The 92,886-nt window shown below is 63.2% G+C and carries 79 protein-coding genes, 1 tRNA gene and 1 pseudogene (1 of these 81 only partly in view); 30 read left to right on the plus strand and 51 right to left on the minus strand.

Annotation, left to right across the window (positions count from 1 at the left end; all coding sequences use genetic code 11):
* The 3 genes and pseudogenes from PVW51_RS24325 to PVW51_RS17180 form a co-directional block, all read left to right on the plus strand.
* Positions 1-505, plus strand: a pseudogene (locus PVW51_RS24325) (TonB-dependent receptor); it begins 91 nt to the left of the window's first position.
* 179 nt (positions 506-684) lie between these two features.
* Positions 685-1,281 (plus strand): ABC transporter ATP-binding protein, encoded by a 597-nt coding sequence (locus PVW51_RS17175; RefSeq protein WP_274576271.1) that lies wholly within the window; start codon positions 685-687, stop codon positions 1,279-1,281.
* Entirely contained in the window at positions 1,278-2,111 is an 834-nt protein-coding gene (locus PVW51_RS17180) for a DUF6925 family protein (protein ID WP_274576272.1), read from the plus strand. The genes PVW51_RS17175 and PVW51_RS17180 overlap by 4 nt, the downstream gene beginning before the upstream one ends.
* 126 nt (positions 2,112-2,237) lie before the next feature.
* On the opposite strand, the gene secF is transcribed toward PVW51_RS17180, so the two are convergent.
* The 3 genes from secF to yajC are packed head-to-tail and all read right to left on the minus strand — an operon-like array spanning position 2,238 to position 5,170.
* Complete coding sequence (gene secF, locus PVW51_RS17185; protein ID WP_269364969.1) at positions 2,238-3,206, minus strand: protein translocase subunit SecF; 969 nt, start codon at positions 3,204-3,206, stop codon at positions 2,238-2,240.
* 1 nt (position 3,207) lies between these two features.
* The gene (gene secD, locus PVW51_RS17190; RefSeq protein ID WP_269364971.1) at positions 3,208-4,857 is read right to left on the minus strand and encodes a protein translocase subunit SecD; all 1,650 of its coding nucleotides are present in this window, start codon (positions 4,855-4,857) and stop codon (positions 3,208-3,210) included.
* Between the two features lie 34 nt (positions 4,858-4,891).
* The gene (gene yajC / locus PVW51_RS17195) at positions 4,892-5,170 is read right to left on the minus strand and encodes a preprotein translocase subunit YajC (protein WP_067289430.1); all 279 of its coding nucleotides are present in this window, start codon (positions 5,168-5,170) and stop codon (positions 4,892-4,894) included.
* A 182-nt stretch (positions 5,171-5,352) separates the two neighbouring features.
* Between yajC and PVW51_RS17200 the strand changes: the two genes are divergently transcribed.
* From PVW51_RS17200 to PVW51_RS17210, 3 genes are all read left to right on the plus strand, one after another.
* On the plus strand, positions 5,353-6,765 hold the full coding sequence (locus tag PVW51_RS17200; RefSeq protein ID WP_274576278.1) for a pentapeptide repeat-containing protein: 1,413 nt from the start codon (positions 5,353-5,355) through the stop codon (positions 6,763-6,765).
* Between the two features lie 68 nt (positions 6,766-6,833).
* A complete protein-coding gene (gene serS / locus PVW51_RS17205; protein WP_274576279.1) occupies positions 6,834-8,126 on the plus strand; it encodes a serine--tRNA ligase in 1,293 nt (430 codons plus the stop codon).
* Positions 8,127-8,222: 96 nt separating this feature from the next.
* Positions 8,223-8,939 (plus strand): tryptophan-rich sensory protein, encoded by a 717-nt coding sequence (locus tag PVW51_RS17210; RefSeq protein ID WP_274576280.1) that lies wholly within the window; start codon positions 8,223-8,225, stop codon positions 8,937-8,939.
* A gap of 164 nt (positions 8,940-9,103) precedes the next feature.
* On the opposite strand, the gene der is transcribed toward PVW51_RS17210, so the two are convergent.
* Genes der through PVW51_RS17225 form a run of 3 tightly spaced genes read right to left on the minus strand, consistent with a single transcriptional unit; the run spans position 9,104 to position 12,737 of the window.
* Positions 9,104-10,567, minus strand: a complete 1,464-nt coding sequence (gene der / locus PVW51_RS17215) for a ribosome biogenesis GTPase Der (protein WP_114273110.1) — start codon at positions 10,565-10,567, stop codon at positions 9,104-9,106.
* Positions 10,568-10,623: 56 nt separating this feature from the next.
* On the minus strand, positions 10,624-11,991 hold the full coding sequence (locus tag PVW51_RS17220; protein WP_274576281.1) for a PQQ-like beta-propeller repeat protein: 1,368 nt from the start codon (positions 11,989-11,991) through the stop codon (positions 10,624-10,626).
* Between the two features lie 38 nt (positions 11,992-12,029).
* Complete coding sequence (locus tag PVW51_RS17225) at positions 12,030-12,737, minus strand: hypothetical protein (RefSeq protein WP_274576282.1); 708 nt, start codon at positions 12,735-12,737, stop codon at positions 12,030-12,032.
* A gap of 232 nt (positions 12,738-12,969) precedes the next feature.
* Here PVW51_RS17225 and PVW51_RS17230 point away from each other — a divergent pair, with 232 nt between their 5' ends.
* Positions 12,970-14,226, plus strand: a complete 1,257-nt coding sequence (locus PVW51_RS17230; RefSeq protein ID WP_274576283.1) for an efflux RND transporter periplasmic adaptor subunit — start codon at positions 12,970-12,972, stop codon at positions 14,224-14,226.
* Positions 14,223-18,110 (plus strand): efflux RND transporter permease subunit, encoded by a 3,888-nt coding sequence (locus PVW51_RS17235; RefSeq protein ID WP_274576284.1) that lies wholly within the window; start codon positions 14,223-14,225, stop codon positions 18,108-18,110. Before PVW51_RS17230 ends, PVW51_RS17235 begins: the two co-directional genes overlap by 4 nt.
* Before the next feature lie 499 nt (positions 18,111-18,609).
* Here the strand turns inward: PVW51_RS17235 and PVW51_RS17240 are convergent, their stop codons facing one another.
* Complete coding sequence (locus PVW51_RS17240; protein ID WP_443288324.1) at positions 18,610-20,469, minus strand: ABCB family ABC transporter ATP-binding protein/permease; 1,860 nt, start codon at positions 20,467-20,469, stop codon at positions 18,610-18,612.
* 115 nt (positions 20,470-20,584) lie between these two features.
* The gene (locus PVW51_RS17245; RefSeq protein ID WP_274576285.1) at positions 20,585-22,081 is read right to left on the minus strand and encodes a LysM peptidoglycan-binding domain-containing protein; all 1,497 of its coding nucleotides are present in this window, start codon (positions 22,079-22,081) and stop codon (positions 20,585-20,587) included.
* 103 nt (positions 22,082-22,184) lie between these two features.
* Here PVW51_RS17245 and PVW51_RS17250 point away from each other — a divergent pair, with 103 nt between their 5' ends.
* Positions 22,185-22,748, plus strand: a complete 564-nt coding sequence (locus tag PVW51_RS17250; protein ID WP_274576286.1) for a TIGR00730 family Rossman fold protein — start codon at positions 22,185-22,187, stop codon at positions 22,746-22,748.
* Positions 22,749-22,794: 46 nt separating this feature from the next.
* On the opposite strand, the gene PVW51_RS17255 is transcribed toward PVW51_RS17250, so the two are convergent.
* The 11 genes from PVW51_RS17255 to PVW51_RS17305 form a co-directional block, all read right to left on the minus strand.
* Entirely contained in the window at positions 22,795-23,247 is a 453-nt protein-coding gene (locus PVW51_RS17255) for a host attachment family protein (protein ID WP_274576287.1), read from the minus strand.
* Entirely contained in the window at positions 23,244-23,453 is a 210-nt protein-coding gene (locus PVW51_RS17260; protein WP_274576288.1) for a hypothetical protein, read from the minus strand. Before PVW51_RS17260 ends, PVW51_RS17255 begins: the two co-directional genes overlap by 4 nt.
* Before the next feature lie 298 nt (positions 23,454-23,751).
* Positions 23,752-24,351, minus strand: a complete 600-nt coding sequence (locus tag PVW51_RS17265) for a superoxide dismutase (RefSeq protein WP_114273101.1) — start codon at positions 24,349-24,351, stop codon at positions 23,752-23,754.
* 111 nt (positions 24,352-24,462) lie between these two features.
* On the minus strand, positions 24,463-24,882 hold the full coding sequence (locus PVW51_RS17270) for a hypothetical protein (protein WP_274576292.1): 420 nt from the start codon (positions 24,880-24,882) through the stop codon (positions 24,463-24,465).
* Positions 24,883-24,908: 26 nt separating this feature from the next.
* Complete coding sequence (locus PVW51_RS17275; protein ID WP_274576294.1) at positions 24,909-25,325, minus strand: hypothetical protein; 417 nt, start codon at positions 25,323-25,325, stop codon at positions 24,909-24,911.
* Positions 25,326-25,395: 70 nt separating this feature from the next.
* Positions 25,396-25,968, minus strand: a complete 573-nt coding sequence (locus tag PVW51_RS17280) for a sarcosine oxidase subunit gamma (RefSeq protein ID WP_274576295.1) — start codon at positions 25,966-25,968, stop codon at positions 25,396-25,398.
* Positions 25,961-28,978 (minus strand): sarcosine oxidase subunit alpha family protein, encoded by a 3,018-nt coding sequence (locus PVW51_RS17285; RefSeq protein WP_274576296.1) that lies wholly within the window; start codon positions 28,976-28,978, stop codon positions 25,961-25,963. The genes PVW51_RS17280 and PVW51_RS17285 overlap by 8 nt, the downstream gene beginning before the upstream one ends.
* Before the next feature lie 82 nt (positions 28,979-29,060).
* Positions 29,061-29,387: a sarcosine oxidase subunit delta gene (locus PVW51_RS17290; protein ID WP_269365186.1), complete on the minus strand. Its 327-nt coding sequence runs from the start codon at positions 29,385-29,387 to the stop codon at positions 29,061-29,063.
* A gap of 111 nt (positions 29,388-29,498) precedes the next feature.
* On the minus strand, positions 29,499-29,828 hold the full coding sequence (locus tag PVW51_RS17295) for a hypothetical protein (protein WP_274576297.1): 330 nt from the start codon (positions 29,826-29,828) through the stop codon (positions 29,499-29,501).
* A 226-nt stretch (positions 29,829-30,054) separates the two neighbouring features.
* Positions 30,055-30,735, minus strand: coding sequence for a hypothetical protein (locus PVW51_RS17300; protein ID WP_274576298.1), 681 nt, complete (start codon positions 30,733-30,735; stop codon positions 30,055-30,057).
* A complete protein-coding gene (locus tag PVW51_RS17305) occupies positions 30,735-31,979 on the minus strand; it encodes a sarcosine oxidase subunit beta family protein (protein ID WP_269365010.1) in 1,245 nt (414 codons plus the stop codon). The genes PVW51_RS17300 and PVW51_RS17305 overlap by 1 nt, the downstream gene beginning before the upstream one ends.
* Positions 31,980-32,211: 232 nt before the next feature.
* Between PVW51_RS17305 and ccmI the strand changes: the two genes are divergently transcribed.
* Genes ccmI through PVW51_RS17320 form a run of 3 tightly spaced genes read left to right on the plus strand, consistent with a single transcriptional unit; the run spans position 32,212 to position 34,149 of the window.
* On the plus strand, positions 32,212-33,432 hold the full coding sequence (gene ccmI, locus PVW51_RS17310) for a c-type cytochrome biogenesis protein CcmI (RefSeq protein WP_274576302.1): 1,221 nt from the start codon (positions 32,212-32,214) through the stop codon (positions 33,430-33,432).
* Positions 33,429-33,917, plus strand: a complete 489-nt coding sequence (gene ruvX, locus PVW51_RS17315; RefSeq protein ID WP_269365013.1) for a Holliday junction resolvase RuvX — start codon at positions 33,429-33,431, stop codon at positions 33,915-33,917. The genes ccmI and ruvX overlap by 4 nt, the downstream gene beginning before the upstream one ends.
* Positions 33,910-34,149, plus strand: a complete 240-nt coding sequence (locus PVW51_RS17320; protein WP_269365015.1) for a DUF1289 domain-containing protein — start codon at positions 33,910-33,912, stop codon at positions 34,147-34,149. The genes ruvX and PVW51_RS17320 overlap by 8 nt, the downstream gene beginning before the upstream one ends.
* A 21-nt stretch (positions 34,150-34,170) precedes the next feature.
* Here PVW51_RS17320 and PVW51_RS17325 read toward each other — a convergent pair whose 3' ends face one another.
* From PVW51_RS17325 to PVW51_RS17390, 14 genes are all read right to left on the minus strand, one after another.
* Positions 34,171-34,407 carry a hypothetical protein gene (locus PVW51_RS17325; RefSeq protein ID WP_067292796.1) on the minus strand — a complete coding sequence of 79 codons (237 nt, stop codon included), beginning with the start codon at positions 34,405-34,407 and terminating at the stop codon, positions 34,171-34,173.
* Positions 34,408-34,509: 102 nt separating this feature from the next.
* Entirely contained in the window at positions 34,510-35,244 is a 735-nt protein-coding gene (locus tag PVW51_RS17330; RefSeq protein ID WP_274576304.1) for a hypothetical protein, read from the minus strand.
* Positions 35,241-36,062: a sulfite exporter TauE/SafE family protein gene (locus tag PVW51_RS17335; RefSeq protein ID WP_274576305.1), complete on the minus strand. Its 822-nt coding sequence runs from the start codon at positions 36,060-36,062 to the stop codon at positions 35,241-35,243. Before PVW51_RS17335 ends, PVW51_RS17330 begins: the two co-directional genes overlap by 4 nt.
* Positions 36,063-36,089: 27 nt before the next feature.
* Positions 36,090-37,112: a tRNA dihydrouridine(20/20a) synthase DusA gene (gene dusA / locus PVW51_RS17340; protein WP_274576308.1), complete on the minus strand. Its 1,023-nt coding sequence runs from the start codon at positions 37,110-37,112 to the stop codon at positions 36,090-36,092.
* 250 nt (positions 37,113-37,362) lie between these two features.
* Positions 37,363-38,847: a mannitol dehydrogenase family protein gene (locus tag PVW51_RS17345; RefSeq protein WP_274576310.1), complete on the minus strand. Its 1,485-nt coding sequence runs from the start codon at positions 38,845-38,847 to the stop codon at positions 37,363-37,365.
* A 1-nt stretch (position 38,848) separates the two neighbouring features.
* Positions 38,849-39,622 (minus strand): L-iditol 2-dehydrogenase, encoded by a 774-nt coding sequence (locus PVW51_RS17350; RefSeq protein WP_269365028.1) that lies wholly within the window; start codon positions 39,620-39,622, stop codon positions 38,849-38,851.
* Positions 39,619-40,623 carry an ABC transporter ATP-binding protein gene (locus tag PVW51_RS17355; protein ID WP_274576311.1) on the minus strand — a complete coding sequence of 335 codons (1,005 nt, stop codon included), beginning with the start codon at positions 40,621-40,623 and terminating at the stop codon, positions 39,619-39,621. Before PVW51_RS17355 ends, PVW51_RS17350 begins: the two co-directional genes overlap by 4 nt.
* Before the next feature lie 12 nt (positions 40,624-40,635).
* Positions 40,636-41,466 (minus strand): carbohydrate ABC transporter permease, encoded by an 831-nt coding sequence (locus PVW51_RS17360; RefSeq protein WP_269365051.1) that lies wholly within the window; start codon positions 41,464-41,466, stop codon positions 40,636-40,638.
* A gap of 15 nt (positions 41,467-41,481) precedes the next feature.
* On the minus strand, positions 41,482-42,348 hold the full coding sequence (locus PVW51_RS17365) for a carbohydrate ABC transporter permease (protein WP_114273084.1): 867 nt from the start codon (positions 42,346-42,348) through the stop codon (positions 41,482-41,484).
* Positions 42,349-42,476: 128 nt separating this feature from the next.
* Positions 42,477-43,793 (minus strand): ABC transporter substrate-binding protein, encoded by a 1,317-nt coding sequence (locus PVW51_RS17370; RefSeq protein WP_274576312.1) that lies wholly within the window; start codon positions 43,791-43,793, stop codon positions 42,477-42,479.
* Between the two features lie 95 nt (positions 43,794-43,888).
* Positions 43,889-44,914 carry a LacI family DNA-binding transcriptional regulator gene (locus PVW51_RS17375; RefSeq protein ID WP_274576314.1) on the minus strand — a complete coding sequence of 342 codons (1,026 nt, stop codon included), beginning with the start codon at positions 44,912-44,914 and terminating at the stop codon, positions 43,889-43,891.
* A gap of 147 nt (positions 44,915-45,061) precedes the next feature.
* Positions 45,062-46,240: a cytochrome P450 gene (locus PVW51_RS17380; RefSeq protein WP_274576315.1), complete on the minus strand. Its 1,179-nt coding sequence runs from the start codon at positions 46,238-46,240 to the stop codon at positions 45,062-45,064.
* Between the two features lie 62 nt (positions 46,241-46,302).
* Positions 46,303-47,949 (minus strand): tannase/feruloyl esterase family alpha/beta hydrolase, encoded by a 1,647-nt coding sequence (locus tag PVW51_RS17385; RefSeq protein WP_274576317.1) that lies wholly within the window; start codon positions 47,947-47,949, stop codon positions 46,303-46,305.
* Between the two features lie 47 nt (positions 47,950-47,996).
* Positions 47,997-48,884 carry an amidohydrolase family protein gene (locus PVW51_RS17390; RefSeq protein ID WP_269365061.1) on the minus strand — a complete coding sequence of 296 codons (888 nt, stop codon included), beginning with the start codon at positions 48,882-48,884 and terminating at the stop codon, positions 47,997-47,999.
* Between the two features lie 102 nt (positions 48,885-48,986).
* Here PVW51_RS17390 and PVW51_RS17395 point away from each other — a divergent pair, with 102 nt between their 5' ends.
* The 5 genes from PVW51_RS17395 (at position 48,987) to PVW51_RS17415 (ending at position 54,043) form a co-directional block, all read left to right on the plus strand.
* Complete coding sequence (locus PVW51_RS17395; RefSeq protein WP_269365063.1) at positions 48,987-49,769, plus strand: crotonase/enoyl-CoA hydratase family protein; 783 nt, start codon at positions 48,987-48,989, stop codon at positions 49,767-49,769.
* 58 nt (positions 49,770-49,827) lie between these two features.
* Positions 49,828-50,865 carry a TRAP transporter substrate-binding protein gene (locus PVW51_RS17400; RefSeq protein WP_274576318.1) on the plus strand — a complete coding sequence of 346 codons (1,038 nt, stop codon included), beginning with the start codon at positions 49,828-49,830 and terminating at the stop codon, positions 50,863-50,865.
* A 61-nt stretch (positions 50,866-50,926) separates the two neighbouring features.
* Positions 50,927-51,445: a TRAP transporter small permease gene (locus PVW51_RS17405; protein ID WP_274576319.1), complete on the plus strand. Its 519-nt coding sequence runs from the start codon at positions 50,927-50,929 to the stop codon at positions 51,443-51,445.
* Between the two features lie 2 nt (positions 51,446-51,447).
* Positions 51,448-52,779 carry a TRAP transporter large permease gene (locus PVW51_RS17410; RefSeq protein ID WP_274576320.1) on the plus strand — a complete coding sequence of 444 codons (1,332 nt, stop codon included), beginning with the start codon at positions 51,448-51,450 and terminating at the stop codon, positions 52,777-52,779.
* Positions 52,780-52,858: 79 nt separating this feature from the next.
* Entirely contained in the window at positions 52,859-54,043 is a 1,185-nt protein-coding gene (locus PVW51_RS17415) for an MFS transporter (protein WP_274576322.1), read from the plus strand.
* A 3-nt stretch (positions 54,044-54,046) separates the two neighbouring features.
* On the opposite strand, the gene PVW51_RS17420 is transcribed toward PVW51_RS17415, so the two are convergent.
* Genes PVW51_RS17420 through PVW51_RS17430 form a run of 3 tightly spaced genes read right to left on the minus strand, consistent with a single transcriptional unit; the run spans position 54,047 to position 57,078 of the window.
* Complete coding sequence (locus PVW51_RS17420) at positions 54,047-55,840, minus strand: feruloyl-CoA synthase (RefSeq protein ID WP_274576324.1); 1,794 nt, start codon at positions 55,838-55,840, stop codon at positions 54,047-54,049.
* Between the two features lie 15 nt (positions 55,841-55,855).
* Positions 55,856-56,629 (minus strand): SDR family NAD(P)-dependent oxidoreductase, encoded by a 774-nt coding sequence (locus PVW51_RS17425; RefSeq protein ID WP_274576326.1) that lies wholly within the window; start codon positions 56,627-56,629, stop codon positions 55,856-55,858.
* Positions 56,626-57,078 (minus strand): MarR family winged helix-turn-helix transcriptional regulator, encoded by a 453-nt coding sequence (locus tag PVW51_RS17430; RefSeq protein ID WP_274576327.1) that lies wholly within the window; start codon positions 57,076-57,078, stop codon positions 56,626-56,628. Before PVW51_RS17430 ends, PVW51_RS17425 begins: the two co-directional genes overlap by 4 nt.
* A gap of 112 nt (positions 57,079-57,190) precedes the next feature.
* Here PVW51_RS17430 and PVW51_RS17435 point away from each other — a divergent pair, with 112 nt between their 5' ends.
* On the plus strand, positions 57,191-57,655 hold the full coding sequence (locus PVW51_RS17435; RefSeq protein WP_274576328.1) for a DUF3237 domain-containing protein: 465 nt from the start codon (positions 57,191-57,193) through the stop codon (positions 57,653-57,655).
* A 120-nt stretch (positions 57,656-57,775) separates the two neighbouring features.
* A complete protein-coding gene (locus PVW51_RS17440) occupies positions 57,776-59,428 on the plus strand; it encodes a sulfatase-like hydrolase/transferase (RefSeq protein ID WP_274576330.1) in 1,653 nt (550 codons plus the stop codon).
* A gap of 30 nt (positions 59,429-59,458) precedes the next feature.
* Here PVW51_RS17440 and PVW51_RS17445 read toward each other — a convergent pair whose 3' ends face one another.
* Positions 59,459-61,129: a thiamine pyrophosphate-dependent enzyme gene (locus PVW51_RS17445; RefSeq protein ID WP_274576334.1), complete on the minus strand. Its 1,671-nt coding sequence runs from the start codon at positions 61,127-61,129 to the stop codon at positions 59,459-59,461.
* 189 nt (positions 61,130-61,318) lie between these two features.
* Between PVW51_RS17445 and PVW51_RS17450 the strand changes: the two genes are divergently transcribed.
* Positions 61,319-62,404 (plus strand): AI-2E family transporter, encoded by a 1,086-nt coding sequence (locus PVW51_RS17450; RefSeq protein WP_274576336.1) that lies wholly within the window; start codon positions 61,319-61,321, stop codon positions 62,402-62,404.
* A 6-nt stretch (positions 62,405-62,410) separates the two neighbouring features.
* On the opposite strand, the gene PVW51_RS17455 is transcribed toward PVW51_RS17450, so the two are convergent.
* The 3 genes from PVW51_RS17455 to PVW51_RS17465 all read right to left on the minus strand — a co-directional run bounded on the left by PVW51_RS17455 (position 62,411) and on the right by PVW51_RS17465 (position 65,575).
* Positions 62,411-63,811, minus strand: a complete 1,401-nt coding sequence (locus PVW51_RS17455; protein ID WP_269365087.1) for a TRAP transporter large permease — start codon at positions 63,809-63,811, stop codon at positions 62,411-62,413.
* Positions 63,811-64,440, minus strand: a complete 630-nt coding sequence (locus PVW51_RS17460; RefSeq protein ID WP_274576342.1) for a TRAP transporter small permease subunit — start codon at positions 64,438-64,440, stop codon at positions 63,811-63,813. The genes PVW51_RS17455 and PVW51_RS17460 overlap by 1 nt, the downstream gene beginning before the upstream one ends.
* Before the next feature lie 115 nt (positions 64,441-64,555).
* Positions 64,556-65,575, minus strand: a complete 1,020-nt coding sequence (locus PVW51_RS17465) for a C4-dicarboxylate TRAP transporter substrate-binding protein (protein WP_269365089.1) — start codon at positions 65,573-65,575, stop codon at positions 64,556-64,558.
* A gap of 393 nt (positions 65,576-65,968) precedes the next feature.
* On the opposite strand from PVW51_RS17465, the gene acs reads away from it, so the two are divergent.
* The 3 genes from acs to PVW51_RS17480 all read left to right on the plus strand — a co-directional run bounded on the left by acs (position 65,969) and on the right by PVW51_RS17480 (position 70,226).
* A complete protein-coding gene (gene acs / locus PVW51_RS17470) occupies positions 65,969-67,918 on the plus strand; it encodes an acetate--CoA ligase (RefSeq protein ID WP_269365091.1) in 1,950 nt (649 codons plus the stop codon).
* 300 nt (positions 67,919-68,218) lie between these two features.
* Positions 68,219-68,884 carry a potassium channel family protein gene (locus PVW51_RS17475; protein ID WP_269365093.1) on the plus strand — a complete coding sequence of 222 codons (666 nt, stop codon included), beginning with the start codon at positions 68,219-68,221 and terminating at the stop codon, positions 68,882-68,884.
* A gap of 1 nt (position 68,885) precedes the next feature.
* Complete coding sequence (locus PVW51_RS17480; RefSeq protein ID WP_269365095.1) at positions 68,886-70,226, plus strand: TrkH family potassium uptake protein; 1,341 nt, start codon at positions 68,886-68,888, stop codon at positions 70,224-70,226.
* 136 nt (positions 70,227-70,362) lie between these two features.
* On the opposite strand, the gene PVW51_RS17485 is transcribed toward PVW51_RS17480, so the two are convergent.
* Positions 70,363-70,878, minus strand: a complete 516-nt coding sequence (locus PVW51_RS17485; protein ID WP_274576346.1) for a DUF992 domain-containing protein — start codon at positions 70,876-70,878, stop codon at positions 70,363-70,365.
* Between the two features lie 351 nt (positions 70,879-71,229).
* Between PVW51_RS17485 and PVW51_RS17490 the strand changes: the two genes are divergently transcribed.
* Complete coding sequence (locus tag PVW51_RS17490) at positions 71,230-71,748, plus strand: flavin reductase family protein (RefSeq protein ID WP_114273161.1); 519 nt, start codon at positions 71,230-71,232, stop codon at positions 71,746-71,748.
* Here PVW51_RS17490 and PVW51_RS17495 read toward each other — a convergent pair.
* The 5 genes from PVW51_RS17495 to PVW51_RS17515 all read right to left on the minus strand — a co-directional run bounded on the left by PVW51_RS17495 (position 71,742) and on the right by PVW51_RS17515 (position 79,136).
* Positions 71,742-75,722: a translocation/assembly module TamB domain-containing protein gene (locus PVW51_RS17495; RefSeq protein WP_274576349.1), complete on the minus strand. Its 3,981-nt coding sequence runs from the start codon at positions 75,720-75,722 to the stop codon at positions 71,742-71,744. The genes PVW51_RS17490 and PVW51_RS17495 overlap by 7 nt on opposite strands.
* On the minus strand, positions 75,722-77,491 hold the full coding sequence (locus tag PVW51_RS17500) for an autotransporter assembly complex protein TamA (protein ID WP_443069610.1): 1,770 nt from the start codon (positions 77,489-77,491) through the stop codon (positions 75,722-75,724). The genes PVW51_RS17495 and PVW51_RS17500 overlap by 1 nt, the downstream gene beginning before the upstream one ends.
* Before the next feature lie 456 nt (positions 77,492-77,947).
* Positions 77,948-78,034 (minus strand) — tRNA-Leu (locus PVW51_RS17505).
* A gap of 40 nt (positions 78,035-78,074) precedes the next feature.
* Positions 78,075-78,623 carry a tetratricopeptide repeat protein gene (locus PVW51_RS17510; RefSeq protein WP_338019762.1) on the minus strand — a complete coding sequence of 183 codons (549 nt, stop codon included), beginning with the start codon at positions 78,621-78,623 and terminating at the stop codon, positions 78,075-78,077.
* A gap of 36 nt (positions 78,624-78,659) precedes the next feature.
* Complete coding sequence (locus PVW51_RS17515; RefSeq protein WP_114272747.1) at positions 78,660-79,136, minus strand: Lrp/AsnC ligand binding domain-containing protein; 477 nt, start codon at positions 79,134-79,136, stop codon at positions 78,660-78,662.
* Positions 79,137-79,244: 108 nt separating this feature from the next.
* On the opposite strand from PVW51_RS17515, the gene putA reads away from it, so the two are divergent.
* Positions 79,245-82,667 carry a bifunctional proline dehydrogenase/L-glutamate gamma-semialdehyde dehydrogenase PutA gene (gene putA, locus PVW51_RS17520; protein ID WP_274576352.1) on the plus strand — a complete coding sequence of 1,141 codons (3,423 nt, stop codon included), beginning with the start codon at positions 79,245-79,247 and terminating at the stop codon, positions 82,665-82,667.
* 4 nt (positions 82,668-82,671) lie between these two features.
* On the opposite strand, the gene PVW51_RS17525 is transcribed toward putA, so the two are convergent.
* Complete coding sequence (locus PVW51_RS17525) at positions 82,672-83,316, minus strand: hypothetical protein (protein WP_274576353.1); 645 nt, start codon at positions 83,314-83,316, stop codon at positions 82,672-82,674.
* A gap of 71 nt (positions 83,317-83,387) precedes the next feature.
* On the opposite strand from PVW51_RS17525, the gene PVW51_RS17530 reads away from it, so the two are divergent.
* Positions 83,388-84,131, plus strand: a complete 744-nt coding sequence (locus PVW51_RS17530) for a rhomboid family intramembrane serine protease (RefSeq protein ID WP_269365106.1) — start codon at positions 83,388-83,390, stop codon at positions 84,129-84,131.
* Complete coding sequence (locus PVW51_RS17535; RefSeq protein ID WP_274576356.1) at positions 84,128-84,508, plus strand: GFA family protein; 381 nt, start codon at positions 84,128-84,130, stop codon at positions 84,506-84,508. Before PVW51_RS17530 ends, PVW51_RS17535 begins: the two co-directional genes overlap by 4 nt.
* 12 nt (positions 84,509-84,520) lie before the next feature.
* Here the strand turns inward: PVW51_RS17535 and PVW51_RS17540 are convergent, their stop codons facing one another.
* Complete coding sequence (locus PVW51_RS17540) at positions 84,521-85,306, minus strand: inositol monophosphatase family protein (protein ID WP_269365111.1); 786 nt, start codon at positions 85,304-85,306, stop codon at positions 84,521-84,523.
* 162 nt (positions 85,307-85,468) lie between these two features.
* Between PVW51_RS17540 and PVW51_RS17545 the strand changes: the two genes are divergently transcribed.
* Positions 85,469-86,509: an NADP-dependent oxidoreductase gene (locus PVW51_RS17545; protein WP_274576357.1), complete on the plus strand. Its 1,041-nt coding sequence runs from the start codon at positions 85,469-85,471 to the stop codon at positions 86,507-86,509.
* 50 nt (positions 86,510-86,559) lie between these two features.
* Here PVW51_RS17545 and PVW51_RS17550 read toward each other — a convergent pair whose 3' ends face one another.
* Positions 86,560-87,465, minus strand: a complete 906-nt coding sequence (locus tag PVW51_RS17550) for a LysR family transcriptional regulator (RefSeq protein ID WP_114272742.1) — start codon at positions 87,463-87,465, stop codon at positions 86,560-86,562.
* A gap of 97 nt (positions 87,466-87,562) precedes the next feature.
* Between PVW51_RS17550 and metF the strand changes: the two genes are divergently transcribed.
* Positions 87,563-88,429 (plus strand): methylenetetrahydrofolate reductase [NAD(P)H], encoded by an 867-nt coding sequence (metF, locus tag PVW51_RS17555; RefSeq protein WP_274576359.1) that lies wholly within the window; start codon positions 87,563-87,565, stop codon positions 88,427-88,429.
* A gap of 62 nt (positions 88,430-88,491) precedes the next feature.
* A complete protein-coding gene (locus tag PVW51_RS17560; RefSeq protein WP_274576362.1) occupies positions 88,492-88,974 on the plus strand; it encodes a PaaI family thioesterase in 483 nt (160 codons plus the stop codon).
* Positions 88,975-89,046: 72 nt separating this feature from the next.
* Here the strand turns inward: PVW51_RS17560 and PVW51_RS17565 are convergent, their stop codons facing one another.
* Both PVW51_RS17565 and PVW51_RS17570 read right to left on the minus strand, forming a co-directional pair.
* Positions 89,047-90,087, minus strand: coding sequence for a DUF2235 domain-containing protein (locus tag PVW51_RS17565; protein ID WP_274576363.1), 1,041 nt, complete (start codon positions 90,085-90,087; stop codon positions 89,047-89,049).
* The gene (locus tag PVW51_RS17570) at positions 90,065-92,362 is read right to left on the minus strand and encodes a xanthine dehydrogenase family protein molybdopterin-binding subunit (RefSeq protein ID WP_274576364.1); all 2,298 of its coding nucleotides are present in this window, start codon (positions 92,360-92,362) and stop codon (positions 90,065-90,067) included. The genes PVW51_RS17565 and PVW51_RS17570 overlap by 23 nt, the downstream gene beginning before the upstream one ends.
* Between the last annotated feature and the right edge of the window lie 524 nt (positions 92,363-92,886).

The raw sequence follows: 92,886 nt of genomic DNA on the forward strand, positions 1-92,886 counted from the left end.
TCATTGTCTCGGGCGGGCTGACGCCGATCGAGGCCGAGGCACTGGGCCGCGCGGCGCGCGTTGTCACGGCACAACAGATCGAGGAGCGCGGCATCGCCACGGTGCAGGACGCCCTGCGCGCCTTGCCGGGCGTGTCGGTCAACGGGTACGGCAGCAGTTTTACCAGGTCCGCCTGCGCGGCGGCGAGGCAAACCATACGCTGATCCTGATCGACGGGATCGAAGCCTCGGGCGGCGATGGCGAATATATTCTCAGCGGTCTGGAAACCGCCAATATCGAGCGCATCGAGGTGCTGCGCGGGCCGCAATCGGTCTATTACGGTTCCAACGCCTCGGCGGGGGTTATCAATATCATTACCCGCAAAGGCGGGATCGGTGACACCTATTCGGCCACGCTGGAGCTGGGCAATGGGACAACGGCAACCGCATTTCTTTCGCGCCGGATGCGCCGGGTTATGTGGTGGATGATCCGACCCAGTTCGGCACCCGCGACGAACGGACGCTAGGTCGTGTTGACATTCATTGTCACCCACCCGTTTCAGTCCAAAATTGCTCAGTTCCAGGCAAGAGAGCGCAGGAATAGCCAGCTATTTCAAGCTCTCTTAACGCAGAAATGGGCAATTTTGGCGAAACCCCTGCGGGGCGCGGCGGATTTTGCCTCTGCCATCCCGGATGTTCGCTTCCAATGATCACATTGCTGCGCTCACATCAGGGCGCCAGCGGCAAAATCCGCCTCGCGCGGGTGGGCGACAATGAATGTCAACACGACCTAGGGGTCTACGGCGAATATGCGATGCTGGAGGGGCGGCTGACCCATCGGCTGGCCTATGAGAACACCAGATACGAATCGACCTTCAACGGCGGCGCGCCGAAGCTTACCCGGACCCAAGCGCTGAAATACCGGCTGAGTTTCGGCCTGGACGGGCGCAGCGTGGCAGAGGCCGGCCATCTGCTGAACCTGCTGCTTGAGACCGAGAAGGACAGCAGTTCCTCCAATCCGCATTACGGACGCGAATCGACCTCCCTCGCGCTGGAATACCGCGGCAGCTTTGCCGATCTGGCGGCGGAGGGGCGCGCGGTGATCGTGTCACTGCATGACCTGGGGTTGGCGGCGCGGCACTGCACCCGCCTGATCGTCGTCGACAAGGGCGGCATTGCCGCGGACGGCCCACCGCAGGCGGTGCTGACCCCAGCGCTTGTCCGTGACACCTTTGGCGTCAGCGCTTTTCTGGAAGAAACGGCATCGGGGCTTGTCTTTCAGCCGCTGGACATACTGGAATGAGCGGCGTCACCCTTGTGCGGCCCTGGCTGAGCCTTGAGCTTGAGCGCGAGATGCAGGTGCTCAGCTGGGCCATCAACCAGCCCGGTTTCGTGACGGCGCGACGCATCGTCTGGCGCGAGGTGCGCAATGCGGACCTGCCGAAAGAACGCGATGTCGCAGCCTGGCTGGCGCAGGAGCTTGAGGCGCAGAAGATGCAGGATGCCGTGGCCTTCCTGACCTCGCGCGATGTCTCCCGTTTCACCGACCAGAGCGCAAAGGCGGGCCGGTCGCTGATGGATCCGGACAATCCGGCCATGGCTGCCATCCTCAGGGCGCATCCGCACCGCGTTGCCCTGACCCGGCTGGGCCGGGTCGAGGTGTTTCAGATGATCGGCGGGCCGGATACCGGCGGCACCTCCCCCGAGGGGCCACATACGCATGTCTTGCCAAAACTTCTGCGCGCGGGGCGCACCCATTCCGCCAATGCGCCGATCCCCGAAGGCTGGGTGCCCTGTGCGGGCTATCACCCCGAGAGCCCGGTTTCCGGACGGCTGGGAGAGGACAAGGCGTTCAACCGCGCCGCCTTTTACAGGTTTCAGGAAATGTTGCAGGCATGGGGTTCGCAGGAATACCTTTCCGCGAAATCACTCTGCTGGGCAGCGCTTGAACGGGAGCGGGAGCCGGGCAGCATCACCGAGCCTGCGACCCGGATCGGGCGCGCCGGGCTGCGCAACGGGTTGCGGCAATGGCGGTGTCTGCAGGGCGATTGCGCGCTGCTGGATCGCTGGAGCGCTGCATTTGATGCCAGCACCCTGCCCGCGGAAACCGATGATGAAAATCCGGGGCACTGAAAAGCTAGCCGTACTGGCGGTATCACACTTCGCTGAAACCCGCAGGCCCGTTTCTGATGGTGCAGCGCAAAAGCTGATCCGCGCCGCACCTGGGACCGAACCTGCGGTCGATCCGGCGCGGGTGTCTCAGGCGTCAATATTGGCGTATTGGTTGCCTGCATTCGCATCCGGTTTGGACCAGTCGCGCTTGACGCCGAGATAGAGCAGGATCGCCGAGGCCACGAAGATCGAGGAATAGGTGCCCACGATCACGCCCCAGATCATCGCAAAGACGAAACCCCGGATCACATCACCGCCAAGTGCAAAGAGCGCGATCAGCGCCAGCAGGGTGGTGAAGGAGGTCATCAATGTCCGGCTCATGGTTTCATTGATGGACAGGTTCAGGATCTCTTTCAGGGGGCGTTTCTTGTACTTGCGCAGGTTCTCCCGCACCCGGTCAAAGACAACGACGGTATCGTTCAGCGAATAGCCCACGATGGTCAGAAGTGCTGCGATGATCGCCAGATCGAACCGGATTTCAAGCTCGGAGAAGATGCCGATTGTCAGCACCACGTCATGGACAAGGGCCAGCACGGCCCCTGCGGCAAACTGCCATTCAAAGCGCAGCCAGATGTAGATCAGCACCGCCCCGATCGCCAGCGCCACGGCAATCACCGCCGTCTGGATCAGTTCGCCCGATACCTTGGGGCCCACGGATTCGACCGAAGTGAACTTGATGTCGGGCCGCGCGGTTTTCAGCGCCTGTTCCACCGCTTCGATGGTTTCGACGGTGACCGCCTGCTGTTCGTCCTGCGCCTGGATGCGAATCATCGCCACGTTCTGATCGTCGCGGAAACTGGGGTCGAACACCTCGGTGATGGTGATGTCGCCCAGCCCCAGCTTGTCAATCGCATCGCGGTATTCCGCAACAACCACGGGGCGCGGGCTTTCGGTGCGGATCGTGGTGCCGCCGCGAAAGTCGATGCCATAGTTCAGGCCCTGGATCAGGAAGGAGGCAAAGGCGATGACCATCATCAGGCCCGAAATGCCCAGCCAGAGCTTCCAGCGTGCGAAGAAGTCGAAACTCGTGTCGTCCTTGATCATTCGCAAACGCATGTCAGACCTCAATTGTTTTGGGACGCGCCCGTTCAAACCAGATCACCACCAGCAGACGGGTGACAAAGATCGCGGTAAAGACGGACGTGATGATGCCGAAGCCGAGCGTGATGGCAAAGCCGCGCACCGGGCCGGAGCCCATGGCGAACAGGATCACGGCGGTGATCAGCGTGGTGATATTGGCGTCCACGATGGCGCTGAGCGCCTTTTCATAGCCCAGTGCAATGGCGCGTGCCGGGCCCTTGGCGGTTTTCAGCTCTTCGCGGATACGTTCGAAGATCAGCACATTGGCATCCACCGCCATGCCCACCGTCAGGACAATCCCGGCGATCCCCGGCAGGGTCAGCGTGGCGCCGATCAGGCTGAGCAGGCCGAACAGCAAGCCGACGTTGATGACCAGTGCGATATTGGCAAAGATGCCGAACAGCCCGTAGCTCATGAACATGAAGGCGAGCACGGCGACAAAGGCCACGATGGTGGCCACCTTGCCCGCGTCGATGCTGTCCTGGCCCAGTTCCGGACCGATGGTGCGTTCCTCAAGAAAGTCGAGGCCGGCGGGCAGCGCACCGGCGCGCAGCAGCACCGCGAGGTTGGTCGATTCCTCGACCGTGAAATTGCCGGTGATGATGCCGGAGCCGCCGGGAATATGGCTTTGGATCACGGGTGCGCTGATCACCTCGTCATCCAGCACGATGGCAAAGGGAGAGCCGATGTTCTCGGCGGTGTATTTGCCGAATTTGCGCGCGCCCGTGGTGTCAAAGCGGAAGCTGACCGCGGGGGAGCCGTTCTGGTCAAAGGAAGGCTGCGCATCCACCAGTTCCTCGCCGGTGACCACCGGGGCGGTCTCGACGGTGTAATATTCGCCCTCGTTGTCCAGCGAGGGCAGCAGCGAATTGCCGATCCCGGGGTTGGCATTGGCATCGGTGCCGCGGCTGACCACCGGGTTGAAGGTCAGCTGAGCGGTGGTGCCGATGATCGCCTTCAGCTCGGCGGCCGAGCCGATGCCCGGCACCTGGATCAGGATACGGTCCGATCCCTGGCGCTGGATCGTGGGTTCGCGGGTGCCGACCTCGTCGATGCGGCGGCGGATGATCTCCAGCGACTGCTGCATCGTGCGTTCATCCGTGGCCTGCTTTTCGGCATCGGAGAGGGTGATGGTGATCAGCCCGTCATTGCCGCTCACGTTGATGTCGCTGGCCCCGGCCCCGGTCAGGGTCTGCACCGGGCGGGCAAGGCCGCGCAGGATCTCCATCGCCTCGGCCATCTTGGAGGCATCCTGCAGGCGCACCCTGAGTTCGCCGTCCGGCGCCTCCTGCCGGCGCACCGGGGTCAGGCTGCGCAGGGCATCGCGGACCTCGGGCCAGGTGGCCTCCATCCGGCTTTTGTAGACATCCTGCACCCGGACTTCCGCCAGCAGATGCGCGCCGCCGCGCAGGTCCAGGCCCAGATTGACCAGCCCCGATGGCATCCAGCCCGGCCACAGATCGCGCTGCGCTTCAAGTTCGGGCGTGGCGCCGCCCTGCTCGATGGCCTTGACCGCGTCGTTGTGTTGTTCGACGGGGCTGTAAAACGCGTTGGGGAGCGCCAGCCAAAGTCCCACCACGCAGGTCAGGACAATGACAATCCGCTTCCACAGATCAATCTGAAGCATGCTCTTGCCTTTACATCACGGCCGGAAAGCCGGGTTATTTGGCGGGTTCGGTCTTGGAAACCACGGTGGCGATGGTGGATTGCACCACCCGCACCTTGACGCCGTCTGCGATCTCGACCTCGATCTCGCCGTCTTCCTTGACCTTGACGACCTTGCCGATCAGCCCGCCCTGGGTGACCACCTGGTCGCCCCGGCGCAGGCCAGCGACCATCGCCTGATGTTCCTTGGCCTTTTTCTGCTGCGGACGGATCAACAGGAAATACATGATCCCGAAGATCAGGATGAGCGGCACGAATTGCTGGATACCTTGCATGGAAATGGTCCTTCTGGGTGGGGCCGGCCGACCCCAAAGAGCGCGACCGCGAATTTTGCCGGAACCTAAGCGCGGTGAGGTCCATGTGCAAGGTGGAAAGGGCGCGACAAACGGCCCCGTTTGGCTTGGACCGGTGCCATTTACACGCCATAGTGCGCAGATCACCCCAATGGACCGCAAAAATGACCTATGTGCCGATCCCCCTGCCCCCACATGTGCTGATGGCAATTGGCCTGCTTTTGGCTTTGGTCGTCCTCTCCGGTCTGGTCGTTCTGTTGCTGATGCCCAAGGAGATGGCCAAGCGCGAGGCGCTCAGCACGGTGCAAAGCCGCATGGGCCTGCGGATGATGCACCCTGCCGTCTTTGTCCTCGGCGCGATATTCTGGGGGGTACTGTTCGGGCTGCTCTGCATCGGATTGCTCTGGACAATCTTTGGCCTGATCTGGGGGCCGTTGCCATCCCCCGAACGGCTGCCGGGGCAAAGCAGCGCCATCTGGAACTGGCGGTTTTCACTGGTGAAGCTCACCGCGTTGACAACGGTCTTGGCGGCAGTCATCGCCCTGCCTGTCACCCTGACCCGCCTGAAACTGACGCGGGATCAGAACAGACACGCCGCAGAATCGCTGTACAATGACAAGATGAACACTGCCGTTGCGGACCTCTATGCGCAGCGGCAGGTGACAAAATGGGCTGTGAACAAGGCAGAAAACGGCTGGGAAGACGACATTCCACGACGCAACGGGGCGATCGACAGATTTCTGGGGCTGACCGATGAAAACCCCGATCTGCGCCCAAGGGTGGACAGGCTGCTGAGCGTCTATCTGCGCGAATTGTCGCGTGAGTTTCCGGCCAAGGAGCCGCCAGAAGACGCGTCTCCGACAGATTTGCAGAAATGGGCCGCCAACCTGCAACCCGCCCGGTCCGACATGGAAAATGCGGCCCAAACCCTGAGCCGACTGAACCGCAGCACAGAGGAAAGAGAAAAGGACAATCTGCCGGACTTGAAGGGCATGAACCTGCAGAAATTCGACCTGACCGGCCTGTTTCTTGCGCATGCGAACCTCAGTGGGACGCAGTTGCAGGGGGTGGACCTCAGTGGGGCGCAGTTGCAGGGGGCGGACCTCAGCGGGGCGCAGTTGCAGGGGGCGAACCTCGACGGGGCGCAGTTGCAGGGGGCGGTCCTCATCGCGGCGCAGTCGCAGGGGGCGTACCTCGGCGGGGCGCAGTTGCAGGGGGCGGACCTCCGCAGGGCGCAGTTGCAGGGGGCGGACCTCTTCGGGGCGCAGTTGCAGGGGGCGGACCTCTTCGAGGCGCAGTTGCAGGGGGCGGACCTCCGCAGGGCGCAGTTTGATGCTGGCACAGGCCTCAGCGCCGCTACTCTTCGAGGTGCGGCGCTGAGCTTTGTGGATTTTACAGATGTACCACAAATCGCGGATCATTTGGAGGAGGTTTTTGGCGACAGCACGGTGACACTGCCCGACGGTGTGGTCCCGCCTGCGCGCTTCGACGTGAAATATGAGAGCGGGCCCGACTTCACCACCGCATGGCGCGACTTTCAGCGTTCCATCGGTCAGGACCCCGCCGATCCCAAATAGCCTACCGTTCCGGCGCGATCTGCGCCATAAGGCGGCGCAACGACTCAAATTGCCCAAGGACGCATCCCATGCACGACATCCGCGCCATCCGTGAGAACCCCGCTGCCCTTGACGCCGCCCTGGCCCGGCGCGGCGATGCGCCGGTCTCGGCCGCTGTTCTGGAACTGGACGCGGCACGGCGGGGCAAGATTTCCGCTGCCGAAGCGGCGCAGGCGGAGCAGAATGCCGCCTCCAAACTGGTCGGCGCCGCCAAGGCCAAGGGTGATGAAGCCGAATTCGAGCGCCTGCGCGCCCTGGTGGGCGAGAAGAAAGCCGAAGTGGCCACCATGCAGGCCGAGGCCAAGGAGCTGGATGCGCAGCTGACCGACATGCTGGCGCGCATTCCCAACACCCCTGCGGATGACGTGCCGGACGGGGCGGATGAGGGCGACAACGTCGAGGTGAACCGCTGGGGCGACATCCCCGCCTTCGGCTTTGCGCCGAAAGAGCATTACGACATCGCGGGTGTGGCCGCGTCGATGGATTTCGAGACGGCGGCGAAGATTTCCGGCAGCCGTTTCGTGCTGCTGTCCGGGGCGGTGGCGCGCATCCACCGGGCGCTGGCGCAGTTCATGATCAACACCCATGTGGAGGAAAACGGCCTCACGGAAGTGAACCCGCCGGTGCTGGTCAAGGACGATGCCATGTATGGCACCGACAAGCTGCCGAAGTTCGGTGAGGACAGCTATCGCACCGAGGAAGGCATGTGGCTGGTGCCCACCTCCGAAGTGCCGCTGACCTATATCGTGGCCGACACGGTTGTCGAGGAAAGCTATCTGCCGCGCCGCTATACCGCGCATACGCTGTGCTTCCGGTCAGAGGCGGGCAGTGCTGGGCGCGACACGGCGGGCATGTTGCGCCAGCACCAGTTCGAGAAGGTGGAGATGGTCAGCATCACCCACCCCGACGAGAGCGACGCGGAGCAAAAGCGGATGCTGCGCTGTGCGGAGGGCATATTGGAGGCGCTGGGTATCCCCTATCGCACCGTGATCTTGTGCACCGGCGACATGGGGTTCGGCGCGCGGCGCACTTATGACATCGAAGCCTGGGTGCCGGGGCAGAACACCTACCGCGAGATTTCCTCCGTCTCCACCACCGGGGATTTCCAGGCGCGGCGGATGAATGCGCGGTTCAAACCCAGGGACGGCGGCAAGCCGCAGTTCCTGCATACGCTGAACGGCTCCGGTCTGGCCGTGGGGCGCTGCCTGATCGCGGTGCTGGAGAATGGCCAGCAGGAAGACGGATCGGTCGTGCTGCCCGAGGTGCTGGCACCCTATCTGGGGGGCAAGACCCTGCTGTCGGCCGAGGGCGCGCTGGTCTGACGCCAGCCCGCCGTGCGGGGCGCCGGTGCGCCCTGCGTTGCCTTGACGCGCATCACGGCTATCTTTGGGAAAACCTCGTAACCTGAAGGCCCCCTGATGTCCCCTGCCCTGCGCCCCGCGATCGCCTTCCTTTGCTTCCTGCTGGCCGTGGCATTTGCCGTCTCGCCCTTTCTGGTGGATGGATTTGCCGGGTTCGCCCCGGATCAGTTCCCGATCCACCAGGACAATCCGCCGGTGCAGCCTGCCGGTTATGCCTTTGCGATCTGGAGCGTGATTTACGGCTGGCTGATTCTGGGCCTCGGCTGGGGCTTGGTCCGTGCCCCGCGTGACGGGCAGTGGCATGACATGCGCCTGCCGCTCTGTCTCTCGCTGGCGGTGGGCAGCACATGGCTGGCCGTGGCGGTGGCCAGCCCGGTCTGGGCAACGGTGCTGATCTGGGTGATGCTGATCGCGGCGCTTGCGGCGCTGTTCATGGCCCCGGTGGCCGATACGCCCTGGGCTGCGCTGCCAGTCGGGCTTTATGCCGGTTGGCTGTCTGCCGCTGCCTGTGTGTCACTGGGTCTGCTGGCGGCCGGCTATGGCTGGCTGGATCAGCAGACGGCGGCGCTGGTTTTTGTGGGGATCGCGATTTTCATCGGCTGTTTCGTGCAATCGGCACTGCGCCGCGCACCGACCTATGGGATGGCGGTGATCTGGGCGCTGGTGGCTGTGGCGGTGGCAAACCGGGACGCGGTGCAGGTCGTGGCCTGGCTGGCCGCAGGTGGCGTGGTGGTGCTGCTGGTGCCGACCCTGGCGGCAATGCGCAGGCGCTGAGGCGTGATCCGGAGTTTTCGAAAACTCCGGCCCGTTTTTTTTGAAAAAATCGCCCGCTGGCTCGGTCCTTGAGATGGTCTTCGCGGCTTTGCGCAGGTGGACAGGCCCAGCGCGGAGTTTTCGAAAACTCCGGCCCGATTTTTTTGAAAAAATCGTTTCCCCGCTCAGTCCTTGCGACGGCCTTCGGTGTGTTTGCGCAGTTTGGACGGCTTGGCCTTCTTGCGGCCCTTGTAGGGGTTCGCGTCATTCTGGCCCCGCATCCAAAGGCGGATGGGCGTGCCGGGCATGTCAAAGTCGATCCGCAAGCCATTGACGAGATAGCGGTTATAGCTGTCCGGCACCTTGTCGGGATGGCTGCACATGACCACGAAACCGGGGGGCCGTGTCTTGGCCTGGGTCATGTAGCGCAGTTTGATCCGCTTGCCCTGCGGCGCGGGGGGCGGATGCGCCTCCATCATGCCCGAGAGCCAGCGGTTCAGCTGCGCGGTGGTCACACGGCGGTTCCAGACCTCATAGGCGCGCATGATGGCATCATGCAGCCGGTCGAGGCCCCTGCCCGTCTTGGCGCTGACTGTGATCAGCGGCGCGCCGCGCAGCTGCGGCAGAAGCCGCTCGAAGGATTCTTTCAGCGCCTTCAGCTTGGCCTGACGGTCTTCCTCGATGTCCCATTTGTTCACGGCGACAACCACCGCGCGGCCCTCGCGCTCGGCCAGGTCGGCGATGCGCAGGTCCTGCTGTTCAAAGGGGATTTCGGCGTCCAGCAGCACCACGACAACTTCGGCGAATTTCACCGCGCGCAGCCCGTCGGAGACGCTGAGTTTCTCCAGTTTTTCCTGAACCTTGGCCTTCTTGCGCATACCTGCGGTGTCGAAGATGCGCATTGGCACGCCGTTCCAGTCGGTGCGCAGGGAAATCGCGTCGCGGGTGATCCCGGCCTCGGGGCCGGTCAGCAGCCGGTCCTCGCCCAGAATCTGGTTGATCAGGGTGGATTTGCCCGCGTTGGGCCGGCCCACGACAGCAACCTGCAACGGCTTGGCATTGGTGGGTTCCGGCACGGCATCGGTGATCTCGCCATCGTCTTCGGGCAGGTCCACATCCGTTTCGGGCGCATCGGTCTCGGCCTTGTCGGCATGGGCGTCGGCCAGCGGCATCAGCACGGAATAGAGGTCATTCAGACCCTCGCCATGTTCCGCGGACAGGCGGATCGGTTCGCCCAGGCCCAGCGAATAGGCTTCGATCACACCGGCATCGGCCGCCTTGCCCTCAGCCTTGTTGGCGGCCAGGATCACATGGGCGGAGCGTTTGCGCAGGATCTCGGCAAAGACGAGGTCCGTGGGCGTCACGCCGACGCGGGCGTCGATCATGAAGAGGCAGATGTCGGCCATGTCGACCGCGCGTTCCGTCAGGCGGCGCATCCGGCCCTGCAGGCTGTCGTCGGTGACTTCTTCCAGACCGGCGGTGTCGATCACCGTGAATTTCAGGTCGGCCAGGCGCGCGGCGCCTTCGCGCAGGTCGCGGGTCACGCCGGGCTGGTCGTCAACCAGTGCGAGGCGTTTGCCGACAAGGCGGTTGAACAGCGTGGATTTGCCGACATTGGGACGGCCAACGATGGCAAGGGTAAAGGACATGGTTCACAAGGCTCCGACGGGGCCGATGCGGCCCCTGAACCTCGCGCTTTAGACCATTAGCGGTAGGCGTGCAATTGCCCCTTGGTGGAGACCACATAGAGGGTGCCGCCGGCCACCACAGGTGCAGTGGTTGCGCCGCCGGGGATTTCGACCGTGCCGGTCAGGCTGCCATTGGTGGGATCAAAGCTGCGCAGCAGCCCGTCGTTGGATGCGATGATCACGCGGCCGCCTGCCACGATGGGGCCGTGGTGGGCCACCACTTCGGACTGGCGGCGCGGCTTGTCCTTGACGAAATTCGGAAGCGGAATGCCCCAGATGCGGCTGCCGTCGCCTGCATCCAGCCTGACAAGTTCGTTCAACTCGGTGATCGCAAAGACGGAATCGCCGATCGGCCAGACCGGGCCGATGGCGCCGTCCCGCGCGGTCCACAGACGCTTGCCGCTTTCGACGTTCAGCGCGGCAAGCCTGCCGGACTGGTTGCCGACATAGACGCTGCTGCCCGACACGACCGGCCCGGAGGTCACATCGGAGACGGAAGACAGGGCGCGCCCGGGGCGTTTGCCCACAACGGAAGCGTCCCAGCGCGGCAGGCCGCCGCGGCGGAAGACACCCTGCACCTCACCGGTGCCATAGGCAAAGATCACAAATTTGTCCGTCACCGCCGGTGCCGGTGCGCCCAGCACATTGTTGACGCTGCTGCTGCCGCCGACCTGCCATTCGATGCGGCCTGTGCCCTTGTCCAGCGCCCAGCCGGTGTCATCGCCCGAGGTGACATAGACCAGATCGCCATAGACGGTCGGGGTGCCCGAGCCTGAGGCTTCAAGCTTCTGGGTCCAGCGTTCGCCGCCGGTTGTCACGTCGAGTGCTGCCAGCACCCCGTAGCCGATGGAGACATAAAGCGTCTGGCCATCCACGGCCAGACCGCCGCCTGTGCCCTGCCCGGCCCGGTCGGTGACCGGTGTCAGATCGCGGGTCCACAGGGTTTCACCGCTGGTCGAGACAGCGGTGACCCGCGCGTCGGCGTCCAGGGTGAAGATACGCCCGCCCGCAACCACCGGATCGGCGGTAATGCGCTGCTTGCGGCTGTCACCGGCGCCGATGTCCACGGACCAGATCGGCTGCACGGTGGCGCGCAGCGCGGGATGGGTGGTGCGGTACTGGGGCGTGCCGATGCCATGGGACCAGGAGGCATTGTTCGAGGTGCCGCCCAGCGCAATCGCGCGGCTGGTGTTCGGCCCCTTCTCTTCGCCCTCAAGCGGGGCCGCGAGTTCCGGGTCCTGCAGGATGGAGCGCACGGGCTCGCGTTTGCCCGGCAGATAGACCTGTTCCTCGGCGCAGGCGGTCAGAAGCAGCAGCGCTGTCAGCGCCCCGCCCACCATCCGGGCCCTGCCGTGGTTCTGCTTTTGCGTCATGGTCCTGCCCATTCTCGTGCCCTCACCCCAAACCGTTTGTCCGGTTCTGATCAGTTTCCGACCGCTTGCCCGGTGACTGCGTCACCGGCTGCAATCGCGTTCTCGTCAAGCTCAGGTTCTCCACCCAGCGCCACAATCACCTGTAGGGCGCGCTGTTGCAAGTCCGAGGTGGTTTCCGCATCCTGCAAAATGGCCTGGTAGCGGGCAATTGCCGCCTCCGGCTGATCCTGCGCGATGTCCAGCAACGCCAGTTGCTCACCGGCCAGCAACCGCAGCGGGTTGCCGGGCTGTGCCATCGCCTCCAGCGCCTGGCGGCGGTCTTCCACAGCCATGTCGGTATCCGGCAGGGTCATTGCCTTGAAACTGGCCAGCTGGCGGTAAATTTCCGGCACATCGCCGTCCACGGCAAGGCTTTCCAGGGTCTGGGCAGCGGCGGCGGTCTCACCGGCTTCGACCTGTTCGGCGGCGGTCAGCAACCGCAATACCGCCCCGGCCTCGGCCGATTGCGGGTCAATCCCGGCCAGTTGCTCTGCCCGGGCGGCCACGTCATTGGTCGCGAGCGCTGCCAGCATCGCGTCGCCCAGCGCCTCGGCCTGCGCCCTGCTCTGCGCTTTCGTGTATTCATTCCAGGCCGCACCCCCTACGATCAGCACGACGGCCAAAGCGGCAATCCAGCCATAGCGGCGGAACAGGTGGTACAGCCGGTCACGGCGGACCTCTTCGTTGACTTCGTCGATAAAGCTGTCTGTGTCGCTCATCAGGGCTGCCTCTGGTCCTTGGTTTTTCACCTCTTAACCCGCAGGAGGGAGCAAGCCAAGGGCTAGCAACCTGCTAGCAACCTGCACCAAATCGTGCATTTCGACAGATTCCCGCAAGAAATCCGCAAAAAATCCCTCAACTAAACTAGGCAGTTCACTTTTAAAGTATTACATAGCCGAAAACGCGGCTGGCCGAGGGCTTGGCCAGCCGCCCCAAGCATGAGGCCGCGCGATGCGTATTTTCTCTATCCTTGCAGCCATTGCGGTGACTGCCATCCTCGCCATGTCGATCCTTGCACGCCCGCAGCTTATGGCCATGCTGGGCGCCGCAGATGCGGCGGATGCGCCGGTCGAAGCAGCACAGGCCGGGGCGGCGCCCGAGACGCCCGCTGCCGCGCCACAGCAGGAAACCCGGCGGGTCAAGGTCAGTGTAAGGCGATTCGAGGCGCAGCAGGTTGACAGCGCGGTCATTCTTCGGGGCCAGACTGAGGCCGCGCGCGAGGTCGATGTCCGCGCCGAGACTTCGGCGGTTGTCTCCTCCGCCCCGCTGCGCAAGGGAACCAAAGTGTCGCAGGGCGATCCGATGTGCGTGCTGGACGCAGGCACCCGCGGGGCCGCCCTGCAGGAAGCCCGGGCAAGGCTGAGCGAAGCCCGGAGCCGGGTGCCGGAGGCGCAGGCGCGGGTCGAGGAAGCCCAGGCCAAGCTGGAAGAAGCCAAGATCAACCAGAATGCCGCCTCGCGGCTGAGCGAGGACGGCTTTGCCTCGCAGACGCGGGTCGCCTCTTCGGATGCTTCGGTCGCCACGGCGCGGGCTGCGGTCAGCTCCGCCACCTCCGGGCTCAGCGCGGCGCAATCGGGCATCGAGGCTGCAACAGCCGCCGTGGCCAGTGCGGAAAAGGAAATCGAACGGCTGACCATGACCGCGCCCTTTGACGGGCTGCTGGAAAGCGACACCGCCGAACTGGGCAGCCTGCTGCAGCCCGGTGGCCTTTGCGCGACAATCATCCAGCTGAACCCGATCAAGCTGGTCGGCTTTGTGCCCGAAACCGAGGTAAACCGCGTCAGCCTGGGCGCGCAGGCCGGTGCGCGGCTGGCGGCGGGCGGCGATGACCTTGTGGGTAAGGTGATTTTCCTGTCGCGTTCCGCCGATCCGCAGACCCGCACCTTCCGGGTCGAGATCGAAGTGCCGAATCCCGACCTGACAATCCGCGACGGGCAGACCGCCGAGATCGCCATTGCCGCGGCCGGCGTGCAGGCCCATCTGATACCGCAAAGCGCGATGACCCTGAACGATGACGGGGCCCTGGGCGTGCGCATGGTGGACGAAACCGACACTGTCTCCTTTGCCCCGGTCAGCATCATGCGTGACACCGCCAGCGGTGTCTGGGTCACCGGCCTGCCCGACCCCGCCAATGTGATCGTGGTTGGTCAGGAATATGTGACCGCCGGTGTCCAGGTCGATCCGACCTATCAGGAGGTCACGCAATGAGCGAGATCGTCGATTGGGCCGCCAGCCGTGCGCGGATGGTTCTGGCCTTTATCCTTCTGAGCCTGGTGGTCGGCGGCTATGCCTATTCCACCCTGCCCAAGGAAGGCGAGCCGGACATCGAGATTCCGGCGCTTTTCGTTTCGGTCCAGTTTCCGGGGATTTCCGCCGCTGACAGCGAAACCCTGCTGGTCAAGCCGATGGAAACGGAGCTGGCCGACCTGGACGGGCTGAAGACCATGACCGGCACGGCGGCGGAAAACTACGCCGGCGTCGCGCTGGAGTTCGAATTCGGCTGGGACAAGACCAAGATCATGGCCGATGTCCGTGACGCCATGGGCAACGCCCAGGCCGATTTCCCCGAAGGGGCGGAAACCTATTCGATCAACGAGATCAACTTTTCCGAGTTCCCGATCATCATCGTGAACCTGACCGGCCCGGTGCCCGAGCGCACGATGGCGCGGGTGGCCCGCGATCTTCAGGACGATCTTGAAGGGCTGGATGCGGTGCTGGAAGCGGGCATTGCAGGCAACCGCGACGAGATGCTGGAAGTGCTGATCGACCCGCTGCGGCTGGAGGCCTACAACGTCACGGCGAACGAATTGATCAGCGTGGTCCAGAACAACAACCAGCTGATTGCCGCGGGCGAGGTCGAGACCGACCAGGGCACCTTCTCGGTCAAGATCCCGTCGTCCTTTGATGACCCGTCCGATGTCTACAACCTGCCGGTCAAGACCAATGGCGACCGGGTGGTCACCCTGGGGGACCTGGCCGAGATCAACCTCACCTTCGAGGACCGCAAGGGCACGGCTCGGTTCAACGATGAAAAGACGCTGGCGCTGCAGGTGGTCAAGCGCAAGGGTTTCAACCTGATCGACACCGCGGCCCAGGTGAAGGAAATCGTCGCCGGACGCGCTGCCGCCTGGCCCGACGGGCTGCAGGCGGCCGTCACCGTCGGCACCTCCAACGACCAGAGCCGGGTCGTGGACAGCATGGTGCAGCAGCTGCTCGGTTCGGTCTTTACCGCCGTGGCGCTGGTGATGATCGTGGTGCTGGCCGCACTTGGCATCCGCGCCGCCCTGCTGGTGGGTTTTGCGATCCCGACCTCTTTCCTTCTGTGCTTCGCCTTCCTCGCGCTGATGGGCATTTCGGTGTCCAATATCGTGATGTTCGGCCTGATCCTGGCGGTGGGGATGCTGGTGGACGGGGCCATCGTGGTGGTCGAATATGCCGACAAGCGCCAACAAGAGGGCGAAGGCCCGATGCGCGCCTATGTCGAAGCGGCGAAGCGGATGTTCTGGCCGGTGATTTCCTCTACCGCGACAACGCTCTGCGCCTTCCTGCCGATGCTGTTCTGGCCCGGTGTGCCGGGTGAGTTCATGGGCATGTTGCCGGTCACGCTGATCTTTGTGCTGTCGGCCTCGCTGGTGGTGGCGCTGATCTATCTGCCGGTGATGGGCGGTGTGACCGGGCGGCTGGAAAACTGGATGGCGCGTCAGATGAATGCGGTGGCGGCGCTGCCGCTGTGGCTGCACCTGCTGTTGTTCGTCGGCGCGGCGCTGCTTTTCGTGCCTGCCGTCCTGCTGATGGGCCCGACCCAGCCCAATGCCCCCGGCTTGCTGTTCCAGTGGATCGGCGCGCAGTTCGGCGGCATGGATGCGCTGTCGGTGTTCTCGGTGGTCAGCACCTTTGCCATCGTGTTTGCGATCATCGTGATCGCGGCTGCGGTTGGCGCGCTGGCGCTGGGGGGGCTGATGCTGGGGCTGGTGTGCCTCTTTGCGCTGATGACCCGTCTGGGCCGTGCGGGCCGCTGGCTGGTCGCGCGCATGTTCCGCCGCGAACCCGACCGCATCCATGCAGGCTATCGCCGGAACGGGTTCGGATATGTCATGGCCTTCATCGCGGGCAACCCGGTGATGCCGCTGGCCGTGGCGGGCGCGGTGTTCATCTTTGTCGGCACCGTGCTGATCTATTTCTCCAACAACTCCAGGGGGGTCGAGTTCTTTGTCGAATCCGAACCCGAGCAGGCGATTGTCTATGTGCTGGCGCGAGGCAACCTGTCGCTGGAGGAAAAGGACCAGCTGCTGCATCAGGCCGAAGAGATCGTGCTGGCGCATCCCGGCGTTGATACGGTCTTTGCCTTTGCCGGCGAAGGCGGGTTGAACAGCAACACCGGCGGGGCGCAGACCCCCAAGGACAGCATCGGGCAGGTCCAGTTCGAGACGATCCCCTGGGAGGATCGCCCGCAGATGGTCGAACCCTGGTTCACGATTCCGCTGCTGGGCACCACGGTGACCCGCCATACCCAGGACCCGGCCTATGATGGCGATGTCATCATCGACGACCTGACCGCGCAGCTTGAGCAGATCCCCGGCATCCGGATCGAGATCCTGGCGCAGGCGCGCGGCCCGGCCTCGGGCAAGCCGGTGCATCTGCGGCTGAAATCCGACAGCTACACCGATCTGGTCAAGGCCACCGAACAGGTCCGCGCGCAATATGAGAAAACACCCGGTCTGACCCTGATCGAAGACACCCGCCCCCTGCCCGGCATCGACTGGCAGATCGACGTGGATGTCGAAAAGGCCGGGCGCTACGGCGCGGATGTGGTTTCTGTCGGGGCGATGGTTCAGCTTGTCACCCGGGGCCTGCTGCTGGACACGATGCGGGTCGATACCTCGGACGAGGAGATCGAGATCCGCGTGCGCCTGCCCGAGAAGGACCGGGTGCTGTCCACCCTCGACACGCTCAAGGTGCGCACCGCCGACGGGCTGATCCCGCTGTCGAACTTCATCACCCGCACGCCGGTCCCGAAACTGGCCGAGATCAACCGGATCGACCAGAAACGGTATCTGGACGTCAAGGCCGATGTGGCACCGGGGCTGATGAAAGTGGTGCGTGGCGATGCCGCCACCGGCGAGACCATTGCGACTTTGCGCCCTGCCCACGCAGGGGCGGCGGCGGAGGTGACCCTGCCGGGGGGTGCCGCCTATACCGTGATCGACCGTGCGGAGGCCGGCAAGGGTGCCGACCTGCAGGCCGATCTGGACAGCGGCGCATTCCGGCTGGTGCCGGTCAATGCAAACGAGCGGATCGCGGAACTGACCAAATGGCTGGACACCAAGCCGCTGGACCTCGGGGTGACCACCGAATGGACCGGCGACCAGGAGGACCAGGCCGAAAGCCAGGCCTTCCTGTCCTCGGCCTTTACCGCTGCCCTGGGGCTGATGTTCATTATCCTGCTGGCGCAGTTCAACAGCTTTTACAACGCGGTGCTGGTTCTGGTGGCGGTGGTGCTCTCCACCACCGGCGTGCTGATCGGGATGCTGGTCATGGACCAGACCTTCAGCATCATCATGACCGGGACGGGGATCGTGGCTCTGGCAGGGATCGTGGTGAACAACAACATCATCCTGATCGACACCTACCAGGAATACGAGCGCTACATGCCCCGGATCGAGGCGATCATCCGCACCGCGCAGGCGCGGATCCGACCGGTGCTGCTGACCACGATCACGACAATGGCGGGTCTTGCGCCGATGATGTTCGGGCTCAGCCTCGACTTTGCCGCCGGCGGCTATACCATCGACAGCCCCACCGCGCTGTGGTGGAAGCAGCTGGCCACGGCGGTGGTCTTCGGGCTTGGCATCGCGACGGTGCTGACGCTGATGGTGACGCCCTCGCTACTGGCGATCCGGGTCTGGGCCACAACCTATGTGCGCTGGGTGGCGCGCCTGCTGGCGCGGATGTCGCTGGGGCGGGCAAGCCAGGCGGCGCGGGACTGGGCGCTGGCCCGCGATGCACGCCGCATGAAGCCGCAGGAGATCATCTGGGATGATGTACCTGCGCCGGTGCCGGTGATGTCGCCGCGCCTGTCTGCCGCCGAATAGGCGGCTGGCAGGCCGACCGGGAAGCGCACAATGTGACGTGAGGCGCAAGCCGACCCGTCGCCTTCGGCTTGTTCCGGGCTTTGGGTGTCAGTCATCATCAACGGCAGAAATCTCCGCGCCAAAGGTCCGGTCCTGATCGCTGTCGCAAGACATGCGACAGGTCTTTTGGGCATTAGGCTCTGGACCCATTGATTCTATATGCTCAGCGGCGATTTCACGAAATTTCAATGGTTTGGGGCGTGCAGCCAATAGTGGTTCTATTTGCAAGCGACCCAAGACGTTGAAATGAAGTGAAATCGCCGCCCTCCGGGTTTGACGGATTTTCCCGCAGCCTGCGGCGCATCTGCTTGAAATAGAACCACTATTCTTGCGCAGATGCTTCTTGTCTGCGAAAAAATCTGTCAAACTGAGTATATAGAATTAATGGGTCCAGAGCCTAGGTCGTGTTGACATTCATTGTGGCCCACCCGAGCGAGACGGATTTTGCCGCCCTGCCGCCCTATGCCGCGTCTTCGGATTGCTGGCGCTGCCAGAGCTGCGCATAACGCCCGCCGCGCGCCAGCAGGTCGTCGTGGCGGCCCTGTTCGACGATTTCGCCCTTTTCCAGCACCACGATGCGATCCGCTTCGGCGATGGTGGAGAGGCGGTGCGCAATGGTGAGCACGGTCCGCCCCTGCCCTGCACGGCGCAGCGCATCCTGAATTTCCTGCTCCGTTTCGGTGTCGAGCGCGCTTGTCGCCTCGTCCAGCAGCAGGATCGGCGGATCCTTGAGCAGGGTCCGCGCGATGCCGACACGCTGCTTTTCACCGCCTGAGAGCTTCAAGCCCCTTTCGCCCACCGCCGTCTCGTAGCCCAGCGGCAGGGACTGGATGAAATCATGTATCTGGGCATCGCGGGCGGCGGCCTCGATCTCTTCGCGGGTGGCGCCCTCGCGCCCGTAGGCGATGTTGTAGAGGATCGAGTCGTTGAACAGCACCGTGTCCTGCGGCACCACGCCGATGGCGCGGTGCAGGCTGTTCTGGGTCACGTCGCGCAGATCCTGCCCGTCAATGCGCAGCGCGCCGCCCTGCACGTCGTAGAAGCGGAACAAGAGCCTGCCGATGGTGGATTTGCCCGAACCGGTGGAGCCGACGATGGCCACGGTTTCGCCGGGCTGTGCCTCAAGGCTGATGCCCCGCAGAATCTGCCGGTCCGGATCATAGCCGAAACGCACGTCATCCAGGGTGACGCGCCCGCCGGTGACCGTCAGCTCTGTGGCGCCGGGCTTGTCGGTGATCTCGGCCGGTTGTTCCAGCAGCCCGAACATCTGCCCCATGTCCACCAGCGCCTGGCGGATTTCGCGGTAGACCGTGCCGAGGAAGTTCAGCGGTACGGTGATCTGGATCATATAGGCGTTGACCATCACGAAATCGCCCACGGTGAGCGTGCCCTTCTGCACGCCGATGGCCGCCATGACCATCACCGCGACAAGGCCCGCCGTGATCAGCAGGGATTGACCGAAGTTCAGGAAAGCCAGCGAATAATTGGTCTTGATCGCCGCCTGCTCATAGCCCGCCATTGCGCTGTCATAGCGGGCCGCCTCGCGGCCTTCCGCGCCGAAATATTTCACTGTCTCATAGTTCAGCAGGCTGTCGATGGCCTTTTGATTGGCGTCGGTATCCTGATCGTTCATCTCGCGGCGCAGCTTCACGCGCCATTCGGTCACCGCAAAGGTGAACCAGACATAAAGCCCGATCGTCACCGCCACGACCACGGTGTACCAGAAGTCGAAAAGCACCGTCAGGATCACCGCGATCAGCAGCAGTTCAAGGATCAGCGGCCCGATGGAAAACAGCAGGAATCGCAGCAGGAAATCGACGCCCTTGACCCCGCGTTCGATGATCCGGCTGAGGCCCCCGGTCTTGCGGGTGATGTGATAGCGCATGGAGAGCTTGTGGATATGCTCAAAAGTTTCCAGCGCCAGCATGCGCAGGGCGCGTTGTCCGACACGGGCAAAGACCGCATCGCGCAACTGCTGGAAGCCCACATTCATCAGCCGGGCCATGCCATAGGCGATGGTCAGCGAAACCGCCCCAAGCGCGAGTATCGGGGTGCCTTCGCCTGCCAGCGCATCCACCGCATCCTTGTAGAACAGCGGCGTTGCCACCGAGATCAGCTTGGACACCACCAGGGCGACCATCGCCCAGACGACCCGGTGTTTGACCCAGGGCATGTCGCGCGGCCAGAGATAGGGCGCGACCTTGCGCAGCACGCGCATGGCGGACTGGCGTTCGGCCTGGTCTGCAAGTTGTTCGTCTGTGAGGAGTTCGGGGGGCGTATCGCTCCGCTTGGCAGAGGGGCTGGCGGTATCTGACGGCATGAAGGTTCCTATCGGCTGGAAACCCTACATAAGACGGGACAGCGGCGGTTGCCACCGCAACCGGGATATTCGGAATTTCCGGCGCATCTTTTTCCGAAAGCGTGGCGTCCCGCCGTCAGTCGGGCAGGTCGAACACCTGGCCGGGATAGATCAGATCGGGGTCTCTGATCGCGTCGGAATTCGCCTCGAACACCCGGACGTAAAGCAACCCGTCGCCATATCTTTCGCGCGCGATGGCCCAGAGGGTCGCGCCCTTTTGCACCGTGATCGCCTTGATCGGACCGTCCTGCCCGGCACCGGCGGCTTCCAGGGTGGCCACGGATTCGCGTTTGAACGGGGTTTCGACCCGGCTGGAGACCTTGCCTTCGGGGGTCACCTCGTCCACCCGCAGGGTATAGACACCGGCATCCACATCCGGCAGATCGCCGCGCCAACGGCCGTTTTCGTCGACCGGCAGGCTGATCACCGATTTATTGTCCAGATAGACACGCACCACCCTGGTGTCGGGCCGCGCACGTCCGGACAATTGCACCTGTCCGGCATCGGAATAGCTGATGGTGTCCAGCGCGACCGATTGCAGGGCGTCCGGGCGCGGGGCATTCAGCAGTTCCACCCCCTCCTCCGTCGCCTTGAGCAGCGCGACATTTTGCTCCGGCTCTGGCGTGTTTGTGGTTTCGGATGCTGCGGCGGCAGTCACCGGCTCTGACGCGGCTGGCGCTTGCACCGGTTCGGCATCGACCGTCTCAACCGGCGCGTCGTCCGCCGCCGCCGGTTGCGCATCGGGTGCGGGCTCACTCTGCACCGCTGCGGTTTCGGGCGCAGATTGGGGGGCGGTGGTTTGTTCAGGGCGCGCGGCTTGCGCCACGGCTTCATCTGCGGGCAGCGGATCAGCGGTTTCGCCTGGCGCCTCCGGTCCGGGCGCATCGGCCCGGGCTGCGGGTGTCTGTTCTGCAATGGGTTCGGCATCAGATGCCGCGGTATCGGCGGCCTGAGCGACCTCTGCCACTGGCGGGGTTGTCGGCGCCAGGATGATGCTGTCGCGGGAAGTCGTGGTCTGCCCCCCCGGCGCGGTCTGGGACAGGCTGAGCACATGGCCCTTGCCGTCCGGCGGGATGATCGCAAGCGTCGCGAATTTGCCACTGCCGTCCGCCGTGGCGCTGGCGATGGCTGCGCCGTCTTGCAGGATGTCGATCCGGGCACCAGGCGCGGCACGGCCGGCGATGACCGTCATGCCGTCACCTTCCCGGCGGACCTCATCAAAGGCCAGATCAAAGGCCAGAGCGGGTTCGGGCTCGGCAGATGCCATCTGGCCGGCGTCCTCCTGCGCGGGCGGATCCTGTGTGGCGGCGTTGTCCACCGCCTCACCCTCTGCCTGATCCCCCGCTGCACTGGCTTGCGCCGGTTCAGCCGGTTCAGCGGTATCTGTTGCGGCGGGCGCATTGGCCGTTTCGGCCTGCGGTATCTCGGGGACAAGTGCCACGGGCGCGGAGTTTGGCGGAAATTCGGAACCGCGCAGCTGGAACCAGCTTGCCACCCCGATCACAACAGCGCCAATGGCCACAATCGTCAGAACACCTGACCGGCCGCCAAGCGCCGCCATTGACTTGCTCATGCAATCCATCCTTCCCCAAGGTTGAGCCTTTCTATCAGGCGCGATAACAGGGGTCAAAATCCCACTGCGGATGAATTTCAATTTCCATGCAAGAGGTGCCGAGATGACGCATACCCCTGGACCGAACTCTGTCTGTGTCTACTGCGGCTCCCGCCCCGGCACCGATCCGGCCTATATGAAAGACGCGGAGACCCTGGGCAAAGGCCTGGCAGATGCGGGCCTGCGGCTGGTCTATGGCGCGGGGGATGTGGGGCTGATGGGCAGTGTCGCGCGGGCGGCACAGGCGGCGGGAGGAGAGACCTTCGGCGTGATCCCGCAGCATCTGGTGGCCTGGGAGGTCGGCAAGACCGATCTGACGACCTATGTGGTGACAGAGACCATGCACGAGCGCAAAAAGGTGATGTTCATGAACTGCGATGCGGTGGTGGTCCTGCCGGGCGGTGCGGGGTCATTGGACGAATTGTTCGAGGTTCTGACCTGGCGGCAGCTTGGCCTGCATGAAAAGCCCGTTTTCATCGTGAATACAAATGGATACTGGAATCCTTTGATGCAGCTGGTGAACCATGTGATTGATCAGGGCTTTGCCGATGCCAGCTTGCTGGACTATCTGACACCTGTGGCGGATGCGGCAGAGACGCTCGCCGGGCTCAAGGCGCATTTCTGCTGAAGCGCGCCTTGATGCAACGCTTCAGCCTTTGCGTTCAAACCTCTGATTACGCGGCGATTTCCCTCGCGATCAGAGTTTCGATCTGATCGACGGGGTGGTTCGTGAGGGTTTTCGGGACCTCCGCGACAACCCGGTCCGCGACTTCCTTGTGGATCTCGCGCCGCAGCTCGCCCAGGGTGTGCGGCGGTGCGACCAGCACGATCCGGTCAAACGCCCCCTGGTGCGCCTTTCTGTAGAGGATTTCGGCCAGTTCCCCGGCGAAACGATCCTTTGCCAGCTGGTGCCAGTCGGTGTCCTGCACCGCGGAGCGGTGGACGCTGGGGCCGTCGTTGAACCGCCCGCGCCGGTTTGCGGCCTGTTCGCGGTTGGGCGGATTGTCTTGCGCCTCTTCCCGGAACACCTCCAGGAACGGGTCTTCGCCGTCGGTCTGATTGACCAGGAACAGCGCCTTTTCGCCATCAGCGATCAGCACCCATGTGCCGTTTGTAAGCTTGGTCATGCGGTCTCTCCATGGTTGCGTTTGTCCTGTCCGGTGACGCGGGTGGTCCCTTCCGGATTTTCAGTTGCGCGTTTCTTTTCGTCCTGCGTGGCGACATCACGTTCGAGATTGCCGCCGGAGCGGCCTTGCTGGCCGATTTCGGTGGTTTCACCGAGGATCTTGTCGCTGTCTTTGCTGCCGTCTTTGGATCTGTGTCGCTCTGCCATATGGTGCCTCCTGTCTTTTGGGTGGTTAAGGATCAAACGCGGGAGGACGCCACGGGGTTCCGACATGAAAACACCCCGCAGGCTGACCTGCGGGGTGTATCTGTCTGATCTCATTCGCAAAGCGCGCCTCAGAGACGAGAGGCGACGTTTTCCCAGTTCACCCAGCCTGCCGCATCGCGGCGGGCGTCGGTGACTGGGAGAGCGCCTTTTGCCTCAGAGACGGGAAGCGACGTTTTCCCAGTTCACCCAGCCTGCCGCATCGCGGCGGGCGTCGGTGACTGGGAGAGCGCCTTTTGCCTCAGAGACGAGAGGCGACGTTTTCCCAGTTCACAAGGTTGTCCAGGAAGTTGGACAGGTAGTCGGGGCGCGCGTTGCGGAAGTCGATGTAGTAGGAATGTTCCCACACATCACAGCCCAGCAGAGCCGTCTGGCCGAAGCAGACCGGGTTCACGCCGTTTTCCGTCTTGGTGACCTTGAGGCCGCCATCAGTGTCCTTGACCAGCCATGCCCAGCCGGAGCCGAACTGACCGGCGCCTGCGGCCTTGAACTCGTCCTTGAACTTGTCGACGGAGCCAAAGCTCTCGTTGATAGCCTTTTCCAGCTCACCCGGCATGGCGGTGCTGTCGGGGCCCATCATTTCCCAGAACTGGTTGTGGTTCCACAACTGGCTGATGTTGTTGAAAATTCCGTTCTGCGCCACGGCAGAGGCATCGTAGGTGCCCTTGATGATCTCCTCAAGGGACTTGCCTTCCCACTCGGTGCCCTCAATCGCCTTGTTGCCGTTGGTGACATAGGCGTTGTGGTGCTTGTCGTGGTGAAACTCCAGCGTTTCCGCGCTCATGCCCTTGGCGGCAAGCGCATCGTGGGCATAGGGAAGGTCGGGAAGAGAAAAAGCCATGATCAGGGTCTCCTAAATTGCATTTCTTACAGGTCACATGAAGTACGCATGCCGCATAGGTCAAGTGCACTCTATGACATCAACGCAGCAGATCGGCAATTCGTCGCAACTTCATTTGATTTTCTGGCATTGCCCTTCGGTAAAATATCGACCGACATTTGAAGGAACGATGGATTCCATTCTGATATGAAGCGTTTTCTTGTCAACGGAACCTTTATAGAGCACCCGACCGATGCTCGTGCCATCACGGAATTTCAGGCCCTTCAACTCCCAGGAAAAGCGCACACGCTTGCCCTCGTTGGATACCAGCTTGATCGGAATCGGTGACTTGTGAAGTTTATTGATTGCGTAATCAAATGCCGCCGGGTTGGTCCAGCCCTCCACGAAACTCAGATACATCTTGTCGCCAAACCCACCGTTGGTGTTCAGCTGCTTCAAGTTGCATTCAAGAGTGAACCCCTGGGCCGCCTGCACGGACCCGGCGCCTGCCAGAATTGCCAGACTAATTGCTAAACTCTTGATAGCTTTCATATTTCCAACCTTCCCTTGAAATTGACCTATCTTTTGTCCCGAATCTTGCAGCTGCCCCTGGCGGACCACCGCTGGGGGTAGGCCGCGGGTTTGGCCACGACCGAGACAGCCCGCGTCGCGGTATTCAGATTGGCGAGGTAGCGGAATGTCGGAATGTAATTGCCAGCATCGTCCCTGGCATTCGCCACGGTCCAGTTGATGCGCAGGTTGTCGCCGCGCCGGGTGACCTTTGCCTCCGCGGATCCGTCCAGAAAGGCCAGCGTGATGCCGTCGATCACCTTTGCCCGGCCATCGTCCTCAAAAACGAAGGCCATCTTGGGCGAGACCCAGCCATTGTGGATGCGCGTCCTGAGATCACATTCGTAGAGGGTCGCAGCGCGGGCAAAGCCGGCAGCGGCCATAAGCAGGCAAGCCGCTGCTGTCACTGAACGTCTGATGGTCACCTGAACTGCCCCACACTCATTACACGAACTGGTTTTAGAGCGTGAATGGCGGCGCAGGTCAAGGAGGGTGTCAGGCGTAGTGACGTACTTCGGACCCGGGCATTGCCGCGGTTTTCAGCAGGTCGAACATATATTGCGCGACCGAACGGAAGCAGACGATGCGTGCCGAGGTGCCATCCGGCATCCAGAAGGCGGCAGGCACCTGGGCGAAGCGGGTGCGGCGGAACATGGTGCCGTTGAACTGATCCGGGTGCATGTCCACCGGGGCCAGTTTCGCGATCACCTCGCGCGCGTGGTCGCCCTTGATGTCGAAGACCGCCCGCGCGTCCGAGACGTTGACCACCAGCGCATGGCTGCCCGCCAGCTTTTCGCGAAGATCTGCCAGACGGTCCTGCACATCCGCATAAGCACAGATGATCAGCAATTCGTCCGGCGACATCCAGGCGATGCCCTGGCTGCCCTGGGTGTTGCAATGTCCCTGCTCGGGCAGGTTGACGCCGCCTGCGGCCACAGCAGCCTTGACCAGCGCCTTGTCCGACAGGTCGCCGCGCAGGGTGATCATGCCGATGGGGCCGATTTCGGATATTGTCACCAGACCGGTGTCGTCAGAGATATTCTTGAGCGCGCTTACAGGATCAGACATTCTGCTTTTCCCCGTCCTTGTCATAGAAAACCGGATCGACGATCCGTGCCTCGTAAACCTTGCCGTCCACCCCGGGGAAGCTGATCACCTCGCCCATGCGGTCGGGTCCGTGCAGGACCAGCCCCATGGCGATCCCCTTGTTGAGGTTGGGCGAATGATAGCTGGAGGTGACCCGCCCGATGGTGTTGCGCTGACCGTTGTCGTTGGTCCCCTCGCCCACCGCATAGGCACCATCCGGCAGGGTGCTGCCATCGGTGGTTTCCAGCCCGACCAGTTGCCAGCGCTCGGGGTCGGTCATATGGCTGCGCGCCTGGGCGCGTTTGCCCAGGTAATCCTCTTTCTTCTTGGAGATTGCCCAGTTCAGGCCCAGATCCTGCGGAATCACGGTGCCGTCCGTCTCGTCCCCGATCATGATGAAACCCTTTTCGGCGCGCAGGATGTGCAGCGCCTCGGTGCCATAGGGCATCACGCCCAGATCGGCACCCACCGCCATCAGCGCATCCCAGAGCGCCTGACCATGGCTGGCATCCACCGCGATCTCATAGCTCAGCTCACCCGAGAAGGAGATGCGATAGACCCGGCAGGGATAGCCGCCCAGCGTGCCATCGGCCCAATCCATGAAGCCCAGCGTCTCCTTGCTGACATCCATGCCACCCAGGCGTTCCAGCGCCTGCCGGGCATTGGGGCCGACCACTGCGATCTGCGCATATTGCTCGGTCACATTGGCGACATAGACCTGCCAGTCCCACCATTCTGTCTGCAGCCATTCCTCCATATGGGCATGGATGCTTTCGGCACCGCCGGTGGTGGTGTGGCACAGCCAGGTGTCTTCGTCGATCCGGGCAACCACGCCGTCGTCGATCAGGAAACCGTTTTCGTTGCACATCAGCCCATAGCGGCATTTGCCCGGCTTCAGGGTCGACATCATGTTGGTGTAAAGCATGTCGAGGAAACGGCCCGCGTCCGGCCCCTTGACGATGATCTTGCCGAGGGTGGAGGCATCGAGCAACCCGAGGTTCTCGCGCACGTTCTTCACTTCGCGCATGACCGCGTCATGGGTGCTTTCGGAACCACGTTTGAAGGCATAGGGCCTGCGCCACTGGCCCACGGGCTCCCATTCCGCGCCATTGGCGTCGTGCCAGCCGTGCATCGGGGTGCGGCGCAGCGGCTGGAAGGTGGCACCGCGCGCCCCGCCCCCGATCGCGCCCATGGAAATGGGGTGATAGGGCGGGCGGAACGTGGTGGTGCCGACCGTCGGGATCTCTGCATCCAGCGCGCCGGCCAGCGTGGCAAGCCCGTTGATATTGCTGAGTTTCCCCTGATCCGTCGCCATGCCCAGCGTGGTGTAGCGCTTGGCATGTTCGACGCTGACGAAACCTTCCTGAGCCGCCAGCCGCACGTCTGAGACCTTGACGTCGTTCTGGTAGTCCAGCCAGGTTTTCTCACGCAGCTTGGCGCTGGCACCATGGGGCATCATCCAGACCGGTGCCAGCGGTGCCTCCTCGCGGCGGGCAGCATTGGGGGCGCTGATGTCGCGGGGCAGCTTGAAGCCCAGTGTCGTCAACACACCGTCCGCCGCCGCATGCGCGTCATGCAGCACGTCGTCCAGCGGGAACATGCCAGAGGCCGCCCCTGCGGTGGTGACAAAGCCGACGCCATCCGCGCCTTTTGGCGGGTTATCCACATCCGGGCTGAAACAGGCCCGCTTGCTGTCCCAGCGCAATTTTCCGCCGCAATGGGACCACAGGTGCACCACCGGAGACCAGCCACCGGACATGGCAACCGCATCGCAGGCGATCTCTTCCAGCACCGCGCCCTCGCCCGCCTGCGAACAGATCGCGACACCGGTCACGCGCTTGCCACCTTTCACGGAGGAAATCGCATGGCCCATCAGAATGCGGATGCCCAGGGCACGGGCCTGCGCGACCAGCTCGCTGTCCTGCGGCAGCACGCGCGCATCGAGGATCGCAGGCACGTCGAGGCCGGCCTGCTTGAGCGCAATTGCCGTAAGGTAAGCATTGTCGTTGTTGGTGACCAATACCGTGCGGTCCCCGACCGATACGCCGAAGTTCACCAGGTAATCGCGCATGGCGCCGGCCAGCATCACACCGGGAATATCGTTTCCGGCAAAGCTGAGGGGGCGTTCGATGGCGCCGGTGGCGGTAATCACATGACCTGCCCGGATGCGCCACAGACGGTGGCGCGGGCCTGCCTTGGCCGGTGCGTGATCGGTCAGCTGTTCATAGCCCAGGACATAGCCGTGGTCATAGACCCCTGCCCCCATGGTGCGCGGGCGCAGCTGGACATTTTCCATCTGCGAAAGCTCTTCAAGAATTTCCTCCACGAACTTATCCACAGGCTTGCCATCGACAGTGCCACCATCGACCGGCGCGCGCCCGCCAAAGTGGTTGGTCTGTTCCAGCAGCAGCACACGCGCGCCGCTGCGGCCTGCGGTCCGCGCAGCCTCCAGCCCCGCGACCCCGCCGCCGACGATCAGAACGTCACAGAAGGCGTGGAAATGCTCGTATGTGTCCTCGTCCCGCGCCTTGGGCGCCTTGCCCAGACCGGCGGAGTGGCGGATGAAGGGCTCGTAGACATGTTTCCAGAAGCTGCGCGGATACATGAACATCTTGTAGTAGAAGCCCGCGGGCAGGAACTTGCTGAGGTGGGTGTTGATCGCGCCCACGTCGAATTCCAGGCTGGGCCAGTGGTTCTGGCTGGAGGCTTCCAGCCCGTCGAACAATTCGGTCGTGGTGACACGCTGGTTCGGCTCGAACCGGCCTTCGCGGCCCAGATTGACCAATGCGTTGGGCTCTTCGGGGCCTGCCGCAACCACGCCGCGCGGGCGGTGGTACTTGAACGACCGGCCCATCAGCATCTGGTCGTTCGCCAGCAGCGCCGAGGCAAGCGTATCGCCCTCATAACCGCGCAACTGCTTGCCGTTGAAGGTGAAATTTACCGGTTTGGCGGTGTTCAGCAGGCGTCCGCCTGTGGCAAGTCTGGTGCTCATGAACGCGAACCTTTGTGCGGGCGGAGGGTGCGGGAGCCTCCGGCGGGGATATTCAGGGCCAAAAAGAGAATGGGTGTCGGGATCATGTTCGCGGGTCCGGCGCATCGGGGCGGCGGTCGGCGATCTGGTCCAGTATCTCCTGCGGCGGCTCGACGGTCTGGGCCGAGTAGCTGCCAAAGATTTCAAGCGTCATGGTGCAGCGCGCGACATGGAACCATTTCCCGCAGCCGTATTGATGCCGCCAGCGTTCGAAATGCACGCCCTTGGGGTTCTTGCGCATGAAGAGGTAGCCTTCGAATTCATCCTCGGATGATCCGGGGCCAAAGCGTTTCAGATGCGCCTCGCCGTGGGCGTGGAATTCGGTTTCCTCTGCGGTCACGCCGCAGTTCGGACAATGGATGGTCAGCATGGCGATGTCCCGTGGCATTGGGGCGCAGACAGGCGCGAAAAGGGCGAGAGAACGGCAAAAAGGCCGATGCCCGCAGGGGCATCAGCCTGAATGCAGGTGGTGTCGTTGGTCTTATTCGGTTGCAGCAGGTGCGGTTGCGTCGCCGCCGGAGTTGTCCGTGGCAGGGGCAGGCGCTTCGCTGTCGGCCGCAGGTGCATCTGCGGCAGGTGCAGTTGCGGACGGCTCTGTGCCTTCGACGGTGATGTTGACGTCGTTTGCGCCTGTGCCGGCGCCATCATAGCCGCCGCCAAAGACGAAATAGGCAAGGACCGCCACGACAAGGACCAGCGCCGCGACGATGATGCCGACGCTGTTGCCGCCCGACGTGGTGGTTGTGGTTGTTGTTGTGTTGCGCTCCGCCGTGGTGCGGTGCTCGGGGTTTGTGTTCTCGGAATGTGCCATGACTTGGTTTCTCCTTCGTTTCCCTTGATCAGGGACACAACGAAAGAAGTAACCAACCGGTTCCGGCCTGCGGACAGAGCAACACCACGCACCGGCGCATTATCGCCTGTGCCGTGCAAGCTCCGGGACAACATTGGATGCGCAGCCATCAGTGTGCCTCGCCGTAGGGTTGGATTTGTGTTTCCTCTGCGGTCACACCGCAGTTCGGGCATTGGATGGTCAACATTTAGGCCTCACGTATTTCAAACGAAGCTTTGGAAAACTGCTTAGGGTACTTAGCGCTCGCAGAGGCAAGGTACTCCTCGATTACTCCACTTACGGTTTTTCGATCTTCTTCTAGCAAGTCAATTAATCCACCAAGCAGCTGATTTAGACGACCAACACGCATATTCGCGATCAGAGCATCTCTGCCTTCCAATTCTGCCTGAAGCTCAGAACCATCAATTCCGACTATATGGTTTTCAATGAAGTTGTCATAATCCATCCTCAAACTGTTGTATGTCGATACAATTACGTCGATATTCATAGCACGCTTCTGTATTTCATAAATTCGAGCAACCAAATCGCCGTCACCCTCCGAGAGAAAAACAATTTCCTCGGTTTCAACAAATTCGAAGTTAGCGCCGCTCCCGATAATTGGCCGAACCAATGATGAAGGTTCTTTTATGCCAGTATTTCGCTCGGAGTTCGCAAATTCCTTGTCGATGTGTCTTGCTGTATTCTCTATGTACTCGAAAGTGTGGACTAGTTTCTGTAACCCACGATGTGCAAGGAACGCTTGCTCGGTTGCTTTCTCGTTCTGCTTGTTTCTTTGATCGTACCACGATGTCAGCAAGAACATTGCAAGTGAAGAAACCAGCGATATACCTCCACCAATTAGGAGCGGCAAAATGGTTTCCCGGCCCATCAGTGTGCCACCCCTGCCGCGACGGATTCGTCGATGAAGCGGCCTTCGGTAAAGCGGTTCAGGCCAAAGGCGTCGGTCAGGGGCGAGCGGCCCTTGGCGATCAGTTCCGCCATGGCCCAGCCCGATCCGGGGATCGCCTTGAATCCGCCGGTGCCCCAGCCGCAGTTCACGAAAATCCCCTCGACCGGGGTCCTGGACAGGATGGGCGAGCGGTCGCCGGTCACATCGACGATCCCGCCCCACTGGCGCAGCATCTTCAGGCGGCTGACCATCGGGAAGGTCTCGATCAGGGCGCGCACGGTTTCCTCGATATGGTGGAAAGACCCGCGCTGGGTGTAGTTGTTGTAGCCGTCGGTGCCGCCGCCGATGACCATCTCGCCCTTGTCGGATTGCGACATGTAGCCGTGCACGGTGTTGGCCATCACAACCACATCCATGCAGGGTTTGATCGGCTCGCTGACCAGCGCCTGAAGGGCGACGGATTCAATCGGCAGACGGAAACCGGCCATATCGGCCAGATGTCCCGAATGGCCCGCGACCACCATGCCCAGCTTGTCGCAGTCGATGTCGCCGCGGGTGGTGGAGACACCGGTGACCTTGCCGCCGGTCTGGCGGATGCCGGTCACTTCGCATTTCTGGATCACATCCATGCCCATGTCTGAGCAGGCCCGCGCATAGCCCCAGGCCACGGCATCGTGCCGCGCAGTGCCGCCGCGCGCCTGCCACAGCCCGCCCAGCACCGGGTAGCGTGGCCCGTCCAGGTCGATGATTGGCACCAGTTCCTTGACTCGCTGGGGGCTGATGAATTCGGTGGTCACGCCCTGCAGCGCATTGGCATGGGCGGTGCGCTTGTATCCGCGCACCTCGTGCTCTGTCTGGGCCAGCATGATCACGCCACGGGGGCTGAACATCACGTTGTAGTTCAGGTCCTGGCTCATGGTTTCGTAGAGCGAGCGCGCCTTTTCGTAGATCGCCGCTGACGGGTCCTGCAGATAGTTGGAGCGGATGATGGTGGTGTTCCGGCCGGTGTTGCCGCCCCCCAGCCAGCCCTTTTCCAGGATCGCCACATTGGTGATGCCAAAGTTCTTGCCCAGGTAATAGGCCGTGGCCAGCCCGTGTCCGCCCGCGCCGATGATGATCACATCATAGCGCTTTTTCGGCTCGGCATCGCGCCAGGCTCGGGTCCAACCGCTGTGGTGGCGCATCGCTTCACGGGCCACTGCAAAAACGGAATATTTCTTCATGCTCTCTGGGTCCCTGCTTGGCTGGAGTAGGCAGATTCGGGTGGTGCGCGGTCGCTTACCCCGTTCTGGCTGTCTTGACCAAAAAAGGAATAATGGCCACGGCACTCCTTGGCAAATTTGCGACATGGGTCGCGATTGTTGCAGGCGCGCCGTGAGGGTGGTCAAAATGTCCCCTTTTGTGCATGGGGTTGAATGACTAGGTATTCTTGAATTCGAATCTGTCGGGGACTGCATGACGTTCTGGATCATCACCTGCGCGATGGCGATCATGGTCGCTGCTCTTTTGGGGCGCGCGATGGCGCGTGGCGCAAGGGTCGGGACGGAGGATGCGGCATCCTATGATCTGCGGGTCTACCGCGACCAATTGGCCGAAGTGGAACGCGACGTGGCACGTGGCGTCATCCCCGCCGAGGATGCCGAACGCGCAAGGACAGAGATTTCGCGCCGCATTCTGGCGGTGGGTTCCACAGCCGGGAAAACCCCCTCTGCCGGCAGGGGTTCACCGCGCGTCCTTTATGGGCTGCTGGCGCTTGTGGTGGTTGCCGGGTCCTTGCTGCTTTACCGCACGGTGGGTGCGCCGGGCTATGGTGATCTGGGCCTGGCCGACAGGATCGCCTTTGCCGAAGAGATGCGCGAGAACCGTCCCAGCCAGCAGACCGCCGAGGAAAGCCTGCCGCCGATGCCCGCAGAACCGGGCATCACCGAAGAATTCCAGACCCTGATGACCCGCCTGCGCGAAACGGTCGCGACGCGGCCGGAGGATTTGCAGGGCCACCGGCTGCTGGCAAGCAACGAGGCCCGGATCGGCAATTTCTCGGCGGCGGCAGTGGCGCAGCAAGAAGTTTTGCGGATCAAGGGCGAAAGCGCCACCGCCGCCGATTACAGCGATTACGGCGAGTTCCTGATTCTGGCGGCGGGGGGATATGTCTCTCCGCAGGCGGAAACGGCGCTGCGGGCGGCACTGGCGCGCGATGCGCAGGACGGGCGGGCGCGCTATTATGTCGGGCTGATGATGGTGCAGACCGGACGCCCGGATGTCGCCTTCCGCATCTGGGACGGGTTGCTGCGGCGCGGCCCCGAGGATTCGCCCTGGATCGCCCCGATCCGCGCGCAGATCATGCCGGTCGCGGCGCTGGCCGGGGTGGACTATGAAATGCCGCAGCCAACTGCGGCGCGCGGCCCCTCTGCCGAGGATATCGAGGCCGCGGCGGAAATGAGCGCGCAAGACCGGATGGAGATGATCGGCGGCATGGTGGCAGGCCTCTCTGACCGTCTCGCGACCGAAGGCGGCCCCGCGACAGACTGGGCGCGGCTGATCACCTCACTGGCGGTGCTGGACCGCGCCGAGGAAGCCCGGCGCATCTATGACAACGCATTGGATGTCTTTGACGGGGATGCCGCCGCGCTGGATATCGTCAACCGCGCGGGTCAGCAGGCCGGGGTGGCGGAATGATATACGAAGATATGGCGGAATTTGCCGCTGCCCTGCCCCCGATGTCCGCGCTGATCGGGCTCGACCTGGGGGAAAAGACCATCGGTGTCGCGGTCAGCGACAGCTTCCTGAGCGTGGCAACGCCGCTGGAAACCATCCGGCGCAAGAAATTCGGGCTGGATGCCGCGCGCCTGACAGAGATCATCCGCGACCGGCGCATCGGTGGGTTGGTGCTGGGATTGCCGCGCAACATGGACGGCTCCGAAGGGCCGCGCTGCCAGTCCACCCGCGCCTTTGCCCGCAACTTCGACCGGCTTTTGCCGCTGCCGATCACCTTCTGGGACGAGCGGTTGAGCACGGTCGCCGCCGAACGCGCGCTGCTGGAGGCGGATACGACACGAAAGCGTCGCGCGGAAGTGATTGATCACGTCGCAGCGGGCTATATTCTGCAGGGCGCGCTGGACCGTCTGGCGGTGATGCGCAGGCAGGGAGCCGGGGATGACTGACGAGATCTGGAAGCGCGCCGAAATCGAAAGCCCCTGCGTCAAGATCTGCGTGGTGCATCCGGAGTCGCGGCTGTGCACGGGGTGCCTGCGGTCGATCGACGAGATTGGCCGCTGGTCCCGGATGACACCGGAAGAGCGGCACGAGATCATGGCGGAATTGCCGGGCCGGGCGGGTCAGCTGACCAAACGCCGGGGCGGCCGGGCCGCGCGCATGGCGCGACAGGGTAAATAAACTTGAAAAAGCGGGTTGTTGTCAGCGGTTGCCGGCAATCTGGTAGAGCAGGTCGAGCCCGAAATCCGCGGTGATCGCCCCTTCGGCACCGGTCGGGGCATGGTTGCCATTGGCGGCGAAACGGCTCAGCCGGGCAAAGCTGCATTTGCGTTCCAGTGCCGCGGCCTGGAGTTTGCCGAATGCCATTGTTGTGCGGCCGTTCTGAGCGGCGTTCCAATACGCCACTGCGCCGTCGGGCCCTGTCAGAATAATGTTCATTTTGCCGTCCCAAGATCAAAAAATTTATGATCCATGAATTGCTGCAGGAAAAGGCAACAATGAGGCGCAGTCGAGGTGATTGTTGGGAAATCGGGCGGATGTTCAGCCGTTCAGCCAGGCGGAGGCGGCAATTTGTGGCCGGAAATAGGCAATCATCCGACCCTCCGGCGGGGCTGTTGCGCCTTTGGCCCAGGGGGCGACACCGTGCAAGAGATGGCGGTGCAACAAGGTGGCCTGCCCCGGTCTGGCCAGAACCTGCACCGGTTCAATCGCCTCGAAAACCTGTCGCCTTGCGGCACCATAGGCTTCGGTCAGATCAACCGTTTCCGGGGCGCTGTCCCCGATGGCGCGGCGCAGGGCATCGCCCATGATCCTGTGACTGCCCGGCCAGACCATCAGCGGTGCGGCGTCCGCCTGGTTCAAAGGCAGGCCCAGGATGAAACCATGCGGTTCGCGCAGATAGCGGCGGCGGGCCGCACCCTCGGGCAGCAACCCGTCCACATGCGCGGCATGACGGTTGATGCGGAACCGGTGGTTGGCGTCACTCTCTGACGGGTCCTGTCCCGGATAGCCGGGATAGACGATGGACAGCTGCGCGCGGTGCCAATGGTCCGGCGGTTCGATGAACTCCACCCAGGGTCCATGAAGCGGCACACCGCCGATGCTGCCGTCCGGGTCATTGGGCAATGCATCCACGCCGACAAACCAGGTGTCCGCGTGACGCAGGTTATCCGCACGGATGGCCGGATCGCGCGCAAGCTCCAGCGCAACGCGATGCGCTGCCTGCGCCCAGCGCAGGGTGGCCGGGTCCGGGTCGAATACCCGGAAGCCGCTCACCCGCCCAGTGCCTTGCGGATCATGTTCAGCGCCACGAGGATCAGGAAGACCGAAAACACCCGTTTGAGCGGTTTCGGGTCCATCGCATGGGCCAGCCTGACCCCAAGCGGCGCGGTGATCAGCGTCATCGCGATCACAATGCCAAAGGCGACGAAGTTGACCGTCCCGATGGTCAGCGGCGGCACCGCCGTGGACATCGGAACAAACAGGAAGCCGATGACAGATGGCACCGCGATGAGCACGCCAAAGCCTGCCGCCGTGGCGACAGCCCGGTGAATCGGGGTTGCATAAAGGCTCATCAACGGCACGCCGAAACTGCCGCCCCCGATGCCCATGAGCACCGACAGGAAGCCGACAGCGGGCGAGAGCAATGCACGGGTGATCCCCCGCGGCATTGCCGCCCCCAACCGCCATTCCGACCGGCCCAGCCCCATGTAGAGGCCCACAACCAGCGCAAGACCGCCAAAGATCGCCTGCAAGGTGCCCGAGCGCAATTGCGCGACCAGAAGCATCCCGAGCACGGCCCCGATCACGATTCCCGGTGCCCAGCCGCGCAGGATGTCCCAATCGACCGCCCCCTTCCGGTTATGGCTCAGCACGGAGCGGACGGATGTGACGATGATTGTCGCCAGAGAGGTCGCCAGACACATCTGCATCAGCTGCGGCCCCTCATAGCCAAGGGTCTGAAAGGCATAGAAAAATGCGGGAACCAGAACGATGCCGCCACCGACACCCAGAAGCCCTGCAAGGACGCCGGCAAAGGCACCGATAAAGGCCAGAAGCACCCCCATCTGGATCAAAAGCATCGTCTCTGGCATGGGGTATCTCCTCTTTGACGCCCCCTGCTACACCGCCTGCGCCTGCTGCGCCAGCGCCTCGATCTCGGCCAGTGCCTGCGCCACCAGTTCGGGGCCCGCGCCCGGCTTGCTGGCCCCTTCGGACAGGCTCCGCCGCCAGCCGCGCGCCCCGGGGCGGCCCGCGAAAAGGCCCAGCATGTGCCGGGTGATCTGGTTCAGCCGCCCGCCCCCCGCCAGATGCGCCTCGATATAGGGCAGCATGTCGCGGACGGCCTGTTCCGGCGTGCTGTCAGGGCCTGCGCCAAAGATGCGCCGGTCTGCCGCGCAGAGGATCTCTGCCGGGCTGTGATAGGCGGCGCGCCCGACCATGACGCCGTCCAGCCCCCCGTCCAGAAAGGCCTCTGCCTCTTCCAGCGAGCCGATGCCGCCGTTGACCGAAATATGCAGGTTGGGGAAATATTCCTTCATCAGGTGGACAAGCGGGTAATCCAGCGGCGGGATGTCGCGGTTTTCCTTGGGGCTGAGCCCCTGCAGCCAGGCCTTGCGCGCATGGATGCTGACACGGGTGCAGCCGGCGGCCACGATCCGGGCCAGAAAATCCGGCAGGACGTCGCGTGGTTCCTGATCATCGACGCCGATGCGGCATTTGACCGTCACCTCCACGTCCACTGCTGCCCGCATCTCGGCCACACACTCTGCCACACGGGCGGGGTCTTTCATCAGCACCGCACCAAAGGTGCCCGACTGCACCCGGTCAGAGGGGCAACCGCAGTTGAGGTTGATTTCGTCGTAGCCCGCATCCGCGCCAAGCCGCGCCGCCTGCGCCAGTTCGCGCGCATCGGAACCGCCAAGCTGCAGCGCCACGGGGTGTTCGCTGACGTCATGTTCCAGCAGATGCACCGCACCGCCGCGCACCAGCGCAGGCGCGGTCACCATCTCCGTATACAGCAACGCCCGCCCGCTCAGCAGCCGATGCAGATAACGGCAATGGCGGTCGGTCCAGTCCATCATCGGCGCGACCGAGAAGCGGGACGCGACGTGGACCGCTCTGTTTCTTTCAGAATTCAGCATAGAACCTTGACCTGACCGGTGCGATTTTCGAGCTTTCGCCACCGGTGGCGCGATATGCGCCACCGGCAATTCGCTGAACTAACAGAATCACATCCCGAATGAACAGCCCCCGGTTTCCCGGAAAGTTGCACCGTTCAGCCTGCAGTGCCGGTTTTCGGACTAATCATCGCTCCCACGCCGGTAAAGGATGAGGGATCAGGCGCGAATGGTTCCGTTGACGGGTCATCAGGCCAGCAAAGACCATCTTCCGCTATCCCCGTTTGCAGCCACCCGCCCTGCAATATTCTTTCAGTGCTGATCTGACACCCTGCTGCCAGATCAAACGCAGCCAATGTTCGAACCGCGTCGAGAAGACCTCCTGCCTGGCAAGGTCGCCGTAGATGCCGGTCATCTCCAGCCAGGCGGCGGGGCGGTCGCGCGCGGCTTTGGCTGTTTCGGTCAGCTTGTCCCACATCGGATCGTTCGGTTCGATCACGCTGCCATCCTCGCGGGTGCCTTCGCACATCCGCGCCCAGCAGGCCTCGACCAAGGCCAGACCGTCCAGCGGCAGCCCCCCCGCCAGCGCCCGGCGCACCAGAGGCAACACGAATCCGCTGTGCCGCGAACTGCCGTCAAAGGCGACGCGGCGGGTGGTATCCTCGATCTTCGGATTGGAGAACCGCGCCGCAATCAGGTCGACATAGGCCACCGGGGTAATCTCCGGCACAGGCGAGACATGGGGCACGATTTCGCGCAGGGCCACCTTGCGGAACAGCCCGCCCACCCCGGGATCGGCCATGCAGTCAGAGATCGTGGCAAGCGACAGGATTTCGCCCGCATTCGCGATCACCTGGTGCCCGGCGTTCAGGATCCGGATCTTCATGGTTTCATAGGCGTGGACATTGTTCGAAAATGTTGCCCCCGCCTTATCCCAATCGGGCCTTCCGGCGCAGAAATCATCCTCGATCACCCATTGGCGGAAATTCTCGTGGCAGACCGGGGCTGCATCCTCGATGCCCAGCGCGCGGGCCTGGGCGATCTGGGCGGGGCCGGTGGCGGGCACGATGGAATCGACCATCGAATTCGGAAAGCTGCAATTGCCATTGATCCAGCCCGCAAGCTCCGGGTCCTGCATCCGGGCCAGGCCGACGATGATCTGGCGCAGAATATCGCCGTTGCTCTGCAGGTTGTCGCAGCTTTGCGCGGTAAAGGGGCCTGTGCCCGCGTCGCGGCGCAACCGCAGGGCCGCCACCATCGCGCCAAAGGCAGTGCGCGGATTGTCCGGGTTCTGCGCATCATGCAGTATGTCCGCGTGGGTCGCGTCAAAGGCCTTGCTCACCGGGTCGATGAAATAGCCGCCTTCGGTCACCGTCAGGGCCACGATGCGGATGTCGGGCTGTGCCATGCGCGCGATCAGGGGGTCGTTGCCCTCCTTGATCGGCACATAGTCGATCATTGCGCCCACAACCTCTGCTGACTGCGATGAGGGCGACAATTCGATCAATGTGGTCAGGTAATCCTGCCCGGCCAGCCGCAGGCGCATCGCCTCGTCATAGGGGCGCACCCCGGCGCCCACGATCGCCCAGTCGAGCGCTGCGCCCTGCTGCATCAGCCGGTGCAGATACCATGCCTGATGTGCGCGGTGGAAATTGCCCACGCCGATGTGGACAATGCCCGGCGTCAGGGTGGCACGGTCATAGACCGGCCGCAGGATGTCGTCCGGCAGGTCGGGGAGTGTGGCGTTGGACAGTTTCATCTCAGCTCATCCATTGGCCGCCGTCCACATTGTAGGTCTGGGCAACGATGTAATCCGCCTCGGCAGTGGCGAGAAAGACCGCCATGCCGGTCAGGTCCCCGGCCCGGCCCATCCGGCCAAAGGGCACGGCCTCGCCGACTTCGCGCTTTTTCTGGCCCGGGGCCTTGTTCTCGTATTTGGCAAAGAAGGCATCGACGCCGTCCCAATGCTCCCCCTCCACCACGCCGGGGGCGATGGCGTTCACGTTGATGCCGTGCTGAATGAGGTTCAGGCCGGCAGATTGGGTCAGGCTGATGACCGCCGCCTTGGTCGCGCAATAGACTGCGACCAGGCTCTCGCCGCGGCGGCCCGCCTGGCTGGCCAGGTTGATGATCTTGCCGCCGCCCCCCTGCGCGATCATCTGCCGTGCCACCGCCTGCAGGGTGAAAAGGCATCCTGACACGTTGATGTCAAAGGCGCGCTGATAGTCCTCGCGGGTGATCTCGATGATCGGGGCCGCGGTAAAGATCGCGGCGTTGTTGACCAGGATGTCGATCTTGCCGAAACGGGCGACCGCAGCTTCGATCGCTGCGTCGATGCTGGCCTGATCGGTCACGTCCATCGCCACGGCGCAGGCGTTTTCGCCCATCGCCGTGGCTGTCTGCACTGCTCGTTTCTCGTCGATATCCGCGATCACCACCTGCGCGCCTTCGCGCAGGTAGGCTTCCGCGAAGGCCTGTCCGATGCCCCGTGCCGCGCCGGTGATCAGCGCGGTCTTTCCTGCCAGTCGCTTCATCCGATCCGCAATCCTGCTGCATCAAAGCGGTGGATTTCATCTGCACGGGGCGAAAGATGGATCGTATCGCCGTGGGTCAGGCTGATGTCACCGATGGCACGGACGGTCAGCGTGTCGGCCAGCCCGGTGTTGTGGATGTGAAAGAACGTGTCGGAGCCAAGGTGTTCGGCCACGCCAACGGTGCCCTGCCAGGTGCCGCCGCTTTCGACCACGTCGATATGTTCGGGCCGGATGCCGATAGTATGGGCGTCATGTTTCGCCGCCTCCTCGCCGGTGATCAGGTTCATCTTGGGCGATCCGATGAAACCGGCGACGAAAGTGTTGCGCGGGGTGCGGTAAAGCTCAAGCGGGCTGCCCACCTGTTCGATCACACCTGCCTGCAGCACCACGATCTTGTCGGCCATGGTCATCGCCTCGACCTGGTCGTGGGTGACGTAGATCATCGTCGTGGCCAGCTTCTTGTGCAGTTCGGAGATTTCCATCCGCATGCCCACGCGCAGGGCGGCATCGAGGTTTGACAGCGGCTCATCAAACAGGAAGGCCGCCGGTTCGCGCACGATGGCGCGGCCGATGGCGACCCGCTGACGCTGGCCGCCGGACAATTGGCCGGGGCGGCGGTCGATATAATCGGCCAGGTTCAGCACCTGTGCCGCCGCATCCACGAGCCGGTCGATTTCGGTCTGGTCCATCTTGGCCATCTTCAACGGGAAGGCGATGTTCTTGCGCACCGTCATATGCGGATAAAGCGCATAGGACTGGAACACCATCGCCAGCCCGCGCCGCGCCGGGACCACATCCGTTGCATCCTGGCCGTCGATCTCGATATGGCCGGTGGTGATGTCCTCCAGCCCCGCGATCAGGCGCAGCAGGGTGGACTTGCCACAGCCCGAGGGGCCGACGAAGACGGTGAATTCGCCATCCTTGATGGTCAGGTCCAGCGGCGGGATGACCTGCACATCGCCAAAGGATTTCGTAACCTGTTTAAGTTCAATCTGTCCCATAATTCCGGTTCCCTATTTCACGGCGCCAAAGGTGAGGCCGCGGACGAGTTGTTTCTGGCTGAACCAGCCAAGGATGAGGATCGGCGCGATGGCCATTGTCGATGCTGCGCTGAGTTTGGCATAGAACAGCCCTTCAGGGCTGGAGTAGCTGGCGATGAAGGCGGTCAGCGGTGCCGCCTGTGCTGCGGTGAGGTTCAGGGTCCAGAACGCCTCGTTCCAGGCCAGGATGAAGTTCAGCAGCAACGTGGAGGCAATGCCGGGGATCGCCATTGGCGTCAGCACATAGAGGATCTCCTCCTTGAGCGTGGCCCCGTCCATCCGCGCGGCTTCCAGGATTTCGCCGGGAATTTCGCGGAAGTAGGTGTAAAGCATCCACACAATGATCGGCAGGTTGATCAGCATCAGGATGATGACCAGCGCCACACGGTTGTCGAGCACGCCCAGCCGGATGCACAGCAGGTAGATCGGATAGAGCACCCCCACTGCCGGCAGCATCTTGGTCGAGAGCATCCACAGCAGGATGTCCTTGGTCCGTTTGGAGGGGACAAAAGCCATTGACCAGGCCGCAGGCACCGCGATGATGATGCCCAGAAGGGTCGAACCACCCGCGATGACGATGGAGTTCCACAGGAAGCGCCCGTAGTTCGACCGCTCCATCACAGTGGCATAGTTCTCCGTGGTCCAGTCAAAGAACAGGAACAGGGGTGGATCGTTGATCGCCTGGGCCTCGGTCTTGAAGCTGGTCAGGATCGTCCAGAGGATCGGAAAGAAGATCAGCAGGCCGATGATCCACGCGATGGTGGTGTTGATCGTCTTGCGTTGCGTTGTGACGGAACGTGCCATTCGTCTCTTCCTCCCTCAGGTATCAAGGTTCTTGCCGACGATGCGCATCAGGAAGATGGCAACGATATTGGCAAGGATGATGGCATAGACACCGCCCGCAGAGCCCAGACCGATGTTCTGGCTTTCCAGCACGCGCTGGAAGATCAGGTAGGACAGCGTCCGGGTGCCGAAGGCGCCGCCGGTGGTGACGAAAATCTCGGCAAAGATGGCCAGCAGAAAGATCGTCTGGATCAGCAGCACGATGGTGATGGCGCGGGAAAGATGCGGCAGGGTGATGTAGAAAAACCGTGCCAGGGGTGATGCGCCGTCCATTTCGGCGGCCTCAAGCTGTTCGCTGTCCAGCGACTGGATCGCGGTCAGCAGGATCAGGGTCGCGAAAGGCAGCCATTGCCAGCTGACGATCAGGATGATGGAAGGGGTCGCGGCATTCGACAGCCAGCTGACCGGGTCCGCCCCGAAGAACCGCCACAGATGGGCGAAAAGCCCGTTGGTTGGATCCATGAAGATGTTCTTCCAGACCAGCGCCGAGACGGTGGGCATGACAAAGAAGGGTGCAATCACCAGGATGCGCACAACCCCCTGCCCCCACATCGGCTGATCCAGCAGGATCGCCAGCAGGACGCCAAGCGCGATGGTGATGGCAAGAACGCCGGTGACGATGATCAGGGTGGTCGAAACGGCGGGCCAGAAGGAACTGGAGGTGACAAAGCGGACGTAGTTGTCGAAACCGGTCCAGCCCTGGTCGCCGCCACGCAGCGGCAAATAGGTTCGGAACGAGAACCACAGCGTCATCGTGAGAGGCACCAGCATCCAGCCCAAAAGCAGGATCACGGCGGGGGCCATCATCAGTCTGGCGGCGGATCGGGAAGCCTTGGTCGCCATGGGATACGTCTCCTTATTTGACGGAACGCCGGCTCAGGCGTCCGGTGACAGGACGTTGGTGAAATATCGGCAGTGATCAAAGACCATGGGGCGGGCGGTGCGCCGCCCCATGGGATCAGGTCGGTGGCTTACCGGTAACCGGCAGCTTCCATCGCTTCGTTGGTGATGTCCTGTGCCTTGGCCAGCGCATCCTCGACCGATTGCTGACCGGCATAGGCGGCAGAGAACTCCTGGCTCACTTCGGTTGCGATACCGGCAAACTCGGGGATCGCGGCGAACTGGACACCGACGTAGGGCACCGGATCGACGGTCGGGTTTTCCGGGTCAGCCGACAGGATGCTGTCCAGCGTCATCTGCGCGAAGGGCACCTTCTGGTACTCGGGGTTCTCGTAAAGCGACTTGCGCGCGCCCGGGGGCACATTGGCCCAGCCTTCGTTTCCGGCCACCAGTTCGATGTAGCTCTTGGAGGTTGCCCATTCGATGAATTGCTTGGCTTCGGCTTCCTGCTGGGTGCCCGCAGGGATCGCCAGGGCCCAGGCCCAGAGCCAGTTGGCCCGCTTGCCCAGGCCGTTATCCGGTGCCAGCGCAAAACCGACGCTGTCGGCAACGGTGGAATCATTGGCGTTGGTGACGAAGGAGGCCGCAACCGTCGCGTCGATCCACATGCCGCATTTGCCCTGCTGGAACAGCGAGAGGTTTTCGTTGAAACCATTGGTCGCATAGCCGGCGGGGCCGGAGGCATCCATCATGTTCTTGTAGAAGTTCACGGTGTTGGCCCAGGCCTCGGTGTCGAACTGGGCGTTCCAGTCCTCGTCGAACCAGCGCGCGCCAAAGGAGTTGGCCATCGCGGTGATCAAAGCGCCACCTTCGCCCCAGCCGGCCTTGCCGCGCAGGCAGATGCCGTTGATTTCATTGTCGCGATCGGTCATCGCGGCGGCGGCTTCGGCGATGAAGTCCCAGGTCGGGGCTTCGGGCATTTCCAGCCCGGCCTTTTCCATCAGGTCCGTGCGGTACATGATCATGGAGCTTTCGCCGTAGAAAGGTGCGGCGTAAAGCGTGCCGTCATGGGACAGACCGCCTGCCATCGCGGGCAGGATGTCACCGACATCATATTCGGCGGAAAGATCGTCCAGCGGCACCAGCCAGCCCTGCGCGCCCCAGATCGGGGTTTCGTACATGCCGATGGTCATGATGTCGAACTGGCCACCCTTGGTGGTGATATCCGTGGTCACGCGCTGACGCAGGACGTTTTCCTCCAGCGTGACCCATTCCACGGCGATGCCGGTCGCTTCGGTAAATGTATCGGTATAGCCCTGCATCCGGATCATGTCGCCGTTGTTGACGGTTGCGATGGTGATGGATGGGCTGTGGCTGTCTGCATATGCGCTGCTGGCTGCGATCAGCCCAAGCGCGGTTGCAGCACCAAGCGTGCTCTTCAAAGACATCCGTTATCCTCCCTGGTTGGACGTTCTGTTCGGAGCCTAAGGTAGAGATGTACGCGGCGTCAACTAAAATTTATCGCGCGTAAACTATTTGCGCATCACGCGGAGTCTCTCAGGATCAGCCTGCCCTCCAGCCGCGTGCTGCTCCAGGGGGTCACCTGGCCGTTGATTGCCGCGAACAAGGCATCGGAAGCTGCTTTGGAAACAGCGTCATAGGCATGGGAAATGGTGGTGAGCGGCGGACAGGTATAGCGCGAATGCGGATGGCCATCCTGCCCCGCAACGCGCACGCTGCAATCCGGCCCCCGCCCCACGGCAACGCCCTTTTCATAGCAGGCCGTCAGCAGCCCAATGGCCAGCCGGTCATTGCTGCACAGGATGGTATTGGTCGGAAAAAGCCCTTCGGAAAAGGCGGTATGCCCCCCCAGACGCCCGATTTCCTCGAAATCCCAGCCATCGCCTTCGACAGAAATGACATGTGGCTCAAGGCCGAATGCCTGCATCGCGTCGAGATAGCTCTGGCGGCGGCGGTGAGCGTTCGGGTTGGTCGGGCGCTTCATCTCGAAAAAGCACGGCGGTTCGCCCGTGCGGCAGAGGTAATCGGTGATATGGGCGGTGAACTGGATGTTGTCCGAACCGACAAAGGCAAGGCCCAGCTCGCCTACGTTGCTGTCAAACAGCAGGGTCGGCACATCCGCGCAGAACCGTTCCAGCGCCCCGTGATCGGAAGCACGGCCCAGAGGGGCCAGCAGTACTCCGGCGGGCCGGATCGCGCGCAGCGAGTTCAGCACATCCGTCTCATGCGCGGGATCGCCATGGGAGCTGAACAGCGTGGGGTGATAGCCCGCTTCGATGCAATGCCGTTCCAGCTTGCGGGCGATTTCCGCAAAATAGGGGTCCGTCAGCAGCGGCACCACGATGCCGACATTCTTGGTCAGCTTGCGGTTCTGGTTCATCGCGTAAAGGTTCGGGCGGTAATCGTATTTCTCAATCGCCGCCTCTATCTTCGCGCGGGTCGAGGCCCGGACACTTTCGGGATCGTGAAAGTATTTTGAAACGGTAGGCCGGGAAATACCGCTGACGGCGGCAAATTCTTCCATGTTCCTGATTGTCTTCGATGACATGTGGCCCTCGCAGTATTTTTACACCCGCAACCATGACTTTCCGCGCGGAAAGTATCAACCTTTCTTTGCGAATAAGCCATGCCAGATGCCGCGGCCTGCCGGTTCAGCACGCCGGGGCAGCAAAAGGGGATACAGAAGGCTTTGCCGTTACTGCAGCAGGACCGGTATCTGGATCGGGCCGCGAAAGCCGAAGCCCTTCCAGATGACAGCATCCGTGTCGGGGATGCTCATCTTCGGGAAACGGTCAAACAGCATCGGCAGCATGATCTGCCCGACCGCCCGGCGTGCCACATGGGTGCCCTGGCAGAAATGCGGCCCGTTGCCAAAGGCCTGATGCGGGGCCTTGTCGCGGTAGACGTTATAGGTTTCGCCATCTTGATAGATATCCTCATCCCGGTTGGCGCTGGCCTGGATGGTCATCACCGTATCCCCCTTGGGGATCATGTAGCCGCGCAATTCGGTATCCTGCGTGACCAGCCGAGATGAAGCCTGGATCGGCGCGACCCAGCGTACGCCTTCTTCGAAGGCCTGTTCCCAGTGATCGTTCCTGCGGACTTCGGCCAGTTGGTCCGGGTGGGTCAAGAGGCCATAGAGGATGGTATTGAGCGCATCGCGCGGCTCGTTGATGCCGCCGCCGATGGCGATCTTGATATTGGCATAGATCTGCTTTTCCTCGATCGGATCATCGGCGTTCAGCATCACGGAAAACGCCGAATTGTCCGGCTCGGCGCGGTGCCGGTCCTGGATGCTGTCCAGCAGCGCATGGATCTGTGTATTGGCACGGTCGGCGCGTTCAAAGGGCGCATCGGCCCAGCCGAAATTGCCCGCCCCCTCGATCAGCGCCTGCGACCATTCCATCATGTCCTCGTCCGAGGCTTCGGGCATCCCCAGCAGGATCGCCAGCCCCCGCGCCGCATAGGCCCCCGACAGGACCGCGAAGATATCGACAATCTCGCCGCGCGGCAGGCGCGACACATATTCCTCGGCGATCTTCACATATTGCGGCATCCAGTCGTTCTTGATCACTTTTGGGGAAAAAGCCGGGGCCATCGCCATCCGCTCGCGCTTGTGATCCTCGCCATCCTTGCGCATCAGCGTATGGGCCCAGAAGGCGCGCTTCATCGGCGTGTTTGGATCGTCCGAGCTGAAGATCTCCGGGTTGTCCTTGACGTATTTGGTGTCTTCCGCCTTGGTCAGCAGGGTGCGTCCGGCGGATTTGACCCGCAGCACCGGTGCCTCGGCGCGCAGGCGCCGGTAGATCGGGTAAGGGTCGCGATCAAGCTCTGCCAGCGTGATGTTTTCGTCCAATGGGGCAAGCGTGGGCATCATGAACCTTTCTCAGGCTGAAATGGCGCGGCGGGCGCAGCCCCCGCGCCGTGAAAATCATGTTATTCGCAAGTGAAGCTTTCCGCCATACCCGCATCGCCGCCGGTGTAGCGGGCGACCTGAGGGGCCGGACAGAGCGGGCGCGAAATGCCCGCCATCAACTCGGGCAGATCGCGGTTCGACGCCCGTGCCGTTGCGGTCACGGCCTGCGGCGCAGTGCCGTTCTCGACCCATGCGACCAGGTCCGAGAACATGTCAAACCCTTCCACCGCAGGGCCGCCCGAACAATGGGTCATGCCGGGCACCGGGTAGAATCTGGCGAATTCTGCCGCCTTGCCGCCGTTGTTCGCATCCAGCTTGGCGTACCAATCTGCCGTATCATTCACGGAAAACACCGGATCAGAGACGCCGTGGAACACCATCATCTTGCCCCCTGCATCGCGGAAAGCCGCCAGTTCGGGGTTGTCCGATCCCGGTGGTGTCATCACCTCCATCGCCGATTCAGGAAAGGCATCGCTGGTGGCAAAGATCTCGTCCGCGCGGGCGGTGAGGTCAAAATCCTTCAGGAATTGTTCCAGCGCGGCGGGGTCGCCTGCCACTTCCGTCGGGGGCGTGGTGAAGATCTGCGCGAGTGACGCGGCACCCATAACCGCGATGATCGGTTTCTTGCCCCAAGGCGGGATCGGGCTTTCCAGTTTCCAGAAGCGCCAGCCGCCGCCCGCGATGCCGGGATCCCAGGGGAAATCGCTGTAGAACGGGGTGCCGCCATCAGGGGTGCCTGCGTGGATGGTGTTCAGCGCGGTTACCTGTTCGGGCGACAGGCAGGCGGAATTCTGACCCGCCGCGCATTGCAGCGCGGCACTGTCAAAGCTGGCCTGACAGGCGGCAGTGTCCATCACCAGCCCGTCCGCAATCCCGTCCAGCGTATCGCAGACTTGCAGAATGCCATCGGCAACCGTTTGCAGATCGGCGGGGCTGAAGGCCGTGGCCAGATCGCCGGTAACCGCTGTCAGCGCTTGCACGTCAACCGCATGTTGCAGCGCCGCCTTGGGCAGGTTGAAGCCGGGCGCGCCGATCAGCAGGCCATCAAAGCTCTGCGGCATCCGTGATGCGGCGACCATGGCGTGCCGCCCGCCGTTGGAGCAGCCAATGCCATAGCTGTGGCCGATTTCATTGTCGTAATAGGCCTCGACGATCTGGCGGGCCAGCGGGTCCAGCAGCGCCACGGCCTTGTAGCCGTACATCTGCCGTGCCTCGAAATCGAACCCAAAGCGCGCGCCACCGGCAAGGCCCGCGTCCGCCACCGCCTTGCCATCATGGCCTGCGTCGGAGGAGACGACGGCAAAACCGCGCGCCAGAGGTGTCGCTTCACCCGTGCCCGCGCCCATGCCGCCGGTGGCGGGTTTGACCTCGCCGTCGTTGCCGCCGTTGAACTGGTGGACGTAATCGCCGTTCCAGACATCCGGCAGGGCCAGTTCGAACCGCAGCGCATAGTCGCGCCCGTCGGTGCCCTTGCGTTCGGCGGTCGTGGCGCGGATGCGGCATTGGGCGGCGGGGTTGTCATCGCCCGCAGGCACTGCCGCCACTTCGGTAAAGCTGACACCGCTCAGGCCCAGCGCCTCGGGCGTCAATCCCTCGCATTGCATCTGTGCCATGGCCAGCGTGGCCGTGCTGCACATCAATGCAGTTGTTCCGATTGTCTTCAACATCACAGGTCTCCTCCCAGAATTGTGTGTGTTATTTTCTCACTTGGACCTCAGACAGTTTCTCCCAGCAGGCGCAGCGCGTTTTCCTTCAGGATCAGCGGGCGCACCTCGTCCTTGAAGGGTGCCGCCTCGAAATCCGCCAGCCAGCGGTCGGGCGTGATTGCGGGCCAGTCCGATCCGAAGAGCATCTTCTTTTTCAGGATCGAATTGGCATAGCGGATGAAGGTCTCGGGGAAATATTTGGGCGACCAGCCGGACATGTCGTAATAGACGTTGGGCTTGTGCTGGGCCACGGCCAGACCTTCCTCGGTCCAGGGGAACGACGGATGCGCCAGGATGATCTTCATGTCGGGGAAATCCACCGCCACGTCATCAAGGTGCATCGGGTTGGAGTATTTCAACCGCATCCCCATGCCGCCCCGCATGCCGGAGCCGACACCGGTCTGCCCGGTATGGAACAGGGTGATCACCCCTTCTTCGGCGCAGGCTTCCAGCACGGTGTAGCAGGCCTCCCGGTCATTGGGGAAAAAGCCCTGCATGGTGGGATGAAACTTGAACCCGCGCACGCCGAACTCACGCACCAGGCGGCGCACCTCGCGCGCACCGGCCTTGCCCTTGTGCGGATCGACAGAGGCAAAGGGGATCAGGATGTCGTCATTCTCGGCGCAGATCTGCGCGACTTCCTCGTTGGAATAGCGGCGAAACCCTGTCTCGCGCTCCGCATCCACCGGAAAGATCACCGCCGCGATGTTGCGTTCGCGGTAATAGCTGGCCGTGTCCTGCACCGTGGGCAACATGCCTTCGGCCCCGGCGGGATTCTTGAAGTAGGCCGCCATGCCCGCTTGAAATTCATTATACCCGTCATCACGGTGGTCGCAGCAGGGTTCCTCTGCATGGGTGTGAAAATCAATCGCTTTCACCTTGCTGAAATCGACCATCCTGTTTGCCTCCCCGAAAACGTTGACGTCAAAAACCGCTATACAAGAAAACTGTTAAGCTGTACAACATAAATCCAGACCGACCAGGAGGGGGAGAATCCGATGGAGAATGGCCAGAGCACCGGCAAAGCCACACGTGTGGAAATTGACGGCGACATTGCCACGATCATTTTCGACCGCCCTGAAAAGCGGAACGCAATGAACGAGGCGCTGGTCGGCGACCTTGATGCATTCTTCTCCAAACCGCCCGAAGGTGTGAATGCCGTCATCCTGACCGGCGCGGGCGGGCATTATTGTTCAGGCCTTGACCTGGCCGAACATGAACAGCGCGCCCCGGTCGCGGGGGTCTACCATTCGCGCAACTGGCATCGCGTGGCCGATCTGATCGAATTCGGCCCCCTGCCCGTCATTTCCGCCATGACTGGCGCGGTGATCGGCGGCGGGCTTGAGATTGCCACCTCGACACATGTGCGCATCGCGGAGCCTGATGTGCGGTTCCAGCTGCCCGAGGGGCGGCGCGGTATCTTTGTCGGTGGCGGGGCCACGGTCCGCGTGAGCCGCATCATCGGCGCCGATCGGATGCGTGAAATGATGCTGACTGGCCGCAACTATGGCGCCGAGGAAGGCCTGGCGATGGGGCTTGCGCATTACAGCGTCGGCGCGGGTGAAGCCCTGCCCCTGGCGCGCAAGCTTGCACGGAAAATAGCAGACAACGCGCCGTTTTCGAATTACCTCATGATACAGGCGATCTCTCGGATCAGTGACATGTCGCGCCACGACGGCCTGTTTACCGAAAGCCTTGCGGCGGCCATGTCGCAAACCTCGGACGGGGCGAAAGAGGGCCTGCGCGCCTTTCTTGAGAAGCGCGAGCCGAAGTTCAGATAACCCATGCCGGGCGAGGAGGCCCGGCGCGGCGGAACAGACAACAACAGGGAGGAAGACCATGAAAAGAAGAGAGTTTCTGAAAACGACCGCTGTCGGCACGGCCATGTTGGCCGCCATGCCCGGCGCTGCATTGGCCCAGGAAGTCACCCTGCGCCTGCACCAGTTCCTGCCCCCCGTGGCAACGGTGCCCGCAAAGATCCTCAAGCCCTGGGGCGAGCGTCTGGCAGCGGCCTCCGATGGCCGCCTGAACGTGCAGCATTTCGATGCGATGTCCCTTGGGGGGCGTCCGCCCGAACTGATGGATCAGGCCCGCGACGGTGTCGTCGATCTGTCGATGACGGTGGTCGGCTATACGCCGGGCCGCTTCCCGCGCACCGAAGTCTTTGAGCTGCCCTTCATGATGACCAGCCCGGTCGCCACATCGCTGGCTTTCTGGCAGATGGTCGAAGAGGATTTCCAGTCCAACGAATATGCCGATTTCAAGGTGCTGGGGGCCTGGGTTCACGGCCCCGGCGTGATCCACTCCACCGATCCCATCGAAAAGCTGGAGGACATGAAGGGGAAGACCGTGCGCGGCCCCACCCGCGTGATCAACGACATGTTGTCCGAACTGGGGGCCACCCCTGTCGGCATGCCCCTGCCCGCAATCCCCGAGGCGCTTTCGAAAGGTGTCATCAACTCCACCGTGATCCCCTGGGAGGTCACCCCGGCGGTGCGCCTGTCCGAGCTGGTGTCGAACCACACCGAATTCACCGGGGCGGAATCGCTTTATACCGCGACCATCGTGCTGGTGATGAACAAGGCGAAATATGACGCCTTGCCGGATGACCTCAAGGCCATCCTGGACGCTGAATCCGGTGCAAAACTGTCCGAATTCGCCTCGCAGGTGATGTGGGACAATGACGCGCCGGGACGTGAACTGGCGGTCAAGAACGGCAACAACATCATCCAGCTGGATGAGACAGAAGTCGCCCGCTGGAAAGAGGCCGCGCAGCCGGTGATCGACCGCTGGGTTGCCGAGATGGACGGCAAGGGCCTGGACGGCCAGGGGCTGATCGACCGGGCCAAGGCCCTGATCGCCGAAAATGCAACCTGAAGTCTTGATCTGACATCACAGAGGGCCTGCGGGCCCTCTGCCTCAAACGGGGAAGTGACGGATGTACGCGGCAAGTTACAGATTGGCTGATTTCATCGCGCGGGGCCTGGCGTTTGCGGGTGGTGGCATCCTGATCCTGATCACATTGATCACCTGCATGTCGATCATCGGGCGTGCCTTTGTGCCGCTGGACATCGGCATCGGCCCGATCCGGGGCATTTACGACATCACGGAAATCGGCATGGCGACGGCGATCTTTGCCTTTCTGCCCTGGGCCCAGATGCGTGAAACACATGCACGGGTGGACCTGTTCCAGAGCTTCATGCCGCGCAGCTTCGACCGGGCGCTGGACCTGCTGTTCAACATCGGCATGGCCTTTGTCGCCGCGATCGGCACCTGGCGGCTCTACCTCGGCATGATGGACAAATTGTCTTACGGCGAAACCACCCTGATCGCACAGATCCCGGTCTGGCAGGGTTTTGCGGCCTCGCTGGTCGGGGCCATCGGCTTCGTGATCGTTGCCCTCTTTTGCGTCTGGCGCTCGGCCCGCAGGCTGGCCGGTATGGAACAACAGGAATAGAAATGTCGAACTTTGAACTCGCGCTCTGGTCGTTTCCGGTCCTGCTGATCCTGGTCTTTCTGCGCGCGCCCATTGCGCTGGCGATGATCGCGGTCGGGGTCGGCGGAACCTACCTGGTCGTCGGCACACCGATGATGACCCTGAACCAGTTGAAGACGCTGACCTATGGCACGTTTTCCAACTATTCCTTCTCGATCATTCCGCTGTTCCTGCTGATGGGCCAGTTTGCGACGCTGTCGGGCATGTCGGCCTCTCTTTTCAAGGCTGCAGAGAGTTTCCTTGGCCACCGTCGCGGCGGTGTGGCGATGTCTGCCGTGGGGGCCTGCGCCGGGTTCGGCGCGATCTGCGGCTCGTCGCTGGCGACCGCCGCCACCATGGGTCAGGTCGCCCTGCCCGAGCTGCGCCGCTATGGCTATCCCGATTCACTGTCCACCGGTGCGCTGGCGGCAGGCGGGACGCTGGGCATCCTGATCCCGCCTTCGGTGATCCTGGTGATCTATGCGATCCTGGCCGAACAGAACATCGAAAAGCTGTTCGTGGCCGCCCTGATCCCCGGCATCCTGGCCGCCATCGGCTATATGATCGCCATTTCGATCTGGGTGCGCCTGTCACCGAATTCCGCCGCCGTGCGCGACCGGGTGCCATGGGGCGAACGCATGATCGCCCTGGGCAAGGTCTGGCCGGTGATCACCATCTTCGTCACCGTGGTCGGCGGGATCTATGCGGGCATTTTCACCCCCACCGAAGCCGCCGCGGTCGGGGCCGCGGGGACCGGGCTGGTCGCACTGGTATCGGGCGAGATGTCATGGGACCGCCTGCGCGAAGCGGTGCTGTCCACCGCCGGATCGACCGCGATGATCTTTCTGATCATCCTGGGGGCCGGCATCTACAACAACTTCCTGTCGCTGACACAGCTGCCGCAATCGGCCTCTGTCTGGGTCGGGGAACAGGGGTTTTCGCCCTGGTTCGTGCTGACCCTCGTGCTGCTGATGTACCTCGTCTTCGGCTGCGTGATGGATTCGCTGTCAATGGTGCTGCTGACGGTTCCGATCATCTTTCCGATCATGATGGTGCTGGACTTTGGCATGTCGACCGCGGACTTTGGCCTCTGGTTCGGCATCCTGGTGCTGATCGTGGTCGAGGTGGGGCTGATCACGCCGCCCGTGGGGATGAACCTGTTCATCATCAACTCGATGGCAAAAGACACCCCGATTTCAGAGACCTACAAGGGTGCCCTGCCCTTTGTGCTGACCGATATCATACGTGTTGTCATCCTTGCCTCGTTCCCGGCAATCACGCTCTGGCTGGTCTGGTTCATCGACAGTTTCAAATAAAGCAGGCATGCGCGGCTATGGCCCGCGCCTGCGGGGGCTGCTACCACGGGGGGCAACACGACTTCACGCAGGTCCGGCCATGTCCCGTAAACTGATCTTTCCGCTCTACTATGCCGCGATCCTGTTTCAGGCCGGTGCCTACGGGCTGACCTTCATGCTGCCCCGGCTTTTCGACAGCTTCGGCGCCAACGAAAAGGTCGTGGGCACGATGCTGCTGCTGACGACGGCCGCAACCGTGATCACGGTCTATTTCTCCGGGCACCTCTCGGACCTTCTGGGCCGCCTGCGCACGCTGGGCATGGCCTGTATCGCCATCTCCGCCTCCCTGTTCCTTTATGGCACCGTGCCGGGCGTTGGCCCGGGACTGGCGGCGGCAAGCCTGCTTCTGGGGTTCGGCTGGGGGCTGACCTATTCGCTGGGGCCCATCGTCATGTCCCGGCTGGTGCGCGCGGATGAGCGGGTGCGTTACTTCACCCTGCTCTCGGTCTTTGTGATGGCCGGGTTCGGCTTTGCCCCGGTGATCGCCTCTGCGATGGAGGATGCGGGCTTTACCATCCGCGACGCCTTTGTGCTGAACGGCGCGCTTTGCCTTGTCAGCGCTGCATTGTTCCTTGCCCTGGACCGCCCGATCAAGGCGCAGGCGGTCAACGCCCGGCCCGAGGCACCTTCGCGGATCACGCTGGCGGCGGTCGCCGGAGTGCTCAGATCACCCGCCCGGCTGCCGGTCTTCATGGTTTTCCTCGGGGCCAGCATCTTTGCCGGGCTGAACAATTTCCAGACCGTCTTTGCCGATGCGCGGGGGCTGGATTACGCTTATTTCTTCATGAGTTACACGCTGACCACGGTGACCTTCCGGCTGGTCATGGCGCGGTTCACCGGGGGCGCGAACCCCTATATGACCATCGCGCTGCTGCAATGCCTGATGTGCGCGGGGCTTGCCCTGTTCGTGGTCAGCGGCGACAGCCTGCCGCTTTACGTGCTGGTCGCGGTGCTCTTCGGGCTGGGTTACGGCGTGTCCTATCCCGTGCTGGTGGCGATGGCCGCCGACGACGCAGATGACGATCTGGGCGCGCAGACCCTGCAATTGTTCGCGCTGACCTATTTCATCGGCATCTTCGGTTTTCCGCTGGTCGCAGGCTGGATGATCGTTGAGGTAGGCACGACGCCCCTGCTGATCCTGATCACCCTGCTGGCCGTGGTTGAGGCCGCACTTGCCCTGCGCCGGGGTCTGGCGCGGCGCGGGGCGAGCGCTGCCGAGGCCTGAACGTCAGACCGTGATCACATCCGGGTCCGGATCATCGGCATAGAGGCGTTCAATCAGCTCTTCATTGTTCGAGCGCATCGCGCGCTGGTTCAGAGACCCCTTTTCGGTCACCTCACCCCGATCAAAGCTGGGGGCATCCTGCAGGACAACCGCCCGGCGCACCCGCGCGGCAGAGCCGGTGGCGGATTTGGCAGCCTGGGCCAGTTTCTCGCCCAAGGCTGTGCGCAACGCGGCCTCCGCCATTGCGGCCCCCTTGTCCGACAAAAGCAGCAGGGCGCCCAGTTCGCTGCGGTTTTCGCCCACGATCACCACATCCCGGACCAAACCGCCCATGGCATCGACCAGCGCCGCGCGCACCGCGCCCACCGCGACCCAGGTGCCGGTGGTCAGCTTGAAGTTCTCGGCAATGCGCCCGTCAAAGAAGAACCCTTTGGCGTAATCATCCGGGTCGGCAGGCCGCAGCGCATCGCCAAAGCAATAGAATCCTTCCTCGTCAAAGGCCTCTGCCGTCTTGGCGGGGTCACCATAATAGCCCGGCGTGATCGTCGGCCCCTTGAGCCGCGCCTCCAGCTTGCCGCCGTTGGGCACCAGTTTCAGGGTCAGACCAAGCGCCGGCACGCCGATGTTGCCGGATTTTTCCTGCACATCCGTGCAAGCCAGCGCAAAGGGGGCGGTTTCGGTGGCACCCAGCCCGGTGGCCAGCAGCACCTCGCGCCCCGTCGCCTTGCGCCCGGCGGCGCGCAGGCGGTCCCAGGTCAGCTGCGCCATCCCGGCCCCCGCATAGAACATCATGCCCAGGTCGCGAAAGAAGTTCTCGGCCAGGGCCGCGTCTTTTTCCAGTTCGGCAACCAGCATGTCGTAGCCCACGGGGACATTGAAATACCAGCTGCAGGCGACATCGCGCAGGTTGCGCAGGGTCTCGTCGAACTTGCCCGGCACCGGGCGGCCATCGTCGATGTAATAGGTGCCGCCATTGGTGGTCACCATATAGAACACCTTGTTGCCAGCCGCAGTGTGGTTCCACGGCGCCCAGTCCAGCACCACCGGCGGCTTGCGCGTCACGAAACGGTAGCAGTCGCGGATCATCGCCTGGCTGGCGCAGATCATGCGGTTGGTGTTGATCACCGCCTTGGGCGAACCGGTGGAACCCGAGGTGAACAGGTATTTCACCACCGTCTCATCACTCAGCGCGGCCCGCGCGGCCTCTGCCCCGGAAGGATCACCGGCCAGCAGCTCCTCAAAGCTGACCGCCCCCTGCCCGGCGTTGCGCAGGGCAATGACCTGCCGGCCTTCCTCGGCGATGGCGCTGAACGCAGGCGCAAAGGCGTCGCCGTCATCGGCATAGAGCGCGCCGGGACGCAGCGTGGCGGCGATGTCGCGCAGTTTCGCATGGTCTTTGGACACCAGCGCATAGGCGGGGGAAACCGGGGCATAGGGAATGCCGACATAGGCGCAGGCCATGCCCAGCAGCGCATGTTCCAGGCTGTTTTCCGACAGGATCAGCAGCGGCCTGTCCGGCCCCAGCCCCATCGCCAGCAAGGATGCTCCGATGGCGCGGATCTGGTTGCGCGCCGTGCCGTATGAGATGCGCCGCCAGTCGCCGCCCTGGTGGCGGCGGGCAATCCATGTGCTGTCCGGCGTGGCATCTGCCCATTTGTCAAAGTAATCCGCCAGCGTCGCCTCGAAATCGCCCAGCGCGCCGCGCTGGCGCATCAGGATCGTGCCGTCGGGCCGCGTCTCATAGTCGAACGCCGGCCGCCAGAAATCCGACGCTTTCAATCCGGTCTCGGTTTTCATCTCAGGTTCCTGTCTTTACCGGGGGGCCATGCGGATGCCGCCATCAAGGCGAAGCACCTCGCCGTTCAGCATCTTGTTCACGGTGATGTGGTTGACCATCTCGGCATATTCCTCCGGATCGCCCAGGCGCGAGGGGAATGGCACCTGCGCGCCGAGTGCGGTCTGCACCTCCTCGGGCAGTTCATCCAGAAGCGGTGTCAGGAACAGCCCCGGTGCCACGGTACAGACGCGAATGCCCTTGTCGGCCAGATCGCGGGCCATCGGCAGGGTCATGCCCACGATGCCGCCTTTCGACGCGGAATAGGCCACCTGGCCGATTTGCCCGTCAAAGGCCGCGACAGAGGCGGTGTTGACGATCACGCCGCGCGCACCATCGTCATCCACCGGGTCTGCGGCGACCATGCGCGCCGCCGCCTGCGAGGCGCAGTTGAAGCTGCCCATCAGGTTCACCATGATGGTTTTCTGAAACAAGCTGGGATCATGAGCCGCCCCGCGCGAGACGGTCTTGGCAGCGCCGCCGATGCCTGCGCAATTCACCAGGACGCGCGGCACGCCAAAGGCCGCCTCCGCCGCCGCGATCCCCTCTGCCACGGAAGCGGGGTCAGAGACATCCACGCGGCTGAACGCGCCGCCGATGCGGGCGGCATGGGCCTCTCCCTGATCCGCATTCAGATCGAACAGCATCACCTTCAGCCCGGCCTGAGCGAGGCGGGCGGCGGTCGCCGCACCCAAACCCGAAGCGCCACCGGTGACGATCGCGGCATGGCCGCTCCAGTCCTGCAAGGTCATTCCGTTTCTCCTTTCGATCTGATCTTGCGCAGCAGGCGGATCAGGGTCTGCTGCTCTGCCGCTGTGAGATCGGCCAGCAGCGCCTTTTCATGGGCGCGCACGGTGGCAACCGCCTCCGCATAGGCGCGGCACCCCTTCTCTGTCGGCACCAGCGCCTGAACCCGGCGGTCCCCCGGCACGGTTGCGCGCGAGAGATATCCCAGCCCTTCCAGCTCATCGACGATGGCCACGAGGCCGGACCGTTCAATCCCCAGCTTGCGGGCCAGTCTGCTCTGCGAGATGTGGGGAAACTGAACCGCCAGCGACAGCGCCGAGAACACCCGCGGGGCCAGTGCGTCCTGCCCCAGGGCATTACGGAAATCAGCCTGGACGATCACATAGGCGCGCTTGAGGTTGTAGCCGACAAACTGTTCAAGGTCGGATATGACGTCATCATCATCCTGGTCCATCTCCCGGACCTTTGCCCCTGCAGCCATACTGCGCACCTCCCCTGTTTGCTGGGGGAAGTTTACAGGATATTGTTTAGCAGGTAAACAGTTTAATGAGATAAGGATCTAGCCGATGAACCTGCCCGAACCCAGACTGGAACACGCCTGCGACCTGAGTGTGGCGCTGGACCCGATCCGCGAGATGGGACCGGGCCGGGCGGGGCAGCGACGGATCATCCCCATCGTCGGCGGCACGGTCAGCGGCCCGTTGCTGCGTGGCAAGCTGCTGAACCTCGGCGCGGATTGGCAGACCGTCTTTGCGGACGGTCTGGCCGAACTCGACACCCGTTACGCGATGGAAACCCACGACGGCGCCACCATCGAGATCGTGAACTACGGATTGCGCCATGGCCCGCCGGAAGTGCTGGCAGCGATCATGCGGGGCGAAGAGGTATCCGCCGACAGCTATTACATGCGCACCCATGCGCGGCTGGAAACCGGCGATGCGCGTTATGACTGGGTGAACCGGACGCTGTTCATGGGCGTGGGCGCGCGGCATCTGCAACAGGTCCATGTCCGCCTTTACGCCATCAGATAGGACAGCCCCGCCGCAAACGGGCTGACCCATGGCGCGCCTGTCTTGACCGGCAGGAGGTGCTGCTTCATCAACGGGTTGACGCATTGTCATGAACCCGAAGCAACCCAAAGAAGCCCTCACATGTCGAAACGCCCGAATGTCCTGTGGATCATGGCCGACCAGCTGCGCTTTGACTATCTGAGCTGCTATGGCCACCCCCATCTGCATACGCCGAACATCGACGCGCTGGCGGCGCGCGGGGTGCGTTTCACCTCGGCACGGGTGCAATCGCCGGTGTGCGGCCCCAGCAGGATGAGCGCCTATACCGGGCGCTATGTGCGCAGCCATGGTTCCACCTGGAACGGGATGCCGCTGCGGGTCGGGGAACCCACGCTGGGGGATCACCTGCGGGCTGCGGGGGCGCATGCGGCGCTGGTGGGCAAGACCCATATGATCGCCGACCGCGATGGCATGGCCTGGCTGGGCATCGACCCCGCCAGCGAAATCGGCGTGCGCCAGTCGCAATGCGGTTTCGATCCCTTTGAGCGCGATGACGGGTTGCACCCCGACAGCCCGCGCCAGCAGTGGTCAGCCTATGACGATTATCTGGTGCGCCACGGCTTTGACAGCGCCAACCCCTGGGGCGACTTTGCCAATTCAGGGCTGGACGCGGACGGCGCGCGGCTGTCCGGCTGGCTGCTGAAGAATTCCCGGCTGCCTGCGAACGTCCCCGAAGAACATTCCGAAACCGCATACATGACCGACCGCGCCATCGCCTTCATGCAGGACGCGATGACGCGCGATGAACCCTGGCTGTGCCACCTGAGCTATATCAAGCCGCATTGGCCCTATATCGTGCCCGCCCCCTATCACGACATGTATGATGCCACCCATGTCGTCGATCCGATCCGCCACGCATCCGAACGCGATACCGATCATCCGCTGATGGCCGCCTATCTGCAGGCGCGGGTCTGTCAGAGCTTTTCCCGCGACCATGTCCGCGAACATGTGATCCCGGCCTATATGGGGCTGATCAAGCAGCTCGACGACAACCTTGGCCGTCTCTTCACCTGGATGGACACGGCCGGGCTGAGTGAAAACACCATCGTCGCCTTCACCTCAGACCACGGCGATTACATGGGCGACCATTGGATGGGCGACAAGGATTTCTATCACGAGATGGCTGTCAAGGTGCCGCTCATCATCGCCGATCCGCGCCCCGAAGCCGAAGCGACGCGCGGCAGTGTCAGCGATGAACTGGTGGAGATGATCGACCTCGCGCCGACCTTCATGCGGGCCCTTGGCTGCCCCGGGATGCCCCATGTGATCGAAGGCCGCGACCTGACACCGCTGCTGCAGGGCACCGAAGGTTTCGCGCGCCGCTATACGATCAGCGAACATGACTACAGCTGGTCGGAGATGGCCAAGGCGCTGAACATGCCGCAAGAGGACGCCCGCACGGTGATGATCTTTGACGGGCGCTGGAAATACGTGCGCTGCGAAGGGTTCGACCCGGTGATGTTCGACCTTGAGACCGACCCCGACGAGGTGACGGACATCGGGCGGTCGCAGACCGAAGAACATGTCGCCGTCCGGGCGCGGATGGAAAAGGCGCTTCTGGCCTGGGCCACGCGCCACCACAGCAGGATCACCGCAACCCAAGCAGTGCTTTCAAAGCAGGGCATGGCGGCGGAGCAAGGTATCCTGATCGGCTTCTGGGATGAGGTCGAGTACGAGGCAGCCACGGGCAAACCCTTTGCCGCGCTGACCCCGGCGGGGCCGCCCCGCAGCTGAAGGCGGCCCCGGAGCCGCAGGCGCGGCGCTTCAGCCTGTGGCTTTTGTTGCGGCCAGCCCCGCGTCGCGCATCTGTGACAGGGTCATGCGGGGCGTCAGCGCCTCGGCAGAGACGTTCAGATCCAGCACCGCGCCGGTCTCAGAGGCCAGCGCCCGGTCAAAGGCGGCTGCGAAATCGGCGGTGGTCTCAACCCTTTCGGCATGGAAACCGTAGGCCCTGGCAAGCGTGGTGAAGTCCGGGTTCACCATGGTCGTGCCGGACACCCGTTCGGGATAGTGGTGCTCCTGATGGGCGCGGATGGTGCCATAGATGCCGTTGTTCACGATCAGCACGATCGGCTGTGCGCCCGCCTGTGCGGCGGTGGCCAGTTCCTGACAGTTCATCTGGAAATCCCCGTCGCCCGCAAAGCAGACCACGGTACGCTCCGGATGTGCCACCTTGGCCGCGATGGCCGCAGGCAGGCCGTATCCCATGGCCCCCGATTGCGGGGCCAGCAGCCGCGCCCTGGGGCCGAACTTGTAGAACTTGTTGGGCCAGACGGTGAAATTCCCCGCCCCATTGGTCAGGATCGCATCATCGGGCAGGACCTCGCGCAGATGGGCGGTGGCAAGCGCCATGTCGACGGGCGACGGCTGCGCAGGCGCGTCAAAGCCTGCCTCCCATGCCGCGCGGCCCTTGGCACGCCAGTCGGCCCAGCCGCCGGTGATCGGGGTCAGTGCGGCGGCAAAGGCGTTGGGCCCGGCGGTGATACCGAGGGTCGGAATGTAGATCTTGCCGATCTCCGCGCTGGAGCCGTGGACATGGATGATCTTCTGTTTCGGATGCGGGACATCAAGCAGCCTGTAGGCATCTGTCGTCATCTCGCCAAAGCGGATGTTGATCGCCAGAATGGTGTCTGCATTGCGGATCAGATCCTTGACATGGGGCGGCATCCCCACCCCTGCCTCGCCACAATAGACCGGGGACAGGTTGTTGAACCGGTCCTGAAAGCGGAAGGCCGCGACCACGGGAATATCGGCGGCTTCGGCGAATTCTTCCAGGGCGGCGCGCCCGGCGTCGGTCCAGTTGCAACCGCCCGTCAGGATCAGCGGACGCTCGGAGGCGCCCAGCATCGCCAGCGCATCCTGTATCGTGGCGGCACTGGGTGCCGGCTCTTCGATCCGGGCGGGACCGGTCAGGGGCTCTGCATCGCTCATGCTGGTCAGCATGTCCTCCGGCAAGGCCACGACCACCGGGCCGGGACGGCCTGTGGTGGCCATTGTCCAGGCCCGCGCCAGGATCTCGGGAATGCGGTCCACGTGATCAATCTCGACCGCCCATTTCGCAAGGGTGCCGAAAACGGCACGGTAATCGACCTCCTGAAACGCCTCGCGGCCCCGCTGGTCGGTGCCGATCTGGCCGACGAAAAGGATCATCGGCGCGGAATCCTGATGCGCGGTATGCACCCCGATGGAGGCATTGGTCGCCCCCGGCCCGCGCGTGACCATGCAGATGCCGGGACTGCCGGTCAGCTTGCCCCATGCGGCGGCCATGAAGGCGGCACCGCCCTCGTTCCGGCACAGGACAAAATCGAATGTGCCGCCGGTGTCATGCATCCCGTCCAGCACCGCCAGATAGCTTTCCCCCGGCACGCCAAAGCTCTTGGTTGCGCCCAGCGCCACCAGGCTGTCCACCAGCAATTGTCCCCCGTGTCGTGCCATGATGCGCATGTCCTTCCCGTTTGGTCGCGAATCCCTGAAATTGCGCACAAGCTGCCTGTAAAGCCGCGCCAGTGAAACCGCGAAATGTCGAAACTGCGGAATCATCCCCCGGCGGAATTCGCGGAACCTTTTGCAAGCGGCGGGTGTTGAATCTGCACTGCCTTGCATCTGCCGCTGCCGGAGACCTCATTGGACAACCTGACCTCGATCCGACGATCCCTGCAGTTCCTGGTGCTCGTCGCGCTTTTTGGTACCTGCTATTTCGCCCGCGATCTGATCTTGCCGATCATGCTGGGTTTCCTGCTGGCGCTGACCCTCAGCCCGCTGGTCAGGGGGCTTTACCGCGCCGGGATTCCCCATGCGGTTTCGGGCGCGGTGCTGGTATCGCTGACCGCCCTGCTGATCATCATCGTTGTCGGCGGGTCCGCGGGCACCGTCGCGGTCTGGAGTGATGAATTGCCCAGAATGGGCGCAGAGATCCAGCAAAAGCTGCGCATGATGACCGATGCGGTCGAAGGGGTGCGCACCGCCACCGAAGAGGTCGAAAAGATCACCAAATCGAAAGACGCAAGTCCCGAGGTGATCGTGCAGCAACCGGGCCTGCTGGACACCGCTTTCGATACCGTCACCCAGATCGGCGCATCCCTGATCGTGACGCTGATCCTGGCGATGTTTCTGCTGTCCTCGGGCGAGCTGTTCTATCTCAAGATGGTGCAGGCCTTTCCCACCATGGCGGGCAAGAAGCGCATCCTGACCACGGTCTACAACATCGAGCGGCGCGTCTCGCGCTATCTGTTGACGATCACGCTGATCAACGCCGGATTGGGTCTGGCGCTTTTTGCCTATCTCAGCGCGCTTGGCATGCCGCAGGCCTATGTCTGGGGAATCGCGGCCTTCCTGCTGAATTTTCTGCCCTATCTGGGCGGCATCATCGGCTCCGTGCTTGTCGGGGCCTTTGCCATCGTGACCTTTGACAGCATCGGCTATGCGCTGCTGGCCCCTTTGGGATACATGGCGCTGACCAGTCTTGAAGGTCAGGTGCTGACACCTTTTCTGGTGGGTCGGCGGCTGGCAATGAACACGGTTGCCGTGTTCCTGACCGTGGTGTTCTGGGGATGGCTCTGGGGCATTCCGGGCGCTTTGGTGGCGGTGCCCTTCCTGGTGGTCTTCAAGGCGGTCTGCGAAAACTTCGAGCCGCTGCGCACCATCGGGCTTTTCCTGTCCTCCGAGGACAGGAAATTGCCCGATGCCGATGAAGAACCGGATGCGGCCTGACGGCGCTTACCCCGCCAGCGACGGCAACCACAGGACAATGCCGGGAAAGGCGACCAGCAGCGCGATGGTCACCGCATCCGCGAAAAAGAACGGCGCCACGCCCTTGAATACGTCCTGCACCGTCAGATCATCGCGCACCCCCGCCACGACAAAGCAGTTCAGGCCGATGGGCGGGGTGATCAGGCAGAATTCGGCCATTTTCACCACAAGGATACCGAACCAGATCGCGCACATCGGCCCGGACATGCCAAAGGCGCTGTCGGCCGCCGACACCAGCTCGCCGCCGTTCAGCGCCATGACCGCCGGATAGACCACCGGCAGGGTCAGCAGCAGCATGCCGATGGCATCCATGAACATGCCCAGCACCGCATAGGCCAGCAGGATGCAGATCAGGATCACCAGCGGCGACATCTCAAGCGAGGTGATCCAGGAGGCAAAGGCATCGGGCAGTTCCGCAAACCCCAGGAACCGGACATAGATCAGCACGCCCCAGATGATGGTAAAGATCATCACCGTCAGCTTGGCGGTCTCCAGCAGCGCCTCTTTCAGCTGCCCCCACCGCATGCCGCGATAGAGCGCCATCAGGAATACGATGAAGGCGCCCACGGCACCGCCTTCGGTGGGGGTGCCCCAGGCGTCGCCAAAGGGGTTGTAGACAAAGAAGATGATGATCACGACCACCGCAAGGATCGGCAGCGCGGGCGGCAGGCTTTCAAAGCGCTGTTTCCAGCTGAAGCCCGTCACCGGCGGGCCCACGTTCTTCCAGATCATCGCAATCCCGACGATCAGCCCGCCGTAGACCACGGCAGAGAATGCACCGGGAACGAATCCGGCAAGCAGGAGCTTGCCCACGTCCTGCTCCACGATGATCGCATAGATCACCAGGATGGCCGAGGGCGGAATCAGCGAGGCGAGCGTGCCCCCTGCCGCCACCACACCGGCTGCGAACTTCTTGTTATAGCCCACTTTCAGCATCTCGGGGATCGCAATGCGCGCAAAGACCGCCGCGGTTGCCACCGATGCGCCCGACACGGCGGCAAAACCGGCGGTGGCAAAGACGGTCGATACCGCCAGCCCCCCCGGCACCCAGGCAACCCAGCGTTTGCAGGCCTCGAACAGCGCCGTCGTCAGCTTGGCGTAATAGGCAAGATAGCCGATCATGATGAAAACCGGGATCAGGCTGAGCACCTGGGCGCTGACTTTGGAATGGGGGGTCAGCCCTGCGATCTTGACGCTGATCTCGATCGCTTTCCACAGGCGCGCGGGGTCATAGTCAAAGCCGTTCCAGCGCAGCCAGCACAGCCCGAGAAAACCCGCCAGACCGGCGGCGAATGCCACCCGCATGCCCAGCACGACCATGACCAGCATGCCACCCGAAACCCAAAGGCCAATTTCAATGGGCTCCATCAGCCGTTCTCCTCAAGCGCGCGGGCCTCGGCCATCGCCTGTTCTTCAATGGTCAGGTTCAGCGGCACCCCCGCCGGGTTCTCCAGCCCCAGCACCAGCGCGCGGCCATAGCCCCAGGCCTGCAACAGCAACCGCAGCGCCAGCACGCCAAAAGCGACCGGGACCACGAGTTTGCTGGGCCATATGGGGATGCCGACGTCGATGGAACTGTCGCGGCTGCACAGGGGCCGCGCGCAGTCGAACGAGCGGTCGAAATGTTCCCAGGCCCCCCATGTCAATGCCACGATCAGCAAAAGGATCAGCAGGACGGAGACCAGTTCAAAGAACCACAGCACCCGGCCCCTGAGCGCCGAGACCAGCATGTCCATCCGGATATGGGTGCCGTCACGCTGGACATAGGACACGCCCATGATCGCGATGATCGGCATCGCGGCCTCGATGTAATCGACATAACCCATCATCGGCGCGCCGAAGAACTTGCGCGAACTGACCGAATAGGCCGCCAGGAACATCAGCGCAAAGATCGCCAGACCCGAAAGCAACGCGCAAAAACGCTCAATCGGGAGCAACATCCGGTCAAGTTTGCTGAGTAGGCTGGAATCCTCCAGCACTGCCGCCGATCCGGCCATAAGTCCCTCTCCCCTGTTCGGCATTTTCGCCGTTTTTGAGAAACCGCCCGACGCCGGGCTGCTCGCCAAAAACGAAGAGGCCGCCCCGGAAATCGCGGGGCGGCCCGATGTCAGGTCAGCTGCCGCTGGCTTTGGCTTCTTCCAGTGTCGAGACCACCAGATCATAAAGCTCCTGGCCCGGCAGGCCCTGTGCTTCCATGTCAGCGATCCAGGCATCCCGTGCCGGTGCGGCGGCGGTTTCGCGGAACTCTGCCAGCACTTCCGGCGCGATCATGACCTTCTCGACGCCCTTCTCCTCCAGCACTGCATCCCAGCGCTTGAGCAGTTCACCGTAATTGGCCAGATAGTGGTCCAGCGCCTCGTCCACAGAGGAATCCAGCGCCTCACGCTCCGCATCCGACAGCGATTCGTAGGCGTCGATGTTCACCACGACGGGGCAGTTCACAGTGCCGGGGTTCAGGTTGGCCGTCCACCAATCCGCCTGGTTGATGGTGCCAAAGCTGAGGTGCGCGTGCTGGGCAAAGGCAACCGTGTCGACAACACCGGATTCCATCGCCTGATAGGCTTCGCTTGATGTGACAGAGGTCGGGACCGCGCCGACCGCCTCGAAGGCCTTGCCCAGACCACCGGTGGCGCGGACACGCATGCCTTCGAATTCCTCAAGCGTGGTGCGCGGATCGCCGGTGCCGACAAGGTTGTACTGCGGCATGGGCGAGGTCATCAGCAGCTTTGCATTCCATTGTGCCATCTCTTCGGCGGCGGCAGGATGCGCATAGACGGCCTTGGAGACCGCGACTTCCTGTTCAAGGTTCTCGACCCCCAGGAACGGCAATTCCAGAACGGTCACGACGCGGTTCTTGTCAGGGTGATAGCCGGCACAGAATTGCGCCATCTCGAAGGCTCCGATGGAGATACCGTCGAGGTTCTCGCGGTTCTTGGACAGGCCGCCATAGCTCACGTTCATGGTGAATTCGCCGCCGGTCTTTTCGCTTACCAGCTCGGCGATCTTTTCGATGTGTTCGGTAAAGGCGCGGCGCTTGCCCCAGACGGATACATTCCATTCAGTTGCCGCAGCTTCAGTGACAAAGGCTATGCTTAGCGCGCAGACGGCTGCGCCGCTCATGAGGTTGGTCATTGATATCTCTCCCTAGCTGCGCGGCCATTCTGCCACGCTTGGGCCAAGGCTAGCGCGACCGTCCCGGGCTGCCAACCCCAAAGGGTCATCGCAAAAGCCATGACAGGCCAGTCCGCGCGGCAGCAGCCCAAGGCAGGTATGGCAGCCCCCCGCCCCGGAAGGGCCATTTGACAGGCAGCGCATTGAAAACACGGGTATTTTGCACCGTATTTTCAGGCCGGTTTACAAGTCGTTCAAAAACACGGAAATAGTTTTACAGCGAAATCAAGCCATTCCATATGGTTATTTCAATCCTTACAGCGCGCGCTATGATCCCGCGCAAGAGGAGATATGTGTTTTGAGGGAGCTGCCCCTCATCATGCGTGCAAGAATACTGTCAAGGAGGAACACCCGATGTCTGACGCCAAAATCTACCCGCCATCCGATGCCATGGTCAAAGGCGCACATGTGAACGCCGACCAATATGCCAGCATGTACATGGCCTCCGTGAACGACCCGGAATCCTTCTGGGCCGAACAGGGCAAGCGGGTGGACTGGATCAAGCCGTTCAGCCAGGTCAAGGACGTGGACTTCACCCTCGGTCAGGTCAAGATCAACTGGTATGCGGACGGGCAGCTGAACGTCAGCGCCAACTGCATTGACCGGCATCTGGCCACCCGTGGCGATCAGACCGCGATCATCTGGGAGCCGGACAGCCCCGATGAAAAGGCGCTGCACATTACCTACCGCGAATTGCACGCCAACACCTGCAAGATGGCCAATATCCTGAGCGATCAGGGCGTGACCAGGGGCGACCGGGTCATCATCTACATGCCGATGATCCCCGAGGCCGCCTATGCCATGCTGGCCTGTGCCCGGATCGGTGCCATCCATTCCATCGTCTTTGCCGGATTCTCGCCCGATGCGCTGGCCGCGCGGATCAAGGGATCAGAGGCCAAGGTCGTGATCACCGCCGACGAGGCTCCGCGCGGCGGGCGCAACACACCGCTCAAGACCAATGCGGACAAGGCACTGGCCTCCTGCGACGCCTCCGTCAAATGCCTGGTGGTCCGCCGCACCGGCGGAGAGGTCCCCTGGAACGCGGATCGCGATGTCGATTACACCGCGCTGGCCAAAGACGCCGCCGACAGCTTTGAACCTGCCGCGATGGGGGCCGAAGACCCGCTCTTCATCCTCTATACCTCCGGCTCCACCGGCCAGCCCAAGGGTGTGGTCCATACCACCGGCGGCTATCTGGTCTATGCCGCGATGACCCACGAGATCACCTTCGACTACCACGATGGCGACATCTATTGGTGTACGGCGGATGTGGGCTGGGTCACCGGGCACAGCTATATCGTCTATGGCCCGCTGGCCAACGGGGCCACCACGCTGATGTTCGAAGGGGTGCCGACCTACCCGGATGCCTCGCGGTTCTGGCAGGTTTGCGAAAAGCACAAGGTGAACCAGTTCTACACCGCGCCCACGGCGATCCGCGCACTGATGGGCAAGGGTGACGATTTTGTCACCAAATGCGATCTGTCCAGCCTCAGGCTGCTGGGCACCGTGGGCGAGCCGATCAACCCGGAGGCCTGGAACTGGTACAACGAGGTTGTCGGCGGCGGGCGTTGCCCCATCGTCGATACCTGGTGGCAGACCGAAACCGGCGGCCACCTGATGACCCCCCTGCCCGGCGCCCATGCGATGAAACCGGGTGCGGCGATGAAACCTTTCTTCGGGATCAAACCGATGATCCTTGAGCCGACATCGGCAGAGGTCATCACCGACAACCCGGCAGAGGGCGTGCTGGTCATCGCGGACAGCTGGCCGGGGCAGATGCGCACCGTCTGGGGCGATCACGAACGCTTTGAAAAGACCTATTTCGCCGATTATCCCGGCTATTACTTCACCGGCGACGGCTGCAAGCGTGACGCGGATGGCGATTACTGGATCACCGGCCGGGTGGATGACGTGATCAACGTCTCTGGCCACCGCATGGGCACGGCAGAGGTGGAAAGCGCGCTGGTCGCCCACAAGAAAGTGGCCGAGGCCGCCGTCGTCGGCTATCCGCACAAGGTCAAGGGCCAGGGCATCTATTGCTATGTCACCCTGATGGGCGGCGAGGAACCCTCGGAAGATCTGCGCAAGGAACTGGAAGGCTGGGTGCGCAACGAAATCGGACCGATTGCCAAACCCGACCTGATCCAATGGGCCCCTGGCCTGCCCAAGACACGCTCCGGCAAGATCATGCGCCGCATCCTGCGCAAGATTGCCGAGAACGACTTTGGCGCATTGGGGGATACATCGACCCTTGCGGACCCCTCCGTCGTCGACGATCTGATCGAAAACCGGATGAACCGCTGAAAAGCCGATCGGGTCCTTAAGGGGCCAAAGCGAACATATCGCCCCCGCAGCAATCTGCGGGGGCGTTTTTCTGCGGTCCCCGGCCCAGGAGCCCCCGACCGGCCTGCGCCTGTCGTTACGCTGGTGCAGACCGGAGGGAGCTGCCATTCCTGACAGCGATCCACCTTTCGCCGCGATCATCAACACAGCTTGCAAGCTGCGCAAATGCACCCGACCCAAATCAATTTCCGCACCACAGGTATTTCACCTTCCCGCCGAACGCTCTAACTAGCGTCGGAACGGGATCGGAAAGGCGCAGCAATGGCACGACATGGAACTCGGGCAATCGGCGTGATCGGGCTGGGCAATTTCGGCAGCACCGTCGCAACGGAACTTCAGCGTTTCGGCAACCATGTGATCGGCGTCGATACGGATGAAAAGCGCGTTTCGGCCCATGCTGAATCCCTGAGCCAGGCGGTGATCGTGGATGCGCGGGACGATCTGGGCCTGCGCGAGGCCGGTTTTGCCGAATGTGACATCGCCGTTGTCGCCATGGGCTCCGATCTTGAGGCCAGCATTCTGACTGCGATGAACCTGAAACTGATCGGGGTGCCGCAGATCTGGGCCAAGGCCACCACCAAGACCCACCACCGCATCCTGTCCAAACTGGGCGTGGACCGGGTGATCCACCCCGAAATCGAAGTGGGGCAACATATTGCGCAGGTGCTGCACAACCCGCTGGTGCGAGATTATGTCAGCCTTGGCAACGGCTATCACGTGGTCAATTTCCGCATCCCCGAAAGCCTTGAGGGCAAGCGGCTGGTCGATCTGCCCCATACCGAGAAATTCAATCTGCGCTGCATCGGCGTGATGCGCGGCACGGAATTTGTCGGTCAGGACGGGACGACATGCACCTTGCAGCGCGACGACCTGCTGCTGCTGCTGGGGCAGCGCAAGGACCTGCGCAGCTTCGCGGCCAGCCTTTAACATGGCCAGGGGCGCACAGCGGGTCAAAACAGGCTCTGGCCTGGCGCTGCCGCCGCCGGTTGTTCTGGGGCTGCTCTATCTTGTCTTTATCGTCATCGGGGCAAGCCTGCTCTGGCTGCCTGTTTCGCATCATGGCGACGTCGGGCTGGCGGAAGCGCTGTTCACCTCCACCTCTGCCGTAACGGTAACGGGGCTGGTGCTGATGGATACCGGTGCTGCATTTACCGGGTTCGGGCAGGCCGTGATCGCGCTGCTGATCCAGTTCGGCGGTCTGGGGCTGATGACATTCGCGGTGCTGGTGCTGAGCGCGCTTGGCATTCCGGTGGGAATGCCGCAACGGCTGATCCTGCGCGAGGATCTCAACCAGACCTCGATCAGCAATCTGACGGTGCTGGTGCGCGTGATCATTGTGGTCGCCTTGCTGTGCGAAGCAATCGGCGCCCTGCTGCTGGCCTTTGTCTTTGTCCCCGAATACGGCTGGAACGGCATCTGGCAGGCCGTGTTCCATGCCATTTCCGCCTTCAACAACGCGGGCTTTGCCCTGCATCCCGACAGCCTGTCGCAATGGGTCGGCAACCCGGTGATCAACCTGGTGATTCCGGCGCTGTTCATCATGGGCGGGATCGGTTTCATCGTGGTGGGCGACATCTATCAGACCCGCAGCTGGCGGCGGCTGACGCTGCATTCCAAGCTGATGCTGATGGGCACCGCCCTGCTGATCCTCTGGGGCTGCCTGTGGTTTGCCGCACTTGAATGGACCAACCCCGACACGCTGGGCGCGCTTTCGCTTGGCGACAAGTTGTGGGCGAGCTGGTTTCAGGGCGTCACCCCCCGGACCGCAGGGTTCAACACGATCGACACCGGCGGGATGCATGATTCCACCGCCATGATGACAATGACGCTGATGCTGGTGGGCGGTGGCAGCACCTCGACCGCCGGGGGGATCAAGGTCACGACCTTTGCGGTCCTGCTGCTGGCAACGGTGGCCTTCTTTCGCCGTCAGACCACCCTGCACGCCTTTGGCCGGGCGCTGGGGGTCGAGGAAGTGCTGAAGGTGCTGGCGCTGACCACGATATCCATGTTGCTGGTCCTGTCAGGCATCTTTGCCATAGCCATCAGCCATGATGGCCAGTTTGTCGATCTCGCCTTCGAGGTGACATCGGCCTTTGGCACGGTGGGCATGTCGATGGGTGCCACCGCAGAGCTTGATGGCATCGGCCGCGCCTTGATCATGCTGATCATGTTCATCGGGCGGGTCGGCCCGCTGGCGCTGGGATTCTTCCTCGCCACACGCGCCGTGCCCCGGGTCAAATACCCGCCGGGTCAGATCTATCTGGGCTAATGCCTCGGGCGATGCTGCCAGCGGCGGGGCCGTCCCGGCCAAAACGTGGTTCAGGAGTATCCGCCCCCTTCCCACCGGCACCCCAGACCGCAAAAAGCCCCCGCAAGGGGGGCTTTTCACGGGTCGGGCAGGGGAATTACCCTTCCACGCGGGTCAGATTGATCTCACCCACGCCAATAGCGAAATTCACGCCAGTCTGCGTGTTCACGCTGATCGGTTGCAGCGCCAGCGTGTTTTCCGAACCGCCGGTCATCGCATTCGCGCCAAGGCCGACACCCAGTGTCGCCTCTGCCGAAACGCCCTTGTAGCTGCCGTTCAGCCCGCCTTCGACATATTCGGATTCCGTCGGTGCCAGCACCAGCCAGGACATCTGGCCGTTCTGGGTCTTGCCGATATCAATGCCATAGCGGTTGATTTCGCCGACATAGGTTTCATCCGCCAGACCTTCCTCAACCGGGTTGAAGACGCAGGTCAGTTCCCGCGTTGAACCAAAGACATAGCCGGTGCCGTCACCCACATCACAGGACAGCGATCCGATTTCGGTGTGATCGACGGCCTCACTGTCCGCCGCATAGGCGGTTGTTCCCAAGGCCACACCGGCAATCATGGCGGCGGCAGCGGTCATTTTCATGTTTTTCATGTTGCGTGTCATAGTCATCTCCTGCTGGGCGCTGTTGAAACGCCCGTTTCTGCGGCATTCGGGTGCCCTGGTGACCGGCAAGGCCTTGTGCCCTGCCGCCCCAACCGACAGCCAGCGTCAGCCCGGGGGGTGACGATGCCTCTCTTGCCAACACAACACGGGCGGGCCCGGCAGGTTCCGGCAGTGTGGGACTTTCCGGGAAATGGGGCGGATTTCCGCAACACCGCCCCTGTTGCGCCATGTTTTGGGCGCGATGGAAATCTAATGCGAAGGCATGAAGCACACCGCAGCACTCAATCCCCCGGCGCAGGCCTGATGGGCGTCGCTGGACAAATCGGCAGGGCCGTGGCACCCGTGGCGCCGATGAACAATGATTTGATTTCCTTTGCGCCCCGGGCGCAGGACGGTGCCGCGCTGCGCGCCGCCTTTGGCCGTTTTGGCACCGGTGTCACGGTGATCACCACCCAGACGGAAACCGGGCCGCTGGGCATGACTGCAAATTCCTTTTCATCGGTATCGCTGGATCCGCCGATGATATTGTGGTCCGCAGCGCTGCGCTCCAAGCGGCATGACGTCTTTGCAAAGGCCCCGCATTTCTGCATCCACATCCTGGCAGAGGATCAGGGCCCTCTGGCCCGGCACTTCGCGGGCCAGGGTCATGATTTTTCAGGTTTCGACTGGCAGGAAGGCCCCCATGGCACCCCGACCCTTGCGGGCGTGCTGGCGACCTTTCACTGCGAAACCCATGCGGTGCATCCGGCAGGGGATCATTCCATCATCCTCGGCCTGATCACCCATGCTGCGCAGCGCCGGGGCCATGGCGCGGGCCTGCTGTTCGATCAGGGACGTTTCGGGACCTTCGTGCCGCAGGACCCTCAGTAATCCTTTTCAAAGAACAGGCCGATACCGCTGTCGCCGTCTGAACCCAGTGTCGCCTTGCCCTTGAGGTTCGGTGTGATGTCGATGTTCAGCGAGATATCCGCGGTGCCGTCAGAGGCGGCGGTCACATCGGAATAGACGTTATCCGAGATATACTTGCCCGCGCGCACCGCTGTCGCACCGCTGTCGGTTGTGGTCACGTCCAGATCGTCCAGGCCAAAGCCATCGCGCAGACGCGAGACCACGCCGGCCCCGCCACGCCCTGCAAGCGTCGCCACGGCAGAGGCCAGTTGCAGCGCCTGGAAGGCCGAGATGTCGTCGATGTTCTTGCCGAACAGAAGCTGCGCCAGCACTTCGTCCTGCGGTGCCGCCGGGGTGGATTCGAAAATCACCTCCGGTTCATCCGCCGGTCCCTGTACGATTACCCGCACTTCGCCTGCGTTTGTCTTGGTCGAGGACACGAACCGCAGATAGGGGATCAGATCGCCCTGGAACTGCACCGACCCCTCCACCAGGTCAAAGCGTTTGCCGAGAATGTCCAGCCTGCCGCGGAGCAGTTCGAACCGGCCCGCAGAGATGATGTTATTTGTGGTCCCGGTCAGGGTCAGCCCACCGCCCAGTTCGGCATCCAGCCCCCTGCCCCGCACGAATATGCGGTTCGGCGCATTCACCTGCAGGTTCAGCCCAAAGCCGCCCCCGCTGCTTTTTGCCGACGGGTCGGCACCGGACTGCGCCCCGGTCAGCCCCGCCTTGCGGCGCGTGGCGATCACGGCCTGATCCGCGCCGATATGGGTGATCTGGGGAATATCCCCGATGGTGGTCAACCCGGTCGAGGGGACGTTCACATTGGTCTCGCCCACGTTGATCTGCCCGCTGATCTGCGCGCCGCCAGCCAACGGGCCTGCAACCCGCAGATTGCCCCCGACGCTGGTGCGATAGAGCTTGGGATCGGTCAGAACGACGTTTTCCAATGCGATCTGAATATCCGCAGGCAGGGATCCCGTCAGGGTCACACCGCCGCCGACCCGCAGACGCCCGCCGCCAACCGCATTGGCGGTCACGTCGATATTGGCGCGGTTGTTGCCAAGCTGGATATCCGCATTCATCGCATCAAGCGCGATGCGCAGGTTTGGCGCGCTCAGGGTCGCGCCCGTTGTCGTGATCCGGCCAGAGACAGAAGACAGCGCCGGCGGGCCATTCACCGTCAGATCAAACCGTGCCTGCCCCTGCAGGCTGCGCGGTTCGATAAAGGGCTTGCTGAGCCCCAGCGGCGCCGTGCCCGCGATGTCCAGGTTCAGGGTGCCGTTCTCGGCCACCTGCCCCGAAACACGCGCCTGCGTGCCACCCGGACCCCGCGCCGCGGTATTGATCTGCCATGCGCCGCCCTGCCTGCGGGCAGAGCCGTCAACGTCAAGCGGGCCGTTCAACTGCGGCACGATGGCTGCGAGATTGGGCATCGCCAGCGTGTAATCCACCGCAGCGTTGGCCCCGGTGACAACGCCGGTGACCGTGGCGCGTGCCGAATAGGGTCCGCTCGCCTGGGTGTCGACCGCAAGGCCCTCCGGGGTCTGGTAGAGCTTGCCATTGGCCGAAAGCGGGCCGTTCACCCCGGGCAGCAACGGGTTCACATTGGGAACCGAGAGGTTGAAATTCAATGACATGTCAGGGCCGGTCGCCAGCCCCGCCACCAGAGCCTTGGCGCCATAGGGGCCCATCGCTTCGGTATCCACCACAAAGCCTGCATCGGTCTGGCGCAGCGTGCCGGTCGCCTTCAGCGGCCCTCTCACCTGCGGCGCCAGGGGTTGCAGGTCAGGCACCGACAGATCGAAACGGATGTCGATGGCCGGGCTGACCAGCCCTTCGACCGCCGCGGTCAGATCATAGGGCCCCGTCGCATCGGTGCGGATACGCCAGCCGTCGGGCGTCTGGCTCAGGCTGCCGGTGGCCTTGACCGGGCCTTCGACCTGCTCGGCAAATGGCTTTGCATCAGGCACATCGGCGGTGAATTCGATCCTTGCATCGGGGCCTGTCGCCAGCCCTTTGGCTGTCAGGGCGGCACCATAGGGGCCATCGGTGACCGCATCGACAACCCAGCCGCGCCTGTTCTGCCTGGCCGTCGCGCTGACCGTGACCGGCCCGTCATATTGCGGCAGGACAAGGCCGATATCCTCCAGCCGGAAATCCGCCTGCACGCGGCTGTCATCGCTGCGCAGTTCCGCCGCGCCGGTCAGGCTCAGGGCATCATTCTTCAGCACCAGATCGCGCAGGAAGGTGCCGGTCTCATCCCGGCTGGCCTGCATGCTCAGCTCTGTCCGGCCCTTCAGCACCGCGTCGGCCTGCGGGATGCCCAGCGCAAGATCCTGTGTGCTGCCGGTTGCCTTCAGGTCGAACAGGCCGCCCAGCGGTGTCACCGTGCCCTTCAGGCCCAGGTCGGTCTGGCCATCCAGCTCGCGCCCGGCAAGGGCCGAGAACCGGCTGAGGTCGGCAGCGCTCAATGCCATGTCGAGCCGGGTGCGGAAATTGTTCTCAAGACCCGCGATGATGATCTGGCCGGTCAGCCCGTAATCCGTTCCGGTCAGATCCAGATCGCTGATCCGCGTCGGCTGGCCCTCGATGTAATTGATATTGGCCTTGCCGGTGATGCGCCTGCCGATCGCCTCGGCACTGGCGGCGTCGGTCAGTTCCAGCCCGTCGGCCGTAAAGCTTACATCACCCAGGAACTGCCCGACCGAGCCGACGTTGCCCTGCAAGGTGCCATCAAGGCCCAGCTGGGTGCGTTCAATGGCAAGCCCCGCCATTTCCAGCGCGTCGATGTCGAAATCCGCATTCAGCGCCTCGCCATTGTCCGCGTCATAATTCACCCGAAGACCAACGCGTTTCACAATTGTGCCCTCGCCGCCCAGGGGCAGCAGGATGGTCGTGCCGTCAGGGTTGGCAATCGTGCCGGTGATGTCGATGAATGAGGGCCATTTGTCCGTGTTCAGCGTGACCCGGCCCGCCAGATCGGCGGCCTGTGCCTTGAGGGTGAAATCGCTGACCTCGACCGCGCCGCTGCCTTCGACCAGCGCGTCGATCTTCAGCTGCACCTCCTCGCCAAAGAATTCGCGAAAGCGTGGCGCCAGCAGCGCGGTCACATCGCCGCCGATGTCAGCCCGGATGCGCCGGTCAGGTGTGTCGAACCCACCGCGCGAGGCTTCGGTGCCCAGGGTGATTTTCCCCGCCAGCCGTTCCTGCCCGTCGGTCGAGATATTGAGATCGCTTGCGAAATCGGTGAGCGGCCCGCTTCCCTCAACCGTCATCTCGACGGCGGGCTGATCGGGCAGGTTCATCAGTTTCGCGACAATCCCCTCCTCGCCCTCGCTCAGTTTCACCAAGAGATCGAGGATGTTGTCGGACCGTTCAAGGTTGGCCTTGATCGCGAATTCACCCTGTTTGGCATCGGTGCGGCTGGCCGAGATGTCGAGGTTCAGCAGATCGTCGGTATATTGCGCCGTGGCCCGCAGGCTCAGCTGCGCGGCCTCGCCCAGTAGCGGGGCACCGAGGTTGATCTGATCCACCCCGAATTCGGCGATATTGATGGAAACCGGCAGTTCCGGCAGATTGAAAGGCTGGGCTTCGGCCTCCGGCAGATCGACGCCTTCCTCGGGAAGCGGCAGGCGGGGCAGGTCCAGCCGCGCCGCTGTCAGGCTCTGAACCTCCAGCCGTCCGCGCAACAGGGCGGAACGGGTCCAGTCCAATGTCACGTCTTCCAGCGTCAGCCAGACCCCTTCGCTGTCGGCAATGGTCATGCGGTCAAAGCTGGCGGTGGAGCTGAGCGCGCCCTGAAACCCGTCAATGCTGACCGTGCGTCCCGCCCCGCTGAGCGCGTCCTGGATGGCACGGGTCAGAAAACCCTTGTCGTCCTCTTGTGCCACGGCGGCAACAAGGCTTGCGATCCACAATGTGACCGCCACGAGAAATGCAACCAGACCCCGCATCAGAATGCCTGCCCTATGCCGATATAGACTTGAAAGTTCTCACCCGTCTCCGGCCCTGAGGTCGGCACGGCAAGGTCAAGCCTGATCGGCCCGATGCCGGTATCATAGCGCAGCCCGAAGCCCGCACCGGATTGCCATCGGCCCGACCCGTCATAGAATTCCTCGGCCCCGATATAGCCCGCATCGGCGAAACCGACGATCCCGATGGCATCGGTCACCTTGATCCGCGCCTCGGCGGAAAAGCCGACAAAGGAGCGCCCGCCGACCGTCTGCCCGCCGCCCAGATCGACGCCCAGCGACTGATAGGGTTGCCCCCTGACCGTCCCGCCACCGCCGGAATAGAACAGGTAATCGGCGGGTGCCTCGGACAGGTCCGGCCCGTAAACAGACCCAAGCTGCCCGCGCAGGGCAAAGGTGACCGGGCGGGTCTGCCCGAAAGTCTTGTAATAGCGCGCATCGACATAGGTGCGCAGCCCGTCGTCCGCCCCGCTGAGCGCCAGGAACGGCGTTGCCGAGGCGTTGATGTAATAGCCCTCTTTCGCGTCAAGTTCCTTGTCGCGGTAGTCGAATTCGATGCCCAGCGGCAGGGTCAGCAAGCTGTAGCGGTTGGTGCCAAAGGCGTCGCGTGTCTCGGCCCGGCGCAGACCCAGCCCCAGCCGGTAGGTCCGGTTTTCATTGGCGATGCGGGTGAAGCCCGCCTCAACATCCAGCTGCCGGGAAAAGAAGTTCACCTCGTCAAGCTGTTCCAGCTTGGTCAGCGCGTAGAAGTTCGTGTCTTCGTTGAAGGTTGCGGGGCGGTCGAAACGGGCGGACAGGCGATAATCCTCACCGCCGGAGTTGCCGCCGATCCCGCCCGCTTCGGCCTCCAGCCGCAGCCGTTCCGCGCCACCCAGCAGGTTGCGGTGCATCCAGTAGGTCGAGACCGTCAGCCCTTCGAGCGAGGAAAGCTCCGCCCCGAAACCGAAACGCCGCTTCGGCGCTTCGGTGATCAATGCGGTGACGGGAAGCGTGTCGCCGGGTCCGATCACCTCGCCCTCCTGCAGGGCCACGGCATTGAAGGCACCGGTACGCCGCAGCCTTTCGCGGGCCAGCCGCAGGTCCTGGGGCGAGAAGACCTTGCCCTCCGGCAGGCCCGCGATGTCGATGATGCGCTGGGTGCGCACATCCTGATTGCCCTTGACGATCAGGGGGCCGAACCGCAGGCGCGGGCCGGGGGCCAGGCGCAGATCGGCATCAATGGTGCGCTCTGCGTGCCGCGCGGTCAGGTCCTGGCTGGCCAGTTCGGCCTTGGCGTGACCCTGGTCGCGCCAGCCCTCGATCCCGGCAGAAACCGTGTTTTTCAACACCCCCAGGCTGGCGGTCTGGCCGCTGGCAAATCCTTCGGGCAATTCGGTGCCGGGAGCAATCGGCGCGATACGGGTCTGTCCGAAACGGAACCGGGGGCCCGGATCAATTGCGATCACCGCCTGGCTGATCTGCCGCGGCGGGTTCACCGGCGGGATGTTCACCGCGTCCACCCCGTCCAGCGTGATCTTGATCACCGGACCGAAGTAGCCGTTGTCATAGAGAACCGCCAGCAGCCTCTGGTAATCGGCCTGCGCCGCCGCAACCACCTCCTGCGAGCTGGGATTGGCGCCTTCCGCCGTCTGCTCGACCAGCAGGGACCCGCCGGCCAAAGTCTTGTAAAGATCGCTGCGCTCCGGGATGCCGGTGATCTTGAGGTTCGCCGCCGCGCCAAACTGTGCCGTCGCCGCAAGAAACAACGCCAAAAGCCCGGCAGCCTTGCCGCGATTCTTCGTAAGCAATGCCTTGAATTGCGCCACGCCAACGCCCCCTACTCACACCGAAACACCGTGGTTGCCACGGTCTGTCCTTTTCGGACACTTAGACCGATTAAGCGATATTTCCGCCCTGCCTGCAATCCGACTCTGGTGTTTGAAGGCCTGTGAACCGCATTATCTGGTGTTCCCCCGTCATTCACGACAATCGCGCAATAAATGGGCGGGTTCCCGCGCATCGGCGGACCGGGTGCCGGCGCATCGAAACCGGATCACTCTGCCCCGGCCCCGCCCCTCGTGGCGCTGACCGGTCGTCATGACCCCGCCTCAGAAACAGGTTGGCGGGCTGTCATCCTCTGTGAAAGGCAGGGCTGGTGCGGGTGAGAGGACAAACCTCGAACCAAACCCGTGCTCAAGTAGCGCTCCGCGCGGTAGCACGACAAAAGTTGGTGCGGGCGGTGGGACTCGAACCCACACGGGGCTACGCCCCAACAGATTTTAAGTCTGGTATGTCTACCATTCCATCACGCCCGCATGCGCCGCACCATAGCCGCTGATCCCGGGGTGTAAATGGTCAGATGTCGCGGTCTTTGGGGCCAAGCGGTGCGCCTTCGGCCAGCAATGCGGCCTCCGACAGCCAGGGGTTGTTTTCCACCGCTTCGAGCAATTGCGCGCGGGCCTCGTCGATGCGGCCCAGGTTCATCAGGGTCAGGGCCCGGCCCGATTGCGCCGCGATGTGCAGGGGCTGCAGCCCCAGCGCAATATCCAGATCGACAAGTGCCGCTTCGTAGTCTTCCTGCAGGAAATGGATATAGGCGCGCTGGTTGAAACCTTCGGCATATGCGGGGCAATAGTCCGCCAGCCTGTCGAACTCCGCCAGCGCCCCGGCAAAATCATAGGAATCGCGCCGCCGCAGACCGGCGTCCAGCACCTCCTGCGCCGCCGCGTCGGGGGCGCGCAGCCAAACTTCCCACATTGCAGCCGAGGCCCGGCGCCCGTCAGTATAGGTCTTGGCGGCCTGGGATCTGGCGATGAGGTTCAGCATCTCGGACCGCACGTCAGGCGGCGCGGGACACTCCGCGATGGCCATCGCGGGCGACAGTGCCAGTGCAAGGATCAACATGCGCATGGCCTAAGAATGGTTCAGATTGGCCTTCCGTCAAGCACCATCCGCCAGCATCGTCTCTTTCACCGCCTCCATCGCCACATAGGTCGAGGTGTTTGACACATGCGGCAGGCTTGATATCGTCTCGCCAAGGAACTTGCGATAGGCGGACATGTCAGGCGTCCGCACCTTGAGCAGGTAATCGAAATGGCTTGCGATCATATGGGCCTGCTCGATCTCGGGCACCTTGGCCACTGCCGCATTGAAGGCGCGCAGGGCGGCCTCCCGGGTGTCGTTGAGCCGCACCTCGACAAAGGCGACGTGATCAAGGCCCAGACGGATCGGGTCGAGCAGGGCGCGATAGCCGATGATCACCCCGGTTTCCTCCAGCCGGCGCAGGCGGGCCTGGGTGGGTGATTTGGACAGGCCGATGCGCTTGGCAAGGTCGGTGATGCTGATGCGGCCGTCCTCGGCCAGGACCGAGAGAATCGATCTGTCAAAGCGATCCAGTTCGAATGTGTCACTTTTCACTTCGCGCCCCCCTCAATTGCCGCAAATCGCATCGTGGAAATCCGATTATAAGTCAAAAGGCCCTGCAAGGATACGATATACTTGGCAGATGATCTGATGGAGGAACCCATGACCGTTCAGAATGCCCCCTCACTGCGCCACCGCATCGACGCAGGCATGTATGCCGACCCCCAGGCCGTTCTGGACGGGCTGATCGACAGCGCCAGCCTCAGCGACGAGGCGCGCGCCGCCATCAGCGCCGATGCCGCAGGTCTGGTCCGCGACATCCGCAGCACCACCGCGCCCGGCCTGATGGAGGTCTTTCTGGCCGAATATGGCCTGTCCACCGACGAAGGTGTCGCCCTGATGTGTCTGGCCGAGGCACTGCTGCGGGTGCCGGACGCGGATACCATCGACGCGCTGATCGAGGACAAAATCGCGCCCAGCAACTGGGGCCGCCACATGGGCCATTCCACCTCTTCGCTGGTCAATGCCTCCACCTGGGCGCTGATGCTGACGGGCCGTGTGCTGGACGATGATCAGCCCGGCCCGGTGCGCCACCTGCGCGCCGCGATCAAACGCCTGGGCGAACCGGTGATCCGCACCGCCGTTTCCCGCGCGATGAAGGAAATGGGCCGCCAGTTCGTGCTGGGCGAGGACATCGAAGCCGCGATGAAACGCGCGGCAGGGATGGAGAAGAAGGGCTTCACCTATTCCTATGACATGCTGGGCGAGGCCGCGCGCACCGAGCGCGACGCGAAACGCTATCATCTGAGCTATTCCCGCGCGATTTCGGCCATCGCAACCGCCTGCACAGATGAGGACATCCGCAAGAACCCCGGCATTTCGGTCAAGCTGTCGGCGCTGCATCCGCGCTATGAGGTGGCGCAGGAAGAGGCGGTGATGAACGAGCTGGTGCCGCGCCTGCGGGCGCTGGCGCTGCTGGCAAAATCCGCCGGCATGGGGCTGAACGTCGATGCGGAGGAAGCCGACCGGCTGGCCCTGTCGCTGGAAGTGATCGAGCGCGTCATGTCGGAGCCTGCGCTGGCAGGCTGGGACGGGTTCGGCATCGTGGTACAGGCCTTTGGCCCCCGTGCGGGCACGGTGATCGACGCGCTTTACGAGATGGCGCAGAAATATGACCGCAGGATCATGGTGCGTCTGGTCAAGGGCGCCTATTGGGACACCGAGATCAAGCGCGCCCAGGTGGACGGGGTAGACGGCTTTCCCGTCTTCACCCAGAAGGCCGCGACCGATGTCAGCTATATCGCCAATGCGCGCAAGCTGCTGGGCATGACCGACCGGATCTATCCCCAGTTCGCCACCCACAACGCGCATACCGTTGCCGCCGTGCTGCATATGGCAAAGGACAAGGAAACCTTCGAGTTCCAGCGCCTGCACGGCATGGGCGAGACACTGCACACGCTGGTGATGGACAAGCACAAGACCCGCTGCCGCATCTATGCGCCCGTCGGCGCGCACCGCGATCTGCTGGCCTATCTCGTGCGGCGGCTGCTGGAGAACGGCGCCAACTCCAGCTTCGTGAACCAGATCGTGGACGAGGATGTGCCGCCCGAGGTCGTGGCCGCCGACCCCTTTGCGCAGCTGGGCCGCACCAATGTCGCGATCCCGAAGGGGCCGGAGGTGTTCCTGCCCCATCGCCGGAACGCGCGGGGCTTCGATCTGTCACACGCCCAGACCCTGACCGAGGTGGAGGAGGCGCGCGCGCCCTTCCTGTCGCACCACTGGGAAGCAGCCCCCCTGATCGCGGGCAAGGCAGCGCCGGAAAAGCCGATGGCGGTGACCAACCCGGCCCTGCCCGATGCCTCCCCCGGCACGGTGCGCCATGCGTCGAAGGCCGATGTGGCGACGGCGCTGGATAACGCCGCCCCCTGGGACGCTCCGCTGGAGGAACGCCGCCGGGTGCTGATGAAAGCCGCCGACCTGATCGAGGAAAACTATGGCGAGATCTTTGCCCTGCTGGCCCGCGAGGCGGGCAAGGGCCTGCCGGATTGTGTGGCGGAAATGCGCGAGGGGGTCGATTTCCTCTACTACTACGCCGGACAGGCGATGAACGAACCGCCCGCAGGCATCTTCACCTGTATTTCGCCCTGGAACTTTCCCATGGCGATCTTCACCGGGCAGATCGCTGCGGCACTGGCGGCGGGCAACGGCGTGCTGGCGAAACCGGCGGAGCAGACACCGCTGGTTGCGCATCTGATCGTGCAGCTGCTGCACCGCGCCGGGGTGCCGGAAACCGCGCTGCAACTGCTGCCCGGTGGTGGCGACGTGGGCGCGGCCCTGACCGGTGATGCGCGCGTGAACGGTGTGGCCTTCACCGGCTCCACCGCCACGGCGATGCGCATCCGCGCCAATATGGCCGAACATTGCGCCCCCGGCACCCCGCTGATCGCGGAAACCGGCGGGCTGAACGCAATGATCGTGGACAGCACTGCATTGCCCGAACAGGCGGTGCAGGCGATTGTCGAAAGCGCCTTCCAATCGGCGGGCCAGCGCTGTTCCGCGCTGCGGTGCCTTTATGTGCAGGAGGACATTGCCGAGGAATTCACCAGGATGCTGATCGGCGCGATGCAGGCGCTGAACATGGGTGATCCCTGGCAGCTGTCCACCGATGTCGGCCCGGTCATCGACGAGGCCGCGCGCAAGGGGATCGCGAATCACATCGCCGCCGCCCGTGCCGAGGGGCGGGTGATTGCCGAGCTGACCGCGCCCCAGGGCGGCACCTATATCGCGCCCACCATCATCAGTGTGAAGGGCATTGCCGATCTGGAGCGCGAAATCTTCGGCCCGGTGCTGCATCTGGCGACCTTCAGGAGCGGTGATCTGGACAAGGTGATCGACGCGATCAACGCCACCGGCTACGGGCTGACCTTCGGCCTGCACACCCGCATCGACGACCGGGTGCAGCATGTGTCCGAACGGATCGAGGCGGGCAACATCTATGTCAACCGCAACCAGATCGGGGCGATTGTCGGCAGCCAGCCCTTTGGGGGCGAGGGGCTGTCGGGCACCGGGCCAAAGGCGGGCGGGCCGAACTACCTGCCGCGCTTCAGCGCGCCGGATGTGCAGCAGCGTGACGGCACCTGGGACAAGGCGCAGGACAAGCTGCCCGCCCTGCCGCCACATGGCACCTATAAACCGATCGAGACCCTGTCGATGCCGGGGCCAACGGGCGAATCCAACCGCCTGTCCACCCTGCCCCGGCCTGCGCTGCTCTGCATGGGTCCGGGCACGGAGGTCGCGGCGGCCCAGGCCCGCGCGGTGGAGGCCCTGGGCGGCGTTGCCGTGCAGGCCAGCGGCCGGATCGACCCGGCGGCGCTGACGGACGGTCCCGGCTATGGCGGTGTTCTGTGGTGGGGTGACGCAGATACAGGCCGCGCCATCGAACAGGCCTTGTCAAAGCGCAAGGGGCCGATCACGCCGATGATCCCCGGCCTGCCCGACCCCGCCCGCGTGCGCGCCGAGCGTCACGTCTGCGTGGACACCACCGCATCGGGCGGCAATGCGCAGCTTCTGGGTGCGGCGACCTGAACAATCAGGACCGGGCGATTTCCATTGCCCGGTCCACCGCCAGTTGCGGTGAAGACAATATCGGCACGGTCACGTCCGCCAAATAATCCGCAGCCCCCATCATGGAAGCCTGGGCAAGGACCACCGCACTGATGTCGGGGGTCTCCGACAGCGCCTGCCGGATACGCGCCGCGATTGCGCGGGAGAATGCCGCTGTCTGTCCCGCCTCGAACAGCGGCCAGACCCCGGCGCAGAGCAGCAGTTCCTGCTGCACCTTCCGGTCCAGCTCTGACGCGGCGCGCTCCAGCAAGTCGCAGGTCGCCCGGCGGGTGCTTTCAAGGCAAAGCACCACCAATATCCTGCCGCCAAGCTTTGCCGCGCTCTCCATCAGTGGCCGGTCGATGCGCAACAGACGTGGATCGGCCTGCGCCATATCGTCAATGAGCGGCCCCAGGGTCGAACAGGTGCACAACACCGAACCCGCATCACCAAGTGCCGCGACGGCCTGCCGCAGATCGGCGCGCGCGGCCTCGGCCCCCTCCTCGCGCGCCTGCGCCAGCAGGTCAGCCCTCACCACATGATGGACAACGCCCTGAAACCCTGCCTTTGCGAACAAGGCGTCGAAAGTCGCGATATGGACATCGGCGGTATGCAGGCAGGTGATCTTCATCGCGGCGGTCTTTCGTTTTGCGGCAGGCAACACCACTTGACCCGGCCTGTGCAATGGCAAATTGTGCGGCCATGTTTCCGATACGTGATCATAACCCTTCCGGGCGCACGCCCTATGTGACCTACGCGCTGATGATCCTGAACATCGGGATCTTCCTGAGTTATGTGCCGATCCTGTCTGACCCGCGCGAGATCAACCTGTTTTTCTCAAACTATGCGCTGATCCCGGCGCAGGTTACGGATGGCGGCGGTCTGAGCGGGCTGTTCACCTCGATGTTCCTGCACGCAGGCTGGATGCATCTGGCCGGGAACATGCTGTTTCTGTGGATCTATGGCGACAATGTCGAAGACGAGATGGGCCATATCCCCTATCTGTTGTTCTATCTCGCCTGCGGCACCGCCGCAGGCCTGGCGCAGGTGCTGTTTGAACCCGGCTCATGGGTGCCGATGGTGGGCGCATCCGGTGCCATCGCGGGTGTGATGGGCGGCTATCTGCTGCTGTTCCCCAAGGCCAAGATCGACATCCTGATCATCTTTATCGTGTTTTTCCGCATCTTTCCGATCCCGGCCTGGATCATCCTGATCCTGTGGTTCGCGATGCAATTCATCGGCGGCATGGGGGCGACGCCCGAAACCGGCGGCGTGGCCTATTGGGCGCATGCGGGCGGGTTCATTGTCGGGCTCGCGCTGACCCTGCCGCTGTGGCTGCGCCGGGGCGGTTTCAGCTTCTGGTCCCGGACCGAGGGCCACCCGCCGCATCCTGCTGCGACCTATCCGACCGTTCGCAGCCGCATTCCCAGGGTCAAGCGGCAATGAGCGCGGATCCAATGGATATCACCGCGTCCTGCCATTGCGGCGCGGTCCAGCTTGAGGCGCATCTGCCCGGCGGGCTGGCAGATACCGGGCGCTGCACCTGCTCTTTCTGCGCGCGCAGACAGGCGGCGGCGGTGACCGCCACAACCGCATCGGTCAAAGTGACGAAGGGCGCGGCAAACCTGACGCTCTACACATGGAACACCGGGACCGCGAAGCATTATTTCTGCAAGACCTGCGGCATCTACATGTACCATCAGAGGCGGTCCGATCCTGCGCAATGCGGCGTGAACCTGGGCTGCATCAAAGGGGTCAAGACCTGGGAACACGAGCCTGTCAAATGGACAGATGGCGTGAACCACCCTTCAGACCGCCGCTGAAGGCCGCCCGTCTCAGCCGCGGATGGCTTTGGCGAAATTGCTGAAAATCGCTTCGTTGCCGCAGATGATTTCGCCGTTCTCCAGCACATCGCCCGCAGGGTCGAGCGGCTCAACCAGCCCGCCCGCTTCCTTGACGATCAACAGCCCTGCCGCAAGATCCCAGGCGTTCAGACGGCGTTCCCAATAGCCGTCATAGCGACCGGCGGCCACATAGGCGAGGTCCAGCGCAGCCGATCCCCAGCGCCGCACACCGGCGCAAACCGGCATCAACCGGCCCAGATCCTTGAGCGTCGCGGGCAGGTCGGAGCGACCGCCAAAGGGCAGACCGGTGGCAAAGATGCTTTCGATCATGCGGCTGCGCCCCGAGACCCGCAGGCGGCTCTCGTTCATCCAGGCCCCGGCACCTTTTTCGGCAAAGAACATCTCATCCTTGGCGGGATCAAAAACCACCCCGGCCACGATCTGACCTTTGTGTTCCAGCCCGATGGAAATCGCCCAATGCGGCAGACCGTGCAGGAAGTTGGTGGTGCCATCCAGCGGATCGACAATCCAGCGGCGCGTCGGGTCTTGCCCGGCTTCCTCGCCGCCCTCTTCGGCCAGCCAGCCATAGGTCGGGCGTGCGCCCATCAATTCTTCCTTGAGGGTCTTTTCCGCGTTCAGATCGGCGCGGCTGACGAAATCGCCTGCGCCCTTCACGGAAACCTGCAGGTTCTCAACTTCGCGGAAGTCCTTGATCAGCCCGCGCCCCGCCTTGCGTGCCGCCTTGATCATGATGTTGAGATTCGCACTGCCAACCATGTTGTGCCCCTTAGATGGATCAGGCGCTGCGTATATGCGTCACGTGACAGAAAGCCAAGGGGCAGATCGCCCGGAAAGCCCGCACAGCTTGTGACGTGTGATCACCCTTGCCTTTGCGGTTGAATGCCACAGGGTAGGGGCAGCAAGAAAACGGAGAGACTCATGAGTTCACAAATGCAGCAAATCGTTCTGGCAAGCCGCCCTGACGGCGCCCCCGGTCACGACAACTTCCGGCTGGAAACATCCGATATGCCGACACCGGGCGCGGGCGAGATCCTGGTCAAGGTGGCTTACATGTCGCTCGATCCCTATATGCGGGGCCGGATGGACGACGCCAAATCCTATGCCGCGCCCGTCCCGCTGGGCGGCAAGATGGAAGGTGGCAGCGTTGGCCATGTGATCGCCTCCAACGCCGACGGCTTTGCCGAAGGGGACGCGGTGTTCGGCCCGTTTGGCTGGGCCAGCCATGCTGTCGCCGACGCGCGGATGTGCCGCAAGCTGAACCCGGATCTGGCACCGATCACCACAGCGCTGGGCGTGCTGGGCATGCCCGGGTTCACCGGCTGGTACGGGCTGAACGAAATCGGGAAGCCAAAAGCGGGTGAAACCCTGCTGGTTGCCGCGGCAACCGGGCCGGTGGGGTCGATGGTCGGCCAGCTGGCCAAGGCAAAGGGCCTGCGCGCCGTGGGGGTCGCGGGCGGCCCCGACAAGCGCAAACTGGCGACCGAAACTTTCGGCTTTGACGCCTGCGTCGATCACCGCGCGCATGACACCGTATCCGACCTGCGCGACGCGCTGAAGGAGGCTGCCCCCGACGGGATCGACGTCTATTTCGAGAACGTGGGCGGGCCCGTGCTGGAGGCCACCTTGCCCCAGATGAACCGCTTTGGACGCATCCCGCTGTGCGGCATGATCGCCTGGTACAATGCAGGCGGGCTGGGTGACGGCGCCAGCAGCCAGGGCCTGACCGGGCCGAAGCTGTGGCGGACGCTGCTGGTCAATCACCTGACCGTCACCGGCTTCATCATCGCCAACCACTGGGACCGCTACGGCGAATTCCTGACCGAGGTCGCCCCCATGGTCGCGGACGGCCGGGTGAAATACGAGGAAGACATCACAGAGGGGCTGGAGAACGCGCCGCAGGCCTTCATGGATATGCTGCGGGGCGGCAACACCGGCAAGACGATCGTGAAGGTCGGCTGAACCGGGCGAAGGTGGGCGCGCCGCCCACCTTCCCTTTCCGCGCGGCGGCCTCAGGCCGATTGCAATTTGCGCGCTTCCTGACCGGCCAGGCCAAGCAGTTTCTTCATATAGGGTTTTTCCAGATCATCCGTCCGCACCGCGGCATAGAGCCTGCGGGTGATCCCGTCCTTTGTCAGGGGCCGGGTGACGTAATCGGAACTGTATTTCACTTCCCGCACCACCCAATCGGGCAAGACGGCCACCCCCCGGTTGGAGGCCACCAGCAACAGGATCACCGCCGTCAGCTCCACCTGCCGGATCGCGACGGGTTCCACCTTGGCCGGGATCAGCAACTGGCTGAACACATCCAGCCGGGACCGTTCCACCGGATAGGTGATCAGCGTTTCACTGCGGAAATCCGCGGCTTCGACAAAGGGTTTCGTGGCCAGCGGATGGGTGCTGGCCGCGACAAAGACCGCTTCGTAATCGAAAAGCTCCACAAACTCGACACCCGGAAGGTCCTCGGGATCGGAGGACACCACCAGATCGACCTCTTCGCGCAGCAATGCGGGCAAGGCGTCAAAGGCGAGGCCGGGGCGGATGTCCACATCCACATCCACAAAGCTGCGGCGGAATTGCTCCAGCACCGGGAACAGCCATTCAAAACAGGCATGGCATTCAATGGCGATGTGCATCCGCCCCGTGCTGCCCGCGCGCAGGCCGGAGAATTCATCCTGCAGGGCCTGAACCTGCGGCAGCACCTGCTGGGCCAGCTTGAGCAGCCGCTGACCCGCAGGCGACAGTTTCAGCGGCTTCGAGCGGCGCACAAACAATTCCACCCCCGCCTGATCCTCCAGCCCCTTGACCTGATGGGACAGCGCCGACTGGGTGATGTTCATCATCTCTGCAGCCCGGGCCAGACCGCCCGCTTCATGAATGGCCTGAATGGTGCGCAGATGACGGAATTCGATGTGCATGTGAGGCGGAACTCATGTTGAAGATGAAAGTTATGAATTTGTCTCACATCAATATTCATGAAACAAGATGCCAACACGTTATTCAAAGGATACCGACATGGCCACGCCCAAAGTTTCTTTCGAAGTCTTTCCACCGCGCACGGTGGATGCGGCTTTCAAGCTGTGGGACACCGCACAGGCGCTGGCACCGCTGGCACCGCGCTTTTTCTCGGTGACCTATGGCGCAGGCGGCACGACCCGTGACCTGACCCATGACGCGGCCCATGTGCTGCGCCGGACATCCGGCCTGCCGGTTGCGGCACATCTGACCTGCGTCGGGGCCAGCAAGGCGGAAACCATGGAAGTGGCTGACAGCTTTGCCAGGATCGGCGTGACGGACATCGTGGCGCTGCGCGGCGATCCTGCCGACGGGGCCAGCACCTTTACCCCCCACCCCGAGGGGTTCCAGGACAGCTGCGAGCTGATCACGGCGCTGGCCGAAACCGGCAAGTTCAACATCCGTGTCGGCGCCTACCCCGACCCGCACCCCGAATCGACCAGCCAGGAGGCCAACATCGAATGGCTCAAGCGCAAGTTCGATGCCGGTGCAAAAGAGGCGATGACACAGTTCTTTTTCGAGGCCGAGACATTCCTGCGCTTCCGCGATGCCTGCGCCAAGGCGGGGATCGACAAGCCGATCACCCCCGGCATCCTGCCCATCGTGAACTGGAAATCGGCCCGCAATTTCGCCCAGCGCTGCGGCACGCCGGTTCCGGCTTGGCTCGACGATGCCTTTGCCAAGGCGGAACGGGATGACCGGACAAGCCTGCTGGCCACATCCCTGTGCACCGAAATGTGCAGCGACCTGATCGACGAGGGCGTCGAGAACCTGCATTTCTACACGCTGAACCGCGCCGATCTGACCCGCGATGTCTGCCGCGCACTTGGCGTCACGCCTCAGGTCACCCTGGAAGACGTCGCGTAACGTTTGCGCCCGGTCCCGGTGGCCCGCTACCATCTCCGGCAGAGCCCTGCCGGAGATTTTTCATGCCCAAGATAGCCCAAAGTCCCGAAGAACTGCTGACCCAGCAAGAGGCCCTGAAACTATCAGGGCTTGAGTTCATGCAGGCGATTCTGGATGGCACCAATCCCGGCCCCCCGATCGGTGCCACCATGGGGTATAGGCTGCATGCGGTCGAAGATGGCCGCGTCGTGTTCCGGGGCGCGCCTGAATTCAATGTGACAAACCCGATGGGAACGGTCCACGGCGGCTGGTACGGCACCCTGCTGGACAGCGCCATGGCCTGCGCGGTGATGACGAAGGTCCCGGCGGGATCGGTCTATACCACCCTGGAATACAAGGTGAATATCCTGCGCAGCATCCCCCTGGGATTGCAGATTGATTGCATCGGCCTTGCCGATCATGTGGGCCGCTCCACCGGGGTCGCCCATGGCGAGATCAGGGGCGTCGAGGATGGCAAGCTCTATGCCACCGGTTCGACCACCTGCATCGTGATGAAGATCGCCTGACGCCAGCCACACGCGCCGGAAAATTGGAATTTTCCGGGTCGGATTTTTCCAAAAATCCGCCACCGCTCCCGGCTAGGAAGTGCTTTGCACGTAGGGGCCTGCATGATGGCCAAGCCGGGTTCCCAGGGCCTGCGAACGGCTGTGGAGGCTGACATGCAGTCTTTCCGACGGGTCCAGCCCGATCCTGCGCCGCCTGCGGGTGACCAGCAATTTGCCATACCCCCGGAATGTCCCCTGCGACGGGGCAAGCGGGTCCTGGACAAATCTGTCCTGCCACCCCGGCGGCAGGGGCAGCCCCCGCGCCTCAAGCTTTGACAGCATCCAGACCAGAGGAATATTGGCCAGGGGTCGTGCCGCCTCGAACCCGCCAAGATGCCCGCCCACGTCGCCATGGGTGCCCGGGAACCAGACCTGCTCGACCCGCCCGGAGTACCCCTCGGGAGTGGTCCAGAGCACCGGCGCATAGGCCACCCGCGTCTCGTCATGGGCCAGGGCGTGGTATCCGTGCAGCACATCGGCACCGAGCTCATGATTGTGAAACCCGTGCACCTTCCGGGACAAACGCCACAGGACGGGCGCATTCAGCCCCAGTGACTTTACCGTATCCCAGATGGCAATCGTGTCGATTTCCACGCCCTGGTGGCAATATGCGGCGCTGAAGGCGCGCGCTTCCGCACTGGCCGGGTTGGTTTCATAATGACGATAGGCGGTGCGCACCGCCTCTTTCGTGCTGTGATTGGGGCGCAGCAGGCCGACCATGTTCATGACCCCGGCCAGCGACCGCACCGCATAGGCGCCGCGCGAATAGCCGAGCAGAAAGATGCGGTCCCCGGGGCGGTAGCGGGCCGAAAGCCAGCCATAGGCCCGCCTGATCTGCCGGTTGATCCCCCGCCCCGCGATCACATCCCAGATCGAGCGCCAATGAGTCCATTGCAGCCCCGGCTCATAATAAAGCGACAGCGCGCTTCTGGTCTCCTTGAGCAACCCATAGGCCTGCCCGGCGTTGGTCCTGCTGGCCGGTTCAAGCGACGACAGGGTGCCGTCCAGAACGATCACATGGATGGCGCGCTGAGGTGGTGCCCCTTCGGCTTCATTCTGCGGCGATCTTGGCACCGTTCAACATCTCCCAGACCCGGTGCGGCGTGAATGGCATATCCGCCTGACGCACCCCCTGCTCCCAGAGCGCATCCTGAACCGCATTGGCAACCGCGGCCAGCGCGCCGACTGTGCCCGCCTCGCCGCAACCCTTCATTCCCATGACATTGGCCGTGGATGGCACCGGCTCGGACACAAAGCTGATATTGGGAAGGTCGGCGGCACGGGGCAAGGCATAGTCCATGAACGATGCCGTGAGCAGCTGGCCATCCTCGTCATAGACCACACGTTCCTGGATCGCCTGGCCAATGCCCTGGGCGACACCGCCATGCACCTGCCCTTCGGCCAGCATCGGATTGATAAGATTACCAAAATCATCGACGACCGTATAACGTTCGGTGATCACGACACCGGTCTCCGGATCGACGACGACCTCTGCCACATGCGCCCCGTTGGGAAAGCTGCGCGCTTCCAGCGTCGCGCGTTCGTGATGGGTCAGCAGGTCGTCACGCCCCTTCGCACGGGCCATTTCGGCCACCTCCAGCATGGTTGGCGTCATGTTCGACCCCTCCGCGCGGAAGCGTTCATCGTCAAAGCTGATCTCGCTTGCGGCCACGCCCATTTCCTCGGCCAGAAAGGCGGTGAATGCCCTTGTGATCGCCGTCACGGTGGCCAATGTGGCGTTGTTCTGCGTGGTGACAGAGCGCGACCCGCCCGTGCCGCCGCCCTGAGCGATCAGGTCACTGTCACCCTGCACCACGTCAATCAGTTCGGCGGGAATACCTGTCTGATCCGACAGGAACTGCGCATAGACCGTTTCATGGCCCTGCCCGTTCGACTGCGTGCCGACCAGAATCGTCACGCGGCCATTGTCCTCGAACACCACCTTGGCGCCTTCGGAAGGGTCGCCCAGAATGCTCTCGATGTAATAGCACAGCCCCTGCCCCCGCAGCAGGCCATTTTCCGCATCCGCCGCCTTGCGCGCCGCGAAACCATCGCGGTCGGCCTCCCGGGCGACGCGGGTCAGCAGGCGATTGAAATCGCCCACGTCATAGGTTTCTCCGGTCGCGGACCTGTAGGGGAACTGGTCGGGCTTGATGAAGTTGATCCGGCGCAATTCCCAGGGGTCGATACCCAGCTCCCGCGCCGCACGGTCCATCAGACGCTCCAGCACATAGATCGCCTCGGGCCGTCCGGCCCCGCGATAGGCGTCCACCGGCACGGTGTTGGTGTAATACCCCTCGGCCTGCAACCAGGTGGTCTGAACGTCATAGACCCCCATCAGAACGCGGCTGAAGAGGGTTGTCTGGATATGCTGGGCAAACTGCGAGTTATAGGCCCCGAGGTTGCAGCGGGTCTTTACCCGATAGGCGGTGATGCGGTTGTCGGCATCAAAGGCGAATTCCGCAAGGCTGGTCAGGTCGCGCCCGCCATTGTCGCTCAGCATCGCCTCGGTCCGGTCCGACATCCAGCGCACCGGACGGCCCAGCGCCCGCGCCGCCTGGGCGACGCAGAAATATTCGTTGTAGGTCATCGACTTCATGCCAAAGCCGCCGCCGGTATCGGGGTTGGTCACCCGCACCTGCGCGTCCTCCAGTCCAAAGGCAGACTTGAGAAACTCCTTGTGCACCCAGACGCCCTGCGCATTGTTGGCGACATGCAGACGCCCGTCCTGCCATTCCGCATAGCAGCCGCGCGGCTCCATCGAATTGACGATGATACGGTTGTCTTCCACATCGAGGGCAACGGTCCGCGCCGCCGCGTCAAAGGCCGCCTGCGTCGCCGCTTCGTCGCCCATGCCCCAATCAAAGGCCCTGTTGTCGGGCGCCTCCGCGTGCAGCGTCTCGCCGCCCGGATGCAGGTCTGTCTTGGCAGGCAGATCGTCAATGTCGAGCATGACAAGCTCGGCCGCATCGCGCGCCTGCGCCAGCGTCTCCGCGATCACCACGGCGACGGGTTCGCCGACATATCTGACCCTGTCCCTGGCCAGCATCGGACGCAGGGGCGCCGCACCTTTGGTGCCGTCCCGGTTCTCCACCACCGCACCGGACATCGAAATATCCATGCCCGCCGCTTCCAGATCGGCGCAGGTCAGGATCAGGTGAACCCCCTCTGACTGCGCAGCATCCGAGACATCCAGCTCACTGATCACACCATGCCCGACCGAAGAGCGCAGGAAATAGGCATGCAACGCCCCTTCCGGCGCGATGTCATCCACATAGCGCCCTTCGCCCATGAGAAACCGCATGTCTTCGGTACGCTTGACCGGTTGGCTTTTTCCGAATTTATCCATGATCGGTCCCCTTGGTGTGTCTGTCGGTGAAACAGATATAGGACAGATATGGGTTGTCCAGCCCAACCCGCACCCCGACACCGGCAGCGCATGAGATGCCAAGGGCACAGAGAAGTATTGGGGCAAAAAGAAGCAAAAAGTCAGGATAATCCTGACCTTCCCGGCCCAATCCGGCCTGGCGGTACAGGCCGGAACGCCGATGGCCGTGCATGAAGAAGCGCTCCGGTGTGCGAGGTCAGCGAGTTTTGACCTTTACGTCATCAGCTGGCCCAGAATGGCAAACCGGGCTTTCGCGCAGGATGTGGCAAAAGGCAGGTTTGAGCCCAGAGTGACGCTAAAAGCAAGCCGGGCCAGCGCCTGCCCGGGGTGGGCGATGCTGACCTTGGTTCATGCCACTTTATTTCTGAACCGTGATGAATCCTAACGAGGGAACAACTAGCCTCACCAAATCGCCTACCCGACCGGCGGGCAGGCGATGGCCCGGCGCCTTCGGCTTGTTCCGGGCCTGGGTGCTCATGTTTGAT

The sequence above is a fragment of the Sulfitobacter sp. PR48 genome (assembly GCF_028807335.1).
Taxonomy (GTDB): domain Bacteria; phylum Pseudomonadota; class Alphaproteobacteria; order Rhodobacterales; family Rhodobacteraceae; genus Sulfitobacter.

Bases quoted from the DNA above. Each gene is read 5' to 3' on its own strand.
- PVW51_RS17305 (WP_269365010.1), bottom strand. From the start codon at position 31,979: ATGAAGAAATATTCCGTTTTTGCAGTGGCCCGTGAAGCGATGCGCCAC.
- PVW51_RS17460 (WP_274576342.1), bottom strand. From the start codon at position 64,440: ATGGCCGGATCGGCGGCAGTGCTGGAGGATTCCAGCCTACTCAGCAAA.
- PVW51_RS17440 (WP_274576330.1), top strand. From the start codon at position 57,776: ATGTCGAAACGCCCGAATGTCCTGTGGATCATGGCCGACCAGCTGCGC.
- serS (WP_274576279.1), top strand. From the start codon at position 6,834: ATGCACGACATCCGCGCCATCCGTGAGAACCCCGCTGCCCTTGACGCC.
- PVW51_RS17270 (WP_274576292.1), bottom strand. From the start codon at position 24,882: ATGAAAGCTATCAAGAGTTTAGCAATTAGTCTGGCAATTCTGGCAGGC.
- PVW51_RS17395 (WP_269365063.1), top strand. From the start codon at position 48,987: ATGGAGAATGGCCAGAGCACCGGCAAAGCCACACGTGTGGAAATTGAC.
- PVW51_RS17260 (WP_274576288.1), bottom strand. From the start codon at position 23,453: ATGGCAGAGCGACACAGATCCAAAGACGGCAGCAAAGACAGCGACAAG.
- PVW51_RS17570 (WP_274576364.1), bottom strand. From the start codon at position 92,362: ATGGATAAATTCGGAAAAAGCCAACCGGTCAAGCGTACCGAAGACATG.
- ruvX (WP_269365013.1), top strand. From the start codon at position 33,429: ATGATATACGAAGATATGGCGGAATTTGCCGCTGCCCTGCCCCCGATG.
- putA (WP_274576352.1), top strand. From the start codon at position 79,245: ATGACCGTTCAGAATGCCCCCTCACTGCGCCACCGCATCGACGCAGGC.
- PVW51_RS17390 (WP_269365061.1), bottom strand. From the start codon at position 48,884: ATGGTCGATTTCAGCAAGGTGAAAGCGATTGATTTTCACACCCATGCA.
- PVW51_RS17430 (WP_274576327.1), bottom strand. From the start codon at position 57,078: ATGGACCAGGATGATGATGACGTCATATCCGACCTTGAACAGTTTGTC.
- ccmI (WP_274576302.1), top strand. From the start codon at position 32,212: ATGACGTTCTGGATCATCACCTGCGCGATGGCGATCATGGTCGCTGCT.
- PVW51_RS17485 (WP_274576346.1), bottom strand. From the start codon at position 70,878: ATGACACGCAACATGAAAAACATGAAAATGACCGCTGCCGCCGCCATG.
- PVW51_RS17255 (WP_274576287.1), bottom strand. From the start codon at position 23,247: ATGACCAAGCTTACAAACGGCACATGGGTGCTGATCGCTGATGGCGAA.
- PVW51_RS17175 (WP_274576271.1), top strand. From the start codon at position 685: ATGATCACATTGCTGCGCTCACATCAGGGCGCCAGCGGCAAAATCCGC.
- PVW51_RS17535 (WP_274576356.1), top strand. From the start codon at position 84,128: ATGAGCGCGGATCCAATGGATATCACCGCGTCCTGCCATTGCGGCGCG.
- PVW51_RS17525 (WP_274576353.1), bottom strand. From the start codon at position 83,316: ATGAAGATCACCTGCCTGCATACCGCCGATGTCCATATCGCGACTTTC.
- PVW51_RS17490 (WP_114273161.1), top strand. From the start codon at position 71,230: ATGAACAATGATTTGATTTCCTTTGCGCCCCGGGCGCAGGACGGTGCC.
- PVW51_RS17250 (WP_274576286.1), top strand. From the start codon at position 22,185: ATGACGCATACCCCTGGACCGAACTCTGTCTGTGTCTACTGCGGCTCC.
- PVW51_RS17220 (WP_274576281.1), bottom strand. From the start codon at position 11,991: ATGGGCAGGACCATGACGCAAAAGCAGAACCACGGCAGGGCCCGGATG.
- PVW51_RS17200 (WP_274576278.1), top strand. From the start codon at position 5,353: ATGACCTATGTGCCGATCCCCCTGCCCCCACATGTGCTGATGGCAATT.
- PVW51_RS17295 (WP_274576297.1), bottom strand. From the start codon at position 29,828: ATGGCACATTCCGAGAACACAAACCCCGAGCACCGCACCACGGCGGAG.
- PVW51_RS17475 (WP_269365093.1), top strand. From the start codon at position 68,219: ATGGCACGACATGGAACTCGGGCAATCGGCGTGATCGGGCTGGGCAAT.
- PVW51_RS17230 (WP_274576283.1), top strand. From the start codon at position 12,970: ATGCGTATTTTCTCTATCCTTGCAGCCATTGCGGTGACTGCCATCCTC.
- PVW51_RS17540 (WP_269365111.1), bottom strand. From the start codon at position 85,306: ATGGTTGGCAGTGCGAATCTCAACATCATGATCAAGGCGGCACGCAAG.
- PVW51_RS17380 (WP_274576315.1), bottom strand. From the start codon at position 46,240: ATGCCCACGCTTGCCCCATTGGACGAAAACATCACGCTGGCAGAGCTT.
- dusA (WP_274576308.1), bottom strand. From the start codon at position 37,112: ATGCTGAATTCTGAAAGAAACAGAGCGGTCCACGTCGCGTCCCGCTTC.
- PVW51_RS17495 (WP_274576349.1), bottom strand. From the start codon at position 75,722: ATGCGGGGTCTGGTTGCATTTCTCGTGGCGGTCACATTGTGGATCGCA.
- PVW51_RS17240 (WP_443288324.1), bottom strand. From the start codon at position 20,469: ATGCCGTCAGATACCGCCAGCCCCTCTGCCAAGCGGAGCGATACGCCC.
- PVW51_RS17560 (WP_274576362.1), top strand. From the start codon at position 88,492: ATGCCCAAGATAGCCCAAAGTCCCGAAGAACTGCTGACCCAGCAAGAG.
- PVW51_RS17370 (WP_274576312.1), bottom strand. From the start codon at position 43,793: ATGTCTTTGAAGAGCACGCTTGGTGCTGCAACCGCGCTTGGGCTGATC.
- PVW51_RS17325 (WP_067292796.1), bottom strand. From the start codon at position 34,407: ATGAACATTATTCTGACAGGGCCCGACGGCGCAGTGGCGTATTGGAAC.
- PVW51_RS17420 (WP_274576324.1), bottom strand. From the start codon at position 55,840: ATGAAAACCGAGACCGGATTGAAAGCGTCGGATTTCTGGCGGCCGGCG.
- PVW51_RS17235 (WP_274576284.1), top strand. From the start codon at position 14,223: ATGAGCGAGATCGTCGATTGGGCCGCCAGCCGTGCGCGGATGGTTCTG.
- PVW51_RS17265 (WP_114273101.1), bottom strand. From the start codon at position 24,351: ATGGCTTTTTCTCTTCCCGACCTTCCCTATGCCCACGATGCGCTTGCC.
- PVW51_RS17455 (WP_269365087.1), bottom strand. From the start codon at position 63,811: ATGGAGCCCATTGAAATTGGCCTTTGGGTTTCGGGTGGCATGCTGGTC.
- PVW51_RS17280 (WP_274576295.1), bottom strand. From the start codon at position 25,968: ATGTCTGATCCTGTAAGCGCGCTCAAGAATATCTCTGACGACACCGGT.
- PVW51_RS17335 (WP_274576305.1), bottom strand. From the start codon at position 36,062: ATGCCAGAGACGATGCTTTTGATCCAGATGGGGGTGCTTCTGGCCTTT.
- metF (WP_274576359.1), top strand. From the start codon at position 87,563: ATGGCCACGCCCAAAGTTTCTTTCGAAGTCTTTCCACCGCGCACGGTG.
- PVW51_RS17530 (WP_269365106.1), top strand. From the start codon at position 83,388: ATGTTTCCGATACGTGATCATAACCCTTCCGGGCGCACGCCCTATGTG.
- PVW51_RS17385 (WP_274576317.1), bottom strand. From the start codon at position 47,949: ATGTTGAAGACAATCGGAACAACTGCATTGATGTGCAGCACGGCCACG.
- PVW51_RS17355 (WP_274576311.1), bottom strand. From the start codon at position 40,623: ATGGGACAGATTGAACTTAAACAGGTTACGAAATCCTTTGGCGATGTG.
- acs (WP_269365091.1), top strand. From the start codon at position 65,969: ATGTCTGACGCCAAAATCTACCCGCCATCCGATGCCATGGTCAAAGGC.
- der (WP_114273110.1), bottom strand. From the start codon at position 10,567: ATGTCCTTTACCCTTGCCATCGTTGGCCGTCCCAATGTCGGCAAATCC.
- PVW51_RS17285 (WP_274576296.1), bottom strand. From the start codon at position 28,978: ATGAGCACCAGACTTGCCACAGGCGGACGCCTGCTGAACACCGCCAAA.
- PVW51_RS17445 (WP_274576334.1), bottom strand. From the start codon at position 61,129: ATGGCACGACACGGGGGACAATTGCTGGTGGACAGCCTGGTGGCGCTG.
- PVW51_RS17225 (WP_274576282.1), bottom strand. From the start codon at position 12,737: ATGAGCGACACAGACAGCTTTATCGACGAAGTCAACGAAGAGGTCCGC.
- PVW51_RS17180 (WP_274576272.1), top strand. From the start codon at position 1,278: ATGAGCGGCGTCACCCTTGTGCGGCCCTGGCTGAGCCTTGAGCTTGAG.
- PVW51_RS17210 (WP_274576280.1), top strand. From the start codon at position 8,223: ATGTCCCCTGCCCTGCGCCCCGCGATCGCCTTCCTTTGCTTCCTGCTG.
- PVW51_RS17320 (WP_269365015.1), top strand. From the start codon at position 33,910: ATGACTGACGAGATCTGGAAGCGCGCCGAAATCGAAAGCCCCTGCGTC.
- PVW51_RS17345 (WP_274576310.1), bottom strand. From the start codon at position 38,847: ATGAAACTGTCCAACGCCACACTCCCCGACCTGCCGGACGACATCCTG.
- PVW51_RS17545 (WP_274576357.1), top strand. From the start codon at position 85,469: ATGAGTTCACAAATGCAGCAAATCGTTCTGGCAAGCCGCCCTGACGGC.
- PVW51_RS17480 (WP_269365095.1), top strand. From the start codon at position 68,886: ATGGCCAGGGGCGCACAGCGGGTCAAAACAGGCTCTGGCCTGGCGCTG.
- PVW51_RS17425 (WP_274576326.1), bottom strand. From the start codon at position 56,629: ATGACCTTGCAGGACTGGAGCGGCCATGCCGCGATCGTCACCGGTGGC.
- PVW51_RS17410 (WP_274576320.1), top strand. From the start codon at position 51,448: ATGTCGAACTTTGAACTCGCGCTCTGGTCGTTTCCGGTCCTGCTGATC.
- PVW51_RS17465 (WP_269365089.1), bottom strand. From the start codon at position 65,575: ATGACCAACCTCATGAGCGGCGCAGCCGTCTGCGCGCTAAGCATAGCC.
- PVW51_RS17375 (WP_274576314.1), bottom strand. From the start codon at position 44,914: ATGTCATCGAAGACAATCAGGAACATGGAAGAATTTGCCGCCGTCAGC.
- PVW51_RS17300 (WP_274576298.1), bottom strand. From the start codon at position 30,735: ATGGGCCGGGAAACCATTTTGCCGCTCCTAATTGGTGGAGGTATATCG.
- PVW51_RS17415 (WP_274576322.1), top strand. From the start codon at position 52,859: ATGTCCCGTAAACTGATCTTTCCGCTCTACTATGCCGCGATCCTGTTT.
- PVW51_RS17405 (WP_274576319.1), top strand. From the start codon at position 50,927: ATGTACGCGGCAAGTTACAGATTGGCTGATTTCATCGCGCGGGGCCTG.
- secF (WP_269364969.1), bottom strand. From the start codon at position 3,206: ATGCGTTTGCGAATGATCAAGGACGACACGAGTTTCGACTTCTTCGCA.
- secD (WP_269364971.1), bottom strand. From the start codon at position 4,857: ATGCTTCAGATTGATCTGTGGAAGCGGATTGTCATTGTCCTGACCTGC.
- PVW51_RS17245 (WP_274576285.1), bottom strand. From the start codon at position 22,081: ATGAGCAAGTCAATGGCGGCGCTTGGCGGCCGGTCAGGTGTTCTGACG.
- yajC (WP_067289430.1), bottom strand. From the start codon at position 5,170: ATGCAAGGTATCCAGCAATTCGTGCCGCTCATCCTGATCTTCGGGATC.
- PVW51_RS17550 (WP_114272742.1), bottom strand. From the start codon at position 87,465: ATGCACATCGAATTCCGTCATCTGCGCACCATTCAGGCCATTCATGAA.
- PVW51_RS17510 (WP_338019762.1), bottom strand. From the start codon at position 78,623: ATGTTGATCCTTGCACTGGCACTGTCGCCCGCGATGGCCATCGCGGAG.
- PVW51_RS17360 (WP_269365051.1), bottom strand. From the start codon at position 41,466: ATGGCACGTTCCGTCACAACGCAACGCAAGACGATCAACACCACCATC.
- PVW51_RS17400 (WP_274576318.1), top strand. From the start codon at position 49,828: ATGAAAAGAAGAGAGTTTCTGAAAACGACCGCTGTCGGCACGGCCATG.
- PVW51_RS17350 (WP_269365028.1), bottom strand. From the start codon at position 39,622: ATGAAGCGACTGGCAGGAAAGACCGCGCTGATCACCGGCGCGGCACGG.
- PVW51_RS17365 (WP_114273084.1), bottom strand. From the start codon at position 42,348: ATGGCGACCAAGGCTTCCCGATCCGCCGCCAGACTGATGATGGCCCCC.
- PVW51_RS17290 (WP_269365186.1), bottom strand. From the start codon at position 29,387: ATGCTGACCATCCATTGTCCGAACTGCGGCGTGACCGCAGAGGAAACC.
- PVW51_RS17435 (WP_274576328.1), top strand. From the start codon at position 57,191: ATGAACCTGCCCGAACCCAGACTGGAACACGCCTGCGACCTGAGTGTG.